98 protein-coding genes, 4 pseudogenes, 1 riboswitch and 2 other annotated features (1 of these 105 cut by a window edge) are annotated in these 101,861 nt (G+C 43.9%); of the genes and pseudogenes, 84 read left to right on the top strand and 18 right to left on the bottom strand.

Annotation, left to right across the window (positions count from 1 at the left end; genetic code table 11):
- Positions 1 to 258 (bottom strand): annotated as a pseudogene (locus FZD51_RS11300) (ATP-binding protein); the annotation flags it as partial.
- Positions 236 to 1,660, bottom strand: coding sequence for an IS21 family transposase (gene istA / locus FZD51_RS11295; RefSeq protein ID WP_262380877.1), 1,425 nt, complete (start codon positions 1,658 to 1,660; stop codon positions 236 to 238). The gene istA and the pseudogene FZD51_RS11300, both read right to left, overlap by 23 nt.
- 440 nt (positions 1,661 to 2,100) lie before the next feature.
- Here istA and FZD51_RS11290 point away from each other — a divergent pair, with 440 nt between their 5' ends.
- The gene (locus tag FZD51_RS11290; RefSeq protein ID WP_148974856.1) at positions 2,101 to 2,619 is read left to right on the top strand and encodes a YfiT family bacillithiol transferase; all 519 of its coding nucleotides are present in this window, start codon (positions 2,101 to 2,103) and stop codon (positions 2,617 to 2,619) included.
- Between the two features lie 144 nt (positions 2,620 to 2,763).
- Positions 2,764 to 4,242 carry an amidase family protein gene (locus FZD51_RS11285; protein ID WP_148974855.1) on the top strand — a complete coding sequence of 493 codons (1,479 nt, stop codon included), beginning with the start codon at positions 2,764 to 2,766 and terminating at the stop codon, positions 4,240 to 4,242.
- 607 nt (positions 4,243 to 4,849) lie between these two features.
- Here the strand turns inward: FZD51_RS11285 and FZD51_RS11280 are convergent.
- Positions 4,850 to 5,698: an MBL fold metallo-hydrolase gene (locus FZD51_RS11280; RefSeq protein WP_148974854.1), complete on the bottom strand. Its 849-nt coding sequence runs from the start codon at positions 5,696 to 5,698 to the stop codon at positions 4,850 to 4,852.
- 323 nt (positions 5,699 to 6,021) lie between these two features.
- On the opposite strand from FZD51_RS11280, the pseudogene FZD51_RS11275 reads away from it, so the two are divergent.
- The 5 genes and pseudogenes from FZD51_RS11275 to FZD51_RS11255 all read left to right on the top strand — a co-directional run bounded on the left by FZD51_RS11275 (position 6,022) and on the right by FZD51_RS11255 (position 8,410).
- A pseudogene (locus tag FZD51_RS11275) lies at positions 6,022 to 6,398 on the top strand (VOC family protein).
- A gap of 89 nt (positions 6,399 to 6,487) precedes the next feature.
- The gene (locus tag FZD51_RS11270) at positions 6,488 to 6,829 is read left to right on the top strand and encodes a YunG family protein (protein WP_148974853.1); all 342 of its coding nucleotides are present in this window, start codon (positions 6,488 to 6,490) and stop codon (positions 6,827 to 6,829) included.
- A gap of 118 nt (positions 6,830 to 6,947) precedes the next feature.
- A complete protein-coding gene (locus tag FZD51_RS11265) occupies positions 6,948 to 7,421 on the top strand; it encodes a DinB family protein (RefSeq protein ID WP_148974852.1) in 474 nt (157 codons plus the stop codon).
- Between the two features lie 44 nt (positions 7,422 to 7,465).
- Positions 7,466 to 7,894 carry a GNAT family N-acetyltransferase gene (locus FZD51_RS11260; protein ID WP_148974851.1) on the top strand — a complete coding sequence of 143 codons (429 nt, stop codon included), beginning with the start codon at positions 7,466 to 7,468 and terminating at the stop codon, positions 7,892 to 7,894.
- A gap of 135 nt (positions 7,895 to 8,029) precedes the next feature.
- Positions 8,030 to 8,410, top strand: coding sequence for a hypothetical protein (locus FZD51_RS11255; RefSeq protein ID WP_148974850.1), 381 nt, complete (start codon positions 8,030 to 8,032; stop codon positions 8,408 to 8,410).
- Positions 8,411 to 9,078: 668 nt separating this feature from the next.
- Here FZD51_RS11255 and FZD51_RS11250 read toward each other — a convergent pair.
- Positions 9,079 to 9,987: an EamA family transporter gene (locus FZD51_RS11250; RefSeq protein ID WP_148974849.1), complete on the bottom strand. Its 909-nt coding sequence runs from the start codon at positions 9,985 to 9,987 to the stop codon at positions 9,079 to 9,081.
- A gap of 261 nt (positions 9,988 to 10,248) precedes the next feature.
- Positions 10,249 to 11,427 (bottom strand): MFS transporter, encoded by a 1,179-nt coding sequence (locus FZD51_RS11245; RefSeq protein WP_148974848.1) that lies wholly within the window; start codon positions 11,425 to 11,427, stop codon positions 10,249 to 10,251.
- 101 nt (positions 11,428 to 11,528) lie between these two features.
- Between FZD51_RS11245 and FZD51_RS11240 the strand changes: the two genes are divergently transcribed.
- The 3 genes from FZD51_RS11240 to FZD51_RS11230 all read left to right on the top strand — a co-directional run bounded on the left by FZD51_RS11240 (position 11,529) and on the right by FZD51_RS11230 (position 13,625).
- The gene (locus FZD51_RS11240) at positions 11,529 to 12,044 is read left to right on the top strand and encodes a CGNR zinc finger domain-containing protein (RefSeq protein ID WP_148974847.1); all 516 of its coding nucleotides are present in this window, start codon (positions 11,529 to 11,531) and stop codon (positions 12,042 to 12,044) included.
- Between the two features lie 343 nt (positions 12,045 to 12,387).
- Positions 12,388 to 12,798 carry a hypothetical protein gene (locus FZD51_RS11235; RefSeq protein ID WP_148974846.1) on the top strand — a complete coding sequence of 137 codons (411 nt, stop codon included), beginning with the start codon at positions 12,388 to 12,390 and terminating at the stop codon, positions 12,796 to 12,798.
- Between the two features lie 125 nt (positions 12,799 to 12,923).
- Complete coding sequence (locus FZD51_RS11230; RefSeq protein WP_148974845.1) at positions 12,924 to 13,625, top strand: DUF2711 family protein; 702 nt, start codon at positions 12,924 to 12,926, stop codon at positions 13,623 to 13,625.
- Positions 13,626 to 13,727: 102 nt separating this feature from the next.
- Here the strand turns inward: FZD51_RS11230 and FZD51_RS11225 are convergent, their stop codons facing one another.
- On the bottom strand, positions 13,728 to 14,192 hold the full coding sequence (locus tag FZD51_RS11225) for a glycine zipper domain-containing protein (RefSeq protein WP_148974844.1): 465 nt from the start codon (positions 14,190 to 14,192) through the stop codon (positions 13,728 to 13,730).
- Positions 14,193 to 14,409: 217 nt separating this feature from the next.
- Between FZD51_RS11225 and FZD51_RS11220 the strand changes: the two genes are divergently transcribed.
- The gene (locus tag FZD51_RS11220; RefSeq protein WP_148974843.1) at positions 14,410 to 15,663 is read left to right on the top strand and encodes an ATP-binding protein; all 1,254 of its coding nucleotides are present in this window, start codon (positions 14,410 to 14,412) and stop codon (positions 15,661 to 15,663) included.
- A gap of 153 nt (positions 15,664 to 15,816) precedes the next feature.
- Positions 15,817 to 16,302, top strand: coding sequence for a hypothetical protein (locus FZD51_RS11215; protein WP_148974842.1), 486 nt, complete (start codon positions 15,817 to 15,819; stop codon positions 16,300 to 16,302).
- Between the two features lie 73 nt (positions 16,303 to 16,375).
- Here the strand turns inward: FZD51_RS11215 and FZD51_RS11210 are convergent, their stop codons facing one another.
- The 3 genes from FZD51_RS11210 to FZD51_RS11200 form a co-directional block, all read right to left on the bottom strand.
- Positions 16,376 to 16,825 (bottom strand): hypothetical protein, encoded by a 450-nt coding sequence (locus FZD51_RS11210; RefSeq protein ID WP_148974841.1) that lies wholly within the window; start codon positions 16,823 to 16,825, stop codon positions 16,376 to 16,378.
- Between the two features lie 96 nt (positions 16,826 to 16,921).
- Positions 16,922 to 17,578: a Type 1 glutamine amidotransferase-like domain-containing protein gene (locus FZD51_RS11205; RefSeq protein ID WP_148974840.1), complete on the bottom strand. Its 657-nt coding sequence runs from the start codon at positions 17,576 to 17,578 to the stop codon at positions 16,922 to 16,924.
- Between the two features lie 116 nt (positions 17,579 to 17,694).
- Positions 17,695 to 19,392 (bottom strand): M3 family oligoendopeptidase, encoded by a 1,698-nt coding sequence (locus FZD51_RS11200; protein ID WP_148974839.1) that lies wholly within the window; start codon positions 19,390 to 19,392, stop codon positions 17,695 to 17,697.
- Positions 19,393 to 19,541: 149 nt separating this feature from the next.
- Between FZD51_RS11200 and FZD51_RS11195 the strand changes: the two genes are divergently transcribed.
- From FZD51_RS11195 to FZD51_RS11120, 16 genes are all read left to right on the top strand, one after another.
- On the top strand, positions 19,542 to 20,030 hold the full coding sequence (locus FZD51_RS11195; protein WP_148974838.1) for a pyridoxamine 5'-phosphate oxidase family protein: 489 nt from the start codon (positions 19,542 to 19,544) through the stop codon (positions 20,028 to 20,030).
- A 182-nt stretch (positions 20,031 to 20,212) separates the two neighbouring features.
- Positions 20,213 to 21,448 carry a DUF819 family protein gene (locus FZD51_RS11190; protein ID WP_148974837.1) on the top strand — a complete coding sequence of 412 codons (1,236 nt, stop codon included), beginning with the start codon at positions 20,213 to 20,215 and terminating at the stop codon, positions 21,446 to 21,448.
- Between the two features lie 332 nt (positions 21,449 to 21,780).
- On the top strand, positions 21,781 to 22,635 hold the full coding sequence (locus tag FZD51_RS11185) for a malate synthase (RefSeq protein WP_148974836.1): 855 nt from the start codon (positions 21,781 to 21,783) through the stop codon (positions 22,633 to 22,635).
- Between the two features lie 345 nt (positions 22,636 to 22,980).
- Positions 22,981 to 24,276: an aldehyde dehydrogenase gene (locus tag FZD51_RS11180; protein ID WP_187445719.1), complete on the top strand. Its 1,296-nt coding sequence runs from the start codon at positions 22,981 to 22,983 to the stop codon at positions 24,274 to 24,276.
- A 164-nt stretch (positions 24,277 to 24,440) separates the two neighbouring features.
- A complete protein-coding gene (locus FZD51_RS11175; protein WP_148974834.1) occupies positions 24,441 to 24,713 on the top strand; it encodes a hypothetical protein in 273 nt (90 codons plus the stop codon).
- A gap of 193 nt (positions 24,714 to 24,906) precedes the next feature.
- Positions 24,907 to 25,494, top strand: a complete 588-nt coding sequence (locus FZD51_RS11170; RefSeq protein WP_420886238.1) for a TetR/AcrR family transcriptional regulator — start codon at positions 24,907 to 24,909, stop codon at positions 25,492 to 25,494.
- A gap of 18 nt (positions 25,495 to 25,512) precedes the next feature.
- Entirely contained in the window at positions 25,513 to 26,994 is a 1,482-nt protein-coding gene (locus tag FZD51_RS11165) for an o-succinylbenzoate--CoA ligase (protein WP_148974832.1), read from the top strand.
- Positions 26,995 to 26,998: 4 nt separating this feature from the next.
- Complete coding sequence (locus FZD51_RS11160; protein ID WP_148974831.1) at positions 26,999 to 27,415, top strand: MaoC family dehydratase; 417 nt, start codon at positions 26,999 to 27,001, stop codon at positions 27,413 to 27,415.
- Positions 27,415 to 28,443: a 3-oxoacyl-ACP synthase gene (locus FZD51_RS11155; protein WP_148974830.1), complete on the top strand. Its 1,029-nt coding sequence runs from the start codon at positions 27,415 to 27,417 to the stop codon at positions 28,441 to 28,443. Before FZD51_RS11160 ends, FZD51_RS11155 begins: the two co-directional genes overlap by 1 nt.
- Before the next feature lie 42 nt (positions 28,444 to 28,485).
- Positions 28,486 to 29,694 carry a substrate-binding domain-containing protein gene (locus tag FZD51_RS11150; RefSeq protein ID WP_420886237.1) on the top strand — a complete coding sequence of 403 codons (1,209 nt, stop codon included), beginning with the start codon at positions 28,486 to 28,488 and terminating at the stop codon, positions 29,692 to 29,694.
- Positions 29,695 to 29,727: 33 nt separating this feature from the next.
- The gene (locus tag FZD51_RS11145) at positions 29,728 to 30,501 is read left to right on the top strand and encodes an ABC transporter ATP-binding protein (protein WP_148974828.1); all 774 of its coding nucleotides are present in this window, start codon (positions 29,728 to 29,730) and stop codon (positions 30,499 to 30,501) included.
- 1 nt (position 30,502) lies between these two features.
- Positions 30,503 to 31,183 (top strand): ABC transporter ATP-binding protein, encoded by a 681-nt coding sequence (locus tag FZD51_RS11140; RefSeq protein ID WP_420886236.1) that lies wholly within the window; start codon positions 30,503 to 30,505, stop codon positions 31,181 to 31,183.
- Between the two features lie 20 nt (positions 31,184 to 31,203).
- Complete coding sequence (locus FZD51_RS11135) at positions 31,204 to 32,073, top strand: branched-chain amino acid ABC transporter permease (protein WP_148974826.1); 870 nt, start codon at positions 31,204 to 31,206, stop codon at positions 32,071 to 32,073.
- Positions 32,074 to 32,114: 41 nt separating this feature from the next.
- Entirely contained in the window at positions 32,115 to 33,068 is a 954-nt protein-coding gene (locus FZD51_RS11130; protein WP_148974880.1) for a branched-chain amino acid ABC transporter permease, read from the top strand.
- 121 nt (positions 33,069 to 33,189) lie between these two features.
- Positions 33,190 to 34,152, top strand: a complete 963-nt coding sequence (locus FZD51_RS11125) for a helix-turn-helix transcriptional regulator (RefSeq protein WP_148974825.1) — start codon at positions 33,190 to 33,192, stop codon at positions 34,150 to 34,152.
- A 74-nt stretch (positions 34,153 to 34,226) separates the two neighbouring features.
- Positions 34,227 to 34,856 (top strand): type 1 glutamine amidotransferase family protein, encoded by a 630-nt coding sequence (locus FZD51_RS11120; RefSeq protein WP_148974879.1) that lies wholly within the window; start codon positions 34,227 to 34,229, stop codon positions 34,854 to 34,856.
- 149 nt (positions 34,857 to 35,005) lie between these two features.
- On the opposite strand, the gene FZD51_RS11115 is transcribed toward FZD51_RS11120, so the two are convergent.
- Positions 35,006 to 37,048, bottom strand: a complete 2,043-nt coding sequence (locus tag FZD51_RS11115) for a S9 family peptidase (RefSeq protein WP_148974824.1) — start codon at positions 37,046 to 37,048, stop codon at positions 35,006 to 35,008.
- A 293-nt stretch (positions 37,049 to 37,341) separates the two neighbouring features.
- Between FZD51_RS11115 and FZD51_RS11110 the strand changes: the two genes are divergently transcribed.
- The 9 genes from FZD51_RS11110 (at position 37,342) to FZD51_RS11070 (ending at position 45,274) form a co-directional block, all read left to right on the top strand.
- Positions 37,342 to 38,043, top strand: a complete 702-nt coding sequence (locus FZD51_RS11110; protein ID WP_148974823.1) for a hypothetical protein — start codon at positions 37,342 to 37,344, stop codon at positions 38,041 to 38,043.
- 193 nt (positions 38,044 to 38,236) lie between these two features.
- Positions 38,237 to 38,968 carry a plasmid pRiA4b ORF-3 family protein gene (locus tag FZD51_RS11105; protein WP_187445711.1) on the top strand — a complete coding sequence of 244 codons (732 nt, stop codon included), beginning with the start codon at positions 38,237 to 38,239 and terminating at the stop codon, positions 38,966 to 38,968.
- A gap of 167 nt (positions 38,969 to 39,135) precedes the next feature.
- Positions 39,136 to 39,897 carry a transposase gene (locus FZD51_RS11100; protein ID WP_187445710.1) on the top strand — a complete coding sequence of 254 codons (762 nt, stop codon included), beginning with the start codon at positions 39,136 to 39,138 and terminating at the stop codon, positions 39,895 to 39,897.
- A 274-nt stretch (positions 39,898 to 40,171) separates the two neighbouring features.
- Positions 40,172 to 41,128 carry an ABC transporter permease gene (locus FZD51_RS11095; RefSeq protein WP_148974821.1) on the top strand — a complete coding sequence of 319 codons (957 nt, stop codon included), beginning with the start codon at positions 40,172 to 40,174 and terminating at the stop codon, positions 41,126 to 41,128.
- The gene (locus FZD51_RS11090) at positions 41,115 to 42,071 is read left to right on the top strand and encodes an iron chelate uptake ABC transporter family permease subunit (protein WP_148974820.1); all 957 of its coding nucleotides are present in this window, start codon (positions 41,115 to 41,117) and stop codon (positions 42,069 to 42,071) included. Before FZD51_RS11095 ends, FZD51_RS11090 begins: the two co-directional genes overlap by 14 nt.
- The gene (locus tag FZD51_RS11085; RefSeq protein ID WP_101551400.1) at positions 42,068 to 42,835 is read left to right on the top strand and encodes an iron ABC transporter ATP-binding protein; all 768 of its coding nucleotides are present in this window, start codon (positions 42,068 to 42,070) and stop codon (positions 42,833 to 42,835) included. Before FZD51_RS11090 ends, FZD51_RS11085 begins: the two co-directional genes overlap by 4 nt.
- A 196-nt stretch (positions 42,836 to 43,031) precedes the next feature.
- The gene (locus tag FZD51_RS11080; protein ID WP_148974819.1) at positions 43,032 to 44,060 is read left to right on the top strand and encodes a siderophore ABC transporter substrate-binding protein; all 1,029 of its coding nucleotides are present in this window, start codon (positions 43,032 to 43,034) and stop codon (positions 44,058 to 44,060) included.
- 163 nt (positions 44,061 to 44,223) lie between these two features.
- Positions 44,224 to 44,859, top strand: coding sequence for an O-methyltransferase (locus FZD51_RS11075; RefSeq protein ID WP_148974818.1), 636 nt, complete (start codon positions 44,224 to 44,226; stop codon positions 44,857 to 44,859).
- A gap of 82 nt (positions 44,860 to 44,941) precedes the next feature.
- Positions 44,942 to 45,274 (top strand): antibiotic biosynthesis monooxygenase family protein, encoded by a 333-nt coding sequence (locus FZD51_RS11070; RefSeq protein WP_148974817.1) that lies wholly within the window; start codon positions 44,942 to 44,944, stop codon positions 45,272 to 45,274.
- An 85-nt stretch (positions 45,275 to 45,359) separates the two neighbouring features.
- On the opposite strand, the gene FZD51_RS26395 is transcribed toward FZD51_RS11070, so the two are convergent.
- Complete coding sequence (locus tag FZD51_RS26395; protein WP_262380875.1) at positions 45,360 to 46,079, bottom strand: excalibur calcium-binding domain-containing protein; 720 nt, start codon at positions 46,077 to 46,079, stop codon at positions 45,360 to 45,362.
- A gap of 108 nt (positions 46,080 to 46,187) precedes the next feature.
- Between FZD51_RS26395 and FZD51_RS11060 the strand changes: the two genes are divergently transcribed.
- Positions 46,188 to 47,291, top strand: coding sequence for a DUF4236 domain-containing protein (locus FZD51_RS11060; RefSeq protein ID WP_148974815.1), 1,104 nt, complete (start codon positions 46,188 to 46,190; stop codon positions 47,289 to 47,291).
- A 74-nt stretch (positions 47,292 to 47,365) separates the two neighbouring features.
- On the opposite strand, the gene FZD51_RS11055 is transcribed toward FZD51_RS11060, so the two are convergent.
- The gene (locus tag FZD51_RS11055) at positions 47,366 to 48,010 is read right to left on the bottom strand and encodes a GGDEF domain-containing protein (RefSeq protein WP_148974814.1); all 645 of its coding nucleotides are present in this window, start codon (positions 48,008 to 48,010) and stop codon (positions 47,366 to 47,368) included.
- Positions 48,011 to 48,293: 283 nt separating this feature from the next.
- On the opposite strand from FZD51_RS11055, the gene FZD51_RS11050 reads away from it, so the two are divergent.
- Complete coding sequence (locus FZD51_RS11050) at positions 48,294 to 48,854, top strand: hypothetical protein (protein ID WP_262380874.1); 561 nt, start codon at positions 48,294 to 48,296, stop codon at positions 48,852 to 48,854.
- Between the two features lie 61 nt (positions 48,855 to 48,915).
- Here the strand turns inward: FZD51_RS11050 and FZD51_RS11045 are convergent, their stop codons facing one another.
- Positions 48,916 to 49,776 carry an RNA polymerase sigma-70 factor gene (locus FZD51_RS11045; RefSeq protein WP_148974813.1) on the bottom strand — a complete coding sequence of 287 codons (861 nt, stop codon included), beginning with the start codon at positions 49,774 to 49,776 and terminating at the stop codon, positions 48,916 to 48,918.
- Complete coding sequence (locus FZD51_RS11040; protein ID WP_148974812.1) at positions 49,766 to 51,052, bottom strand: phytoene desaturase family protein; 1,287 nt, start codon at positions 51,050 to 51,052, stop codon at positions 49,766 to 49,768. The genes FZD51_RS11045 and FZD51_RS11040 overlap by 11 nt, the downstream gene beginning before the upstream one ends.
- Positions 51,053 to 51,303: 251 nt before the next feature.
- Here FZD51_RS11040 and FZD51_RS11035 point away from each other — a divergent pair, with 251 nt between their 5' ends.
- The 10 genes and pseudogenes from FZD51_RS11035 (at position 51,304) to FZD51_RS10990 (ending at position 62,796) form a co-directional block, all read left to right on the top strand.
- Positions 51,304 to 51,807, top strand: coding sequence for a sigma-70 family RNA polymerase sigma factor (locus tag FZD51_RS11035; RefSeq protein WP_148974811.1), 504 nt, complete (start codon positions 51,304 to 51,306; stop codon positions 51,805 to 51,807).
- On the top strand, positions 51,800 to 52,936 hold the full coding sequence (locus FZD51_RS11030) for an anti-sigma factor C-terminal domain-containing protein (RefSeq protein ID WP_148974810.1): 1,137 nt from the start codon (positions 51,800 to 51,802) through the stop codon (positions 52,934 to 52,936). Before FZD51_RS11035 ends, FZD51_RS11030 begins: the two co-directional genes overlap by 8 nt.
- A 107-nt stretch (positions 52,937 to 53,043) precedes the next feature.
- Complete coding sequence (locus FZD51_RS11025) at positions 53,044 to 54,711, top strand: SWIM zinc finger family protein (protein ID WP_148974809.1); 1,668 nt, start codon at positions 53,044 to 53,046, stop codon at positions 54,709 to 54,711.
- An 86-nt stretch (positions 54,712 to 54,797) separates the two neighbouring features.
- Positions 54,798 to 55,676: a DUF1835 domain-containing protein gene (locus tag FZD51_RS11020; RefSeq protein ID WP_262380873.1), complete on the top strand. Its 879-nt coding sequence runs from the start codon at positions 54,798 to 54,800 to the stop codon at positions 55,674 to 55,676.
- 24 nt (positions 55,677 to 55,700) lie between these two features.
- Positions 55,701 to 56,486, top strand: coding sequence for an RQC-minor-1 family DNA-binding protein (locus FZD51_RS11015; protein WP_148974808.1), 786 nt, complete (start codon positions 55,701 to 55,703; stop codon positions 56,484 to 56,486).
- A 346-nt stretch (positions 56,487 to 56,832) separates the two neighbouring features.
- A complete protein-coding gene (locus FZD51_RS26145; RefSeq protein WP_187445709.1) occupies positions 56,833 to 57,024 on the top strand; it encodes a hypothetical protein in 192 nt (63 codons plus the stop codon).
- An 83-nt stretch (positions 57,025 to 57,107) separates the two neighbouring features.
- Complete coding sequence (locus tag FZD51_RS11005) at positions 57,108 to 57,959, top strand: DegV family protein (RefSeq protein WP_148974806.1); 852 nt, start codon at positions 57,108 to 57,110, stop codon at positions 57,957 to 57,959.
- A 148-nt stretch (positions 57,960 to 58,107) separates the two neighbouring features.
- Positions 58,108 to 60,150, top strand: a complete 2,043-nt coding sequence (locus FZD51_RS11000) for a DUF4179 domain-containing protein (RefSeq protein ID WP_148974805.1) — start codon at positions 58,108 to 58,110, stop codon at positions 60,148 to 60,150.
- Positions 60,151 to 60,252: 102 nt separating this feature from the next.
- Entirely contained in the window at positions 60,253 to 62,271 is a 2,019-nt protein-coding gene (locus tag FZD51_RS10995) for a DUF4179 domain-containing protein (protein WP_148974804.1), read from the top strand.
- Positions 62,272 to 62,353: 82 nt separating this feature from the next.
- A pseudogene (locus FZD51_RS10990) lies at positions 62,354 to 62,796 on the top strand (NUDIX hydrolase).
- Positions 62,797 to 62,889: 93 nt separating this feature from the next.
- Here the strand turns inward: FZD51_RS10990 and FZD51_RS10985 are convergent.
- A complete protein-coding gene (locus tag FZD51_RS10985; RefSeq protein WP_262380872.1) occupies positions 62,890 to 63,459 on the bottom strand; it encodes a TetR/AcrR family transcriptional regulator in 570 nt (189 codons plus the stop codon).
- Positions 63,460 to 63,723: 264 nt separating this feature from the next.
- Between FZD51_RS10985 and FZD51_RS10980 the strand changes: the two genes are divergently transcribed.
- The 7 genes and pseudogenes from FZD51_RS10980 (at position 63,724) to FZD51_RS10960 (ending at position 70,286) form a co-directional block, all read left to right on the top strand.
- Positions 63,724 to 65,667: an efflux RND transporter permease subunit gene (locus FZD51_RS10980; protein WP_148974803.1), complete on the top strand. Its 1,944-nt coding sequence runs from the start codon at positions 63,724 to 63,726 to the stop codon at positions 65,665 to 65,667.
- Between the two features lie 11 nt (positions 65,668 to 65,678).
- Positions 65,679 to 67,496 (top strand): YhgE/Pip domain-containing protein, encoded by a 1,818-nt coding sequence (locus FZD51_RS10975; RefSeq protein WP_262380871.1) that lies wholly within the window; start codon positions 65,679 to 65,681, stop codon positions 67,494 to 67,496.
- Positions 67,497 to 67,652: 156 nt separating this feature from the next.
- Entirely contained in the window at positions 67,653 to 67,922 is a 270-nt protein-coding gene (locus tag FZD51_RS10970) for an excalibur calcium-binding domain-containing protein (RefSeq protein ID WP_148974801.1), read from the top strand.
- Between the two features lie 115 nt (positions 67,923 to 68,037).
- A riboswitch (cyclic di-GMP riboswitch) is annotated at positions 68,038 to 68,122 on the top strand.
- Between the two features lie 84 nt (positions 68,123 to 68,206).
- Entirely contained in the window at positions 68,207 to 68,536 is a 330-nt protein-coding gene (locus FZD51_RS26595) for a hypothetical protein (RefSeq protein WP_262380870.1), read from the top strand.
- Between the two features lie 14 nt (positions 68,537 to 68,550).
- Positions 68,551 to 68,634, top strand: a pseudogene (locus FZD51_RS26590) (hypothetical protein); the annotation flags it as partial.
- Positions 68,635 to 68,691: 57 nt separating this feature from the next.
- The gene (locus FZD51_RS26585; RefSeq protein WP_262380883.1) at positions 68,692 to 69,165 is read left to right on the top strand and encodes a GGDEF domain-containing protein; all 474 of its coding nucleotides are present in this window, start codon (positions 68,692 to 68,694) and stop codon (positions 69,163 to 69,165) included.
- A gap of 59 nt (positions 69,166 to 69,224) precedes the next feature.
- Positions 69,225 to 70,286, top strand: coding sequence for a DmpA family aminopeptidase (locus FZD51_RS10960; protein WP_148974800.1), 1,062 nt, complete (start codon positions 69,225 to 69,227; stop codon positions 70,284 to 70,286).
- A 36-nt stretch (positions 70,287 to 70,322) separates the two neighbouring features.
- Here FZD51_RS10960 and FZD51_RS10955 read toward each other — a convergent pair whose 3' ends face one another.
- Complete coding sequence (locus FZD51_RS10955) at positions 70,323 to 71,525, bottom strand: DUF4085 domain-containing protein (RefSeq protein ID WP_148974799.1); 1,203 nt, start codon at positions 71,523 to 71,525, stop codon at positions 70,323 to 70,325.
- Positions 71,526 to 71,579: 54 nt separating this feature from the next.
- The gene (locus FZD51_RS10950; protein WP_148974798.1) at positions 71,580 to 72,011 is read right to left on the bottom strand and encodes a hypothetical protein; all 432 of its coding nucleotides are present in this window, start codon (positions 72,009 to 72,011) and stop codon (positions 71,580 to 71,582) included.
- A gap of 159 nt (positions 72,012 to 72,170) precedes the next feature.
- Between FZD51_RS10950 and FZD51_RS10945 the strand changes: the two genes are divergently transcribed.
- From FZD51_RS10945 to FZD51_RS10880, 14 genes are all read left to right on the top strand, one after another.
- Positions 72,171 to 72,482: a hypothetical protein gene (locus FZD51_RS10945; RefSeq protein WP_148974797.1), complete on the top strand. Its 312-nt coding sequence runs from the start codon at positions 72,171 to 72,173 to the stop codon at positions 72,480 to 72,482.
- Between the two features lie 171 nt (positions 72,483 to 72,653).
- Positions 72,654 to 74,180: a TIGR02677 family protein gene (locus FZD51_RS10940; RefSeq protein ID WP_148974796.1), complete on the top strand. Its 1,527-nt coding sequence runs from the start codon at positions 72,654 to 72,656 to the stop codon at positions 74,178 to 74,180.
- Between the two features lie 19 nt (positions 74,181 to 74,199).
- Complete coding sequence (locus tag FZD51_RS10935) at positions 74,200 to 75,312, top strand: TIGR02678 family protein (RefSeq protein WP_262380882.1); 1,113 nt, start codon at positions 74,200 to 74,202, stop codon at positions 75,310 to 75,312.
- A complete protein-coding gene (locus tag FZD51_RS10930; protein ID WP_338120377.1) occupies positions 75,309 to 79,424 on the top strand; it encodes a TIGR02680 family protein in 4,116 nt (1,371 codons plus the stop codon). The genes FZD51_RS10935 and FZD51_RS10930 overlap by 4 nt, the downstream gene beginning before the upstream one ends.
- Positions 79,414 to 80,697, top strand: a complete 1,284-nt coding sequence (locus FZD51_RS10925; protein WP_148974794.1) for a TIGR02679 family protein — start codon at positions 79,414 to 79,416, stop codon at positions 80,695 to 80,697. Before FZD51_RS10930 ends, FZD51_RS10925 begins: the two co-directional genes overlap by 11 nt.
- Before the next feature lie 223 nt (positions 80,698 to 80,920).
- Positions 80,921 to 81,150, top strand: a binding site (T-box leader).
- A 53-nt stretch (positions 81,151 to 81,203) separates the two neighbouring features.
- The gene (gene asnS, locus FZD51_RS10920; RefSeq protein WP_148974793.1) at positions 81,204 to 82,595 is read left to right on the top strand and encodes an asparagine--tRNA ligase; all 1,392 of its coding nucleotides are present in this window, start codon (positions 81,204 to 81,206) and stop codon (positions 82,593 to 82,595) included.
- A 281-nt stretch (positions 82,596 to 82,876) separates the two neighbouring features.
- Entirely contained in the window at positions 82,877 to 83,857 is a 981-nt protein-coding gene (locus tag FZD51_RS10915) for a Gfo/Idh/MocA family protein (protein WP_148974792.1), read from the top strand.
- Positions 83,858 to 84,053: 196 nt separating this feature from the next.
- A complete protein-coding gene (locus FZD51_RS10910; protein WP_262380881.1) occupies positions 84,054 to 84,782 on the top strand; it encodes an EAL domain-containing protein in 729 nt (242 codons plus the stop codon).
- A gap of 26 nt (positions 84,783 to 84,808) precedes the next feature.
- Positions 84,809 to 85,783, top strand: a complete 975-nt coding sequence (locus FZD51_RS10905) for a GGDEF domain-containing protein (RefSeq protein WP_148974790.1) — start codon at positions 84,809 to 84,811, stop codon at positions 85,781 to 85,783.
- 366 nt (positions 85,784 to 86,149) lie between these two features.
- The gene (locus tag FZD51_RS10900; protein WP_148974789.1) at positions 86,150 to 87,022 is read left to right on the top strand and encodes a YitT family protein; all 873 of its coding nucleotides are present in this window, start codon (positions 86,150 to 86,152) and stop codon (positions 87,020 to 87,022) included.
- A 114-nt stretch (positions 87,023 to 87,136) separates the two neighbouring features.
- Entirely contained in the window at positions 87,137 to 87,532 is a 396-nt protein-coding gene (locus FZD51_RS10895) for a VOC family protein (RefSeq protein WP_148974788.1), read from the top strand.
- Between the two features lie 327 nt (positions 87,533 to 87,859).
- Positions 87,860 to 88,060 carry a hypothetical protein gene (locus FZD51_RS10890; protein ID WP_101551440.1) on the top strand — a complete coding sequence of 67 codons (201 nt, stop codon included), beginning with the start codon at positions 87,860 to 87,862 and terminating at the stop codon, positions 88,058 to 88,060.
- A gap of 27 nt (positions 88,061 to 88,087) precedes the next feature.
- Complete coding sequence (locus FZD51_RS10885; protein WP_148974787.1) at positions 88,088 to 88,465, top strand: hypothetical protein; 378 nt, start codon at positions 88,088 to 88,090, stop codon at positions 88,463 to 88,465.
- Positions 88,449 to 89,366: a gluzincin family metallopeptidase gene (locus FZD51_RS10880; protein WP_148974786.1), complete on the top strand. Its 918-nt coding sequence runs from the start codon at positions 88,449 to 88,451 to the stop codon at positions 89,364 to 89,366. Before FZD51_RS10885 ends, FZD51_RS10880 begins: the two co-directional genes overlap by 17 nt.
- Positions 89,367 to 89,612: 246 nt before the next feature.
- Here the strand turns inward: FZD51_RS10880 and FZD51_RS10875 are convergent, their stop codons facing one another.
- Positions 89,613 to 90,389, bottom strand: coding sequence for a metal-binding protein ZinT (locus FZD51_RS10875; protein WP_148974785.1), 777 nt, complete (start codon positions 90,387 to 90,389; stop codon positions 89,613 to 89,615).
- A gap of 301 nt (positions 90,390 to 90,690) precedes the next feature.
- On the opposite strand from FZD51_RS10875, the gene FZD51_RS10870 reads away from it, so the two are divergent.
- The 14 genes from FZD51_RS10870 to FZD51_RS10810 all read left to right on the top strand — a co-directional run.
- Positions 90,691 to 91,461 carry a TerC family protein gene (locus FZD51_RS10870; protein WP_148974784.1) on the top strand — a complete coding sequence of 257 codons (771 nt, stop codon included), beginning with the start codon at positions 90,691 to 90,693 and terminating at the stop codon, positions 91,459 to 91,461.
- A gap of 178 nt (positions 91,462 to 91,639) precedes the next feature.
- Entirely contained in the window at positions 91,640 to 92,098 is a 459-nt protein-coding gene (locus tag FZD51_RS10865; protein WP_148974783.1) for a DinB family protein, read from the top strand.
- Between the two features lie 204 nt (positions 92,099 to 92,302).
- Entirely contained in the window at positions 92,303 to 93,373 is a 1,071-nt protein-coding gene (locus tag FZD51_RS10860; protein WP_148974782.1) for a FecCD family ABC transporter permease, read from the top strand.
- A 3-nt stretch (positions 93,374 to 93,376) separates the two neighbouring features.
- Complete coding sequence (locus FZD51_RS10855) at positions 93,377 to 94,138, top strand: ABC transporter ATP-binding protein (RefSeq protein ID WP_148974781.1); 762 nt, start codon at positions 93,377 to 93,379, stop codon at positions 94,136 to 94,138.
- A gap of 14 nt (positions 94,139 to 94,152) precedes the next feature.
- Entirely contained in the window at positions 94,153 to 95,175 is a 1,023-nt protein-coding gene (locus FZD51_RS10850) for an ABC transporter substrate-binding protein (protein ID WP_148974780.1), read from the top strand.
- A gap of 53 nt (positions 95,176 to 95,228) precedes the next feature.
- Positions 95,229 to 96,278 carry an NAD(P)/FAD-dependent oxidoreductase gene (locus FZD51_RS10845; protein WP_148974779.1) on the top strand — a complete coding sequence of 350 codons (1,050 nt, stop codon included), beginning with the start codon at positions 95,229 to 95,231 and terminating at the stop codon, positions 96,276 to 96,278.
- Between the two features lie 115 nt (positions 96,279 to 96,393).
- Positions 96,394 to 96,638, top strand: a binding site (T-box leader).
- 53 nt (positions 96,639 to 96,691) lie between these two features.
- The gene (locus FZD51_RS10840; RefSeq protein ID WP_148974778.1) at positions 96,692 to 97,690 is read left to right on the top strand and encodes a tryptophan--tRNA ligase; all 999 of its coding nucleotides are present in this window, start codon (positions 96,692 to 96,694) and stop codon (positions 97,688 to 97,690) included.
- 376 nt (positions 97,691 to 98,066) lie between these two features.
- Positions 98,067 to 98,540 carry an 8-oxo-dGTP diphosphatase gene (locus FZD51_RS10835; RefSeq protein ID WP_262380869.1) on the top strand — a complete coding sequence of 158 codons (474 nt, stop codon included), beginning with the start codon at positions 98,067 to 98,069 and terminating at the stop codon, positions 98,538 to 98,540.
- Between the two features lie 102 nt (positions 98,541 to 98,642).
- Positions 98,643 to 99,332, top strand: a complete 690-nt coding sequence (locus tag FZD51_RS10830; RefSeq protein ID WP_262380868.1) for a hypothetical protein — start codon at positions 98,643 to 98,645, stop codon at positions 99,330 to 99,332.
- 232 nt (positions 99,333 to 99,564) lie between these two features.
- A complete protein-coding gene (locus tag FZD51_RS10825) occupies positions 99,565 to 100,098 on the top strand; it encodes a dihydrofolate reductase family protein (RefSeq protein ID WP_187445716.1) in 534 nt (177 codons plus the stop codon).
- A gap of 80 nt (positions 100,099 to 100,178) precedes the next feature.
- On the top strand, positions 100,179 to 100,355 hold the full coding sequence (locus tag FZD51_RS26140; RefSeq protein ID WP_187445707.1) for a hypothetical protein: 177 nt from the start codon (positions 100,179 to 100,181) through the stop codon (positions 100,353 to 100,355).
- 82 nt (positions 100,356 to 100,437) lie between these two features.
- Entirely contained in the window at positions 100,438 to 101,142 is a 705-nt protein-coding gene (locus FZD51_RS10820; protein ID WP_148974776.1) for a potassium channel family protein, read from the top strand.
- 177 nt (positions 101,143 to 101,319) lie between these two features.
- Complete coding sequence (locus tag FZD51_RS10815) at positions 101,320 to 101,664, top strand: DUF3139 domain-containing protein (protein ID WP_148974775.1); 345 nt, start codon at positions 101,320 to 101,322, stop codon at positions 101,662 to 101,664.
- A gap of 104 nt (positions 101,665 to 101,768) precedes the next feature.
- A protein-coding gene (locus tag FZD51_RS10810) for a hypothetical protein (RefSeq protein ID WP_148974774.1) crosses the window boundary here: on the top strand, positions 101,769 to 101,861 show its 5' end (the start). The gene runs 519 nt beyond the window's last position; only the first 93 of its 612 coding nucleotides appear in the window; its start codon is at positions 101,769 to 101,771; its stop codon lies beyond the right edge, outside the window.

Genomic DNA, 101,861 nt, shown 5'->3' with positions numbered 1-101,861 from the left:
GTCCACCAATTCTCCTTTGGTAAGATGTGAAGGAAAGTGTATTTTGTCGTTCCATTCATAGGTCTCGAGATTTTTCTTATCTAAGAATTTTGCTTTCTTCATTAGCCGCTGAGCCTTTGCTGCTTCTCTTAATCTAAATTCCTCATCAAAAATATCGTTTAGAAATTGCTCCCTACTTTCGAAGGGGATATTCTCGTAGACATCTGGAACATAAGCTAGCCTCAACGACTTGCATTTACTTCGTAACTGAGTGCTCATAAGGTACCTCCGCTAGGGCATCATATTTCACCATATTAATCCCGTAGGGATCATCTTCGGCCCCTAATTTCTGCTGGGCAATGAGATCATAAAATTCTTCGTTTATTTGCTTCATATCATGTGTAATCAATAAGCTTGCTATTGCATTTAAACGGTCTTTTCGTATGATTAAATTCTCTACCAGCACAAAGTCATGAACCCTGCCGGGCAGGTACTTTTTATATCTTGAATAAGCAACTGCTCTGGGTTTAGATATCCAGGTTTTAAAAATAGATAACCAAGGTAAGCTCTTTCTCTTTTTCATATATGGCCGATAATCGTCCAACAAAATTTCCCCGTCTGGGGAAATCACTTTTACTGTATCCCAGGTTAAATGGATATGAAGCTGGCTGTAGTTGGAAGCTTTCGGCACATGAATCAGTTTCTGATCAATCTTCATTTCATTGAGTTTATTTACAGTGCCAAGTTCCTCCTTGAATACAGGATAATCGGTTTCTGGCAGCTGGAGGAGATGCTTCCTCTCCTGGTCCCACAATTCGTGGATGAATACGTCTTTCTCATAATGCAACCGATTTCTGTCCTCTATCAATTGTTTCTCCAATTGTTGTGTTAGGTCCTCAAGATTATTCATTACCGGTGCCTTATTAAAGAAATTATACCGAATGTAACCTACTTTATTTTCCACGTTCCCTTTTTCATGACCGCTTCTTGGATTACATGCTTGAACCTCAAACCCATAGTGATTCTGGAAAGAGACAAACTCGTCTGTCAGCTGTGCTTCTTCCATTTTTGAGCGCACTTTCTTAACTGCTGGAGATAAATTATCAATTCTTATTCTCATAGGGACTCCACCGGATTGTTTGAAAAGCTCCTTTAACCCAAATAGAAAACATTCCTGATTTTCAGCTGGTAGAGGAACTGCAAAGCCAGCATTACTATAAGGATAAGACATGATTAATGCCCGGATATCTACTAGTTCACCTTCCTGAACTGCCTCCATTACTCCAAAGTCCACTTGTGCCTCGCCAGGAGGGTGATCCAATCGTTCGAAACCTTTATCTTTTCCTTCACTATGTGTATTCTTCCACTCTTGTATAAAGTAACAGACGGTCCGATAGGACCCCGTAAAACCCAAGTCTATGAGCTCGTTAAATAACTGCTTGTTAGTCCTTCTGTCCTTCCGCTTCATCTTGGAATCCTCAAATAGCCAGTCAGACACGATTTCTCCCCATTTTCCTTCATACATTAAGCCCTTTTTCTTAGGTGTCATTTCTTTCGGGAGCTGTTCTCCATCAGCGTACTTCTTCGCCGTCCTCCAATTAATCTTCAGTAATTCTTGTATTTTGGTAATTGATAAGCCTTTGTTGTTTCGTAGAAGTTTGATACAATTGATATCAGACATTGCTAGCATCCTTTCTTTCCTCCACTCTAAATTGATTCGACACCAATTACAGTAGAGGGACTTGGGGTGACTGGCAAGTCTTTTTTTTATGCCCTATAAAAATAGTGCATCACTCTGCATTTTTACTTTGCAAAGTTCTGCACTTTTATTTTGCAATAAACAGCGTTTGTACATACTATAGAAAATAGCAAAAAACCAATTGATTTTCATTGTTTAATTGTAGATACTAACCGGCCTTTAGTCAGCTATATTGATGAGGTTATTAATTACATAAACGAATGAGCCATAAATTCTCCTTATTTAAGTAAGGGTGGTTAAGTTCTAAGTTAGGCAGCTTTTCTTATACAAAAGGGGAAGGGTAGGAAAAATATTTATGAAACCTATTTTATCAATTGGGCCAAGGGGTCTGTCCCCATGGCTCTATTAGGAGGGAATAGCAGATGGATTTGAAATATCCAATTGGCAATTTTCAATTTGATGGTGAGATTACTAACAGTGTTACAAGGGACTGGATCGATGAGATTGAAAATTTACCAAGATTGCTGCGAGATGCTGTGAAGGACTTAGATGATAAACAGCTTGATACACCTTATCGTCCAGGTGGGTGGACTGTTCGGCAAGTAATACATCACCTTGCGGATAGTCATATGAATGCCTACGTTCGCTTTAAATTGGCTCTTACAGAAACAAAACCTGTCATTAAACCATATGATGAAACGAAGTGGGCGGAACTGTCTGATTATAAACTGCCAATTGATATTTCACTAACTTTGCTCGAAGCACTGCACAAACGTTGGACAGACCTTTTGCGGAGCCTAAGTCCAGCTGATTTGGAAAAGACGTTTATCCACCCAGACTCTGGTGAAGTTACAGTAGGTAAAAATATAGGAATCTATGCTTGGCACGGGCGCCACCATCTTGCACATATTACTTCTTTGTGTGATCGTAAGGGCTGGTAATGGACTATGAGCCCTTTTAGAGTATGGCTGCGTTGATTTTTTTAACAGACGAGGCAGATTAGGGATAGAATGGTATAAAGAAAAATCGTTAAGAAATAAAAACGGTAAAATAATGTAAAGTAGCAATATGATAGGGGCATTATAATGACGATTAGATTTAATAGGTTTTACAAAGATGAATTAACGATTTATGAGATTCAAAGTGCCATGGAAAATGGGGTAATAACTTCAAAAGAGTTAGTGATGTATTATATATATCGGATAGCGAAATATGATCAGGATGGACCGGGAATGAATTCTGTCCTTGAAATTAACCCGGAAGCTATCTTTATAGCTGAAGCCCTTGACAATGAAAGAAACACAAAGGGCGTTAGGGGCCCCTTGCATGGCATTCCTGTCTTTTTAAAAGATAATATTGAAACTTCGGATTCAATGCATACAAGTGCAGGTACAATTGCATTGGAGAATTATATTGCAGAGAAAGATGCATTTCTTGTTGAAAAGCTGCGTAAAGCAGGGGCGGTTATTATAGGCAAGACGAATATGACTGAATTAGCAAATGCCATGTCAACCACAATGTGGGCCGGTTATAGTTCGAGAGGAGGACAAGTGTTAAATCCTTATGGAGACTCTGATCTTTTTGTGGGCGGTTCTAGTTCTGGATCCGCTGTGGCAGTTGCTGCTAATTTTACGGTTTTATCTGTAGGGACAGAAACAGATGCTTCCATTCTTAGTCCTGCTATACAAAACTCAGTAGTGGGCATCAAACCAACTGTAGGTTTAATTAGCAGAAGCGGTATTATCCCTTTTACATATTCTCAGGATACTGCCGGGCCAATGGCAAGGAATGTTACAGATGCAGCCATTTTGCTCGGGGTTCTAGCGGGTCTCGATAAGGAAGATGCTGCGACCTTTAAAAGTGAAGGAAGAATAGAACAGGATTATTCTATACACCTCGAAACTCATGGCCTTAAAGGAGCTCGCATCGGCATATTAAAAAATTCAGGTCAAGATTTTCTTAATTCAGATGAGTACGATGAAGCATTATTTCAAAAGGCTATACAAGTTATTAAAGAGCAGGGAGCAATTATCAAGGAAATAGAAATGCCTTCAATTCATAGAGATTGGAAATGGGGAGTCAATCTCTATGAATTGAAACACAGTTTAGATAATTTTCTTTCAAAACTTCCCGCAAACTTACCTATTCATTCAATCAAAGATTTAATTGAATATAATCAGTTCAACAAAGAAAAAGCCTTAAAATATGGACAGGATAAATTAGTGCAAAGGGATAGCTTTCCCAATACATTAAGAAACCCCGATTATCTACTAAGTAAACTGGAAGACCTGTATTTTTCTCAGGATCAAGGCATTGACCTGGCCTTGGAAAAATACAGCCTGGACTCAATTCTTTTTCCCTCTTATATAGGTTCAACCATTAGTGCGAAGGCAGGGTATCCATCTATTGCCATACCTGCTGGTTATAAACAAGACGGCCGGCCCTTTGGAATTACCTTTGCAGGAACAGCGTACAGTGAAGGAAAATTAATTAAATATGCTTATGCCTTTGAACAGGCTACTAACCATAGAAAAAGCCCAATCATTGAGAAGGATAGTGAATAGCGTAGGTCCATCTATTCATATTACATAAGAGGGGCAGGTTACTTAATCTCTCTTTTAGTAAAACAAAGGAAACAGTTGGACAAAGATGGGTATTAGTGGATTAGTCGTATTGCGATGGGGAAACTAATAAAAAATGATAGCAGTGGCCATCGTGAAGAAAATGATCGCTCTCTTTACGATCCTATTTTATTCATTACAAATGAGGACTATGTTAATGCTCCAGAGCCAAAGGAGATCAAACCTTATGCAAGAGATTGGTATGTCACTGGAAGAGATGCAACTGGCAACTATTCTCATGATCAGGTTAAATTTAGGGTATTTCTCTTGTGATAGTCCTAAATTGGCCGTAGTCATGGATTTAAAGTAGAAGTGTTAGATTACAAGCATCTAGCAGGTAAGAATTAAATTCTAGTGCCAGTTCAGGCAGCTTTTCTTATACCATTAAAGGAGCAGGTTGTTGACCAAGTGAAGGTGAGTTTTTATCTCTCGTTAAAACAAACTATTCAGTATTTGTAGGAGAAAAGCTTAAACATATACAACTAACTAAAAAACCACCTCATTACCAACATTAATGAGGTGGCCAGTTTTTAAAGATGTGACTTACGAATTATTGTGACTGAATAATATGGTCATTAACAAATGCTTTTATGAAAAATAGTTCATTATCATTAGGTTCCCTTTTATTTTCTGCTTTGAAAGTCTCTAGAGCGTCCTCTAGTGATGTGGTCTTTACAACTTGACTAGCTGCTGTTAACTCTTCCCAATATAGATTCATTTCATTTAAATCACAGATAGATTCATGACCAAGAAGGAACATTTCCGCATCGTATTTTTGAATATCTTTAATCATAGGCAATAATAAAGATTGCTTGTAGTGAAATAAAGAGTTTGTGGTCGTTCCATAAGTGCAATCACCTAGAAAAACAACTTTCTCATCAGGAATATAGATGATTGTAGAGTCATCTGTATGCGTACTGTGGATATTTTCCAGAATACAAATCTTATTACCTAAATCAATAGTAAGCTTATTTTCAAAGATTACATCTGGAGATCTCAATTTAAAACTGTCTCTGTCCGGCATATCAATTTGTATAACATTCATACACATGGTACTCATTTGATTAGTACCCACATACTTTTGCAGTGAACGATCGTCATAGGATAAACTTTGCCATTTATTTATTATTTCACTTGAGATACTGCTAACGATAACGGTAGCATCAAATTCATTCATCCCTAGGAAATGATCCCAATGTGCGTGGGTAATAACAACATATTTGACTGGGGGGACGTTCAGGTTCCCGATTTCAAGTAAAAAGTCCTTAGCATGCTGAGGAGAATTACCAGAATCTATTATGAGACTATATCGTTCACCGCATACGAGTCCTAATGTTGGTCGTTCTTTATCATCTTGATTAGATAAATAATAAATAGTATCACTATATTTAGTTAACATGTTATTTTTTTCCTCTTTTCTTTCATTTCATTTTATAAAAGAGAAAATCCACATGCTTATTTTAAAGTCATTAAAATAGTCTAAGATTTTCTCTGAATTATTCTTTTACCATTGGACTTGTACCTCCTTGTTTTATTAAGGAAAATTATAACATAATACCTATCTGTGCATTGGTTAAATTCAGAATATTTTATCTGTTGTCCGTTTGGACCACATCTATTGAAAGAGAAGAGCTTGTATTACTAAAGGGGTTAGTTAAAGAGGGGTTACATACAAATTTGTCGAAATGAAATCAATACAAATATTAACAAGGGGATGTAATTATGGCAACTGCACTTTTTAAAGGTATGGAAGGAGTGTTTATTCCTGTTACTGATCCTGAGTTGTCTGCAAAGTGGTATGAGGAAATACTTGGTTTTCAACTAATTTATATTGAAGAAGAGGCAGCTGTGATGCGGATTGGAGATCAATCCCAAACAGTAGTTTGTTTGGTTAAAATCCAAAATCATCAGCCAATGAAGTTTCCGGAAAATAATTTTGGGGTCGGGAAATATTATAATTTTATTCCTAACGACATAGAAGAAACCCGCAAACTTCTATTGGAAAGGAAGTGAAAGTTGATCCGATAGGTGGAGATGGATCAACTAAATTTTTTACTTTCTATGATCCGGACAATAATCCTTTAGGCGTTTGCCAATAGGAGTCTTATAGGATCGTTTTCGGAGTGCCTACAGCATTTTTGTTTGTTAAATAGAAAAGCAATCAAAAATTTTCCAGAGGAGATTCTACGTGAGGGAATCAACAATTGTGACGCTGCAAAAAGCGTTATTAGTATCCTGGTCAATTCATTCAAGTTCCAAATGGACCAAAGAAAATCCGGCTAAAGGCCAATGCGGTGTAACAGCGTTGGTAGTAAATGATATTCTTGGCGGAACTATAAGAAAGACACTGTTATTAGAGGGATGGCATTTTTACAACGAAATTAATGGTATACGTTACGATTTTACTGTCTCACAGTTCAATGAAGAAATCAGATATTTGGACATCTTTTCAAATCGAGAAGAAGCATTCTTGGATACAAATCATAAACAATATGACTATCTGAAGCAAAGTGTAGAGTTACTTTTATAAAGGCGTTTAAAAGAGAAATCAAACAGACAGGGTGATTCTTTTATTGAGGGAGGTTAATTGAAGAAGGAATTTAGCTTAGTCCGTAGGCCAAAAACAAAGTTAAGAAGGGGAAAATAGAATGAACGTGTATTGTAAAGGAATTATAAATCAGATGGATATGGCGATTGATTCGGTAGTCAAGCTGATAAATACTTTAAACGAGAAAGATCTGGACATCAAACCTACAGACGAAAAATGGTCAATTGGTGAGCTGCTCGTGCACATGTCGGTTATATGCAAAGCAGATTTCCTGATTGGTTTAGGGGCATCTGAGGAGGAACTGGACCTTTATTACGAAGAGGCAGAACCAAAAGCGAATCTGAAGGCTATAACTTCAACACTGATAGACAATTATGCTTTTTTCAGAGATGCTGTAGCCGGACTTGATGATACAGAGTTATTGCGGGAGACTACTTCCTTTTTCGGGGCTGTCCATTCGCGGTACGAGTGGCTGCTTGATACGCAGGCGCATTTTTACCATCATCGAGGTCAGCTGCATGCCATGATCGTTCACATTCTTAAGCGGGAACCAAACGTACAACTATTTGAATGACATCAAGTGATTATCTGAAATGATAGTCATAGAGGGGGAGTAGGGTGAAGACAATCGTTAGAGCCAGTATTGAAAACCTGGAGAAGTTAGTACAAATAGACAGAGAAGTGATAGGAAACTCCAGCAGAAGAGATTATATTGAGAAGTCAATAAAGCTTGGAAAATGTATAGTTGCGAAAGAAAGCGAAGTTATCGCCGGTTTTTTGATATATGATATTAATTTCTTTGAATGCACCTTTATTTCCCTTATTATTGTAAACCCTTCCAGCAGAAGAAAGGGATTCGCAAGTTTGTTGTTGGACTATATGGTTAGCTCATCTCCAACAGCCAAAGTGTTTTCTTCTACAAATCACTCTAATATTAATATGCAGAGAGTATTTGAAAAAAATGGTTTCATTCAGAGTGGGGTGGTTGAAAACTTAGATGATGGAGACCCTGAAATCATTTATTTTAAATCGAAATTGAGTTGTTGAAATACATATGTTTATGTTCCAGAGCGCCAAACCAGGCAGCTTTTCTTCTGCCATAAAAGAGGCGGAACTTATTTTATAGAAAAAACGTCTATTCTATAAGGTTATAACAAAATAGCATGATAAATGGAGGTACGAATGAGGGGCTTATTTATTATCTTTGCAATCATCTTGTTAGTTTCTTGTGATAACCAATCCTTAGCCACAGTTGTTGATGATTATGATGTTAGTAAATTAAGCATTGATTTTGGTAATGAAAAGGCATATGAAATAGGAGCTAATGCTGAAGGAATGCCGATATTTAAAGATTCTAAAAAAGCATTAGAACAGGCAAAGCTGGACTACAAGGAAGCCTTTGCAGCAGCAGCTAAGGAGTTTGACTTAGAACCCGTTAGTGATAGTAACTATAAAGAATACAAACAATATGGGTGGCAATTATCTGGGATGGATAAAAATATTCAAGAACAAGGCGTGGAATTATCGAAGTTTTTTGATATATACGAAAATAGTTTTGAATAGAGTTCATATTAGGCTAAAGGCAGATTAGTCCAAAAAGGGATATTGTGCACAAAAAGAGAAATGACACGGAGTGTTAGCACTGAACTTTTAAGTATGCATGTTGAAAATTTACGCTTACTCCTAATTCTTCTATTCAGGTAACAAGTTTCACTAGAGGGAGTGTTGAATCGTGATAAAAAAAATAATGCTTTTTAGCATTCTAATCTTTAGTGTACTTGAATATATATGGATCTTACTTATGATTGATAAATTTGGAGATATTATGTGGATTAGTAACATATCAGTTTACTTAATTTATATCATAATCTTTAATATAGTCCTTTTCTTAAGGTCTAAAACAAGGTTTAAGAACTTGTTTCAAGCAATATCTTTAATAATCCTGCTGCTCATACCAATATCGATATTTATATGTAAACCCCATTTTACAGTAGAGGAAGCTCTAAGCTCTCTAGAGGATAAGCAGCAAGAATCATTAGTATATATACATTTCCAGAAGTACAATAATGAGAAAGTCTATGTTTTTCATTCTAAAAGAACAGAAGAAAGGTATTTTTTTAATCCTTATAATGGTGAATTCGGGAAACTTAAGAGCCAGGGGGTCAGGTCCCATGGCTCTTTTTAATTTGGGCCAAGGGGTCTGTCCCCATGGCTCGGTACTCATGTCTAAATCACGAAACGGATTTGGTTTGTATAGACACAGCTTCTATTTGATCTTTAGGTTTTAAATTGCCTGCGACAATCCCAATTAATATGATGACCACTCCCAGCCATTGTGAAAAGCTTACAAATTCAGCTAGTATAAGTGCTGATAATGTTACAGCTACTGGAAGTTCCGAAGCAGTCAAAATCGTGCCCAGTCCTGGTCCTATATGGGGCATGCCGATTGAAAATAAAAGTGGTGGTAAGGCAACACCAAACAAGCCAAGTAATAAACCATACGGGGCTACCCCCATTAAGACAGGTAAATCAACCAGAAACATTGGTGGATATACTATAAGTACGACAATTAAACCACCAGTAGATAGGAAAGCACTTTTCAGGACAGGCGGAGTATCTTTTCCGACTGAACTGCTGAGAAATATAAAAGTAGTAAACGTTAAAGCCGAAAGAAGCCCCCAAGCAGACCCATGCAAGGATAGAGCAACTTCACTTTTGGCAAGTAAGCCTGCAGCTAGAATTGAGCCTATAATAAGAATACCAATTGAGATGATTTTCCCTTTTGTTGGTTTTTTCTTATGAAAGACCCACTCGAAAAGCGTACCAATCCATACAAATTGAAATAAAAAAATGATGGCTAGTGAAGCATTTAGTGTCTGCAGCGCCTGATAATAAAACACACCTGTCAAACCAAACGGAATTCCAGATAACAGTAATTTGAAAGCTTGATTTAAAGAAATTTTTTGCTTCCTTTTAAACATAACCAGCACCCAGGTAAGTAAGACCCCAAATAAATATTGGGCACCCGTTACCTCTGTTACCGAAAAATTTGCTGCATAAGCAAGCTTCACAAAAGTAGACAACACCCCATAGCAGCATCCACCTAAAAAAACGATTAGTGCATAATGCCAAGTTTTCATTTACTCTGCCCCTTTCTTTACATAAAAAAGCCACACAACCGTCAACTGACAATTGTGTGGCGAAAATAGAGCTAGCTCTAGAAAAATCCACGTCCTAAATCGGTTTTATTATTCAATTCTTTTAAAAGTATAAGAATAAAAGTGCCTATTGTCAACGGCGAGCCAGGGGGTCAGGTCCCTTGGCTCTTTTTAGAGGGCCAAGGGTCTTGACCCCTGGTTTGGGCCAAGGGGTCTGTCCCCATGGCTTTAAAGTAGGCCTCATTAATTTGGGGATACAATTTTATCGTCCCTTTGCAGAAGGATCTGCCTGCTTAAAAGAAAGCACCCTAAAAACCCAACACCTGAAAAGATAATCCAAGGAACAAAAGAACCGGATGGATAGATTTCCAATAATAAAGTACCTGTGAAGTTACCTAATGTTGCCCCTGCAGCAAATGAAAGATCGGAAAATCCGTAATAAGCTGCGTTGTACTGATCGTCAAGAAATTCCGATATGGCAATATCACAGGAGGGAAGAACCAGGGTTTCGCCTACTGTGAAACCAAGGATGCATATAATTAGCCACAGGGGATTTGGGGAAAAGCTAATAAAAAGTAAAGATACAGCCATTGTCATGGTTCCTGCTGCTAATAAAAAGATGGCACTTGATTTAATATACATGTTTTTGAAAACCAGCATGAAAATCAGTCCTGTCAGGGCATTGACTGTGATCACGAGGCTAACGAGACTTTCATTATTAGAAATCTTAAACATATGTAATGGCAAAGCTACAGTTAATTGAGCAAACATAAACCAAAAGAATATCATGGAAAAACAGAACAAGAGAAATCTTTTGTTTTTAAGTATATGGGGGACTCCAGCTAATATGGACCTTGAATCATTTCTTTTGATATTTTCCTTTTCGGGTAAAATAATCAATTGAACTAAATACAAAGCTATAAAAATGGCTGCACTAATTAAGAAAGGCAAACGGGGGTTAGTGAGCAGTAAAATCCCTCCGAGCAGCGGGCCTATAACAGCCCCTCCATTTAAAGCCAAATTTAAATATAAAAAGGATTTCTTTCTTAATTCAGGATTTTTTTCTAGAGAAAAAAATGCTAAAGCGGAAGGTTCGTAGCATGCTGCCCCGATTCCTATTAATAAAACTGCTAATGAAACATAACCAAATGAATGTGAAAATGCCAAGGAAACAAAACCTATCCCTCTTAGCAAAAGACCAATCCCCATTAGCTTTTTGTATCCATACTTATCTCCCATACTGCCGGTAAAAAGAGGCACTATTCGAGAAGACAATGTAAGCAAAGCTAATACTGTACCCGTTTCCCAGCCTGATAATCCCAGTGTATTAGATAAGTAAACTGCCAGAAATGAAAACACTGCAAATCCGGCAAAATTTAAAAAGAATCCGGATGTTAAGGTAACCTTAGTTGATAAATTCATAACCCTCCCCCTTTTGTAACCATCAAAAATTTATAATGGTTACAACCATTCTATGATATAATAATCCCAAGTGCAACTCTCAAAAGTGATTGGTGGTTACAATGGATAAATCTATAGAAAAAGATGAAATCATCATGTTCCTTAATACCTGGGAATTACCTAATGACAGCAGAATTCCTAGAGAGAACCTGATTAATCAGGATGATTTAAAGACTTATTTTTCACAGAAAAATACCGATAATTTAACAGATGTCATTTTATTTAGGGATGAACTGAGAAAAGTTGTGTCTGCCAGCTCATTAGAAAGTATGAATCAGTGGATATTGAAAAGAAATATTAATACTCAGCTGAAGGTAGAAAATGGAAGATGCGGGTTGGATTTTTACACAAATCAATCGAGCATTATTGACCATATTCTCATTTTAGTTTTGCAGAAAGTAGAAGAAGGAAATTTTCATCGATACAAGATTTGCCCGGACTGTAAATGGGCATTTTACGATACATCTAAAAGCAGCACCAAAAAGTGGTGCAGTATGAAAAAGGATAGTCCATCAGGAAGGGCTTGCGGCACTATAGCAAAAGTAAAGACTTATAGGGAGAAAAACAAAAAGTCTTAAGAGCCAGGGGGTCAGGTCCCATGGCTTTATTTGAAATTGGGCCAAGGGGTCTGTCCCCGTGGCTCTTTTATTTGTTTCAATTCAAAGTTTCATAGCTTAAATTCTTGATTAGCTGCCAGAACCAGGCGGCTTTTCTTATGTAATAAACGGGGAGTAGAAGTGGGTTTTGGGTTTTTATGGTAATATGATTATATAGGAAAGTCTATAGATGAAGTTGATTTTTTTATGCATTAATATTAAAAACAAAATATGGCGAGTTCAAGGGATACAGCTGAAACACCACAAAGGGAAGTGGTTTTCGGAAAAGTAAATTCACCGTAGAAAGGAGATCCTAAAAGGAAAAATGAAAAAAACTATTGTCACTATAATAGTCGTGATAATCGGAGCTTTAGGGTTTGTAACTTTTAAGGCAGGACAAGAAGGATTTAATATTAGAGTGGAAAATGAAACGAATAAAGCAGTATCCGGCTTATACCTAACCTATGACAATATAAAAACGGATATTGAAATCCCATCCATCGCATCAGGTGAGAAATATACACTTAATGTTAATCCAAACGAGAATTCCAATGATGATTTTAGTGAAGCAGCATTAAAATTAGAATACAAGGATAACAAAGGGATTTCACATACAGAATATATAATTGGATATTTTGAAAAAGGTTATTCAGGGGAGGCAGTCATAAATATAGAATCTATGGACGAAGACGGGAACCTGGAAGTGGAAATTAAAGATAATACCACTTTGTATTAAAGACGGTTGTATTAGGAAGACGGATGCTTATGTTCCCGACCGCTGCACAGCCAGGTAGCATCTTTTCCATAAAAGAGGGAAGTTAGTTGAAGAGCAAGAACAATTCCTAGGAAGAGTGAGGATTAATGATTAAAATGAGGAAGGCACCTGAACCACACAAGTTTGCTGTTTGTTCACCTGCGGATATGCCAATTAAAAAATTCTATGAAGGAGTCTTTGAAGAAGTTTTTATCTTTTTCCATCCATTCTTTAAACCAGAGACAATTGATTACGACTTATTCAATCCGGATACATATCCAGCTAAAAGTGAAATTAGGGATGATTGTGAAATGGTTTCTTGGAAGCAGTTCATGGAGATTTCCAATATCACAAGCTATGAACATGTGGATATTGGACTGAGAACTATGATCTTAGGTCTAAATAAAACATATGCAAACGAAGAGATAGCGAAGGTTATTCATGATACATGTGATCAGCACAAAATCATTTACCCGACTGAAGGTTATTTCCCGGAGCTTATTATGGATAAGTTACTTCAGGGTATAAAAAATATTGGGTATGATTGGATATGGCGTGGAGATGAATTTTGTTCAAAAAGAAAATTAGAATATATTGATGACTTAATTGAAGATGCTAACCTCCTTGAAATAGAGGATAAGAACCTGTTCACTCACGATAACAATATCCTGCTGACTACTCACTGGGATAGCCACTTTTCGTTACTGTGTTCAAACAAAAAGACCGTAAATATACTAGTGGATTTTTGTGATCTAGAAGGCTTTTATTGCAGGGAAACTACGGAAATTTACTGGAGTGTGCGGAATTAATGAGCCAGGGGGACAGACCCCTTGGCTCTTTTTGATGCTGGGCCGAGGGGTCTCTGTGGCATTTTGGGCCTAGGGGTCTGACCCTGTGGCTTTTTGGCTCTCCTAAAGAGTCAGCCCCTTTTTCTTAGCATCTTCGTCCAGCCCTGTGCCAATTGCTATACCCATACACATTCCCAGCGGCAGGCCCAGTGCAAGATTTTCAAATACAACAAGTCCTAATGCTGAGCCTATACTTATGCCAATGCACATATATAATGCCAGATAATACCCCCGCGCTACCAGTTTGTGCTGCTTCTGCAGATGGGAGCTGATGGTGTCAACTAGTTGTCTATGATGTTTAATCTCACCTTCTGCAAGATGTTCTGCTTTGCCTTTAAGCTGGATCAGATGATTTTCTAACTCTATAAAAAGCTGATAACATTTTTCACAATCTGATGAAAAGGAACTTAGCCTTTGAATGATCCTTTTGCATTTATCCAATTCCAGCTTCGCAGCCGTTTTTTCATCAGCTTTTTGTCTGATTTCTTCGAGAAAATTGTTAAGTTCATCAACCCGCTGATTATCCATATTCACCCTCCGGAGAATGTTATTTACTTTATTTACGTTTTAGAGAAGGGGAAGTTTCAATTTTCGGAGGAGCCAAGGGGACAGACCCCTTGGCTCTTTTTGAGACTGAGCCAGGGGGACAGACCCCTTGGCTCGAAAAAAAAGACAAGAACACCCAAAATCTGTGAATTTTTGCTAAAATATAAGGTACATAGAACAGAAGGCGAATGGTGCCCAGATGAGTATAGTGAAAGATTTCTTGCTGCAGTTGACACTTATGGTGATCCCTATCTTCAGTTATTTTACGTTTATTCTGGAGAAGGTAAAAGAGGACCGGTTTATCAAGATGTTCATGACTCTTTTATGGGGATTGTCCATTCTTTTGTGCATGTCCTTTCCCGTGGAATATGCCGAAGGAGCGAGGCTTGATCTCCGGTTTATCCCTCTCTTATTTGGAACGTTATACCTCGGAGTCTGGTCCGGCGTGTTTCTGACAGCCCTGATCATTCTATACCGCCTGTCTTTAGGAATCAGCATGGGATTTTTGACGACTGTCATTGTGCTAATCATTACGCTCCCGGTCATTTTGTCGTTTCAGCGATTATTTCTACGTATGAATAAGAATAGAAGGATTATCATTGCGACGGGATTATCGTTTCTGTACTGTCTCTGCGGCATGCTGGTGTCCGGAGGCATGAATGGCTTCTCCATCAACGTGTTGAAAGTTCAGGGGATTCATCTGCTTTTTACGGTTGCCGTTACGTGGTTCTGTACCGTATTAGTTGAGAAAATCCGTGAGAACCACCAGCTCAGGCTGAAGGTCCAGGACTCGGAGAAATTCAGGGTGATCAGCGAACTCACCGGTGTGTTTGCCCATGAGATCCGCAATCCTATGCAGGTGACCAGGGGATTCCTGCAGCTCCTTGATGACCCCGATCTCTCTTATCCCAAAAGAGAATACATCAAGCTTTCCATTGAAGAATTAGACCGGGCCAATGAAATCATCAACGACTTTCTCACTTTCGGCAAACCTTCCATGAGTACATATAAAGCCGTCAATGTCAGTGAACACTTAAAACGTACAGCAGCGCTGATTCAAACTTTCAGCGTGAATCAGCAGGTTGAATTTCAGATCGACATTCAGGATGACTGCTGGATAAAAGCAGATCCCCAGAAGCTGAACCAATCCCTGCTCAATATATTGAAAAATGCAGTAGAGTCCATGCCGAATGGCGGGACCGTATCGCTTTCATGCCATCAAACCGCCGATAAACACATCAGGATCGCCGTCCAGGACCAGGGAATCGGTATGAACCCGAAACAGGTCCAGCGTCTGGGATCGCCTTATTATTCTCTCAAGGAAAAAGGGACAGGACTGGGGATGATGGTCAGCTACCAGATTATCCATTCCTTTAAGGGAAAAATCAGAGTAGAAAGCGAAGAAGGAGTGGGGACGGAATTTATTATTGATTTTCCGGGTGTTGAACCGTGAGAGCCAGGGGGACAGACCCCTTGGCTCTTTTTTATAAAAATTGTTGTTATATTTAGATCTAGTTCAAATTTACATTTTATGGTATTGTTCGAAGGGAGGCTTATTCAGCTAACAGTCAGCTTAGTAGAAGATTATGAAAAGGGAGGATATGGTTTGCCCAAGTATATAGTTCTAATCTTTACTTGTATTATACTTGTCACAGGTTGTCGTGAAAAAGAAATACAACTAAGCGAAAATGCCAAAATCGCAAAAGACCACCTAGAGCAGAATGAGTATGAAGTTATTTCATATCAGGGTGAGAGTGATCTAGAATTTACTACAACAGAATTACGCACTATGCCTATCCAACAACTTTGGTCTGTTCAACGTATAGAACCTGATGAATATCTGAATAAGAAAATAGATGCAATTCTTTTTACAATTAAAAATCATCCATTAGATGATGTATTTAATAGGGGAGAAACTTCTGTAACAGTTTGGTTATTAGATGGAGAAGTTATTGGAGGCTTGTCATCTCCGATTTCTAAAACCAATGATATAGTTGGAGCTCCATATTCTTTGAATGGTAAAACCAGTGAGGATATAAAAGGAGATTATTCAACGTGGTTAAAAGAGTGGATAGACAAGTACGGAGATTAAAACCTTATGAGAGCCAGGGGGACAGACCCCTTGGCTCTTTTTGTGGCTGGGCCAAGGGGTCTGACCCCGTGGCTCACTCTACGACAATACTTCCAACATACTGGGCATCGCCTTTATCTGTGTCAAGGTCAAACACTATCACATATTCACCGGTTTCTTCCGGTAAGTAGAAAGATTGTCCTTTTTCTAATTTCAGTTTTGTCTCACTGTCGTTATTCCAAACGGAAACACTGACTCCATCGGAATCAAAATGACCAGCTTCAAGGCGGTATTGAACTTTCTGGCCTGAATTGAAGTACATCACTTCTTGTTTCTTAGCTAACGCATGAACATCCTCCGTTTGCTTGTTGTATTGTTCGTCGAAGTCCCACTCAACATTCGCTTCTTCAAGTTCTGTTTCTTGGGTAATATCATCAGGATTAAATAAGGAAACTGTTGGCGGAGAAAAATTATACTCTTCTCCAAAACATCCGGCTAAAACAAGAGTAAATGATAAACATGAGATTAATCCTAAAAACCTCAATTTAAATCACTCCAATATTTTTTTGAGCCATGGGGGCAGACCCCATGGCTCTTTTTGAGACTGGGCCAAGGGGTCTGTCCCCATGGCTCACCGTAGCTAAAGCGTCTCATCCAATCTCTCAATCTTTGACCGAGAAATTAAGTAGACAGTGCCTATGATGTCGAGTTTGTCTCCCTTAACACGCATAGCACAGTCCTTGTTCGAAGCATAGATATTCACTTCTTCCGATAAGGATGACAGTTCATTTTGAACGAGCGCGAGGTTATGCTCAAGATCAAAATGAGAAAGGACCGCAAAATCGCCAAGACCGATTCCGTCGAACAGAGTTCTGGCTTCAACGTTATAGCCAAGGTTTTTCGAGCATAACCATTTTGCAGACATATTGATCGCTCCAGCGCTGGCTCCCATTACAATGGCTTGGCTTTTTTGAATTGGAGTCGACAGCTCATATTCTGCGAGGAACCTATTTTGTTCAACGGTATTTCCGCCTAATAAGAAAATGACTGAAGCATTACTAATTAAAGTATGGGCTTCTTCCTTCAGGATACGGTAATTAATCAGGTGGTATTCATCAAACACAATACCGGCCTGGTCCAGCCACGAGCGTTCAGCAGCGCCTATTTCTTCATCAATAGATGGATTTGAGCTGATCATAACAAGCGATTTTCTATCAATTATATCCTCCTGAAGCAGCTGGCTCAGCTTCTCTGGAAAATGATTGTTAAACCAGCCTAAATAGTAGTGAGTTTTCATGTTTACCTCCGTAGCAGAAAAGAGCCAGGGGGACAGACCCCGTGGCTCTTTTTGTGAATGGGCCGAGGGGTCTGTCCCCCTGGCTCAAACTGGGCCTAGGGACCTGACCCCGTGGCTCAGTGAATATCCTGAATGACCTTCTCCAAAAACTCACCCATCCTTTTAACGGCGGATTCGGAAAAGTCGAAGCTGACGCCGGTTTCTTTATAGATATCGGCGATGGATTGATTGTAGTCGGCGCTTGCGCCTTTTTTAAATAATTCCACGGCTTGCTCCGGGTTGTTCTGGTAGTTTTCAAGTATTTGCAGAGAACCAAGCATGGAGATGGAGTATTCGATATTATAGAAAGGCACTTGGAAGTAGTGCAGGGTGTCTGCCCACAGGATGCCCATTACGTCTTCGAGACCGGATGTGTCGACAGGGCTTAGGCCATATCGTTTTGCGATTTCGAAGTATTTTTCATCGCGCTCTTTGGCGGTGTGATTTGGGTTGGTGTACATCCAATGCTGGAAGAGGTCGCCTGATAATGGGCCGTATAGCATGGTGAATGCCCGTCTCAGTTCTTCACGCTGGGCGCTCTTGAAGTCTTCTTCTTCTGGATAGAAGCGGTCGAGCTTGTCGAGTAAGAGCAGTTCCATCCCATGGGAATAGAGTTCAGCGACTTCCATGCGGTGCTGGTGTTCTTCCAGCGGACCGTGCTCAGCAAACTCGAGGTATCCATTCACTGCATGGCCCATTTCGTGGATAAGGGCGATCAGCGAGAAGAAGGATGGACTAAAGTTTGCAAATACAAAGGTATCTCCTGAAACAGACAAGGTGGTGCAGAAACCGCCTGGGCTTTTGCCTTTCCGGTCTCCTAGATCCAGCAGCCCATTTGCTCTCATATAATCGAAACGGTCTGCAAAATACGGATCCGTCTTGCCCAGCATTTCAGAAACACCATCCATTAGATCTGACACCTCGGTATATGGCGGATTTTTCATTAATTTAGCGGTGTTATCCCAAGGGCGATAGGCATCAACGCCAAGCTTGGATTTGAAAACCTCTGCGAGGCGGTTCCAGGCAGGGATGATATGCTTTTCTACATTTTCATGGAAGTCATAGCAATCCTGGATTGTGTACTCGCGGTTTTTCACCACAAACATATAATCGCGGTAATTTTCAAAGCCTGCGTTTAAAGCGATCTGGTGGCGAAGCTGAACGAGTTCGTCCATGATGCTGTCCATATCGGGCTTGATTTGGCGGTGGGCTGAGAGCATGGCATAATAAGCTTTTTCCCGCACGCTTCTGTCCAGATTATCGAGCTGTGACTGGATAAACGGATAAGGCTTTTCCTCGCCATCCCATTCCACGGTCAGCCCTGCTATGATTTCGCTGTACTTCGTAGAAAGCTCCTGCTCTTTTACCATCAATGGAATGTTTTCTTCCCTGAAAAGTTTAACCTTGGACTCACGGACACGGCGCATCAAGCCGTAGCGCTTGTCATCCAGTTGAGCGGCGTACGGAGAATCACAGAATTTCTCATTCAGCTTTGCTTCATATTTCATCAACAGCGGCTGGATGACCTGCTGATCGTGAAGATAAGTCGACTTGATGTCCGTATCCTCGGTGTTTCGGTAAAAATCAACCTGGTGGCCTGTCATGGCTTCATCAATTTTAATTCCTAGTTCCTTTTCATTCTTCAGCCAATTTTCAAGGTCAGAAACGGAGTCGATCGGAACCTCAAGTAAAGCTTGAAGCTGAGCTTCAACTCCTTCTGCATCCTGGAGATCGATTAATTCTTTATAATAATTGCGTTTTACATCTTGTGTCATGAAATAGCTCCCCTTACCCCTGAATTATTTTAATTGTCTCAATAATCATATTATAGAATTCCGGCTATAATTTCTAGCTTTTCAGACCGATGCTTTAAAAGATTGTGTGGAGGGTAATATATATTTATAAACTTTGAGAAGATGGAGGACTGTTAAATATGCTAAAACAAGAAGAAATGGAAACGCTGAGAGAGTTAATCAAAGACGTGGACACGGCCATGCTGACAACGGTCTCTGAAGAAGGGCTCGTTTCACGCCCGATGAAAACGCAGGAAGTCGAGTTTGATGGGGACCTATGGTTTTTTACCAAAAAAGAAACGGATAAATATGAAGAGATTTTACATGACAAAGATGTCAACGTTGCATATGCAGGCAAATCCTATGTTTCTGTCCGCGGCAGAGCGGAAATCGTTGAAGATATAGGGAAGAAGAAGGAATTGTGGAGCAAAATGTATGAGAAGATTATGCAAACTTCTTATGATGATCCGAGTGTCGTGCTGATCAAGGTAAAGGCGGAAGCAGCCGAATATTGGGAAAGCGGCAGCTTCACGAAGAAAGTAGTCTTCATGCTGAAGCGGATTACCGGGCAGGATGCAGAAGAGGCCGGGGTTAATGAGACGGTGGAGATGGATAAGTGAGCCAGGGGGTCAGGTCCCTTGGCTTTTTTTTGAGTTTGGGCCGGAGTGGGCCATGGGGTCTGTCCCCTTGGCTCTCCCCCTGGCTCGGCCGGGGGACCCAACCCTGCAGCTTAAATATTTTGAATTTTCAGCTCGTCATAGTAATATATTTTTAGTCCAAAATGTGAAAAGGGGGCAAGGTTTTGGAGGATACTTTGATTAAAGCTGATGATTATGTGACGCTGTGGGGGATTATTGTGGTGTGGGCTTCGGCGAGTATTATTCTGGAGCAGCGCTACAGCTGGGCGGCGAAGATTTCTGGTGCAATCATTGCGCTGGTTGGTGCTATTATTCTATCAAATACCGGGATTATCCCTACAGCGTCGCCAGTGTATGATGCGATCTGGACATTTATTATTCCTCTAGCCATTCCGCTGCTGCTGTTTCATGTGAATTTTAAGAGAATATGGAAGGAAAGCGGGCGGCTGCTGATTATTTTTCTGATCAGTTCAATCGGGACGGTTGCCGGGGTAATCATTAGTTTCTTTTTACTGAAGGATCATATACCGGTCCTAGATAAACTCGGCGCCATGCTTAGTGCCTCCTATATTGGCGGCGGGGTGAACTTTGCCGCTATGGCAGCTAAATTTGAGGCGCCTGGAGAAATGGTTTCTTCAGCAGTGGTGGCAGACAATCTGATGATGGCGATTTATTTCATTGTTTTGATGATGATTCCGGCCATAGGCTTTTTTAGAAGACGCTTTAGGGCTCCGCATGTGGAAAAAGTAGAAAAAGTGGAAAGCGGCGGAGTCAGAGAAGAAGGGAAGACACTGGCGGAAAGCTTTTGGGAACGTAAGGATATTTCATTGAAGGATATGGCGCTATCTGTAGGGACTGCTTTCCTTCTTGTGGTGGTTTCTTTTAAGATTGCAGCATTCCTGGATGGATTGATTCCTTCCGGGGAGGATACTTCTTTCTTTTTAAATCTGCTGAATGGATTGTTCGGTGACAATTACTTGATGCTGACGACCTTAACATTTCTGGCACTTGCCTTGTTTCCGAGATATTTTGAGTCGATTAACGGGAGCCAGGAAATTGGTACATTCCTCATTTACTTATTCTTTGTAGTGATTGGAATTCCGGCATCCATTCCGCTGATTATTCAAAACGCTCCGCTGCTGCTGGTGTTTGTATTCATTATTGTAGTAGTGAACTTGGCCGTGTCACTGACTGCTGGAAAACTTTTGAAATATGACCTTGAAGAAATCCTGCTCGCCAGCAATGCGAATGTGGGCGGCCCGACAACTGCAGCAGCCATGGCTATTGCAAAAGGATGGAAGGATCTGATTGGGCCGATTCTTGTTGTTGGAACATTAGGGTATATAATAGGTAATTATGTTGGGACAACATTGGGGTTGTGGTTTTCTGGATTTATGTGATGAGCCAGGGGGTCAGGTCCCTTGGCTTTTTTTGAGTTTGGGCCGGAGTGGGCCATGGGGTCTGACCCCTTGGCTTGCTTAAAACTTTTTGGGCCAGGGGGTCTGTCCCCCTGGCTTGTTTTTAATTTATCCAATAAATGTTATAATAGGTTTACAATGTTTTAATCGTATTCGGGATTTCGCTGTATTGTTTTGCAGATTGAATTTCGGATACTTTTTTTATTTCCTTTTCAACCTGAAGGAAACTTAAACAATTGTGCAGCCTTTTAGGAAAGATAGTCGGATGAAAAACAGCATCTGGGTTTTTCTACAATATAAGGAGGATTAGAATAATGAATCTAATCAATAAGAAGGTTACGCACAAGCTGTTTGGTATGGGGAGTATAGTCGAACATAATGATACAAGTATAGAGATACATTTCGCATCGGAAAAGAAGAAGTTTGTTTTCCCTGATGTATTTGGAGAGCATTTGATACTGCATGATGAAATGATTGCTAAATCACTCGATGTGATTATACAAAACAAGAAAAATGAGCGTAGGGAAGAAGACAGGAAGAAGGAAGAAGAAAAGAATCGTTATCGGAAAAGCCAGGAACTCCGCTTGGGATATGAAAAACTGATGAAAAATCATAAGCTTCATCCAGAATCACAAATGGTTTTTTGGTGTGATGCGGAAGAACAGGATTGTTCTTTTACAGAGTGGAAGGTTTTTTCTGGTGTTATTAAAAGCGGCAATAACAAGGGGAAGCCAAACAAACCCAGCCGCCTGCACCAAAATAGTGCTGTTCTGCTGACAGCAGTAGATCCCAGTAAGCCAGAAAAAGACAGACGCATCTTAGGTGTCTACATGGTGAAAGAGAAGTTTATTGGCAAGCTTTGTGAAGATGGAAATATTCCGGCTCATTCAACATACAGGCTCCAGCTTACAGAAGAGGAATCGGAACAGATGCCCTTCTGGGATTATTATGTGAATGAAAAATCTCCTCAAAAAATGACATGGAATACAGGGAAATACCGCTATTTTGAAAATTCATGGATGGCTCAAACTTTGCGTGATATAGTTGCGCTGAAAAGTGACCCAAAAGAACGGGAGCATGCACAGCAATTTTTTGAGCATTTTTGTAAGATGAATCAAATAATCGAGCAGGATTTGCCCAAGCCTAATGGTGCGTTAATGCGTAGCTAGAGGTGAGGAAGCCAAGGGGACAGGTCCCTTGGCTTTTTTGTTTTTTGAGCCAGGGGGTCTGTCCCGGTGGCCTGGGAGAGCCAAGGGGTCAGAGAGCCAAGGGGACAGACCCCTTGGCTCTTTTTGAGTTTGGGCCAGGGGACCTGACCCCCTGGCCCAGAAGGACCCCCTGGCCCGGGCACGTTCCTTGCTTATAAAAAATATCTGTACTATAGTATGTCGAGTCAACAATAAATGCATCAATTAGTTGGGCAAGGCCTTATGTGAAAGGGAGAAATCATTCTCATAGGCTTTGGGTCCAAGCTATAAAATCACTAGAGTATTCAATACAAAGGAGTGTTCATGATGGAAAACTATCAAGAGCTTTTGAGTAAACAACGCGCCTATTTCCGTTCAGGAGAAACGAAAAGCGTTTCATTCCGACTCCGCACTTTAAATACATTAAAATCCCTTGTGCAAAAGCATGAACAGGATATTCTTGATGCTGTGAAGCAGGATTTGAATAAATCTGAGCTCGAAGCGAAGCGAGCCGAGGTTGGACTGGTCATCGGTGAGATTGACTATATGGTGGAAAACCTTGAAGAATGGGCAGCAGTGAAAGAAGTGCCGACATCAGCGTCTCACAACGGTGCCCAAAGCTTTATTAAGCCTGAGCCATTTGGTTCCGCACTGGTGATTGCACCTTGGAACTACCCGTTCCAGCTTGCCATGACACCACTTGTAGGCGCTATTGCCGCCGGGAACACAGGCGTGCTGAAGCCATCGGAACTAACACCGAAAACATCTGCCCTGCTGTCTGCTATGATTAATGACAACTTCCCTGAAGAATATCTTCATGTCGTGGAAGGTGAAGTGGAAACAAGCACAGCCCTTCTAAAAGAAGACTTTGACTATATTTTCTTCACAGGCAGCACCGGCGTTGGAAAGATCGTGGCCGAAGCTGCGGCCAAACATCTTACCCCAACGACACTTGAGCTCGGCGGAAAAAGTCCGACGATCGTGCATAAAGATGCCAACCTTGACGAAGCCGCACTGCGCATTGTGCGCGGTAAATTCGCCAATGCCGGCCAAACATGCGTAGCACCGGATTATCTTCTCGTGCACAGCAGCGTGAAGGATGAACTCATGAACAAGTTCAAAGAAGTCATCACAGCGGCTTTCGGCGAGAACATCGTTGAGAACCCGAACTTTGGGCACGTTGTCAGCGAGCGGCACTTTGATCGCCTCGTCGGCTTCCTCGATAACGGAAACATTGTTACTGGAGGTCAGCATAACCGCGACGAGCTCCTCATTGAACCGACGATTCTTGATAACATCTCATGGGAAGACGCCGTCATGCAAGATGAAATCTTCGGACCGATCCTGCCTGTTATGACCTATGATAACCTGGACGAAATCATTGAGCCGATCATGAACCGCCCTAAACCGCTTGCTCTCTATCTATTCTCAGAAGACGAAGCGGTACAGGACGAAATTCTTAACAAAATTTCCTTCGGCGGAGGATCCATCAACGATACAATCAGCCACATGACGTCCCACTACCTTCCATTCGGAGGCGTAGGCGCGAGCGGCATGGGAGCCTATCACGGGAAAGCAAGCTTTGATACGTTTACTCACTTTAAGAGTGTGTTGAAACGATGAGCCAAGGGGACAGACCCCTTGGCTTTTTTTGTTTGGGCCAGGGGAACCGACCCGGTGGCCTGTTGAGAAAATATTCCATAACTGCAAAGGAAATGAGGATAGGTTGAGCCATTTTGATAGCTTTGGCGTGTTATAATATAAAAAAGTAACTGGGGTGATTGTTAATGGAAGAAACTTTAAAATTAATTCTTAATGAATTAAAAGAACTTAAAGAAGGACAGTTAGAATTAAAGAAAGACGTTTCGGGCATTAAAGATAACTTAATTAATGGTCTGGGACCATACTTTGAACATATTGAGAAGCATATTGATGAAAAGACAGCCGAGCTTAAAGATACATTGGAGGACCAACAAAGGGTCATTGATACTTTAGCTGTGCGTTCTGTCAAGCAAGAAAGTGATATAAAAGATTTTAAACGTATATTGAAGAATCAGTAAGGAGCGACTTTGTTCCTTACTTTTTTATTTCTTTTGAGTAAAGAGCCGAGGGGACAGACCCCTTGGCTCTTTTTTTGTTTGGGCTAAGGGACCTACCACCATGGATAAACTAAACATTTTAAAATACTTATTGAAATTTTAAGAATATTACCTATAATTAAGTTGAGAGGTGATTCAGGTGTCAGTTAAAAACATGACTGAGGAAAAATCGTTGACTCCAAGAGGGTTGGAAACACGTGAAAAGCTTTTAAGGGCAGCTGAGGAGGTTTTTGGGCAGAAGGGTTATTTCGAGACTTCTATTGTGAATATTTCTCAAGAAGCTAAAGTGGCTCAGGGAACCTTTTACAACTATTTCCCTTCAAAGAAAGATGTTTATGATGAGCTGATCCGCAGCTATAGCCGGGATTTGCGCACTGCTATTAAGGAAGGAATGGCTGGAAGCTCATCCTTTGAGGAAGCGCAGCGAAATGGATTTTTTGCCTTCTTTAGCTGGGTAAAAAATCATCCTAATCTGTATAGTATTGTCCAGCAGGCTGTGGTGGTGGATCAGGAGATTTTCCGCTGGTATTATGCCAAGCTTGCCAACGGTTTTTTAAAGAGTCTGTCTCAGGGCGTAGAGGCGGGTGAATTTAAGGACCTAGATCAAGAGACGGTTGCCTACTGTCTGATGTCGATTGGTCAGTTCCTCGGAATGAGATGGGTGTATTGGGAAAAGCAGGAGGTTCCGGAAGAAGCATTTGATGCCGCGATGACTCTTATATTCCAGGGGTTAAAAAAGTAAAAGGGAAGGGGGAGTTCGATGAAAGGGATTGCCTATTGGATCCAGAAATGGGCAAACACGCATCCAGATCGGACAGCGGTCATAACTGATAACAAAAAGTTTTCTTATCTACAGCTAAATCAAATGGTGGATTTGGCTGCTGGGAAGATTCATGAAAAAATGCAAGGCAGAAAAGGGGAACGGGTAGCTATTCTGTCACACAATCGGATAGAATACATAATCCTTTTATTTGCCATCGCGAAGGTAGAATGTGTGGCAGTTCCTTTAAATATTCGCTTAAGTGCGAAGGAGATTATTTTCCAGCTCAATGACAGCGGCTCAAAAATCCTTTTTGCCGAAAAAAATAATGCAGAGTTTGCATCGTCTCTAGTTGGCCAAAGTGATTTAGATTCTATGGAGATTATGGAGGACCTATGCAAAGGAACTCAAACAAGTTTTGCTTGTGAGAATACGATTAATGAGGGTGCACCATACATTATTTGCTACACATCCGGAACGACCGGCAAACCGAAAGGAGCGGTGCTCACTCAGAGCAATATGTTCTGGAATGCGGTCAATAATAAGCTTGCCATTGATTTGACATCAGAAGACCGCTGTATCGTTCTGCTGCCGCTATTTCATATTGGGGGAATCGGGCTGTTTGCGTTTCCATCACTATTTTCTGGAGGAACAATTATCATTCCCGGCAAGTTTGAACCTGAAAAAGCACTCACAATGATTGAAGAACATGGGGCGACGATCGTAATGGGGGTCCCGACGATTCATCAGGCATTGCTCACTAGCCCATCATTTAATAAAACTGATTTAAGCTCAGTCCGCTGGTTCTACAATGGAGGGGCACCGTGTCCAAGCGAATTGATAGATGCCTATTATGATAGAGGATTTTTATTTGGGCAGGGGTTTGGAATGACTGAAACTTCGCCAACTCTATTTATGCTCACAAAAGAAGATGCACCGAGAAAGAGAGGATCCATCGGCAAGCCGGTGTTATTTTCCGAATATAAGCTGATAGATTTTGAGGGGAAAGAAGTTGAAAGAAGAGAAGTTGGTGAGCTTGCGGTTAGAGGTCCAAATATTATGAAGGAATATTGGAACCGCCCTGATGCTACTAGCGAGGCGCTGAAAGATGGATGGCTTATGACCGGTGACTTAGCCCAAGCGGATGATGAAGGGTTTCTTTTCATTGTGGGCAGGAAGAAGGAAATGATTATTTCCGGAGGGGAAAATATCTATCCGCTCGAGGTGGAGCAAGTGATCAGCAGTATAAAAGGTGTGGCTGAAGCAGCCGTAGTTGGGAATGCCGACCCAATATGGGGTGAGGTGCCCGAAGCTTTTATAGTAAAAGAAAATGGAAGCGCTTTAACGGAGGGCGACGTTGTTCAATACTGTCAGGGAAGTCTTGCAAAATATAAGATTCCCAAGAAGGTTACATTTTTAACAGAGCTGCCGAGGAATGCCACAGGAAAAATTCAAAAGACACAACTTATAGCGAGAGGGTGAAAAGGTGATTTCTTATAGCATTGGCCAGGAGGCCTCCTGCAGCAAAACCATAACAGAGACAGACGTTGTATTGTTTGCGGGATTAAGCGGCGACTTCAACCCTGTCCATATAGACGGGGAGTATGCAAAAAAAACGAGGTTCAAACAGCGTATAGCACATGGACTCTTAACCTCCAGTTTATTATCCCAGCTATTGGGGGTGCACCTGCCAGGGAAAGGATCGATTTATGTAGAACAGAACATTCGGTTTATGGCTCCTGTTTTTATAGGTGATACCATTACCGCAAAAGGGACGGTCCAGGGAGTTGACCAGGAAAAGCGAATACTGACCCTGCTGACAGAATGCTTTAATCAGGATGGAACAAAAGTTTTGACAGGCACGGCTAAGATGATGGTGCCTGAGGGCGGAGGGGTAATCTAATGGGAATCGGCGTAAAAGCGACAGGAGTCTTTTTTCCTCCTGATATTGAGACTGCAGCTGATCTGGCTGTGAAAACAGGCATACCTGAACAGGTGATTATCGAAAAGTTTGGTTTAGTTCAAAAGCATGTTGCAGACGAGAATATGCAAGCCTCCGATCTTGCCATTGCTGCGGGCAGGAAGGCAATCGAAGGAATTGATCCTCTGTCCATAGATGTTGTGATCTATTTTGGAAGCCCACATAAAGACTATTATGTCTGGTCAAGTGCTCCAAAGATACAGCATGAATTAGGTGCTAAAAACGCTTATGCGTTTGAAATTATGAATGTCAGTTCTTGCTTCCCGATTGCTTTGAAGGTGGCAAAAGACATGATTACTGCTGATCAATCAGTGCAAAACATCCTGCTTGTTGGTGGATGCAAAGAGTCCCAAATCATTGATTATGCCAATCCGCGTTCACGCTTCATGTTCAACTTTGCGGACGGAGGCACTGCTGCACTGGTCACCAGGGAGTCCTCCCAAAGCGAAATACTCGAAAGCGCCATTTTGACAGACGGTTCCTTTCATGATGATGTTAGAACACCTGCCGGGGGGTCCAAATATTTTACCTGCCATGAAACAGTCGAAAAAAACATGCACTATATAGATGTGAAAGATCCTCAATCCATGAAAGAAAGACTGGATCCTGTATCGATTGCAAATTTTGATCATGTCATACGCAAAGCACTTCAAAGAAGCGGTTATGCCCCTCAAGATATTAAACTCCTTTTGCCACTGCACACAAAACGTTCAATGTTTAAAGAACTCTTACAATCACTTGAAATTCCAGAAGAAAAAGCAGTTTACCTCAATCACCATGGCCATATGTCTGCGCTTGACCCATGCGTAGGACTCCATTTTGCCCATGAACGGGGACTATTGAATGCCGGAGATATTGCTGTAGCGGTCAGTGCTGGGACTGGTTATACGTGGGCGGCGACTGTTGTGAGATGGATAGGAGATTCAAAGTATCTACGCAGCGAGAATTGACATGGCCTTAAGAAAACAAATATAGGGGGAATGGCTATGAAAATGAAATTAAACTGCTTTAAATTATTTATACTGATCGGAATTGTACTCTCTATTATCATAACTTCCGGTTGCTCAGGCGAAACGGCCAACTCAAATGAAGATACCATCAAAATTGGTGTGCTCGCTTCTTTAACAGGTCCGCTTGAGACTTATGGAAAGCAAACGGTGGCGGGTTTTGAATTGGGTCTGGATTATGCAACAGAAGGGTCGAACGAAGTAGCAGGCAAGAAGGTTGAGTTTATTGTGGAAGATACGGAAACAAAGCCAGATGTAGCGGTAAGAAAAGCAACCAAGCTGCTGGAAGAGGATGAAGTGGATTTCCTGGTGGGTTCATCAAGCTCTGGGGACACACTGGCCGTTTTGCCGCTGGCTGAAGAATACGAAAAAATCATGGTGGTGGAGCCTGCTGTTGCAGACAGCATCACCGGGCAGAACTGGAACAAGTATATCTTCAGGACAGGAAGAAACTCTTCGCAAGATGCAGTCGCCGGTGCGGCGGCGATTGCTGAAAAGGATGTGAAGATTGCTACTTTTGCACAGGACAATGCCTATGGAAGAGAAGGAATCTCGGCATTTAAAGAAGGAGCAGAGAAGCTGGGCGCCACCATTGTAAATGAACAATATGCAGATCCAAATTCCACTGATTTCACAGCGAACATTCAAAGCATTATTAATGAAAAGCCGGATTACCTCTATATTGTCTGGGCGGGATCCAATGCGCCATGGAAACAGTTAAAAGATATGAAGCTTGAGGAGCAGGGAATTAAAATCTCTACTGCCGCACAGGACATTGCTTCTTTAAAAACGATGGATTCCTTAGTTGGCATGAGCGGTTTTTCCATTTACTATCACACCCTTCCGGACAATGACGTAAATGACTGGCTGGTTGAAGAGCATAAGAAAAAATTTGATGGCGAAATTCCTGACCTGTTTACTGCTGGCGGAATGACAGCTGCCATTTCCATTGTGGAGGCTCTAAAGAAAACTGAAGGCGACAATGATGTAGAGGGCTTGATCAGCACAATGGAAAACATGGAATTTGAGACACCGAAAGGAAAGATGAAATTCAGGGAAGAGGATCATCAGGCATTGCAATCTCTGTATGCAGTAACCCTTGAGGAACAGGAAGGCGTGGATCATCCAGTGCCCGTTTTGATCAGGGAAATGAATTTGGAAGAGACTGAACCGCCAATCCGAAATGGTGAATGAAATCTGGATAAATGATTAGGAGGGATCGCCAAGTTGGAGAATATCTTGGTAACGAAAGCACTATCTGTTTCCTTTGGCGAGCATGATGTAATAAGAGAAGTGAACCTGGAGATAGAGCGAGGGAAGCTGACTTCGATTATCGGCCCAAATGGGGCGGGAAAGACCACTCTCTTTAACCTGCTGAGCGGTCAGATTGCACCGACAAAAGGAGAAATCTATTTTAGAAAAGATAATGTAACCAAGCTTTCTGTACCATTACGGGCTAGAAGGGGCATTGGCCGCTCCTTCCAGCTCACTAATATTTTTCTGGAGCTGACGGTTCTGGAGAATATCAGGCTGGCCATTCAATCTTCAAGTAAAGATTATTACTCGCTCTTTCCAAGGCTTTCTTTCATGAGCCGCCAGAAGAATGAAGCAAAATCTTATATGGAGAAGTGCATGCTAAGCGGTAAGGCGGATGTACTGGCACAGGATTTGGCCCATGGAGAAAAAAGAAAACTGGAGCTGGCTATGCTGCTGGCTCTCAAGACAGAACTGCTTCTTCTTGATGAACCGACAGCAGGCATATCGATTGAAGAAACTCCTGCCATTCTGGAAGTGATCGAGAACATTAAGAAGGAAGGCATGTACACGATTGTTTTAATCGAACATAAAATGGAAATGGTCATGCATCTGTCTGATACCCTGGTGGTTCTATTCAATGGGGAGCTTCTGGCCAGCGGCAACCCAAAGGAAATCATAAAGGATGAAAGAGTTCAAACGGCATACTTGGGAGGCTTGCATCGTGAGTCTATTAAAACTGGATAATATGGAAACCTATCTGGGTCAATACCACATTTTACAGGGAGTTTCCATGTCTGTTGAAGAGAAAAGCATTACCGTGCTCTTCGGTAGAAATGGTGCAGGTAAAACAACAACACTGCGCTCTATCATGGGCTTCAATCCATCTACCACTGGTTCTGTGCACTATAACAATCAGAAAATCAGCGGGATGCCTACTCACTTGATATCTCGAAAAGGGATTGGATATGTACCAGAAAATCAGGGAATCTTTAGTGCACTTACCGTAGAAGAGACCCTCAACCTGGCCAAGGCGAAAAGTACTGGTGAAACAGAAGCAAAAATTGAATGGATGCTCGAACTATTTCCTGATTTAAAGAAGTTTTGGCGAAAAAAAAGCGGAGTCCTGTCTGGCGGGCAAAAGCAGATGCTGGCAATAGCGAGGGCATATATTAATGGAGATGGGCTGATGCTGATTGATGAGCCAAGCAAGGGCCTGTCACCGATTATGATTGAAAAACTGATGGAATCTATCCTGAAAATGAAGGAGAAAACAACTATTCTCCTTGTTGAACAAAATTTCGTGATGGCAAGCGAAATCGGAGATTACTTCTATATTATGGACGACGGAAGAATCGTACATGATGGCTGGATGGAAGATCTGATAGAAGATAAGGAAACTTGCCAGAAGTACCTGGGCATTGCGTAGGGAACGAAGGGAGGCTGAAAATGGAAGTCTTTATCAACTTATTTGTAAACGGGGTCTCAACAGGATTGCTGATATTCCTCCTGGCTTCTGGACTTACTTTAATCTTTGGACTGATGAGTGTATTGAATTTTGCCCATGGGGGATTATTCGTCTGGGGAGCATTTTCAGGGGCATGGATTTTTAAAGAAACGAACAGTTTTCTATTAGCAATAGCTGTTGCCATTACAATTGGGATAGCGCTGGGCTGGGTTATGGAAAGATACCTGATCCGCCCTGTATACGGAAATCATGTCAGGCAACTGCTTATTACATTAGGCGGGATGCTGGTATTAACAGAGAGCATCAAAATCTTCTGGGGACCGAACCCCATTCGGGTTAACCTTCCACAATGGCTGGATGGAAGCTATCAGTTTGATGGGATCATCATCATCAAGTACCGCATTTTTGTGATTGTGATTGGACTACTTCTGTATCTGGCATTATGGCTTCTGCTCAGCAAAACCCAAATTGGTCTAATGATCAGAGCCGGGGTGCTGGATAAGGAAATGGTTCAGGCACTTGGTATTAATGTCAAAGGACTATTCACTTTCGTGTTTCTGCTTGGAGCGGCATTAGCTGCATTAGGAGGGGCGCTATTGGCACCATACTCAGGTGTTGTTTTTGCAGAAATGGGTATGCAATATGCCATACTGGCTTTTATTGTGGTCATCATTGGCGGGATGGGCAGTTTGCAAGGCTCGGCTCTTGCTTCACTTATAGTAGGAGTGGCAGGAGCATTCATGGCTTATTATATGCCTGATTTATCCCTGGCATTTAATATGCTCCTTTTAGCTCTCGTTTTATTAGTAAAACCAACCGGGCTGATGGGAGAAAAGGGGAGTGCAATATGAGAGGGATATTTCATAAAGTGCCGCTGTATTGGGGACTTGGAATTATGCTGTTTATGCTGTTGTTCCCCTTTGTCAACGATTCCCGCAGCACGCTGATTCTGCTTACGCAAATCTTTATTTTTGCGATTTTCGCAATGAGCTTTGATATCCTTTTAGGTTATACGGGGATTGTCTCTTTTGGCCATTGTATGTTCTTTGGGATCGGCGCTTATAGTACAGCACTCATCTTTAATAACATGGAAGCCAACTTACTCACCTTTGTGATTGGATTAGTGATAGGCATCCTGCTGTCGGCTTTGGTAAGCTATATCATCGGCTTATTATCTTTAAGACTCAAAAGCCATTTTTATGCCATGCTTACATTAGCTGTTTCACAGCTGTTCCTAGTCCTGGCAGAGAAGTGGAGAGGACTTACACATGGCGGTGATGGATTTACCTTTAGTGTACCGGATGTATTCAAAGATCGAACTTCCTTCTATTATATTACACTCATAAGTGTGGCGGCTGTTTTCATCCTGTTGAAGCTATTTACCGAATCATCCACCGGTAAAGTGCTGAAAGCCATCTCCCAGAATGAATACAGAGCAGAGGCACTAGGGTTTAAATCACTGCATTATAAGCTGATTGCAAGCGTAACAGCCGGAGTAACTGCTTCCTTCAGTGGTGCTCTATATGCTGTTTCATTGAGGTTCATCAACACTAATGTCTTTTCAATTGAAGTTACCCTTGATGCCCTGTTAATGACCATGATCGGCGGAATAGCAACCCTGGCTGGTGCCATCGCAGGGGCGGGAATCATTGAATACTTAAGACACTTCCTCTCAGAGTTGGCCATGACTTATCCTATCTTAGAGAGATGGACCATTATCCTTGGATTTTTATATATAGTGGTCCTATTAGGATTCCCTTCTGGCTTGGCAGGCTTTATTAGGAAAATCGCATTGGAAAAGGGAAGGAAGGAGAAGAAGAAAGGGGAGATGGAGAAGGCGGCATAGCGAGCCAAGGGGACAGACCCCTTGGCTTTTTTTGTCTGGGCCAGGGGACCTGACCCCCTGGCCCATGTTATGCTATTGGCAATGATAGGAATGGTGATTATAAATTACGAGGGTGGATCAGATGGCTAAAATGGATCAGATGATGCAGATTCTCTGGATGCTGAGTTCGGGGAGGAAGGCTACTGCGAAGCAGATGGCTGAAAAGCTGGAGGTTAATATCAGAACGGTTTACCGGTATATTGATGCTCTTTGTGCCAGTGGTGTCCCGATTATCGCGGAGGCGGGCCATCATGGCGGATATACGCTTTTACACCAGTTCGTTGAAAGTCCTCTCCTGTTTAGTGCGGAGGAACAAACAGCCTTGCTTCAGGCAGCTGCTTTGGCGAAAGAGGCGGGGTATTTTTCAGGGGAGCTGTTGGACAGCGCAGCATCAAAGCTGTCCATGTACTCAACGCCTGAGCAGGAAAGCATGGTCAGGCGGCGTGTGGAGGGGCTTGATGTGATCGGTGCTGCTGCCGGTCTGCCTGAGGATTCGATATTGAAGGAGCTCGAGCAGGGGGTCATCAACCAGGTTTCTATGGAAATTGACTATTATACGGTTCGTGAAGACCAGCCTAAGCGGAGGAAGATTGACCCTTATGGAATCATCTATTGGAACGGCCGCTGGTATGTGGCGGCATTCTGCCATCTGAGGAACGAAATCCGCAGTTTCAGGGTCGATAGGATTGCCGGTATGGCTGAAACCGGATCCAGCTTTAACCGTCCAGCAGGTTTTTCAGCCAGCGCATTTTTTATGAAGAACCTGCTTCCGGAGAAAGAACAAACGCAGGAATTTGTGCCTTTTGTTGTCAGCGGCAGAACCGGCGCACTGGATGATTTATGCCGGCATTGGTTTTTAGGTCATCATCTGGCAGAGCGCACTTCAGAAAGGGCTGTGTTTTTTTTGGAAAAAGAAGCCTTGCATACCTATGTGGTGCATCTGCTCCTGCCTTATGGGAAGTCGCTTCAAATTCTGGAACCGGCCAGCATGAAGAAGAAAATGCTGGAGGCTTTATATGAATTGGCTGATCACTATCAGAAATGAAACTTTACTGGCGCGGACTGTCAGTGAAGTTTTTTTATAATGGGCCTCTAATGACTGGTAGAGGAGATCTGATGATGCACACAAAAAAAGCTTATCTTTATGTTTTTGATACGATGTCTGACTGGGAAGCGGGGTATTTGATTGCCGAACTGAATTCGGGCAGGTATTTCAGGAAAGGGGTGGCGCCTATAGAGGTGATTACCGTAGGTGCGGACAGAAACCCTGTCAAAACAATGGGAGGGGTGGCCATGCAGCCTGATTTATCTATGGAGGAGTGCAGTTTGGATAGCCAAGATATCCTGATTCTTCCGGGCGGGGATACCTGGCTTGAGCCCATTCACGAGCCCATATTGGAAATAGCCTCTAACGGGCTGCAGAGTGGGACCCTTGTAGCCGCCATCTGCGGTGCAACCATGGGCCTGGCTAATAAGGGGCTGCTGGACACCAGGAGGCATACAAGCAATGACCCAGGCTATTTGAAAGCCGTCTGCCCGCTTTATGCTGGGGAATCGCTGTATCAATTCGAGCCCGCAGTGGCAGATGGGAATCTGGTTACCGCTTCAGGCATAGCTCCCTTGGAATTTGCGGCAGAGGTCTTGAAGGAGCTCGATGTTTGCAGGCCGGAAACATTGCAGGCGTGGTTCAAGCTTAATAAGACTTATGAGGAGGGGTACTTCTATGAGCTGATGAATACTTTAAAATGAAGGAATGGGGGGCAGGCCGGCTGGGGCTGGAAACCCTTTGCAGGTGTGGGCCGAGGGGTCTGTCCCCTTGGCGCAATTTAGAGCCAGGGGGACAGACCCCCTGGCTCTTTCTCAATTTGAGCCACGGTACCTGACCCTATGGCCTAACCCTATGGCCTAATCTTATCCAAAATAAACGCATAACAAGCTGCAGTTTCTTTCAAATGGTTGAAACGTCCTGAAGCGCCGAAGTGGCCGGCACCCATGTTGGTTTTGAGGACAAGGGTGTTGTTGTCCGTTTTTAAGTCTCTTAGGCGTGCAGCCCATTTGGCTGGCTCCCAGTAGGCAACCCGCGGATCGTTCAGGCCGGTTGTGATATACATGTGCGGGTAGTTCTTGGCTTCAACATTGTCATAAGGGCTGTAAGATTTCATATGAAAATAGTCTTCTTGATTTTCTGGATTGCCCCATTCATCCCATTCCAGGGTGGTGAGGGGAATGGTTGCATCGAGCATGGTTGTGACAACGTCGACGAATGGAACTGCCGGGACGGCCACCTGGAACAGTTCCCCGGCCATATTGGCCACTGCACCGACTAGCAAGCCGCCCGCACTGCCGCCATAGGCTGCCATCTGACTTGAGGATGTGTAGCCCTGTTCAACAAGATACTTCCCCGCAGCAATGAAATCGGTGAAGGTGTTTCGCTTGTTCTGCATCTTTCCGTCTTCATACCAATTCCGTCCCATTTCGGAGCCGCCGCGCACTTGTGCCGTGACATAGATGACCCCTTTTTCCAGCAGCGGCAGACGATACGGGTCAAAACGCGGATCGCTGTTTGCTCCATAAGATCCATATGCATACAGAATCAAGGGTGCAGGTCCATTATCCAGCGCACCTTCCTGGTAGACGACGCTTAGAGGGACTTGGACTCCATCCTCGGCAGCCGCCCACAGCTGTTCTTGCTGAAAGAGGGACGGATCATATTCCCCGCTGACAGGCGCTACTTGCAAACAATTTCTCTCGCCCGTAAGAAGATTCAGCCCGTAAGTTGTTTTTGGCGTAACCAGGGACTCAAATTGGAGGAGTGCCTCTGCTGTTTCGTAGCTTTGACCGGGTAAAACGGATACGGTAAAGAGGGGCTCGTCCCATTCTATTCGAGCCATCTCACCATCGTGCAGTACCCAAATTTGCGTCAGCCCGTTCTCCCGGCCAAAAAGAAGCAGTGTATCCCGATATGGGTACATAGCTTGAAGATAACGATCCTCGCTATACTCAACAACCTTCACCCGTGCAGAAAGGTCGCCGACCGGGCAGCTGAGCAGCTGGAAGTTCAATGCACCCTCATTTGTCAGTATGAGCAGGTCATCCTCCCAATGCTCTACATCGTATTCAATCCCTTCCCGGCGCTCATCTACCAGCTCTAAAGAAGTCAATGGGGAAGCAGCATCCAACAGGCGGATCTCGCTCGTCGTTTTTGACCTTGAATGTGCAAAAATATATTTCCCGCTCTGCGATTTAGACACATACAAAGAAAATGTTATGTCTTTTTCTTCATATAACAGCTCATCACTGCTGTTCTCACTTCCAAGGCGATGCCGCCAAAGCTGGTATGGACGCTGGCTTTCATCGACCGTTATGTAGAAAATATATTCTCCGCACTCGCTCAGCTCCATGCTGCCATGGATAAAGACATTCGGAACCTTGTCCGGCAGAAGCTCACCTGTTTCCAAATCCTTTACATAAATGGTATAGCGATCAGTGCCATCACGATTCTCCAAATAAGCAAGGCGGTTATGATCTGTGCTTATACGCTGCAGCGTTACACTTAAATAATCTCCCTCAGCGGCTAACTTGTTCAAGTCCAGTATGACTTCCTCTGCCGCTTCCGGCAGCTGCTCGCGGTTTGCCGCCTTCTTTCGCGCATAAATTGGATACTGCTTGTCTTTGTCCAAAAAAGAATAGTAGAAGTACGGTCCATGCTGCACCGGCACCTTCACTTCTGAATCAGGCACACGGTCAACCATGCTCTGATAAAGCTGCTCGGTCTGCTCCTCCATTGGACGCATAATCTCGTCGTAATATCGATTTTCTTCCTCCAGATAAGTAATGACCTCCAGATTGTTGCGGTCCCTCAGCCAATAATAGTCGTCTTCACGCACATCCCCATGCAAGGTGTGGGGGTGTGGAATGCGTTTTGCGATAGGTGGTTTCATTGGAATTCTCCTTTCGGTGTTGGTAATAGTTTCGAGGTGGTAGGGGGGAAATCCTCTTTTTGGGCCGAGGGGTCAGGTCCCTTGGCTCTTTTTGAGGGGCTGGGCCATGGGGTCTGACCCTGTGGTTTTTTTATATGGTATAATTTGGGTGTGTATTAAAAGGGGGAAGAATGTATGAGAAAAGATTTATTATGTTGTTTTTTTATTCTAGGTGCAGATAATAGTAGCAGGATCATCCCTGATTATAAGTATTTTTTGGCAGCAAATAAAAAAAGCTTATTCAGGTGGGAGCTATGACTGAAGCAGTTAAAGGAAGCCAACACCAATTTCAAACTTACGTAAATAAATATAGCGAGGCATTAAATCAAGACATTTTCTCGCACTCTCCTTCGCTATTAGCTTATATACATGGAGAAAGAAAAATAAACTGGAAGTCTCCTCTTGCTCATGAAAATTACAAGGAATATCAAGATGACTTTTTACAGCTATATTATGATGATGAAGACGAGTGTAAAAAATCAAAACGGTTTATACGTGATCACTGGGCTAAAAACGGGCCAGTTTGGGATGGGATAGGCCTGGTTGAAGGTATCACCAGAAAAGGGTTAATTATGGTGGAAGCAAAATCACATCTCCGTGAAACGCACTCCAAAATCAAAGCTACTTCCTTACAAAGTATCTCTCAAATTACAGAAACCATCGCGTCTACCCAAGAACTATTTGGTTCTACTACACCTATAACTCCTTGGCTGAAAGAATACTATCAATTAGCGAATCGGTTTGCATATCTATATCTCCTTAATCAAGAACTGCATATTCCAACATGGTTAATACTTGTACAATTTATAGATGATGACACTCACATTAAGACATCTAAAGACCAGTGGCTTACCCATTATCAAGAAGTTTTCCACACTTTAGGAATAAAACACTATCCGCCATTGCTTTCCCAAGTTGTTGTGTTGTATCTTCCGGCAATACCTAGATATGATTGAACGAGCAGAGGGGAGCCGGGGGGACAGACCCCTTGGCTCTTTTTAAGACTGAACCACTTGACCTGTCCCTATGGCTCCGCTTTATTGGGTATAATAAAGAAAACACTGTTTGTTTCGGCTACTCATAATTTCAGAATGAGCCACGGGACCTGTCCCCCTGGCTCACCACCCAATAGATGGAGGCGAATTTAACTTGAAATCATATATTATAAGAATAGAATTAGAAGGGTCAAATCCATTAATATGGAGAAAAGTCATCATGCCAGCGGGAGCGACGTATAAGAGGCTTCATGATGTCATCCAGAATGTGACCAATTTTCGTAGTGGTTATCCTTATGACGGTTATCATCTTTTTGAGTTTGACCTGATTGAGGACCAGAGGATTGTTACAGATAATGAAGAAGCTTATCTTGAGCATCAGCATTTTAAGAAAAACAAGGGCATGTATGAAGAGCGGCTGAGATCAATGCCGGCGGAAATGTTGGATTTTGAGAAGAATCGTCAGGAAAGATTGAAGGTTGAAGTGCGCAAGCCTAGCGGTTTAAAAATCGATGATTATCTGGAAAAATATAAGGAAATTAAATATTCCTATGATTTTGGTGACGGCTGGCGTTTTAACGTGAAGCTTGATCAGACTGTCGATGACTACTACTTTGGTTTTCCAACCCTGCTTGATGGAGCAGAAACAGCACCACCTGAAGATGTGGGCGGGCTGCATGGATTCTATGAATTTCTAGAAGCTTATCGGGATGAGAAGCATCCAGAGCATGAGGACATGAAAGTTTGGGCCGAATCGATGTATTTTCGGGAATATGATCCTGCCTCGATCAATGACAGTTTAAAAGGGCTAAATTACAAGAAAACTGAGTGGGATAAGATTAACCACGAAAGATATATGGTAATTGAGGATAAGTATCGGAAGTGAGCCAGGGGGACAGACCCCTTGGCTCTTTTTTAAATGGGCCAAGGGACCTGACCCCCTGGCTCACCCCCGTGCAGGAGTTTTCATCTCTTGGTCGAATAGATATTATGAAAGCCAGGGACTGCATGGCTGGATGGCCAGTCCCTGCAGCTAGAGAATGGAGGTGCCAAATGCCTAGACAATCTAGGAAGAAGAGTGTGACCGGCATATATCATGTCATGTTAAGGGGGATCAATAAGCAGACGATTTTTGAAGATGATGAAGACAGGCGGCGATTTATTTATACGATATGGAAGTATAAGAAGAAATATGATTTCGATCTTTTCGCTTACTGCCTTATGGATAACCACGTTCACCTGCTGCTGAAAGAAAAAGAAACAGCTTTATCGGATATAGTCAAAAACCTCAGCTCAAGCTATGTTTATTGGTATAACACAAAATACGATCGCTGCGGGCACTTGTTTCAAGGCCGGTTCCGAAGTGAAAATGTTGAAACCACACCTTATTTCCTCAAAGTAATCCGCTATATTCACCAAAACCCTCTGAAAGCTGGTCTGGCCAGGACTGCATTCTCCAGTAAATGGACCAGTATCCATGAATATACTTCCCCATCAAGCCCATTAAACACCGCGGCTGCCCTTAAATTATTCTCCCAAAACAAAGACGAATCCATAACCTTATTTAAAGAATATATGACTGCACTAAACCAGGATGAATGCCTGGAGGATAACCCGCGCTCACGTAAAACAGATGAACAACTGATCAGCTATATACGTGAAATCGGAATTCATCATACCAGTATGCTGCAGCAAATGAATAAACCGCAGCGAAATACGATTTTAAAAGAGTTAAGAAGACTAGAGGGAGTCTCTGACAGACAATTATCGAGAGTTACGGGGGTATCGAGAAGTGTGATTCAGCGATTGGGTTGAAGCCGTGGGGACAGGTACCATGGCTCATTTTGGGAAAATTGGGCCGGGGGACCTGACCCTTTGGCTCACCCCTTGGCTCACCCCTTGGCTCACCGTGACTCAATGGGAGAAATTGGGCCAGAGGGCCAGACCCCCTGGCCCACACACCCTACCCGCCCAAATTCCCCTTTGATTTTTCCCAATCCTTGTCATATAATAAAAACTAAATAAGGATGATAATCATTATCAACTGTTACACTGATAATAGAAACAGAGAATGATAAGAGGATTAGCTATGAAATTATGGGTTTTGGGAATTGCAGCTTTGGTTTTGTCTGGTGTGTCGCTTTTTATTGGGGCGATTGATATCAGGGTCAGTGATTTGCTTGATTGGGAGTCGGATGAGGCGCAGATTTTCCTGATCAGCCGGGTGCCGCGTTTGATGGCGATCATTTTGGCTGGGGCGGGGATGAGTATTGCCGGTCTGATTATGCAGTCTTTGAGCCGGAATAAGTTTGTGTCGCCGACGACGGCCGGTACGCTGGATGCAGCGAAGCTGGGGATTTTGATTTCGATGCTGTTTTTTACGAATGTGACGTATACGCAGCAGGTGCTTTTCAGCTTTGCGTTTGCTTTGGCGGGGACATTTGTTTTCATGCAGATTCTCGACCGGGTGAAGTTCAAGGATGTTATTTTTGTGCCGCTGGTCGGGATTATGTATGGGAATATTTTATCCTCGATCACGACGTTTTTTGCTTATGAGGCAGACCTGCTCCAGAATATTTCTTCCTGGCTGATGGGGAGCTTCACGTTAGTGATTTCCGGCCGGTATGAGCTTTTATACATAAGTGTTCCAGCGGTGATCCTGGCGTATATTTACGCGAATAAGTTCACGGTGGCAGGTATGGGCGAGGATTTTGCGAAGAATCTGGGCTTGAGCTATAAGGTTGTGCTGAACCTAGGGCTTATCCTGGTTGCCGTTATTTCTACAACTGTCGTGCTGACAGTCGGTGTCATTCCGTTCCTGGGGCTGATTGTGCCGAATATCGTTTCGCTTTATCTGGGCGATAATTTGCGCAAATCCATCCCGCATACCGCTTTATTGGGGATTGTTTTCCTGCTCATTTGCGACATCATCGGGCGGATTGTGATCCATCCATACGAGATTCCGGTCAATGTAACAGTGGCAGTAATCGGCAGTGCGATCTTCTTAATTATGCTGTTTAGGGGGAGAGCATATGCGAAAAAATAGTACGAAGCTGATATTCCTTGCCGTGCTGGCCATTGTTAGTATATTATTCTATGCTTTTTACGATATTAAAGGCGGCTTTGATTACGCCTTCCCAAGGCGGATGATGAAAATAGCCGCGATGGTGATAACCGGAACGGCGATAGCGTATTCGACCGTCGTGTTCCAGACGATCACCCATAACCGCATCCTGACGCCTTCGATGATGGGGCTTGGCTCCATGTATGAAGTGGTGCAGACCCTGATCTACTTTTTCGGCGGATCAATGTCTGTCTGGGTGCTGAATAAATATTTGAATTTCGGCACAGCGATTTTTGCGATGGTCCTGTTTGCGCTCCTGCTCTATCGCTTCTTATTCAGGGCTGATAAGTATCCTATATATCTGCTTCTGTTGATTGGGATGATCATCGGGACGCTGCTCGGCAGCCTTGTGACTTTCCTGCAGGTTATCATCGATCCAGTTGAATATTTAAGCCTTCAAAGCCGCTTGTTTGCGACTTTTACCAATGTGAAATCTGATTTATTAATGATAGCGGCCGGCATCCTGCTCGTGGCGTTCATCTACGGATTCCGAATCATGGGGCAGCTGGATGTGATGTCGCTTGGACGCGACAATGCGATGAATCTTGGCATCAACTATGACCGCATGGTGATGAATATTCTGATCCTGTCGTCCGTGCTGATTGCCACTTCGACCGCATTAGTGGGGCCGATTACGTTCTTTGGCCTGATTGTAGCCAATCTGTCTTATCAATTTTTGGCGACCTATAAGCATTCTGTGCTGATATTGGGTGCCAGCCTGATCAGTATCATTGCCCTGGTCGGCGGGCAATTCCTTGTGGAACATATTTTTGAACTTCGTACCACTTTAAGTGTGATTATCAATTTTGTCGGCGGCGTTTACTTTATTTACTTATTATTAAAAGAAAGCAGGTCAGCAGGATGATAGAAATCAAGGGTCTCACAAAGCATTTTGGCAAAAAGCCTGTTGTGGAGGATGTGTCGGTCACAATCGAGCCGGGGACGATTACGTCATTCATCGGGCCGAATGGTGCTGGTAAATCGACGCTTCTTTCGATGGTAAGCCGTCTATTGGATTCAGATACAGGTGAAGTTCTGTTGGATAAAAACAATATAAAAAAATGGAAGTCCAATGGGTTCGCCAAACGCGTATCCATTTTGAAGCAGTCCAATTATATCAATGTCCGTTTGACCGTGCGCGAGCTGGTTTCGTTTGGCCGCTATCCGTATTCAAAAGGCCGCCTGACAGCCGAGGATGAAAAACTCGTTGAGCAGGCGCTGGAATATATGAATCTGCTGGAAATGCAGGATCAGTTTCTGGATGAACTGTCAGGCGGGCAGAAGCAGCGTGCGTTCATTGCCATGGTCATTGCCCAGGATACGGATTATATTTTGCTTGATGAGCCGCTCAATAACCTTGATATGAAGCACTCTGTCCAGATTATGAAAATTTTGCGCAGGCTCGTTGATGAGCTTGGAAAAACGGTTGTCATTGTGCTGCATGATATTAACTTTGCGTCTGTGTATTCGGACCGCATTGTGGCTTTGAAAAATGGGAAGCTCGTGAAGAACGGGAAGACCCATGAGATTATTAATTCTGATGCGTTGCGCGAGATTTACGATATGGACATTCCTATTCAGGAGCAGAATGGATGCCGCATCTGTGTTTATTTTAATTCGCATGCTTGAAAAATTTATGGGCAGTCTCTGCAAAATAGTCTACTAGAAGGCTGTTTTGCGGAGATTGTCTTTTTTTTACAAAAAATCAAAATTATTTATAAATCTAGTTGACTTTGAGATTTACCGGCTCTATAATGAGAATTGTTATCAGTGATAATGATTATCATCATCAAATACCAAATACATAGCAAGGGGAGAACGACAGATGAAAAAATGGAAAATCGCGAGTGCACTACTAGCAGCTTCACTCATGCTTGCAGCATGTGGATCCGATGAGGAAGCTTCAGGAGAAAAAGAAGTTAAGCCTGCAGCCGAGCAGACTTCTGCGGCAGCAGAAGAGCAGAATGGTGCTTATCCGATGACGGTATCTCCGACAGTGGCTTCAATTGAAGGAGATAAAGGCGCAGATCCTTATAACTTTGATGAAGTGGAATTTGAAACAATGCCAGACAATATCGTCGTATTTGACTTCGGTTTCCTGGATACGCTGGATGCACTTGGTGTTGAAGGAATCACAGGCGTTGCGAAAGACAATACTTTGCCAGCCCACCTTGAGAAATATTCTTCTGATGATTATTCAAGCGTAGGGGGCTTGAAAGAGCCTCTCCTTGAAGACATCGCAGAACTGGATCCGGATGTGATCTTCATTTCCGGCCGTCAATCAGCATTCTACGAAGAGCTGAAAGAAATTGCTCCTGTTGTGTTTGTCGGAACTTCGCAGGAAGACTACTGGGGCACATTCGAATCATCTGTCGATCTAGCAGCAAAAATGTTCGGCAAAGAAGCTGAAGCTGAAGAGTATCTTGCAAAAATCGATACTGCTCTAGAGGAAGTCAACAAACTTTCTGGAAACTATGAAACTTCATTAGTGACTATGTACAACGAAGGGCAACTGTCCGGATTTGCTACAAACTCACGCTACGGCTACATTTATGATAATTATGGCTTCAAGCCGGTAACAGAAGATATCGAATCTTCATCACATGGTTCAAACTTCGGTTTTGAAGCAATCCTTGAGTTTGACCCGCAGGTATTATTCGTCATCGACCGGACAGCGGCAATTGGCGGCGAATCGAATATCGACAAGGATATGGAAAACGAAATCGTCAAGAAAACAGAAGCTTACAAAAACAAAAAAATCGTTTACCTTGACGGCCCTCTTTGGTACCTGGGCGGCGGCGGACTCCAGTCCGAACTCGCGAAGATCGAAGAAGTATTGGCTGAGTTGAAATAAAAGTGAGCCAAGGGGTCGGTTCCCTTGGCTCTTTTTTGAGACTGAGCCAGAGGGTCGGGTCCGTTGGCTCTTTTTGAAGCAGGGCCAGGGGGTCGGGTTCGTTGGCTCTTTTTGAAACATGGCCAGGGGACCTGTCCCCTCGGCACATAAGGGAGTGATTTCATTGAAGCAGATAAATCATTATATTGATTCGGTGTTTTATAAGGAGGATGCACTGCTGGAGGAAGTTCTTTCATCCATCGTTGATAATGGGATGCGGTCTATCTCTGTCTCACCATCTACGGGAAAGGTGCTGACAATGCTGGTATCCATCTCAGGTGCTAAAAATGTACTTGAAATAGGGGCGCTTGGAGGGTACAGCGGAATTTGCCTTGCAAGAGGATTCGGCAGCGAAGGAAGATTGACTTCACTTGAACTGGTGGAAAGTTATGCACAGCTGGCCTATAGTAACCTGGAAAAAGCGGGGGTTGGCGGACGGGTGTCGTATCTGACTGGACCTGCTTTGGAAAGCCTGGACCGGTTTGTGGATGACAATAAGAAGTTCGACTTCTTCTTCATAGATGCCGATAAAGAGAATTACGAAAACTACCTGGAGCATTGCATTCATTTGGCGGAAGAGGGAGCATTGATCGTTTGTGACAATGTACTCGCAAAAGGTACGGTGGCGGATGAGGATAGAGAACCAACACGGCATACAGAATTTATGAAAAAGTTCAATCAAGCTGTTGCAGACCACCCGAGATTGGAATCTGTATTGGTGCCAATTGGGGATGGGCTGACAGTATCTAGAGTGAAGTGAGCCGAGGGGACAGGTACCGTGGCTCATTTTGAAACTGGGCCAAGGGGTCTGTCCCTGTGGCTTACTAATTGGAGGGATATAAATGTTTGTACAGATACGCAAATGGACATTGACAGAAGGAAATGCTGATAAGATTCTTGATCGTTTTCAAAAGAAGCCTGGTGAAGGGCCATCACTGATTGAGCAGCGAGAAGGATTCATTGGCCGTGAGCTGATGGTGAAGAATGCCCGCCGCGGAGAAGAAGAGGTAGTGATGATTATCCGCTGGGAGTCAGAAGAAGCATGGAAGGCATGGGAGAAGAGTCCGGAGCATATTGCGGGGCATAGGAATAAGATTAAAGAGAGTGGCGGGAAGCCGCCGAAGCCGGAGTATGTTATAGATATGGAGATTGGGAATTATACGGTGGTTGAGTGAGCCAGGGGGACAGGCCCCTTGGCTTTTTTTATTGAGATGGGGCCAGGTGACCTGACCCCTTGGCTCCTACAAAAAAAGAAGCAGATTATCTGCTTCTTTCGCATGCCCAATTATCCTTATCACGGTCCATCTTTGAAGTATAAGCCGGATGGTTGGAGTCTACTCCATCTGGATATACTTCTCTTAATTCTGTGCAATTCGCGAATGATTCTGTTTGTACAGCTGTCTGTTCGGCCTCAGCTTCAGCAGCTTCTTGTTCTTTGCGTTTACGTTCTGCTTCCAATGCGGCTTCCTGCTCCTTGCGTTTACGTTCCACTTCTAATGCAGCTTCTTGGTCTTTTCTTTTACGCTCTGCCTCAAGTGCAGCTTCCTGTTCTTTTTTCTTTTTCTCTTCTTCAAGACGTTTTTGCTCAGCGGCTTTTTCAGCTTCATCCTGCTTCTTCTGTTCAGCTAATTTAGCGGCCTCCTCTTCCTTTTTCGCATTCTCAGCAGCCTCTTTTTCAGCAACACTATCGTCTACAGTAGCTGTTGCTGCTACCTTACTTACGTTAAGATCCGCAGCACTATCCTTTTCAGGCAATGTAGCAGATGGGAAAGCGGCTACCAGGATGAATGCTGAAATTAAACCGAGTGCCATTAGATATTTGGATTTGGAAAATTGAATCCTGCCTTTTTGATAGAGTTTATTCAAAAAATACCCTGCAAGGAAAATGATGATGCCTATCCATGCTTGTGGGGACATGGCTATACAGATCAATAACAGTAGAATAATGATTATCAGGAAAATATACTTTACAAACTTCAAGATGTAGCCTCCCTAATGGTAATAAAGTCATGATACCATATAATAGCTTTGGAAGAAAATGTATTTTTTCTGCGGAGTTCTATTAAAATGAAGTAGAGGTGATTAATTATGGGACTTGGTTTTAGAAAGAGTTTTAAAGTTGCACCAGGTGTACGATTAAATGTTAGTTCAAAAGGCCTTGGGGTTAGTGCTGGTGTGAAGGGATTGCGATATAGCGTTAATTCAAGATCAGGAAGCAGGGTTACAGCCGGCATTCCAGGTACAGGAGTGTATTACACTTCTAGCGGGGGACGTAAAAGAAAGACTTCTTCTTATCGCCGATACGATGAACTTGCGGTTAGGCAAAAGGAAATACAAAAACTGAACGAATTAGAAGCTGCCAAACTAGCGGTGGAAAGCTATGAAAATACAATTGAAAGAATCCATTCCATTCATAAAGAAGCTGATGATGAGATTAATTGGCATGCAATCAAGAATTCGATTCCTCCTTTTCAGAAGAGAATGGGGGAAATGGGAGAAAGAGAGAAAATCGCCGTCCAGAATGTAAACAACTATAAACCCGGTTTTATGTCTAAACTGCTCGGAAGCCAAGGCAAGGATTTGGCAAAACTGTTGCAAGAAGTCCAAGAAGCCAAAAGAGCGGATGAGGAAGATTACAATTCGTGGGAAAGAGATAGCTCGGTTGCTGCACGAGTATTAGCAGGGGATACAGATACATATTTTCAGGTGATAGAAGAATTTGCGCCGTTGGATGATCTGGCGGAGTTTGGAAGCGGGTTTGAGTTCTTTTCAGATAGTCCCAATGTAATGGAAGTTGAATTCGATGTACACAGTGAAAAAGTGGTGCCAAATGATCAGCTTTCTTTGACACCAACAGGGAAACTCTCCAGAAGAAAAATGGCGAAAGGAAAATACTACGATATCCAGCAAGATTATGTATGCAGCTGTGTTCTTAGAATAGCCCGGGATATGTTCGCGCTTTTACCGTTAAATACAGTCTATATCCATGCCATGGATGATCAGCTCAATCCAGCTACCGGGCATATAGAAAAATCGGTAATTCTATCAGTTAGGATAGATAAAAACACTTTGAACAGGCTTAACCTCGATCAAATAGATTGCTCAGACTCGTTGCAAAATTTTGTCCATAACATGAAATTCAAGAAAACAGCCGGATTCGTAGCAGTGGAGAGGTTACCGGTGCAAAATTAGAGCCAAGAAGAGCCAAGGGGACAGGCCCCTTGGCTCTTTTTGAGAATGGGCCAGTGGACCTGACCCCTTGGCTCCTACAAGGCTTTCTTTGAATTCTTACTGCTATACATATGGTGGTCAGCAATCTTGATTAACTCAAATAAGTTTTTGCTGTCATCTGGATAGAGGGCAGATCCAATAGAAAGTGTAATAGGCATTTTTACTTCCTTAGATAGATCTTTTATTTTCTCTTCGAGTTTTTGCAGAACGGTTTGCATTTCTGTTTCGTCATTGGATTGTCCGATCAGCAGAAATTCGTCACCACCCCAGCGGGCGACGATATCACTTTGTCTTGCTGTTTCAGCAAATGCTTTGCTGATTTTAGTCAAAATCATATCGCCTGTAAAATGCCCAAAGGTGTCATTAATCACTTTAAAATTATCACAATCAACTATTACTACGAAAAGTTTATTGTTCATTCTTTCTGTTAGGTTAGATAATTTTTTAAAGTTGCTTAAGATATATCTTCGATTGTATGTCCCTGTCAGTTCATCTTTCTCCGAATAAAATCTAACTTTGTCATACTGTTTGCCAGCCCAATAGCCAAACCAGATTAATAAGGGATATGTATACAAATCCAGAGGCTCTACTTCTCTATCACGGAGATAGTAATAGAGGATATATACGGAGTGAAATAATAACAAACTCAAACTTCCGATGATTTTACCAGTATGCTTCATTATCGCTCACCTTTGTAGTTGAAAAGTTTGTATATATCATATCATGTGCTCGTAGATATTTGTTATTTAGATATAAAGTTTTTACAATTAAAGAAAGTTTTTCCTTTTATAAAATTCTTTATGGTAAAGTGATATTTATAGAATGAGCCAAGGGGACAGGTCCGTTGGCTCTTTTTGAGACTGAGCCAGGGGGTCTGTCCCGGTGGTTCAAAACGAGGGCTCCGTCCCATATTGAGGTGCCAAATGAATAAGTTAACTAGTAAAATACCGATATATACTAAGCTTGGTCTTTGGAATAGCACTGGGGGCAATAGCCAAGTATTTAGATACAGTCTCTGTTGATGGGCATTGGGGGAGTTATTTTCTAAGCTATTCAGGGGATATTTTTACAAGGCTCGGCATTTGGGTGTTGATCGGGACCATTTTGGCTGCGTATAGTAAAACATTGTTACGAGCGGCTCTGAATACGTTCCTGTTCTTCATCGGCATGCTGATAAGTTATTATGTGTACTCCGCCTATTTATTCGGATTTTTTCCAACGAGTTATTTTCTTCTGTGGGGCAGTGCAGCGATTGCCTCGCCTTTCTTGGCAATTGTTGTTTGGAAAGCTAAGAATGGCCCGCGTCTAGCGTTTGTCCTGCCAGCTCTCCCGATGGGACTTTTATTAAGCCTTTCCCTGGGAATAGGTCTATTTTATGTGTATGTATCTTATGTAGAAGAGTTAATGATGTATATGGTTCTATGCATCATCTTTTATAAAACTGGCAAGCAAATGGCTATTGCTGTTATCCTTTCATTCGTTGTGGCTATTATTTTTGGCCTTTATAGTCCAGTTCAATTTTGAGCCACGGTGTCTGTCCCCATGGCTCTTTTTGAATTGGGCCAGGGGGTCTGTCCCCCTGGCTCTATCCCCCAAGCTTCTCCGGATTCATAGTAATATAAATCTCTGCAATACAATTATCAAAGATTGAAAAGCTTATTGTGCTGTGGATGCGGCCGTTCATGTAGTTGACCATGGCAGGCTGGGCATTGACAGTGGTGAGAGTGAACTGCACTTCATCGGGTAAATTACGTGTAATTCCCTGTAAGAAGGCCAATACCCGCTGGCGAGTGAGAATCGGGCGTACTGCGGCTTTGACTTTTCCGCCGCCGTCGGAGTAGAGTGTGACATTTTCTGAGATGAGTTCGAGCAGGTCTTCTGTACGCTCTGTTTGGAAGGCGAGGATGAAGCGCTGGATCAGTGAGAGGTTCCTTTGATAATCCAGGCTTTCTCCTTCTGCTGCCGCCATTTTCTGCTTGGAGCGGCTGAACAGTTTGCGGCAGTTTTCTTCTGTTTTTTCAATCATTCTGCTAATCTCCGAATATGAAAAACCGAATGCTTCCCGCAGCAGCAGAACAGCCCGCTCATGCGGGGTGAGATGCTCCATCATCCGTAAATAGGCGATGCTTAAATACTCCTTTTCCATAAGGATTTCCGATGGATCGGTGCGCTGGTCTCCGGGCTGCAGGAGGGGTTCCGGGTTCCAGGGACCGATGTACTGCTCTCTTTTTACCTTGGCAGATCTTAAAAAATCAATGCAGCGGTTTGTCATCATCCTGCATAAATAAGCCTTCTTGTTCTCAACCTCCAGTTCAGGCAGCTGATAGGCCCGGAGGAAGGTTTCCTGGATCAGATCTTCTGTTTCTGAGACGGAGCCGGTCATGCGGTAGCCGAGAGAAAATAATAACGGCTTATACAGCACATAATCCTCATTGCTAATTTGCATGCTTGATCCTCATTTCTTTATCGATCACTTCCAAAGCGGCCTGTTTTCCGCTTTCTGCTGCAGCTTCAGACAGGATGAAAGATGCTGAAGCCCAATCTCCCGCAGTATAGAGTCCCGGCAGGATGGCCTGGCCGCGGAAAAATAGTAATTCGTCTCCGGTCTTTGGCAATCGGCCATTCACCGTTATTTGCGGAAGGCATCTCTTCGTAATGATATATTTCTGCCAGCCAGGCTGTAATACCTCTAAAAAATTCTCCAGCTTCCTTTTTTCTTCAGTAGCATCAATGGACTCATTGGGATGGTGGTATTTCAGCACATGGAGAATGGTGCTTTCTCCTTTCTGTGACAACCGGGCATAGTTAGAGTGAACAGAATAATAGTAGGGTGCATCAATTCCCATTGCAAATAGGTTTTCCGGATTGGGAAGCTTGGTTAATGCAACATCCAATGCAGCCGCTTTGATCGGTTCAAATTGATTGAAAGGGAGCTGGCTGGATTCGCTGAGCAGACCACTCAGTGCTTGAGGGGGGCCGGTATAAATGATGTTTTGGCAAAGGATGGGTTCATGATTGTGTACGGCCACCTGCCACTCGCCGTTGTCCAATGCAGTAAGCTTATTCACATTTGCACTGGTCTGAATTTGAACATTGTTTGTGACGGCTTGGTTGTACAGCTGATCAATAATGGATTGCCACCCATCATCCACATAGATTACCCCGCCCATGCCGATTTGCATGTGGGCCAGCATGACGCGTGCGCTGATTTGCTCAGGAGCATGGGAGTAGCTCACAAGACGGCCAAGTGTAAAAAGAAGCTTCTGGATATTAGGTGTCTGTGTTGTTTCGTCCACGAACTGCTGGAAGGTGAGGTTGCTGAATTGGCCTGGCTTCAGCTTCTGAACCCTGCGCAGAATCCCTATCCATTCTATTTTTTCTCTCCAGTTTAAAAGCTTTGATTGCAGGAATCCGGTTGGTGAAAAAGGCGCCGTAAAACATTCGTGGCCATCCATTAACAAACCGCCTATCTTAGGGGCACTGCCATTAATCTCTACACCCAATTCTTTGAGGATGGGCACAGCCTTGCCATTTTTATAAATGGCATGCGGTCCAATATTAAAATACTGACCGCTGACGATATCCGTTTTTGCGCGTCCCCCGGCAGATTTCGCTTTTTCAAGCAGCAGAGTCTTCATCCCGGCTTTTCCTAAAACAGCTGCTGAAACAAGGCCGGCTAAACCGCCGCCTATGATGACTGCATCCCAATGATTCTGAGTCATAAATATCCCTCCTGATTTGAATTCATTTTTAAGACGGTTGAACGGGGAGATTTGTGACCTGCGAGCCGCGGATCTTTTGAGCCAAGGGGACAGGTCCCCTGGCTCTTTTTGAAATTGGGCCAGGGGACCTGACCCCCTGGCCCTGCCCTAATCCGGGCCAGGAACCCAGCCCCCCGGCCCAAACAAAAAATGTTATTTCTCATGAAACAATTTCCTTTTTCATCCGTGTATACTGCAGAGGGGGGTGGCGAATGGCGAAGTTGACTTTGGATGGTTTGTATGAGGAGTATGCGAGGGATGTGCTGCGCTATTTGCTGTCTCTGTCTGCGGATCGGGCTACTGCGGAGGATATGATGCAGGAGACGTTTTACCGCGCGTATTTGCATATTGAAGATTTGCATGATGAGAAGGTCAGGCCGTGGCTTTTCCGGGTTGCTCAGAATGCGTATATAGACCATATCCGGAAGCGGAAGAAAGAAAGCATTACATCTGATGAGTTTTTCACTGGGCTGAAGGACAATGGAGCATCTGTGGAGCATCTCGTTTTTCAGCAGGAAAAGCTAGGCGAGGTGATAGTACGGATGCAGAGGCTGCCGGAGCCGCATAAGCAGGCATTGCTTCTTGTGACCGTGCATGATTTTACATACAGGGAAGCGTCAGAAATCTTAGGTGTATCAGAATCCAATACAAGATTGCTGGTGTTCCGGGCGAGGAAGAAGCTGCGCGATTTTGAGAGGGGTGAAGAAGATGAGTGAGGATTTTAAGAAAAAGCTTGAGGATTATAGTAATGGGCTGCTTTCTAAGGAAGAAACTGAAGAAGTGGAAAAAGAATTGGATAAAATGGAATTATATCAATCCTATTTAGATTCATTGATGGGTTCGGAAGAGGAACCGGAAAAGGGACCTTCACTTGAGAAGAAGCTGGTAAAGAAAGGAAAGTGGAAGGCCCGCCTGCAGAATGCGTGGACGGCTTTATCGCTGCTTCTGCTGTTTCTGATTGTCGGCTGGGTTACCTCGGCTATTTTTTATTCTTGGGGAAGTCCCAGCCGTCAGGACGTTTATTCGGATGTCATCAAGGCGGCTGTTGAAACGACCCAGCCGAATATAACAATCGGAAGCACCTCGATGAACGGCGGTGTTTTTACCATGGACTATGAGGGCGAGCTTCGGAAGATGATAGGAAGGGAAAGCGAAACGGTGGTGCAGTTCCAGACGAAATTCCTGTTTGGCTTTTTCACTGTCGATCTGCCGGATAGCCTTTCAGAAAGACCATTTTTCTTTTATCCGGAGAACGTTGTGAATTATAGAATCCAGGATGGTTTCGATCAGCTGGAAAAATTACCCGAAGGAACGGTCTCGGAATTGTATATCACCTTCACAGATTATATGAGCACAGACGAATTTTTGAAAAAGATGGAAGATAAAGAGATGATGCCCGTCTGGATGGCTGCGGATACAGGGCGGGAAAACGAGCGTGAGAGCAATCCGATAGGACCCTCTGAGCCCTTTGGATTCCCGTATATGGGTTATGGTTTCAGGTCTGACTTTAAGACAGTATCAAAAGAAGAGAAAAAAGGATTATTAGGAGGATATTCGGCAGAGACCAGCGAAACAGAAAGCATGAAGTCATATGGAGACGGTGAAAAAAGGGAAGCGGAATTTTTGAAGGCCCTTCACTTGATTGAGGAATACCGGGGCAGGACCGAGCATCTCCACTGGCAATCAAAAGAAGAGCTGATAGCCAAGATCGATTACGTTGAAAAAAATGGCGTCCGGCTCTACGGTGCAGTTGTAACCGGCCCATCGAAGGAACTCTTGAAGCTGAAAGAGGAAGATTGGGTGGGGAGCGCGAAGATAGGGGAGAAGAGGCTGTGGAATTGGTAGGGGAGCGGTGGCAGGGATGCCTCGAGAGCCAGGGGGACAGGTCCCTCGGCCCGTTTTGAGAATGGGCCAGGGGGTCTGTCCCCCCGGCCCATAAGGGAGGATGGGACATGAAATTAAGCAATTTTAAAAATGCAATTGATGCCACGATTCTCGACAGAGGGCATGATTATTATATAGACGGGCGCCTGGAGCATATAGAAACCAATGCTGAAAATAAGTATTTTTTCCAAGCGGAGGGGACGGATATGTATGAGGTTTGGGTAGAGATTGAGGAAGATGGGGAGATTGCCGATTCGGAATGTGATTGTCCCTATGACTATGGCCCGATCTGCAAGCACCAGGCTGCAGCTTTTTATCAGCTGGCGGGAATGTTGGATGGAGTTAGGACGGAACAAAGGGCAGTGAAAAAAACTGAGAAAGTTCCGGTTCTGAAAGATATCCTGACTGATTTATCAAAGGAAGAATTAATTCACATCATCATGGAAGCGACCTTTCATGATAAAGGGCTTGAAAGAAAACTCTTAATGAAATATGTAGAGGGGGACAGTGAACAAGAGCTGAAGGCATGCAAAAAGCTGATCAAGGATATTGTGAGGGAGTATAAAGGCAGGGGCGGGTTTATTACTTCCAGAAACGCTGGCCGGTTTACGGTTGAGCTGGAAACAGTCCTCGAAAAAGCGGGTGATGTCAGTGATCCGGAGCTGGCTGCAGATATTTCTTTGTTACTTCTGGAGGAAGCTATAGCTTCCTTTCAATATACAGATGATTCAGATGGGGACGTTGGTTTTCTAATCAAGGGGACTCTCGAGAAGATTGAGGAAATCGCCATGGATGCTGCTGGAAGTGACCAGGGGGAAGTGGTGTTCAACAAGCTATTGAAGGCTGCAAATAGTAACATGTTTGATGGCTGGGACGAATTCCAGATTGACCTTCTCCAAATTTGTCTGATATTTGCCTCGACTGATTATTATAGAGAACAATTAAGAAATATTATTGAGTCCCAGCTACTAAGAGAAGCGCCGGATGATAGGTATTCGAAATACAGGAAGGAAAACCTGCTTCAGCTGTTATACCAGCTGCTTGATCAGTATGGGCCGGCAGAGGAAGCGATGAAGTTTATGCAGGAGCATCTGCACTTTTCCTCCTTTAGAAAGCAGCTGCTGGAGAAATATCTGGAGGAAAGCCATTATGAAAAAGTCATCGAAGTTTCTTTGGCTGGAGAGGACCAGGATAGAGAGTATCCTGGACTGGTAACCAATTGGAAGGAATACCGGTACAAAGCGTATAAAGACCTTGGAAGGAAAGAAGAGCAGCAATCATTGGCGAGAGAGATGTTTTTAGATGGCGACTTTGGCTTGTACGGGGAGCTGAAAGAGCTTGGAAAAGAGAATGAACGGTTTTATGAGGAGCTTAAGGAAGAGCTGAAGGGGAATAATAGATGGCTTAGTGAACGCCTGCTGCTTCAATTGATAGAAAAGGAAAACGATACGGAAGAGCTTATGATCTTTGTCCGGAAAAATCCCAGCTATATTGAAAGATATGCCGGAAAGCTCGCAAAACATTATAAGGAAGAAGTTACCGGGATATACAGAGCATATATCTATAATGAATCAAAATCTGCATCCAACCGAAGCCAATATCGGGAAGTTTGCCGGAAGTTAAATAGTTTCAAGAAAATTGTCGGAAAGCCGGAACAGGCTGAAATTATTGAAACGCTGATGGAAGATAATAAAAGAAAGCCGGCGTTTTTGGATGAGCTGGAGAAGATACGGTGATGTGAGCCAGGGGGACAGACCCCTTGGCTCGTTTTCAGACTGGGCCAGGGGGTCTGTCCCCCTGGCTCAAGGGAAGGAGGTCAAGCATGGGACAAGAGAGAGGTTTGAATCGCATACATATTTTGTTTGGGGAGTCCCCTGCTGGATCTTTGAAAAATGCCTTTAGGGATATGGGTATTTTTGAGCAGGAGAGGGTTTTGTTTTTTAGGGACATTTTTTCAGTTGGTCCTGTCTGGATGCTGCATGAAGAGAGCGGGAGAGAAAACAGGATGGAATGGATGAAGGATTTAATCAGAGATGATTATGAGGAATATCCTGAATATCAGGAAAAGTTTGAGAAGACGATCATACAGATACAGGATATACCTGAAGGCTCGCATGTCATTATCTGGCATGCTGATAATGCCCACGAGCAGACGGGATTGCAGTTTGTTGTGTATCTTTTGATGGAAAAGGATATAGATATTACAACGATTAACACAACAGAAGCATATGAAGAACTGTTTCCTGATAAAAAAGAGAAATTTACCCCATTGCATACAGGTGAAATATCCCCAGAGATGCTTAAGCTGATTTGGGAAGGTCCACATGGAAAAAGGTTAACAGACCATGATAGAGAACATCTGGAAAAAGAGTGGCTGACACTTTCAGAAGATAGAGCAAATCTAAGGGTATGGAGAAACCAGGTGATCCACAGCTTTCCGGAAGACTACTATGATACATTTATAAAAAGCAGAGCCAAAAAGATGCATGCCAAGCAAAAGGAAAAGGACTTCATGAAATCAGCAAGGCTGATTGGCGACGTGCTTGGGCGTTTGGATCAGTATGTAGGGGATGGATTTCTTGAATACCGATTGAAGAAAATGATAGCAGCAGGCGTATTCGAGGCGGAAGGCAGCCTGCTGGCGATGAGGTTTTATAGTGTGAGGCTGCGCCAGGGGGACAGGTCCCTTGGCTCGTTTTGAAAGTGGGCCAGGGGGTCTGTCCCCATGGCTCAAAAAGGAGTTGTCATTCATATGCCAGATTTATCTCATGGCGAAATAAAAGCTATTTTGAGGGGCGCAGATGAAATCATTCTTCAGGGAGGCAGGACACTTCTTGCCAAGATTTTGAAGGGTTCAAAAGAGAAAAAGGTGCTGAAGCTTGGAGTGGACAAGTCCCCTGTTTACGGTTATTACCGGGCAGAAAAGCTGGAAGAAGTGATGGGGAAAATTGACTGGATGCTGGACCATGACTTTCTGGATATAGAGTATCAGGGGAAACTCCCGATGATTGTGTTTACGGAGAGGGGCTGGCTGATTGAAGCTGACCAGATGGCCGATGAACTGATCTATGAATGGAAGGACTGGATCCACCAGGGAGTACTGGAACCGGATATGCTGTATTTAAAGGATCGGAACCGCGGGATGATCCTTTTGATGTTGGAAAAAATCAAGGAATCCGGAAACAAAGAATTTATCCCTTACTTGCGGTTATGGGAAAAAAATGAATATAAAAAAGTCCGCGCCGCAATTAGGGAAACCATTAATCTGCTCGAAGATAATAAGCAGGAGGATGGCAAGGCAGCCAAGGAACGAAAAAGGATACTGGATGAAGCTTTATTAGGTTCAGCTCCTCAAGATCTTCTATTAAAATGCTATGAGTGCGGAGATAGATTCACTTTTTCTATCGGTGAACAGCAATTTTTTAAACAGAAGGGTTTTGCATTTCCGAAGAGGTGCAGCGGATGCCGGGAATCACGCGAGTTGGAAAAGTTTTTCGATAGGGAGCATTAGGATTGTAGATAAGGAGCAATAGCAATTGGGAAAGAAGAAAAAGCACGGGCATTTTTGCATAGGATGCGGCATGGATAAGCCTAATGAAAAGTTTAGCGGGAAGGGCCACAGGCAGCATATTTGCAAGGCTTGCAAGAGAGCGGGGAAAACAGGAATGGTTTTCTCTACTTCTGAATACGACCGAGAAATGAATAGGTTAACCAGGGCAATCAGAAAGTGCATGATTTTGTATACAGAGAGAATGAACTTTTTCTTATTCGAATATAAGAAAGAACTATATATCACAAGAGAAGAGTTTGATTCTGAGATTTTTGTGTATCAGGCAAATAGGCAGCAGGATTTTATTGTGTCAGAATCCTTATATCAATATGAATCTCTGCTGGAAGTCTTATATAGCAAATACTATACTGCGATGGAAAACGGGCAGAGTGTAGAATATGCCCATTTAATAGAAGAAGATGATGATCCAGAAATAACCTTGACCCAAAAACAAAGGCATTATAAGACTATGATTCTTTCAATCAATAATCTGGAATGAGCCATGGGGACAGGTCCCTTGGCCCGTTTTGAGACTGGGCCAGGGGGTCTGTCCCCATGGCTTCTAACTAGGAGGCGAAATAAGTGAAAAAGATCATTCTCACGACTGAAAGCGGCGCTGATTTGCCGGCTGATTTAACTGAAAGGTATAACGTTCAGGTGGTTCCGATGCACATCGTAATGGATGGGAAGGATTATTTGGATGGCCATCTGCCGGTTGAAGATATTTATGATTATTATGCACGGACGAAAAAGATCCCTTCCACGACGTCAACGAACTCTTATGAATACGAGGAGTTTTTTGCGAAGATAAGAGAGGATTATCCGGATTGCATCATTATCCATATTGGATATACAAGCAAAGCTTCTTCTTCTTTTCAGAATGCCGTAATCGCAGCGGAAGAGTTTGAAGATCTATTCCTGATCGATGCACTGAATGTGACAGGCGGATTGGCTGCCGTTGTCATTTACGCAGCAGAACAGCTGGAACAGGAACCTGGCATTGATCCTGCAGCCCTGGTTGGTAAAATTGAAAGCATCGTGCCAAAGTCCAGGCTGGCTTTCATCCCGGGCAGCCTGGATTTCTTAAGAGCGGGCGGGCGCGTAAGCAATATGGCGTACCTTGGCGGGACACTTTTAAAAATAAAACCTTGCATAGAATTGGTAGACGGAAAGCTCGTCTCAACGAAAAAATACCGCGGAAAGATGAGCACTGTGGCTGAAAAAATGATGCAGGATTATTTAAATGATTACAAGATCGACAGAGAGCAGCTTTACTTCATTTACTCAATCGGCCTTGATGAAAACATCAAGAAGCGGATGGACGAAATCGCCGAAGAAGCTGGATTCAAAAACGTTAAGTGGATTCAAGCAGGCGGCATGATCTCCACCCACTCTGGCGCCGGTGGTTTTGGGGTGGCGGGATTAGAAGAGTGAGCCAAGGGGACAGGTCCCTTGGCTCTTTTTTTAGATTGGGCAAGGGGGTCTGTCCCGGCGGCTCTCTCCCCCTGGTCTTTGAGATTGGGCAAGGGGGTCTGTCCCCTCGGTTCACTAACAGGTATAATTAGGAAATAGAGGGGGGAACATGTTGATCATCCCAAATAAAGTGAATGCTGATTTACCTGAGGATATTAGTAGAAACGATTTTCTGTCAATTGTTGATTGGTTCGAGAAGCATCAGCGGTCTCTTTACATATTAGGCTGGTCTTATCTTAGGAATCAGCAGCATTTGGAAGAGCTTTTCTACCAGACTATATTAAAAGCACAGAAGGATTTTCCAAAAATAAAAAGCAAAACAACATTTGATACATGGGTAACAAAGGTTTTTATACATAAGTGCCGGGAGCTTGCTGCAACCGTGAGTTTAGAAGCTTCAGAGGAAAGTGATGTGCATCGGGAATTATTCAACGCGCTTAATCAGTTAAATGGGCAAGAGAGAGAAGCACTTGTTTTTACCTATTTAAGGGGACTGTCTGCTGAGGAAACAGCCAGCCTTCTTCAGCTTTCCGTTATAGAGGTAAAGGAGCTGCTGGTTTCTGGAATCCAGTCGCTCAGAAATGGACTTAGGCATGGGGAGCATTTTAATGGCTGTGTGGAGTACCAAAAGTTTTACTTAGATTATCTTGGGCGGAACATGGACAGACCGCTAAAGATTGATTTCGAAAAGCATATTTATCATTGCCTGGACTGTCAGGGTGATCTGGCTTCTTTTCAGGAAGTGACATTACAGCTTGCGGAAACCCTTGAGGAATTCCAAGTGCCGGCCGGATTTATAGAGGGCATCAGCGAGCGTATTGCTGAAACAGAAAAACACAGGCAGCAAAAGGCTGGCAGATGGAATAGAATTGCTTTTACTGCTGCGAGCATCTTTGTTTTAGTTGTGTGTACCGGATTTTTTACAGGGGCATATGCGAAGGTTTATTATTCCTGGACAGAAGAAGATCCGGAACTGCGTGCTTTTTTGCAGGAAGGCCTTGGTCAAAGGCTGAACTTGGAAGCAGAGAATAACGGGGTAAGGATAAAAATTAAGAGTGTGATTGCTGATGAGTTTCAGACGCTTGTTTTTTATGAAATTGAAGATATGAAGGAAAGCAATCAATATTGGATAGACTATGAAGATGGGGTTACTGTTGTAGATGAAAGGAAAATCATGAGTGAGCAATTCTATCCTGAGTACGAGCCTCCTGACTTGGAGTCGGATTTAAACAGGAAGGAACAGAGCGTTTATCATGGAAAAATGAGTCTGAGGCCACTCAAAGAGGATAGCGGGACAATCAAATTAAATATTGATCAGTTACTGAGGTTACCGGATGTTTCCTCTGTTCAGAACGCGTTTAATTCTTATGGGAACGCAGGTTATGAAAAAGGAAAGTGGAACTTTGAAATTCCTGTCAGCAAACTTCCTTCCACCGAGTATGAGATGGATGAAGAAATTGTTGTTGAGGGGGTTACCGTTTGGCTGAATAAGCTGACCCTTGCACCAACATCAACCATTCTAAATTATGGAATCAGAAATAACTTGCCCGAAAAACGGTTAAATAGCATTAATTTTGATCAGCTGGAAGTTAATAATAAGAAATTGAAATCTGACCTATATGGCGGCATGACCAGCTCAGATTATGCTTACCAAGCACAATTTGAACCTCTATTTGAAAAGAAAACAGACCAGTTTAAGATTTATTTGGATATGGCGTATTTATCTTTTCAAGATGATAAAGTTGTTAAACTGGACGCTGAAAAAGAATATCCTCAAACTTTCGAATATGCGGGCAGCACCATCTCGATCGACAAGTTTCAAATTGGGCATCCAACCACTATCGTCATAAGCAATCATGATGTCAAAGATCGAGCATATGACTCGCTTAATATTAATATTGTACCTGAGAAAGAAGAAGATATTTCAATCGAGATTGGAACTGAGGGTGTCCTCGTTGATAAAAATGGAAAAGAACATGATATGACTAAAATAACACCTTCTGATTTTGAAAAACTTAAGACACCTCGTTATCTGACTACAGTAGAAAGCATCAAGATACATGAAAAAAATGTGATACCCAAAGCACTTGAGATCTATGGGTATAGAGCAACGAAATATCTGGATGACGTTTTTGAGATTTTGCTGAATTGAGCCAAGGGGACAGGTCCCTTGGCTCTTTTTTGAGATTGGGCCAGGGGGTCTGTCCCCATGGCTCACTAGCAGGTATAATTAGGAAATAAAGGGGGGAACAAGTTGATCATCCCAAATAAAGTGAATGCTGGTTTACCAAATATTATTCAAAATGATTTAGAGTCGATTGTTCATTGGTTCGAGAAGCATCAGCGGTCTCTTTATGTGCTTGGCTGGTCTTATCTTAGGAATGAGCAGCAGCTGGAAGAGCTCTTTTACCAGTCCATTCTGGAAGTACAAAAGGATTTTCCTAAAGTAAAAAGCAAATTGTCATTCGAGGCAAGGGTGACAGCAACTTTTATACATAAATGCAGGGAGCTTGCGGCCGCAAAAATCACCGAGATCTCACAAGAAGGCGGCCAGCATGATGAGCTATTCCAGACTCTTGGCCAGTTGAACGGGCAGGAGAGAGAAGCTCTAATTTTTACCTATATTAAAGGACTATCGATAGATGAAACAGCCGGTCTGCTTCAGATTTCGCAAGAACAAATGAAGGATCTGCTGGCTGCCGGAATCCATTCTTTAAGAGAAAAGCAGATTCGAGGGGAACAATTCAATGGCTGCCCGGAGTATCAGAGGTTTTACTTGGATTACCTCGAAAGAAACCTCGAAAGGCCAGAGAAGATTGAGTTTGAAAAGCATGTGTACCACTGCCAGAAGTGCCAGGCGGATTTGGCTTCTTTTCAGGAAGTGATATTGCAGTTTACGGAAACTCTTGAGGAATTTCAGATGCCGCCCGGGTTTATGGAGGGCGTCAAGGAACGTATTGGTGAGACGGAAAAAGGCAGGCAGCAAAAGATTGGTAAGCGCAATAGAAGAACTTTTATTGCTGCGGGCGTCTTTGCTTTAGTTATGTGTACCGGATTTTTTACAGGAGCTTTTGCTGACGTTTATTATAAGTGGACAGAGGAAGACCCGGAGCTGCGGGCTTTTCTCAAGGCAGACCTGGGTGAAAGGCTGAACCTTGAAGCGGAGAGTAATGGGGTTAAAATCAAGATTAAGAGCGTGATTGCTGATGAGTTTCAGACGCTGCTTTTTTATGAGATAGAAGATACAAAGGAAAACAAACAATATGTTATTAATTATGGTGATGGTGTTTCTGTGAAGGATGAACGGAAGGTCTTAAGTACGGATATCTATCCCCAATACCTGCCCCCTGACCCGGATTCAGAATTAAATAAGAAAAAGCAGAATGTCTTCCATGGAAAAGTCAGCCTGCCGCCGCTTAAAGGGGATAGCGGGATGCTCAATCTTGAAGTATCAAAATTAGCTAGAATCATGGGTGATTCCTCTGCCCCTGCTGTTAAAAGGGGAGACTGGAATATAAAAGTGCCTGTAACCAAACTGCCTTCAACAGAGTATCCAATGAAAGACATAGTAAATATTGAAGGAATCCCTGTTCAGCTGGAAAAACTGATCATTGCGCCAACATCAACCGTTCTGCAATATATTATCAAAAACGAACAGGAAGAGAAAAGGATAGACATGATTGATTTTGTCCATCTGAAAATGAACGGCAAAAAGCTGAAGGTGAATCCATATGGCGGCGGCTATGCAGCAGGTTCATGGGATAGCTACCAGTCATACTTTGACCCTATATTCGAAACTGAAACAGATGAAGTGGAAATTCACTTTAATAGGGCCTATCTATCCATAAATGATTATAAAACCATTGCCCTCGATGCTTCAAAAACATACCCGCAAACCTTTGATTATGCCGGCAGCACAATCACAATTGAAGAGATGGACATCGGACGGCCTACTACAATAGCCATCAGCAATTATGAAATCAAGAATCGGGCGTATGAGTCGCTATACTTCAACATCATGACAGAAGAAGGCGACAATCAATCCATGAATATGAGTTCTGAAGGAATCTTTGTTGATGAGAATGGCGAAGAATACGACATGAACGAATTAACGAATGCCGTCTATATGGAACTCGAAAATCCCCGTCATTATATTACTGTCGAAAAAATAGAAATACCAGGGGACAACATAATCCCTAAAAACCTGGAAATCTTCGGATACAGCACAACCAGAAAATTGGATAATGTTATACATGTAAAGCTGGATAAATGAGCCAGGGGGACAGACCCCTTGGCTCTTTTTTGAAACTGGGCCAGGGGGTCTGTCCCTGTGGCTCAAATAAGGAGAATGCCGAATGATTAGAAATGCTGTTGGGGCCATCGTATTCCAGGGAGAGGAATACCTTTTGGTTCATAAGGTTAAAAGAAGTGCTTTAAAACCTTCGGAAGGACATATGAAAGGGGAGTGGGATTTCCCTAAGGGCGGGGTCGAGGATAGCGATGAAGATCTTAAGGCCGCAATCTTAAGAGAGCTGGCAGAGGAAACAGGATCTGCTGAATATCGGATTATAAGGCAGCTGGAGGAAAAGATCTGTTTTAATTTTGATAAGGAGTTTGCTGAGAAAACAGGCTGGAGCCGGCAGGAAACGGTGATGTTTGTTGTTGAGTATGTGGGGGATAGTCTGATTTGAAGGCAGAGGACAGCGAGATTAATGAAGTTGAATTTGTTAGGAGGGATGAGGTCCTGGAGCGGCTGGCGCATGGGGAGAGTAAGGCGTTTTTTGCTGAGGTGTTTTGAGCCAAGGGGACAGACCCCCTGGCTCAAACCGAGCCAAGGGACCTGACCCCCTGGCCCAACCCCCTGGCCCCCAAAAAAACCGCCCCTCCCACCTCACCGCACCCCCAACAACCCCCGATTAATCACCCCGTTAATAATCTCCGCCATCTCCCTCGGAGTATGGTCCATTCCATTATTGAGCCATTTCTTTATCGCATGGATGCTGCCGCTGATGATGAAGGTGCTGAGGTATTCAGAAAGGTTTTCATCGTACGCGGTGTCGGCGAGCCAGCTGGTCATGAAGACCTGGTGGGCGAACTTTATGACTTTTGTTTCGAAGGTTGTGTTTGTTTTTTCGTTGAGGAGGGTGGTGCATACTTCGTGTTTGCTGGCGAAGTATTCGAGCAGTTTTTCGATCATTTGGAGGGCCTGGTCTTCTTTTTCGAAGTTGTACTGGCTCATATAGCCCTGCATGTCCTGGATGATTTCGTCTTCGATGGTGTCCAGGAGGTCATATTGGTCGGTGTAGTGGGAATAAAATGTGGAGCGGTTGATGTCGGCGAGACTGCAGATTTCTTTGACGGTGATATAGGAGATCTGCTTGTCCTTCAATAGCTTCATGAGGCTGTCTTTCAATACCATTATTGTATATTTTTTGCGCCGGTCCATTTTGGGAGAGGTCATAACCAGATTCCTTTCTTTTTGCGTTTTCCAACACTTTTAAGCATTGTGTCGGGAATACCACGGAAGTTAAAGAACTGTTCGTTGAATAGGCAACACCGTGTTTATATAATGATAAAGTGTATAGAAAAAAAGGGCAAGAGAGGGTGAACACGCATCAATATTGCTGCACGAATACTTAAACATAAAAAAGCCGTTGCCATAACGTTTGCGGTCTTGACTGTGCTTTGCGCCCTGGCGCAGTTCACTGTGTCGGTGAACTATGATATGAAGGAATATCTGCCGGAGGACGCGCAGTCGACGAAAGCCATGGATGTAATGGAGCGGGAATTTGAAGGAAATGTCCCGACGAACCGGGTGATGATGCGGGACATGACCATACAGGAAGCTCTGGCTTTCAAAGAAAAGCTGGCCGCGATTGACGGGGTATCTGATGTCATGTGGCTGGATGATGTGATCGATATCAAGGCTCCGCTAGAGATGGCTGACCAGGGGACGGTAGACGACTATTATAAAGATGGTTATGCCTTGTTTTCTTTCAGCATCCGTGAGGGAGAAGAAGTCCAGATTACTGACCGCATCTATGATCTTATCGGCGAAGATAATGCAATGGCCGGGGAATCGCTGAATACGGCCACACAGCAGAAAATGGCCGGGACGGAATCGATGTATGCGGCCGCCTTTTTGGTGCCGATCATTATTATCATTTTAGTCGTTTCCACGACTTCTTGGGTGGAGCCGCTATTATTCCTGACCGCCATCGGTGTGTCGGTTCTGATTAACATGGGGACGAATATTTTTCTCGGCGAGGTTTCCTTTGTCACCCAGTCGGTCGCGCCGATCCTGCAGCTTGCAGTGTCGCTGGATTACGCGATTTTCCTCCTGCACAGCTTCAACGATTACCGGAAAAAGGTAGGGGATCCGCGGGAAGCGATGGAGCTGGCGATGAAGAAATCATTTTCGGCAATCGCAGCCAGCGCGTCCACAACTTTCTTTGGATTCATCGCTCTAGCCTTTATGGAGTTTGAAATCGGGTCGGATCTTGGCATCAATCTGGTCAAAGGAATTTTACTGAGTTTCATCAGTGTCATGGTGTTCCTGCCTGCACTGACGCTGCTCTGTTATAAATGGATCGATAAGACGCAGCATAAGCCATTGCTGCCATACATCCGCGGCAAGGGGAATTTTGTGCTGAAGTTCCGGGTGCCGGTTCTTTTGTTTGTCGCCATCCTGATTGTCCCGGCCTTTCTTGCACAAAGCAAGACCAACTTCACTTATGGAGTTGGCGAATTGCCGGAGTCGACAAGGGCAGGGAGCGATTTTGCGAAAATTAAAGAAGAGTTCGGGGAAAGCACACCGATGGTCCTGCTTGTGCCGAAGGGGGATACGGCCAAGGAAGAAGAGCTGGTCGGCGATCTGGAAAAGCTTAACCATGTGACGAGTGTCATGGCGTATGTCAACACTGTCAGTGCGGCTGTCCCTCCAGAGTATCTCGACCCCAGCATCACCGAACAGTTCTACTCGGAAAATTACAGCCGGATCATCCTTCAGACAGACACAAAAACTGAGGGAGACGAGGCATTCAAGCTGATCGAGCGGGTCCAGGATACTGCTGAAAAACTGTACGGGGATAAGGTGTATTCCGTTGGGGAAAGCGTGACATTGTATGATATTAAAAACACGGTCAAAAAAGACAACACACTGGTCAATCTATTGACCCTCCTGACGGTTGCGTTCGTCCTGTTTGTAACCTTCAGGTCGATTTCAATTCCGCTGATCCTGCTGCTGACCATTCAGACAGCCGTCTGGATCAATCTATCGGTCCCTTATTTTACAGATTCTTCATTAGTATATGTCGGCTATCTGCTCGTCAGCATTATCCAGCTGGCAGCGACTGTCGATTACGCGATCCTGCTGACAGATGCTTATAAAGAGGACCGGCAGGAAATGTCTGCGCTTGAAGCAGTCAAGAAGACGATGGATGAAAAAATATTCTCCATCGGCATTTCGGCCTCAATTTTATCAAGTGTAGGCTTTATCTTATGGATAACTTCATCAAATCCGATCGTAGCCTCAATCGGGCTGCTGCTTGGAAGGGGAGCGCTCCTGGCCTTGATCATGGTTGTGTTCTTCCTGCCGGCGTGCCTGCTGATCTTCGATAAATTGATCATGAAAACAACATGGAAAGCAAACTTTTATAAGGAGAAGTGATGATGAGGAGAATGAGAAAATTCTTGGCTGTCTTTGCCAGCATCCTGCTCATGATGCCTGCCCTGCTGGTTTCGGCTGATACAGCGGGCAGCAAGTCAGGGGACGAGATTTCCCAGGAAACGGGGGAACTCTCCTCAAAGGACGAAGTGGTGTATGCAAAGCTCAGCCCTGCTGGTGAAAATGAGGAAGTGTATGTGGTTAACATTTTAAATATTGAAGAACCGGGGGAAGTGACTGATTTTGGCCCCTATACAAACCTGAAAAACCTGACGGACATGTCGCCGATTGAGAAATCAGAATCAGCGGTGAATGTGACGGCAGAGGAAGAAGGCAAGTTTTATTATCAGGGTGATTTGAACGCAGCAGCCCTGCCATGGAATGTTTCCATTACCTATACATTGGATGGGCAGGAAACCGCACCGGAAGAATTGGCAGGAAAAAGCGGCCATGTGGAGATTGGGATACAAACCTCCAGAAATGAAAGTGCAGAAGCTTCCTTTTTCGAGAACTATCTGCTGCAGATTTCCTTCCCGCTGAATGGGGAGAAATTCAGCAATATCGAGGCTCCTGACGGGATGCTTGCCAATGCCGGAAAAAATAAGCAGGCCACATTTACTGTGATGCCTGAAAAAGAGGGGAATCTGACACTTGAAGCAGATGTGGCGGATTTTGAGCTCGAAGGCGTTGATATCACAGCCATTCCGTCTTCTCTCCCGATTGATGCACCTGACATCGATGATATGACAGGTGAGATGGATACACTGACAAAAGCGATCAAAGAGGTCAATGACGGAGTGGGGCAGCTGCAGAACGGCGCTTCGGAATTGCATAATGGCGCCGCTAAGCTCAGCGATGGCTCCAGGGAGTACCGTGATGGCATAGCGGCGCTCGATGGTTCCTCTTCCAAGCTGGTCAGCGGTTCCAAGAGCATTGAGCAGGCTTTGCAAAAGCTGAATAGCAGTCTGAGCGCTGGCTCTGGAGACATGGGCCTTGGCGATTTGAAAAAGATGCAGGATGGACTGTCCCAATCCGCAGCCGGCCTGCGGGAAGTGTCCAGGAATCTGGCAGAATTGCAGCAGGCCTTTAGCGCCTCTTACAATAGCTTGAATAAAGCAATGGAAGGCATTCCGAACGCTGAGATTTCCCAGGCACAAATCGAGCAGCTGAAGGTGAGCGGCGCCGATCCGGATGTGGTCGCGCAATTGCTTGAGACCTATACAGCTGCTCAAAATGCCAAAGGAATCTTTGCTGCTGGGCAAGGCAGCTTTGCCGCTGTCAGCGGGACTTTGCAACAGGTCAGTGGTTCTCTGACAGGAATGGCCAAGAATCTGGATTCAATGGCCGCGGGACTCTCGCAGGCTCTGAACAGCTCAGATGCTGCCGATGCAATGGCCCAGCTGCAGGCAGGCGTTAATGCCCTTGCCGCCAATTACGAATCCTTCCATTCAGGGTTGGTGGACTATACTGGCGGAGTGAGCAGGCTGGCCGGTTCTTATCAAGGACTGCATAACGGCATTGCAGGCATTGCTGACGGAACAGGGGAAATCGCAAGCGGGGCATCAGCACTTCATGGCGGGACTGCTGAACTGTATGAAGCAACCAGGGACCTGCCGGAACAAATGAAGGAAGAAGTTGAAGGCATGCTCGAAGAATATGACAAGAGTGACTTCATACCGGTATCCTTCGTCTCAGCGCAAAACGAAAAGGTCAACTCTGTTCAGTTTGTGCTAAAGACAGAAAGCATTAAACAGGAAGAAACAAAAGAGGTTGAAAAGCCTAAAGAAGAGCCGAAAGGGTTTTGGGCTCGTTTGAAGGCGTTGTTTTCATAGGAGTGAGCCAAGGGGACAGGTCCCTTGGCTCTTTTTGATATTGGGCCACGGGACCTGTCCCCATGGCTTCTATTTCTATACCGAAACATCTTGTAAGATATAGGCATATTAGCTTATTATAATGGTAAGTTAAAATATGGAAGGAGAAAAAATAAAATGAAAAAATCTTGTATTCTAGTCATTACATCTTTATTGTTCTTTAGTGTTTCTTTCTCTATAAACGCAGAAGCAAAAACAACGAGTGCTCCCAAAACCTATAAAAACTGCACAGAATTAAACAAAGATTATAAAGGTGGAGTAGCCCGTTCTTCTTCTGCGAAAAACAAGGGCGGAAAGACAAAATATAAACCATATGTATCCCAGGCTTTGTATAATGCAAATAAAACCAAGGACCGGGATGGCGACAATATAGCTTGTGAAAAATAAAAGCCAAGGGGACAGACCCCTTGGCTCTTTTTAATACTGGGCCACGGGACCTGTCCCCCTGGCTCCGCGGTTTAAATTGGAAGTCTGACCATTTATCCTTTAAAATTAAATAGATAAATGATACAGGCAAATTCATCGAAAGGTGAAGACGCAAAACTATAGGGGCTAAAGCCAAAAGGCTATGTCTGCCAGTTACCGATTCATCTTTATGGACGATAGGCTAATCGGTTTTGGTTGGTCTATTTTTTATGCTGAAGGATTGAGGAAAATGAAGAGGGACAGCAATGATGAACATACAATTTGCACTAGGTTTTGGATTAGGGGCACTAACTGTTTTATTGGTTGTGAATTATTTTTTCAGAAGATGGAAAAAGAAAGAAACTGAATCTTTTAAAAATCATGAAAGCTATATGCATGTGATCGAAAACACCAAGGATTTTCTTTATTATTGCCAAGTCTATCCGGAGCTGCAATTCAAATATCTTGGTCCTTCAGCTGAATGCTTTTTCGGCGAAGGTTCCAATGCGGATGCCTATCGGGACGCTGGTGTTGCCTTCAGGGATATTCATCCGGAGGATATGGATATTCTCCAAAAAAGGTCCATGGACAGGTAGATTTCAATAAAGCAATCGTCCAGCGCTGGAAAGATAAAGACGGCAACTATCGATGGTTTGAAGAGTATGCGACTCCCATATATGAAAATGGGGTGCTGGTTGCTCTTCAAGGGGTGGTGCGGAATATCGATGAGAGAAAAAAGCTGGAGGAGACATTGAAATATCGCATCGCCCATGATGCTTTGACAGACATATATAACCGTGAATTCTTCGAGCAAATGATGGAGAAATACAATGAACGTGAGGATATAGCTGCAGCCATCATTTTGTGTGATTTGGATGGTCTGAAATGTTTAAATGACAACCATGGACACAAAACAGGGGATTTTCTAATTAAAGAAACAGCACATCTGTTGGAACACTTTTTTACAGAAGGTGCTTATGTTTCCAGGATTGGCGGAGATGAATTTGCAGTCATCCTTTTAAAAAAGGAAAAAGAACAGGTGGAGCTCCTGGCCGAGAAGCTAGCTGAAGAGATTAGCAGATATAATGAAAGCAGCCGGGAAGTCAAAATTAACCTATCGATAGGCTTTGCATTCAGCGAGCATTCATTAGGTGTGATGGAAAGCTTATTTGTTGAAGCAGACAACCATATGTATCAGCATAAAAGAACGAAAAAAGGTGCCTGAATCTATCGCTGACAGATGGGAGAGAGAGGTGCCTTTCTTCGCAAAAATGGAGGATAACTATGCCTGCCCAAAAAAGAATCAGAGACTATGGAGTAAAAATAGGAACCCTTCAGACAGGTCCGCGCAATAGCATTACAGATGTGGAAGGCGTAACTGTGGGGCATACCACGCTGAGCGAAGCTGACAAACAAACCGGGGTTACGGCAATTGTGCCGCATCCCGGAAATCTTTTTAAAGAAAAGCTGATCGCCGCAACCCATGTGATCAACGGGTTTGGGAAGAGTATGGGGACGATTCAGATCAATGAGCTGGGTACGCTTGAAACTCCGATCATCCTGACCAATACGCTCGGCATCGGTACAGCGGCAGACGCTTTGATTCAGTATATGCTGGAGTCTAATCCGGAAATCGGCCGGACGACTGGAACGGTAAATCCGGTTGTGTGTGAATGCAATGATATGTTTTTGAATGATATCAGGGCTGGGTTTATAAAACGGGAGCACGTTTTCCGGGCGCTGCAGAATGCCTCGGCGGACGTGGAAGAAGGCACTGCTGGAGCAGGGACCGGCATGCTTTGTTATTCGCTTAAAGGCGGGATCGGGACCAGCTCGAGGCAGATGGAAATGGACCATGGGACTTATACAATGGGCGTTCTTGTGCTGACGAATTTCGGCGGTTTAAAGGATCTGCGGGTGAATGGAAAAGCCGTCGGGGAAGAGCTGAGTGAGGCTATCCGGGCTCAGGAGGAGAAGGATAAAGGGTCGGTCATCATCATTGTCGCAACTGACCTGCCTGTGTCGGAGAGGCAGCTGAACCGAATCATTAAAAGGACGGTAACAGGACTGTCGCGGACGGGGTCCATCATTGGGACAGGAAGCGGCGAGGTGGTCATCGGCTTTTCGACTGCTGTGAAAATTCCTCATGAAAAACCGGCAGATTGTTTAAGGATCTCTATGATACATGAAGAGGATATTGATCTGGCTTTCAGAGCGGCAGGCGAGGCAACGGAAGAGGCTGTCCTGAATTCGCTGGCAGCGGCAACACGGGTGGCGGGCCGGAATGGAAATGTGCGGCCGGCTTTGAGTGATCTGCTGCGGGAGCATGGTATTCGGCTGGTGTAAAAAAAGTCATGCCCCAAGTGCAGAGGGGCATGACTCCTATTCATGATCAATCAATTCTCCGTACTTTTTCATATTATCTTCACTCAAAACCCCAGCTTTATAAAAATAGTTTGCATAAACAAACAGCATCATTTCATTTTCTTCGGTGAACTCCAGTTTCTCCATGATGAGATTGATCGTCTCCGCATGCTCTTCGGGACTGGTATAAATCGTATTCCAGGCGCGGACCTGCTGTTCAGGAATGCCGCTGAAAATGGCAGCTTCCAGCTCTTCAGGCGGGACCGGCTCCTTTAAGTGTGCGTATGGGTCTTCATCAATGTCAGTGTAGATGAAGCCGATTGGATTATATGCCTCCAAAGGGTAGGTGTATTGCCCGCTTGAGGTTGTAACCACTGTGTTTTTCGGGTCAATTTCCAGCTTCCCACCGCTTAAAAGAAGGGGTTCTCCCAAACTGCTTATCTCGCTAAGAACATCCGGCGCAGCCAGCCAATAGCGGTGACCCTGCGCCAGCTGAGCGATATATTCCCCAAGCGGCATATCTTCTAATTTTCCTTCATCTTTTAATCTTGTATAAAGCACCGGCCTATAAAAAAACTGCACAGTCAAATCCTTCATATAAATGGTCCACTGGGCATCCGGACATTCAAACAGAACGCGAAAGGCAAAGCCCGCAGCCGTTTTCTGCAGCTCATAGTATATCAGCCATTGGCCGGTCTGCAGCTGTTCGGCTGCTTCTTCCTCGGTAATATTATGGAAAGTAAAGTGAATATAAGGCTTGGTGGAAAAACCGCTCTCTGTATTGATATAGAGATGAAGATTGCCATTCTCCCGCTCAATCCGCTCGATGATGGCATCATGGAGGCTTTCTGCAAACATCTCCTGGACAGCAGGTGATAAATGGGCAGCAGCCTGAGTTGTCTGCTCATGTGCTGCATCCAGAACTTGTTCAAACTCCCTGTCACTATTGCGCATCCATTGAAGATAATCCTCCCGGACCGATTTGGGCAGGGATGGCTGATTGAGCGTTCCATTCTCAACATAAGGAACAAAGCGGCTAGGGAGCACAGTAAGCAGTTCTGCTTTAATATCTTTCAATTCCTCTTCCCGGCGGGAATGGAGATCTTCTCCTTCCTCCTCGGCTTCTCTCAAGGCGCTTTCCCAGTCAGAGTCCGTCTCAGGAATGGGAAGGAGGTTATGCTTTAAGAATGCTTCTTTTGCTTGAGTTGTTAGATTCCACATTGTGACACCTCTTATCATTTGGTAAAAGTAGTATATTGTACATCTCCATTGAATCTAGTAAACAACCCCAAATTGCCGCGATGCGCAGCCATGGCAGGTATCCCTGTCAAACCGATGCTCCTTGGCAGCCTTTTCACCGCAAAACTGGCACTTTCGATAATGCCTTTTTCTGGTGTTAATAGTCTTAAGCAGCAGTTCAAGCAGCACGGCCTGCTGCTCTTCTTTGTTCAAAGTTCGAATGGCTTTCCAAGATAACGGATGTTTTGTATAAATGCCAGGCACCGGAGCCGGAATAGGTCCATTCCATTGTACAGCTTCATATCCAAAGTCCAGACCAGCATCGGTAAAACGGATATAGACTTCTGGTTCATCGGCAAATTCTTCAATCTTAAAATAAGCGGCATGATCACCAGTAAAACTGTTAAATGAGTATTGGTCATTAAGGCATTCAATCCAGGTGATGGCCTTCATTTTTAAAGATTTCATTGTGAGCATCCTTTTGGCTTTTTCTATTATTATAGCATTCTGGAAATTTATGTGATGCTGTGCACTCTTATCATCTCAGCACTGTAGGATATGTTAGAATGTGTAGATAACCCATTAGATTTAGTTGGCATAGCCCAATATTTAAGCGAGGGACGACTTATGAAAAACAAACAAAAAGCCGAAGCCTGGGCTGAGGCAAAAAAGCGCTGCCGGCTGAACGCAGCAGATATCCGCATGGCCAAGGAACTCGGGATGACGCCTAAAGGCCTGATCAAAAATATTCCTTCAAAAAGTCAGCAATGGAAGATGCCCGTCAAAGACTGGATCAGAGACCTCTACAGCGAGAAATTCGGCAGAGTGCTTGCTTCAGAAACTCCGCCTCAAAAAGCAGGAGGCAGCCAGAAAAAGAAAAAGCCTATTGAACTAGATGCAGATGAAGGTCCGCTATATTATGAGGATCTGCCATTTTAAAACAAGGAAGCCTGAACCCCTGATTGGGGTCAGGCTTCTTAAATGAAAACGGACCAAGGGGTCTGACCCCCTGGCCCATACTTAGCCAAGGGACCTGTCCCTCTGGCTCTGGCTCCCTGTGCCCCATGTGATATACAATAGAGGCAAAGGTCACGATTAAGGATGATACGAATGGAAGTTACGATGAAGAAGGTTATTGAGGCGAGTTATTTGACGGCTGATTCTGCGGCGCATTATCGGTCGATATTGCGGTATTTTTATCAGCAGCATGAACGGATGAGGGATTTTATTACGCCGGAGGAGGTTCTTGAGCATATGAGGACGATCCCGGCTTTTTCTGATTATCAGGAAGAGCAGCTCCATCAGCAGCTGGGACAGCTGGTGAAGTGGAATAATCTTGTGGCCCGGCAGGATATGACGAGCGCCAGGACGGTGGAGGAGTTCAAGAAGAAGCGGTTCAGGTACCAGTCGACGCCTTATACGATTGAGATTGAAAGGATGCTGATCGTATTAGAAAAGAATATCGGAGACATCTTCCAAGGGTCCCTTGAGCGTTCCCAGTTCGACAGGCTTTTGCAGGCATTGGCCGCGCTGCAGAAAGAGGTTGAAGTAAAGCTGCCTGATACGCCGGAAAATTATCTGAGATTGTGGGAAGATGTGATCCGGTATTTTCAGACGATCCGGACGAGCACGGCGGACTATATTGCTTATATCAACAGTGAACAGACAGATCAAAGGATGCAGACTGAGGCCTTCCTGGTGTATAAGAATCAGTTCACCGCTTATCTCAGGGACTTTATTGTTTCACTGCAAAAAACCTCTCTGCAGATCAGTGAGCGATTGGAAGAATTGCAGGCCGGGAGCCTGGAGCCATTTTTCAAAAAGCTTATTGAGCACCGCAGGTCGATCCCGCGCCTGGAAGAGATTGCAGTTTCTGATGAAGAATGGCTTTTGGAATATCAGGAGCATTGGAGCTCTGTCAGGCAGTGGTTCCTTGGGTCGCCTGTCCAGCAGAGCGAGTTTGAAATGCTGCAATGGCAGACGAATGAAATGATCCGCCGCATGACACGGTACGTCCAGCGCATCGGCGAGAGGCAGCAGAACTTCCGCAGCCGGAAAAATGATTATTTGCATCTGGCAAAATGGTTCTCTGACTGTGAAACGATGGATGAAGCCCATAAGCTGTCATCGGTTGTGTTCGGATCAATGACCATCAAGCATCTCCAGCTGGAAGAAACTACAACAGATAACATGCATGCCGATATCTGGGAGGAAGAGCCAGATGTCAGAACAATCAAGCCGAGGACGAACAAATACCGCGAAAAAACAAAGCCGGGCACAATCGAGTCCAATCAGGAAAAGAAAAGGCTGCAGAAAGAAAAGTATCTGGCAGAGAGAGAGCAAGAGCGGCAATTGATCGGTCAGTATATAGAAGAAGGCATGATCGAGCTGTCCCGTTTATCCAAGGTGGAGCCTTTCATACGCAAGGTGTTATTAGGGTGGATCGGCAAATCAATGGCAGCAAAAGAGGGAATCGTCAAGACGGACTACGGGCTGATTGTCAAAGTGAAAATCGATGCGGAGAATTCTATCATGCTTGAAGCAGAGGACGGCGTGATCAGGATGCCGAATGCCATTTTTGAATTTCTGGAAGAGGGGGGAAGGAAGCGTGAAGGCAGACCAGGCATTGGAGTTTGATGAAAAAGCTGTCCAGGGGATGGATCTTTTATTTAATACATACTGGATATTAAGATCTAAAAATCCGGAATGGTATCAGCTGATCAGAGAAAGGGAGAAGGTGCTTCGCCGGTATATCAGCGAAAAGTTCGGCCTCCGGCTCATTGTTCACCAGCATTTCATCAAACTGGAGAAGATTCCGGCTGAGCCTGAAAGATGGATGGGGATCACCCATTTTCAGGAGCCCATGGAATATGCGATTTTCTGCTGTGCTTTGTCCTTTCTGGAAGGCAAGTCGGTGGATGAGCAATTCCTGCTGTCCGAACTGTGCCAGGATATCAAAGAATCCTATCCCGGTGAGCTTGAGCTGGACTGGACACTTTTCACCCACCGGAAATCGCTTATCCGGGCAGTCCAGGCGTTGATGGAATTTGATCTGATCCGGACCATAGATGGCGACATCGGCCGCTTTGACCATAACGAAGATCAGGAAGTGTTATATGAAGCTACTGTATACAGCCGCTATTTTATGCGCACCTATCCTGAGGACTTTTTCGGCTATCATCACTGGACGGAGCTGCTGAAGGAAGACTGGAAGCTGAATCAGGAAGATGAACGGAGGAAAAGGGTGTACCGCAAGCTGTTTTTTTCACCAGGGCTTCACAGAGTGGATCAGCAGGATCCGGATTTTCTGTATATCCGGAATTTCAGGAACAGGCTCTCGGAGGATATTGAGAATCATAGCGAGTATAAGCTGCATGTTTTCAAAAATTCGGCCTTCCTGTCCATCGCAGAGCCGCGGCAGTATCACCAGCTCTACCCGGATTCAAAGGCGTCCAGTGATGTATTGCTGCAGTTTTCCCAATACCTGCATAACAATCTTGACTATTATGTGCCGAAGGAGAATGGGGAGATTGTGCTGACTGAAGGAGAGTTTGATGGAATCATCGATTCAATGAGAGCGCAATTTGAAAGCGGCTGGGCGAAATATTTCAGAGATAAAACAACCAGCAGCATCCGCTTAGATCTGGTACAAGCGATGAAAGAGTGGATGATGGCTGAGACGGATGACAGCTCTTTAATCCGGATTAAACCGCTGCTGGGTGTGGTGGCAGGCGCATTTCCGGAGGATTATGAAGGAGGGAAACCATGATGGGGCAGGCAAAATGGGAAATGAACCGGGCCGGGCTGCTGAATTTCTGGTATTACGATGAAGAAACCTTCCATTTCCGCGATGGAAAGCTTCTGCTCAGGGGAACGAACGGGTCAGGAAAATCGGTAACGATGCAAAGCTTTCTGCCGGTGCTCCTGGACGGGAAGAAATCGCCTGACCGCCTCGATCCATTTGGGTCCAAGGCAAGGAAGATGGAAGATTATTTATTAGGGGAAAAAGAGGTTTCAGGCCGTGACGAACGGACTGGCTATCTTTATATTGAATACAAAATGCAAGGTTCTGAGCAGTATGTGACAACAGGCATCGGCATGCAGGCCAAGCGCGGCAAAACCCTGAAGAGCTGGTATTTTATCATTAACGATAACAGGCGGATCGGGCATGATTTCCAGCTTGCCCATTCACATGGGGATGGGAAGGTGCCTTTTTCTGCAAAAGAATTGGAAAACCGCATCGGGCAGGGCGGCTATGTGGTCGGTTCACAGCGGGAGTATATGGAGCTTGTGAACAAGCATGTGTTTGGATTCCAGTCGGCAGAAGCTTATGAAGATCTGATCAAGCTCCTGATCCAGCTGAGGAGCCCGAAGCTTTCAAAGGACTTCAAGCCGACGGTCATCTATGAAATCCTCGAGGCGGCATTGCCGCCATTGACAGATGATGAGCTTCGCCATTTGTCTGATACGATTGAAAATATGGATCAGGCCAGCCAGCAGCTGGAGCAGCTGGAAAGAGAAGCCCAGTCGATCCAAAGGCTGGAGAATGTCTATCAGCTTTATAATAAGTACATTCTTGCCGAACGGGCCAGGCAATGGGAAACGGCAGATCAGCGCTATGAAAACGCGTCAGCTGAAGTTAAAAAGCTTGAAAGATATCTGGAAGAATCCCGCGTGCAGATACAAGAGATGGAAAGCTCGAAAATTTCCTTTGAAAACCAGAAAAATCTGATGGAGCAGGAAAGGAAGCTGCTGCAAAATCACGAGGTATGGAAGCTCGAAGAAACAAAATCGGAAAAGAAACAGGCCGCTGGAAACCTGCGGGAAGAAATCAGCCGGCTGGCAGAAAAGTATAAAAAGCTGAACGGGAAATATCATGAAGCCTGGCGTACTAAAGAAAAGCTTGAGCTCGAGCTTGCGGAGCAGCAGGGCCAGGAGCGTGAGCTGCTGGCCGAGCTGTCACTCGACGCAGAGGAAGCCGCCTTCCATCAGCATGAAGTCAATGTGAAGGATTACCAGAGATTCGAGTCAGCCGACTATGATTTTGCAGTCTGGAAAAAAGAAGCCAAAGAACATCGCACCCTGCTGGAGGGACTTGAAAAGCTGGCGATTGAAAAGGAAAGGCTTAAGCAGGAGCAAATGAAGCTGCAAAGGGATTCTTCTGATAAAAAAGCCCTGCTGGACGGCCACCAGAAGGATCTGGACCATCTGAATGCCTGGTTTGATTCACAGCAAAGGGAGCTCGAGCAGGATATTTTCCGATGGATGGAAGAACACCAGGAACTGCAGTATTCTTCTGAATCACGGCAGGAAATAGCGCGGGCCATTCATGGGCTGTACAGCGAAAACCGCTATGATCTGGTGCGCGATAAGCTTCTGGCCAGCATACAGGACTATGAGGCTGATGCAAAGGCGAACATAGAAAAAGTTAAAGGGCAAATAGAAGAAAAGAACGCAGTGATAGAAGAAACAAAAGACTTCCTTCATCAACTGAAGAACCAGAAGATGATCGACCCGGCAAGGGCGGAAGGCACGAAAGCCCACCGCGTGTCATTGCAGGAAAAAGGGGCGGCTTTTATTCCGTTTTATGCAGCTGTTGAGTTCAAGGAGCATGTGACTGACGAGCAGCGGGACCGGATCGAGTCGGCGCTGAAGGTGACTGGTCTGCTGGACAGCTTAATCACCAATGACTCTTTTACTCCGGAAGAGGATGCAGTTCTTCATGCAGAACCAAGGCTGCTCGGATACACGCTTGCAGACTATCTGATGCCTGATCTGGAAGACGGCAGCCCGATATCAAACACGCTTGTAGATGAGGTGCTCAGGAGCATCCCGCTGGAAAGAGAAGCAGGCGGCTATTCTCTGGATGTGGATGGCACCTACTCTGTCGGCTGCCTTGTGGGCCATGCTCCGAGAGAGGGTGCTTCAAAGTTTATCGGCAGAACTTCCAGGAAGCGCCACCAGAGGGAGCAGATCCAGGAATGGACAGAAAAACTCAATCAGCATATGGAAGAACTGAGTAGTTTGACAAATTTGCTTTACTTTTATCAGGAGAATCTTAAAAATGCTGTTACGTGGAAGCAGGAGCTGCCCCAGGACCATCTGCTCGCTGATCTGCATGACCAGGTTCTTCAGAAGAAGCAGGAAATCAATAAGGAGAAAGAGCTGCTTCAGCGGATTGATGATGAGTGGAAGAAAATCATCGAACAGCATGGCAGAGTCAAAGGAAATCTGCGGGAGCGGGGCATTCACCTGAACATCGACCTGCAGAAAGCTGTCATTGAGGAAGCGCTGAAATTTGCAAACAGCTATGAAGCCTATTTGAACAATCTTTCACAAACCGCACTGACACTGAGGCATATTATGGCCAACCTGGCATCCACAGCTGAAAAACTCACAGAATTAGAAGAAGATGTTGATAGTGTTAAAGGAGAGCAAAACGTCAAAGAGTCAAGGCAGAAGCAGCTGCAGCGCGAGATTGAGTCCATAGAAGAACAATTGAAGCTTGAAGGCATTGACCAGGTGCGGGAAAGAATCCAAACAGTGCAGCGGCTATTAAAGGAAGCAGAAGAACAGCTGAGGCAGCTGCTTGAACAGCTTCCGCAGAAAAGAGCGGATGAAGGCAGAGGCCTGGAGAAGCTGGAGGAAGCCAATCTGAGGCTTTCTTTCTGGCGGAATATGGCTGCTGCCTGCAAAACCCAGGCGGATGAAGAAATGAAAAGAGGCTTTGTCGGGGCAGAGCCGGATTATGCCTCCATCCTGAAGTTATATGGGGATCTGCTGGCCAAGCATGACCGTGCGAAACTCCTGGAACAGCTGACCAAGGCGTTTATCAACGAACAGATTCACTTGACGGAATACCGGATGTTTGATTATACAGAGAGCATGGATGAGCCTGACTGGTTCCGGGAAGGCCTGGACGATCATTTCCAGCCTTTCATCAATGAATGGCATCAGCTCAAAAGCAGGCGGCTCATCCAGCTTGATTATCATGGGCAGCGTGTCAGCCCGGATTATGTTGCCAAGGCACTGCAGGCCGAGCTGGCCGACCAAAGAAGCTGGCTTGACGAACAGGACCGCCAGCTGTACGAGGATATTATTGTCAATTCAGTAGGGCGGATCCTGCGCAACCGCATCCAAAGGGCGCAGCAGTGGGTGAAAGAAATGGATAAAATTATGTCCGAAAGGGATAATTCCTCGGGGTTGATTTTCTCGATTGCCTGGAAGCCGCTGACAGCAGAGTCCGAGAACGAAATCGATACAGGGGAATTGGTAAAGCTCCTGCAGCGGAACAGCAAATTTTTAAGCGAAGAAGATTTAAACAAAATCACAGGCCATTTCCAATCGCGGATCGAGAAGGCGAAGGAGCTGATCCAGCTGCGGAATGAAGGATCAACCTTGCATCAGGTGCTGAAGGAAGTGCTGGACTACCGCAAATGGTTTACATTTGTGTTATCTTTCAGGCGTGAAAATGAGCCGAAGCGCGAGCTGACGAATAATGCTTTCTTCAAATTCAGCGGCGGCGAAAAGGCCATGGCGATGTATATTCCGCTCTTCACAGCGGCATTCTCGCGCTACAAAGAAGCGGATGGTGCTGCACCTTATATCATTTCACTGGATGAAGCCTTTGCGGGGGTTGATGAAAACAACATCCGCGATATGTTCGAGGTCGTAGAGCAGCTGGGCTTCAACTATATTATGAACTCCCAGGCGCTGTGGGGAGATTATGATACCATTTCAAGCTTATCCATCGCCGAGCTGGTGCGGCCGAAGAATGCAGATTATGTGACCGTCATCCGGTATGAGTGGGACGGCAGGCAGAAATCATTGATGATTGATGATCCGATCATTTCTGAGGAGCTTGTGGGGCATGAAGGATAGATTGGAAGTATTTAAAGAAGAGCCCGGGTTCGTAAAATTGTTCAAGGGATTCAAAGAGAAATACCGTTCCCTGGGAAGGGTTGGGGGAACAGTCAGCCTGAAAGGTTTTTCCAGTGAAGAAATCCAGTCCATTGCCGGCTTTCTCGGACAGCCTTCAGAGGTGCTCCAAAAGAAAGGATCTGTCGGCCTGATTGCTTTTGAACGAGAGCTTAGAAATACGGGATTTACCGATATCACACTTAAAGAGCTGCTTGAAGCCGTGCTGGGTGAAATTATTCTTACAAAAGTGGAAGAAGCAGAGCAGGAGAGGCTTGAGGAACAGAGCTTTTTTAAAAGGCTGGTGGAAAAGAAGCCGGAAGCTTCCTGGTGGCTGGAGAAGCTCATGACAAGAGCCTCTGACACCAGGTGGATGTGGGCTCTCTATCAGAAGGATAAACAAGAGCTGCATCATATGATTCTAACTGTTTGCGAAGCTTTCAAAGCTGTTCCAGGTGAAGGGGAATATGAGCTTCTCCCCTTCTTTTCCCAAAGGACAACCGGCAATCCCCATTATTTTGATAATCAGGGGGCGGCAGGCAAGCTTCTCGTTCACTGCATGTATGCGGACCAAGTCAAAGAGAACCCGGATGCAAGAATGCCGAGAAATGGAGAAGAGCTGAATGAACTCTTAGGCAGCTATGGCATTCTCCGTGATGATTTATGGAATTTTGCCACTTGCCAGGGGCTGCTTGCTTTTCAAAACGGAGTGGTGCACCAGGTATGGCGTGCAGCCGCCGATACACAGACAGTGATGAATGTGCCCATGAAGGAACTTTCAAAGCTGGATGGGATGCGGCCTGCCATTGGCAATCAGGTATGGATAGTAGAAAATTCAGGCGTCTGCTCTGCCCTTATGGATGCCATGCCGCAAGCCCCGATTATCTGTACACACGGACAGTTCAGGGCAGCGGGCTGGAAACTGCTCGATTTCCTGGCCGAACAAGGGTGCACCCTCTACTATTCCGGCGACCTGGATCCGGAAGGCATCCTGATTGCCGACCGGATGAAAAAGAGATACAAAGACCAGGCGGTGCTGTGGAGAATGGATGCAGAGTCCTATGAAAAAAGCCTGTCAGAAGAAGATATAACGGACAGGATGGCCAAGCTGGATAAAGTGGATGCGGTAAACTGGTCCGGGCTTATAGAGCTGATGCGCAACAGGAAGAGAGCCGGGTACCAGGAAGCACTGGCAGAAGAATTGATAGGGGATATTAAGAAGAGGTTTCTATTATGAGCCGGGGGGACAGACCCTCTGGCCCAAAACGGAGCAAAAGCCGGGGGGACAGACCCCCTGGCCCACAAACCGAGCCAAGGGACCTGACCCCCCGGCCCACCTGTTTATCCTCTCAAACTCTCGGCAATAATGCATAATGAAGAGAATAATCTGCCCTGCAGCCAATATCCCAGTTGAAACTATCCCGCTCTTCGATTAATATATATGGTGTTGAACTAAACAAACGAAATCGATGATGAGGAAGAGTAGCCTGTGCTGTAATCTAAAGCGAGTCAGGGATGGTGTGAGCCTGATGAGGATGCATGAGTGAAGAACACCTCTGAGTTCTAACCGAAAAGGCTCACTGAGTAGGCTTAGACGTGTCCGGGACGTTATCTGCCGGAATGATTTAAGCTGGCCGCATTTTGCGGCAATGTGGGTGGTACCGCGGAAGCAAAGCCTTTCGTCCCTTTTAGGGGGACGTAGGCTTTTTTTTATGAACATTATTTTTACTAGGAGGATCAATCATGATTAAAGCAACTGTTAAAGAGCTGTACAGAGATCCTGAAGCCCATTTGAATGCTAAAGTGCGTATTACCGGCTGGGTCCGTACTTCCCGCGATTCAAAGACGTTCGGCTTCCTTGAAGTCAATGACGGCACTTTCCTTAAGAATGTCCAGGTAGTATATGGAGATGACCTTCCGAATTTCAAGGACATCACAAAAGCGGCCATCAGCTCTACTGTTTCTATAGAAGGTTCTATCGTTCTGACGCCTGACATGAAGCAGCCTTTCGAAATGAAGGCCGAGCAGATTACCATTGAGGGGAAATCAAACTCAGACTATCCGCTTCAAAAGAAGAAGCACTCTTTTGAATATCTGAGGACGATTGCCCATCTGCGTCCGCGTACGAATACGTATTCAGCTGTTTTCCGGATCAGGTCTCTGGCTTCTTATGCCATCCATAACTTCTTCCAGGAAAAAGGCTTCATTTATGCTCAAACTCCAGTCATTACAGGCAGTGACACAGAGGGTGCCGGCGAGATGTTCCGTGTGACAACGATGGACATGAATAACGTCCCTAAAACGGATGAAGGTGACGTCGATTTCAGCAAGGATTTCTTCAATGGAGAAGCCAATCTGACCGTCAGCGGGCAGCTATCAGCAGAAGCCCTTGCCCTTGCATTCCAGAAGGTGTATACGTTCGGGCCGACTTTCCGTGCAGAAAACTCCAACACAACCCGCCATGCGGCTGAGTTCTGGATGGTTGAGCCGGAAGTGGCATTCGCAGAGCTTCCTGATATCCTTGATCTGGCAGAAGCGATGATTAAGCATGTCATTCAGTATGTGCTGAACGAAGCTCCTGAGGAAATTACATTCTTCAACAGCTTTATCGATAAGACTCTTATCGAAAGGCTGAACACAGCGCTGAATACTGAATATGCACGCGTGACTTACACGGATGCAATCGAGCAGCTGAAAGAGTCAGGCGAGAAGTTCGAATATCAGCCAGAATGGGGTGCAGACCTGCAGACAGAGCATGAGCGCTATCTTAGTGAAGTCATCTATAAGCGTCCTGTCTTTGTCACAGACTATCCAAAAGATATCAAGGCTTTCTATATGAGAGCGAATGATGATGGCAAAACCGTTGCCGCTGCAGACCTTCTTGTTCCTGAAATCGGCGAGCTGATCGGCGGAAGCCAGCGTGAGGAGAGGGAAGAGCTCCTTAAAGAAAGAATCACTGAGATGGGCATGGACCTGAAGGATTACTGGTGGTACCTTGAGCTCCGCAAATATGGCGAAACCAAGCACTCCGGCTACGGAATCGGCTTTGAGCGCCTGATCATGTATCTAACAGGCATGAAGAACATCCGTGACGTGATTCCATTCCCTCGTACTCCGGGGAATGCTGAATTCTAAGAAATTGAACCTTACAGCTAATATAGTTCAGTCCCAAAAGCTTGTCTGTTATAGTTTTAGCAGACAAGCTTTTTTATCGGCAAAATAGCTGCCCCGCGGCTTATCATGTGTTACAGCTGTTATTATCTAAATATTCTGCAATAACTCATTATGTTGGTATGAAAGGAACAGTGTGGATTGCGCAGAATGAAAAAAGAAAAGATTCTTCAGCATTTTTGCCATAAAGGAAGAGCAGCCTTTGCATGCTCAACACAACAAAAGAGATTTAAAGGAGGACTGAAATGATCAATGTAGGCATTATCGGAACAGGCTGGTTCAGTGAAGTTCATGCAAAGATTTTGATGGAAATGGAAGAGGTAAACCTGGCGGCAGTTTGCGGGACCAGTCTTTCAAAAGCTATAGACTTTGGAGAGAAGTTCGGCGGGATTAAAGGGTATGGGAATGTTGAGGAAATGCTTGAAGGGGAGCGTCTGGATGCCGTTTATCTTTGCGTGCCTCCATTCGCACATGGCGCAATTGAGCTGCAGCTGATAAAAAGGGGAATTCCTTTCTTCGTTGAAAAACCTGTCGGGACAAGCATGGAAACTCCTGAGATCATCCTCTCCGCGCTGAAGGAAAAGCCGGTCATCACTTCTGTCGGCTATCATTTCCGCTACCGTGAAACAGCGGCAAGATTGAAGCATGAGCTGGAGGGGGCGGTCCTTGGGATGGTGACCGGCCAATGGATGGGTTCTATGCCGCCTGTCCCGTGGTGGCGCGACCTTGCCCGATCAGGAGGGCAGCTGGTTGAACAGACCACTCATATCATTGATATTCTCAGATATACGGCTGGAGAGGTTGAAGAAGTAACAGCTGTTTTTGGAAGCAGGGTATTAGAGCAAATCCATAAAGGTGTGACAGTTCCCGATGTTGGTACAGTGACCCTCAAAATGAAGAGTGGACCATTGGCAGTCATTTCAAACACATGCATTCTGCCTGAGGGAGATTCTAAGATAGGCATTGATTTTTATCATAGCAATGGGATTCTCCAGCTTGATCAGGAAGGACTGACAAAAAGGGAGAATGGGATAGTAACAGAGTGGAAGGATCAGGACAGTCCGTATGTATTAGAAGCACGCGCTTTTATTCATGCGATCAGGACGGGCGACGTTTCAGGGATTAAATCGGACTATTTTGATGCCTGCCGTACCCAGGAGGTTGCCGCAGCTGCTGTGGAATCAGCCCGGATTGGCAGCTCAGTAAGAATAACAGACGATTTTTAAATTATATGTAAAAAAACGGAATAAATGTATTTTGAACTTGATGCCGGTTCCGAGATTTACAGAAACTTAGGGGGCTTGTAACATCCTTCTGGGCGTTCCATCTCCTTAAAAAAGATTTTTACAAGAACATTACACCAACTTAACAGTAAAGTAGTACATTTGGAGTATCGACTTTATGTTTAGGAAGGTATTTTTGATGACAACTATGCTGTTTGAATCTACAGAAGATCAAAACTTCCATATTTTCAATTTCTCCCATGTGTTTCAGCCTATTTATTATTTGGCGGATCATTGTATTGCTGGATATGAAGGACTGATCAGGAGCTTTGAGATTCAGAATCCCGAAATGCTGTTTGCAATGGCCAAACAGAATGGAAAGCTGTATGATCTTGATATTTTTTCGATTGTCCGAACCATCAGCACTTTTGAATATAAGGCTACAGCTGCTGCATCTTCCCAATTATCTGTGAATATTTTCCCATCCACGCTGCTGGAGCCGGCTTTTTTATGGAAAATTGATGATATAATGAAGAATACATCATTAAAGCCGGAGCAGATTACGTTTGAACTGAATGAAGCTGAATCAGTTGTTTCTTTAAACAGGCTGAAAGAAGTTGTGCAACACTTGAAGTCACTAGGCTTCAGGATTGCACTTGATGATCTTGGAAAAGGGCAATCGTCCTTGCGGATCGCTTTGGAGCTCGAACCGGATATCATCAAGCTTGACCGGTATTTTTGTGAAAATCTGGCTGAGTCTTTGAAAAAGCAAAAGTTCCTTGATTGGATTGCTTCGTATTTTATCAGCGAAGGTGTGGCTGTCACACTCGAAGGAATTGAAACTGCGGAGCAATTATTGATTGCCAGGCAGGCCGGCATCCAATTGGGACAAGGATATTATCTTGGAAGGCCCAGCACTCATCTATAACTATGTACTGAAATGAAGGTGTCGTTATGCAGGTGACGATTGGAGACCTCGCCGAGAAAGTGATGTTTGTAGCTCCCTCGGCAAAATGCGAATATGTTTATTCCATTTTTAAGGAAACACCGGAGATTGAAGGGGTGGTTGTCTGCCTGGACAGCCGGCCGGTAGGGCTGGTCTCGAAGACGAAATTCTATCAGAAATTATCCACTCAGTACGGGTTTGATCTGTTCATGAAGCGGAAAGTCGAGCTGGTCATGATTGCGGATCCTCTTGTGATCGACCATTCGGTGCCCATTACGGAAGCCAGCGCCCTGGCCATGGACCGGACACAGGAGCAGCTGTATGATTATGTAATCGTAACAAAAGAAGACCTGCTGATCGGCACTGTCAGCATCCGGAATCTGCTGATGAAGCTGGCGGAAGAACAGATCAGCATTGCACGGTATTCAAATCCCCTCACAGGCCTGCCAGGCAATTTCGAAATCAAAAATGCACTCAAGAAGGCGCTTGCCTCTGAAAAATATACTGTGCTTTATATTGACATCAACTCATTCAAAACCTTCAATGATACATTTGGATTCAAGATCGGCGATGAAGTCATCCAGGAAACAGCAGCGATTCTGAAAGATGAGCTGGATGCAGGGCACATGAGCAGCCAATCCTTTATCGGACATATCGGAGGGGATGATTTTATAACGGTTTTCCCCCATCATGACTATCAAGACATCTGCGAGGCTATCCTCGGAAAATTTGATGATTATGCCCGTTCATTTTACTCGGAAGAAGAGCTTAAGGAAGGGTGCATCCAGGCAGTAAACCGGATGGGAATCCCCGAAAGCATTCCGCTGCTCGGCTTATCCATCGCAGTCGTGCAAAATACAATAATAAACTTCCATACAATTGAAGAACTAAGCATAGAAGCTGCACGCCTTAAAAAGCGGTGCAAGTCCTACCGCAGGAGTGTTTACCTTACCATGGAAGAAAAGGGCAGCTGCCAGGTCTGATGGGAAATAGATTGTGGAAAGTTACCATTCATTAAAAGTCTTGAATGTAAACGGATGCATCAATGTGCATATATCCCCCCGATGGCTCCCCCAAGACTCAGCGTCCAAATGACTGTCTGCAAAACTGGAGGACCAAAGCCTACTTTCATTTTATAAAAAATCCTATGAACATAAAAAAGGTGCCTGATCCCCAAACGGAGGGAGGGCTCCTTTTTCTATATTTGCATAATAATTTCCATAACAATCGCGTTTTTAATATTAATATCCAAGTGAGTTTATCTTTTGCAAAAAAGCAACAAATGCAAGAGACAGGCTGTAAATATGATACACTGTAAAAATGAAAATAGAGTAAAGGCAGGAAATATTATGACTGAAAAGAGAAAGCATAAGTCGAACAAACTGAAATTTGCTATGAGGGTGCTGCTCGTCATCCTCGGGGGCTTCATTGCTGCCTATGGCCTGGAAACCGTTCTAATCCCGAATGATGTATCAGACGGAGGCGTCACGGGCCTCAGCATCGTCGGGGCACAGTTAAGTCATTTTCCATTAGGGATTTTGATCGCGGTCCTGAATATCCCGTTTATCTGGCTGGGATATAAGCAGATCGGAAAAACCTTTGCCATCCTTTCCATCATCGGAATTGCTTCCCTGGCTATAGGGACAAGCATGATGCATCATACCCCGGCAATCATTGAAGGCGATACCTTGCTGGTCACAGTGGTCGGGGGGATCATTCTCGGGTTTGGCATGGGGCTTGCGCTGCGGAATGGCGGTGCTTTGGACGGAATCGATATGCTTGCCGTGCTGCTGTCCCGGAAATTGCCGTTTGGGACGAGCGATATCATCCTCTTCTTGAACATCTTTGTATTTATCTTCGTTTCAACCGTGTTTGGGCTGCAGGGGGCCATCCTGTCAGCGATTGCTTACTTTATCGCCTCTAAGGTCATTCATATTGTTGAAGTGGGACTGAGCGGTTCCAAAACTTTTCAGATTATCACCACCCAGCCTGCATTGATGGTAGAGACTATACGCGACCGCTTAGGCCGCAGTGCGACTTATAAAGAAGTCTACGGAGGATTCTCCCATGAAAAATTCAGGGAAATCACCTGTGTCATCAACCGCATGGAAGAAACCAAGCTGAAAGAAATCATCAATGAAATTGACCCCGATTGCTTTGTTACTGTTTATGATGTTTCGGAAGTAAAGGGCGGGAATTTCAGAAAAAAGGATATCCACTAATAGAAAAGATTCCTGCTCCAAAAAACTTTGGGGCAGGCTTTTTTTGTAGAAGGTATTCCTAAAGATAGCTCGAAGTTAGTATGAGAAATTATAATTGGAAATCGGGAGGTAATCATGGGAAGACTAATTCATTTCGAAATCCATGTGGATGACATGGAGCGTGCGAAAAAGTTTTATGGAGATGTGTTTGGCTGGTCGTTTCAGGACTGGAGCGAATATGCCGGGATGCCATACTTCGGCGCAGTGACGGGCGATGACAGTGAAATGGGCATCAATGGTGCATTGATCAAACGCCAAGGCCCGCCGCCTGAACCCGGTCAGCCAGTGAACGGCTATTCCTGTACTTTGGGTGTAAAAGATTACGACATCACGGAAGCGAAAATCCTGGAATATGGCGGAAAGGTCGCACTGCCGAAATATGCTCTGCCGGGGATGGCGTGGCAGGGATATTATGTGGATACAGAAGGCAATATCTTTGGGATCCATCAGCCTGATGAGGGTGCGAAATAGCGGCAAGTGCTGAAATTTCTGCGAAAATCCAGGAAGAATTTTTATATCCTATTGCTTATCATCCTGATAGCCTGGTTTAGCTTGTATGACTTTCTAACAGAAAAGGAAGTCCACCTCCTTTCTAATTGTATCCAGGCTGCAGTATATATTGCCGTATATGCTTTCCTGGATTGGGGCTTTTTCGGAAAAGAACGAAAAAAAGAATAAAGAAGCAATGGGCATTTCCTTTTGATGGGGAAATGCTTTTTTTGTACTAATAAAAAGGAACTTTTTTCCTTATAAACCGTATAAGTGATTAAGTAATTTGTCGGCAAAGGGGGGGCAAGGATGTTTTATAGTGATATACAAATGGTGCTGACCGCTTTATTTTTCTGGTGGCTTGTGCTGCTTCTGTTTCAGCGATTGGCCAATCGCTATCCTGAAAGGAATACGTGGAAAAAAGATATTTTGACTTCTTTTTATCAAAGCGTTTTGATTCTGATCCTGCTGCCGGTGCTGAAATTTATATTGAACCAGTTTGGTTACTAATCATGCGGCTAAGTAAGGAGTGAAGCGATGCGAGTCAAGAATATCCTTATTGCTGCATCTATTTTTCTGAACATAGGATTAGGGTTGGTTGTTTATAAAGAGTTGAGCAAACCAGATGCTGGTGAAGTTGGTCTGATGTTCAAGGAAGCGGTTAGGACAGAAAATGATCAGCAGGCCAGAACCCTCATGGCCGAGGGAAGAAAAGCTGAAATCTCTGATGAGCTGCTGCAGCAAATTAAGGTTCGGATGGGTGCAGGTACAAGCTTCAATACCTATGAGCTGTTAAAGTTTGAAAACGGCGAAATGGTGCTGCTTCATTTAACGCCTGATGATCGGTATGAAATACAGGATGTGATGATTGTGCCGGAGGAGATGAGAGGGGTGTTTGATGGAGATGGACATTAAAAATAGGAAGTGGAAGGCGGGCAGAAGGATAAAGACTGCCTCTGCTGCCATTTTGCTAATGGGGCTTCTTATCGGCTGTACCAAGACTGACAATGATGCCGAGGTCACCAAAAGAGCTGAGCCCGCAAAAGATGAATTGACAAATTTTAAAACAGAAGATGGGAAAATCGATATTGTTATGCAAAATAAAGGGAAGTTTTCTGAGGATACGCTAAAGCAGATCAAAGAAGAAATCCTCGGCTTTTATGGGGCACTGCAAAAAGAAAAGATTCCTCTTTCTCCACCCTCCAGGATTTATCTTCATCTGCATAATGAGCAAAAAGTCAGCTCCCATAACGGCGGCACCATCAATCTTTATTATATTTCAGAAGGAAATGATCCTCTCATTCATGAAATGACACATGCACTTTTTAATGATGGAAAAGGACAAGTTACACAAGAAGGCCTGGCAATTTATATGCAGGATATCTATTCGGAAAGAAGTGTGAATCCAAATTATCAGGAAGATACACATGAAATCATGAAGCATTTAATCTCTAAAAAGATCATGCTGCCTCTAGAAACCCTGCTGCAGGAAGACAAATTCTTCTCCTATACAAATTTGGATAAAGACTCATCTTCCCTCAGATGGCTGGCTTACATAGAATCTGCTTCGTTTACAAGGTATCTTATAAATGCATATGGACTGGAAAAATTCTTAGAAATTCATGGTGAACCAGACCTTGCAGCAACACTCCAGGCCGTCTATGGAAAATCACTGAAGCAGTTAGAAGGAGAATGGATGCAATTTTTGCTGAGTGGTTCTGAACCAAATGAAGAAGCGGTGAGAAGCTATGAGTCTGGCATTCAAGGAATTATGAAGCATCTGGAAGAGAATAAAGAGCATTTGTTGGGCGGGTAAGCAGTGGAACCGGCTTCGGATACGAGTTCTGGCTTCAGGCCAGTTGGCAGAAAAACAGCGGGAGTGATGAAAAAAGCTGTGGAATGAATAAAATAGTGAGCAGATTAAACGAAAAAAGCCGTGAAATGAGCAGATGTGTTTTTTCAGTTCGAAACAGTATGCCACAGCCGGCTGGATTATTGAAACAAGCTGAGAGACAAATATCACCTGCAAAAAGGCGATATTTATACTCTCAGCTCAAATTTATTAATGAGCAGTCATTTCATGCACTATTTCGTCTCCGCTTAAGTCAGAGAAATAATAGGTTGGCCAGTGCTCCAGTTCTTTCAGAAGTTCTGCATGTTCTTCATCCCCGAAATAAATGTGGTAATGATGGGCTTTTGTCGGGTAGATGCTGTGATCGCTGAATTGGACATGCTTTGGCAGCCCGTCTGCTTCTTCTCCTGCCAGATCAAATAGAAAACGGACGCCCCGGTTTCCAGCTTCATAGTTCAGGATTTCGTAGCCGTGATATTCATATTCTCCTGTTTTTGCTTCACCATTTCTGTAAAATGTCATCTCGTTATCCTTGATAACAATTCGTTCAACGTCTGTCTCATAACCGGTTTTATAATAAGCTTTGTACTCCTCAGCGGATTTATCCTTTTTTGTTTCAGCTTTGTGTTCAAAAACCTCATCCAGCGTTCCGTCCAGCAGATAAGGATAAACAGACTGCCAGTCTCCTTCCCAGTCAGATAAAGGACGGTCTTCGATTTGGTCATCTTCAAATATTCCTGAATAGATTTGCTGTTCTTCTTCTGAGCCGTGGCTGTGGTCATGCTCGTGCTCATGTTCTTCCCCATCTTCATGTTCATGATCATGATCATGGCTTTCTTCGGCACTTTCAGTGGATTCTTCGGTATTTTCAGCAGATTCCTCGGGTGCTGCCTCTTTAGCAGGTGCATCGCTCTTTTCCTGACAGCCTGCAAGGATGATGCCTAATATGAAAAGGAAAAAAATAGAACTGGTAAGCTTTTTGTTCATGAATCATATCGCTCCGATCATTATGTATTGTATAAATCGTAATTGTTACTATTTATACTTTACTGAATATACTATGCTCATAAAAAAGTGTCAATGTAAAACGGAATAATTTTGATTTATAATCCAAAAAACTATTAAAAAAAATAATACACAGACAACATCTTGTGTTATAAAATGGAATTATTGTACACATTGAGAGGATAATTTTAAAAAGAATTTATTAATCTTTGTTTAAATGGTTATAAACTGTCTTATCAGGGAAATCTACAGGAAATGTATTGTTGCTGAAAGGAGTGTTTTTATGGAGGGCATATGGCTTGAATATGCATGGGCATTACTGATATTGATTGGATTGGAGGGCCTGCTTTCTGCGGACAATGCGCTTGTGCTGGCTGTCATCGCGAAGCATCTGCCTGAGGAAGAGAAGAAAAGAGCTATCAACTACGGAATCATTATGGCATTTGCCTTTCGTTTTATCGCGCTTTTTGCCATTTCATTCATTGCCAACGTATGGCAGATACAGGCAATCGGGGCGGCTTACCTGCTTTACCTGGGATTGAAGCATGTGATTAAAGCGAAGTTTGGGAAAGACAACGAACATAACCGCGAGGATCTGAAAGAAGAGTCCCGCGGCAAGGGATTTTGGCCGACGGTAGGGAAAATTGCATTAGCCGATTTGGCATTTGCAATTGACTCGATCCTTGCAGCAGTCGCGCTTGCGCTGGGACTGCCTGATTCACCGCTCGATGATTTCGGCGGCATGGACGGCGGACAATTCATTGTCGTAGTTCTTGGAGGAATCGCTGGATTGGTCTTAATCAAGTTTGCCGCAACCTGGTTTGTGCAGCTGCTTGCGAAACGCCCGGCACTTGAAACAACCGCCTATGCCATTGTAGCGTGGGTCGGAGTCAAGCTTGCTGTCATCACACTTGCACATGAAGATATCGGCGTACTCGATCACCACTTTCCGCACAGCACAGGCTGGACACTGGTCTTCTACGGGATACTGATCGCAATAGCCCTCCTTGGATGGTTTGCACCGCAGAAGAAAACGAACACCGAAACATTATAAAGAGCCAAGGGGACAGGTCCCCTGGCTCTTTTTGTGTTTGGGCCATGGGGTCTGTCCCTGTGGCTCTTTTTGCAGGCTGGGCCACGGGGTCTGTCCCCCTGGCTCTTTTTTCAAGAAGGATTGGCGCCATGTTTTGTGGAACTTATGGTGGAAGTCATTATAAGAAGGAGTTCAAAAAATGAATGACCGCCACGAAAATCTTTTCACCCAGCTGCAAGCTTACAGGGAAGATATTCTGCTTGTGCTAGAAGGAATAACCGCCGGTCAGGCAGAGATTGTTCCCGATAAATTCCGCAATAACATCAGATGGAATATGGGGCATATTTATCTGGACCAATATTTATGGATCGAAGCGCTGACGAAGGAAAAATCACCAGTGCCGGAAGCATTCCGCACCTGGTTTGGCTATGGCTCAACACCTGCTGATTTTACTGATGAAACACCATCATTTGATGAACTTAAGGACCTGCTGAGACAGCAGCCAACAAGCCTGAGGAAAGCCTATGGCCACCGCCTTGAAGAAGAATATCCGCCAACAGAAATGGGAATGCGGACAATCGAACAAGTGCTGATCAGGACGATTTTCCATGAAGGCATGCATCTGCAGGCTATTATGGATATTCGGAAGTGGCTTTGAGCCAAGGGGACAGGTCCCTTGGCTCTTTTTTTTGTGGATGGCCACGGGACCTGACCCCCTGGCTCTTAAATTGTCATCTTTTTCTAAATAATTGTTGTATTTATTTTCCTGATAACTTAGAATAAACAAGAATGATAATCATTATCATTAATAATGATTATCATTCTTGTTTATTTGTAAGATGGAGGTGAAAACATAAGCAATATGAGTACAGACAGAATTTGGAGGCAGAATTTCTACATTCCCATTATCTTTCTATTGCTGTGCGCCATCATACTGTCAGCAGTATATTCTGTGTCAGTTGGCCAGGTTAGTATTCCTTTCAGCCAATCGATGGACATAGTATTGCATGCGCTGAGCAATGGGAAACTGGGATCACTGGCTAATATTGACAGCGAGTCTTATTTAAATATTATTTTGCAGGTCAGGATGCCACGGGTTATATTTGCGCTTCTTATCGGGATAGGGCTATCACTGTGCGGGGCAGTCATGCAGGCAGTTGTTCAAAATCCGCTGGCTGACCCTTACATCCTGGGCATTTCATCCGGGGCTTCTCTTGGCGCAACATTTGCCATACTGATTGGATTCGGGAGCGGTACATTTTTATCTCAATTTGGGGTGGCATTCAGCGCTTTTGCCGGGGCGATGGTCACGACTGTTGGCGTCTTGGTTTTATCCAGCATAGGCGGTAAGGCAACTGCAGTGAAACTCGTACTTTCAGGGGTGGTGATTGGGGCTTTATGCGGTTCATTTTCCAGTCTCATCATCTACTTTGCCAATGATGCTGAAGGAATCAAGGCCGTTACCTTTTGGTCCATGGGAAGTCTGGCTTCAGCAAGCTGGACGAAGATACCTATTATGGCAGCAGTCATTCTTGCCGGATGCAGTTTGTTCCTTTTTCAGCATCGGGTCTTGAATACTATGCTGCTGGGTGATGAAGCTGCCATTACCCTGGGCATTAACTTAAGCGGATACCGGAAGCTGTACATGATTGCCACCGCACTCATCACAGGAACATTGGTTGCATATGCAGGGATGATTGGGTTTGTGGGACTTATTATCCCCCATATCTGCCGCGGGATATTTGGCGCTGACCATAAGCGGCTAATGCTGGGGACATTCCTTGTGGGGGGACTATTCCTAATATGGGCTGATATCCTTTCTAGAATACTGATACATAACACAGAGCTGCCTATCGGGATCATTACATCCGTCATCGGTTCCCCCCTTTTCATTTATATGATTGTCAAAAAAGGCTACAACTTTGGAGGGTAGTATATGGAATTGGCTGTGAAGGAAATGTCTGCAAGAATCGGCAAGAAAGAAGTCGTCAAGAATATCTCTATTCAAGTCAAAAAGAAGCAGTTTGTAGGCCTTATCGGCCCAAATGGATGCGGCAAGTCAACGCTGCTGAAAAGCATTTATAAAAGCCTCATTCCTCACACAGGTTCCATCATGCTCGATGATTTGAATGTATTAAAAACACCCCAGAAAAAGATTTCCCAGCAGATGGGTGTGGTGAGCCAGTTCAATGAAATGAACTTTGACCTGACTGTGCTGCAAATGGTCATGCTGGGGAGAACCCCTCATAAAAAAATGCTGGAATCAGATAAGCAGCCGGATTATGAAATTGTTGAAGAGGCTCTAAGGCGTACGAATTTAACAGACTACAAATATCGCAGCTATTTATCTTTATCAGGCGGCGAAAAGCAGCGGGTCATACTTGCTAGAACAATTGCACAGCAGCCAAGATTCATGATTCTGGACGAACCTACGAATCATCTGGATATCCGGTACCAGATTGAAATTCTGAACTGTGTAAAGGAACTGAATATCGGGGTGCTGGCCGCACTGCATGATCTGGAGATGGCAGCCCATTATTGTGATTATCTGTATGCCATCAAAGATGGTGAAGTATATGCGCATGGCACCCCGGCAGAGGTGCTGACACCAGAAACGATTGAAGCGCTCTATCAAATAAAATGCCAAACCTATATCAATCCGATTACAAACGGACTGGGTTTTGCATACGGAATATGAGGAGGAAACTAAAGATGAAAAAGAGATTGCTGCTTGGATTGGGATTAGCGGCCATGGTAACGCTGACAGCCTGCGGGGGAACGGCTAAAACCAGCTCTGCAGAGGAACCGCAAAAAGAAAAGCACTATCCGCTCACTGTGCAAAATGTTACGAAGTCAGAGGGAGGGGCCGTCTGGGAAAAGAAGGATCAAGTATTTGATAAGGCGCCTGAACGGGTCATGGCAAATACGAGGCCTGCAGCTGAGCTTCTCCTGCATCTGGGCTTAAAGGACAAAATTGCTGCTGTCGGTGCGAGTTTTGGCGCGCCGGATAAAGAGGTAGAAGCAGAGTATGCTGAATTGAATATATTGAGCGACACGTATGTTGGCAAAGAGGTTACTTTAGGGACCGATCCTGACTTGGTCTATGGCCGGGGCGGTTTGTTTGATAATGCTGACTGGGGTGTCGGGACTGTTGATTCGCTTAACGAGATGGGCATCGAAACATATGTGCTTGAATCGTCAGTTACCGGGGCAACCTATGATTCAATTTATAAAGATATTGAAAACTTAGGCGACATCTTCAATGTCCAGGAGAAAGCTGAGAGTTTTATAGAAAAGCTGAAGGAGAAAGAAGATAAGATTGCATCCAGCCTGGCTGAAATTAAAGAAGAAAAAACCTTTGCCTATCTGCATACAACTGATCCTGATGAACTGAGCGTGTATGCAGCCAACAAGGAATCTTTCTTTAACGATGTTTTTAACATGATCAAACTGGACAATGTGTTTAAAGAGGAGTCAGGAGAAGTCAGCATTGAAATGCTGATAGAAGCTGATCCGGATGTATTGATCATTCCGACATGGGTAGATAAAGATCCTGCCAATGCCGAAAAGGTAAAAGAAGGCATTTATAATAATCCGAAGCTTACAAGCATGAAAGCCATCAAAAATAAGCAAATATATGCGGTGGATTACAATTATATGTTTGGCTACGGCTACAATTCCATTGATGGGATGGAGCTGCTGGCAAAAGAGATGTATCAGGATTTATTCAAGTGATAGAACCGAGGATAAAACATCTTATTCAGGAAAAATTGAAGGGAGCGCCATATATGGACTCTAATGAACTTTGCGATGTAACCGTTATCGGCGGAGGACCTGCGGGGCTATTTTCTACTTTTTACAGCGGCTTGCGGGAAATGAAGGTAAAGGTCATTGAATATCAGGAACAATTAGGCGGGAAAGTGCATGTCTATCCTGAAAAAATGATATGGGATATCGGAGGAATGCCGCCGGTTTCGGGAGAAAAGTTAATTGAGCAGATGATTGAGCAGGCTATGACATTCAATCCGGAGATCGTTTTAGGGGAAAAGGTTATTTCAATTTCAAAAATGGAAGATGCACATTTCGTCCTGGAGACTGGATCTGGTGAAAAGCACTTTTCCAAGACAGTCATTATTGCAATTGGCGGTGGGATATTAAACCCTCAAAAGCTGGAGCTGGATGGGGCAGAGAAATATGAAATTGCTAATTTAAATTATACAATTAAATCTTTAAAAAGATTTAAAGATAAAACAGTGCTCATTTCAGGCGGCGGACACACAGCAGTCGACTGGGCGAACGAGCTTGAACCAATCGCCAAGAAGGTATATGTTACGTATCGAAAAGATAGTTTTAATGCTCACGAAGCTCAAGTGTCACAGCTCTTAAATAGCTCTGTGGACTGCTTCTTTCATACAGAGATTACGAGGCTTGCCGCCGACTCTAATCGTGATGCCATTAGACAGGTAGAATTGAAGAACCTTTTAACAGGAGAGGTTTCAATTGTTGATGTGGATGAAGTGGTAGTAAATCATGGTTTCATCCGTGAAAAGAGGCTGCTGGAAGAAAGCGATCTGCCAATCGAGATGGCCAATGAATATTATATAGCAGGAAATTCTTACAGTGAAACTTCTGTTCCGGGTCTGTATGCCGCCGGTGATATTCTTGGATTTGACGGAAAGGTACATCTGATAGCCGGCGCTTTCCAGGATGCCGTCAATGCCGTCAACAAAGCAAAGCAATTTATCCAGCCGGACGCCGCCGGCTATGGCGTGGTCTCCTCGCATAATGATATTTTCAGAAACCGCAACCGCAATCTTGTAGCACAATTGATTAAGTAAGCCAAGGGGACAGGTCCGGTGGCTCTTTTTGTGGCTGGGCCAGTGTGTCTGTCCCCCCGGCTCGAAATAAGTCTTGACCTCCCAATATCCATATTTTACAATTGATTTTAATTATTGGAGAGCGATGATGAAGAATAGTAGGCATTAAGAGTGTGGCAGAGAGCTGATGTTTGGTGCGAATCAGTACAGGAAGAATGCTGAATGGGCTTCTGAGCTTCCGGGCTGAACTGCTAGTAGGTCCGGCGGAGCGCCTTACCGTTACAAGAGGCTAAGTATTGAAACAATTGGTTTCAGTATGGATAAGTGCGTTTACTTATTGTGAACGAATGAAGGTGGCACCACGGGTTACTCGTCCTTTTTGGAGGGGTAGCCCTTTTTGTATTTCATCCAACTTTAAACTAGGGGGAGGCATTATGGGGAAAACGATTTTAACGGGGATAAAGCCTACTGGGCAGATTCATTTAGGGAATTATATCGGGGCGATCAAGCCTGCATTAGAGCTTGCTGATTCAGGGGAGTACAGAGCCGCTTATTTTGTCGCCGACTATCATGGCCTGACCAAAATCCATGATGGGGCGGAGTTCAGCCAATTATCATATGGGATTGCTGCAACATGGCTGGCATTGGGACTGGATCCTGACAAGGTGATTTTTTACCGGCAATCAGACATTCCTGAAATCTTTGAGCTCAGCTGGATATTAAGCTGTTTTGCATCCAAAGGGCTTATGAACCGTGCCCACGCCTATAAAGCCGCTGTTGAAGCCAATAAGATTGCTGGGAAAGATGCTGACTTCGGTGTGAATATGGGTTTGTTCAACTATCCGGTCCTGATGGCTGCAGATATTTTGATGTTCAAGACAGAGGTTGTTCCTGTCGGGAAGGATCAGATCCAGCATATTGAGATTGCCAGGGATATTGCAGAAAGCTTTAATCATCATTATGGCGAAACATTTCTGCTGCCAGAGTATAAAATTCAAGATGATGCAGCAGTGCTGCCAGGCTTGGATGGCCGGAAAATGAGCAAAAGCTACAAAAATACAATTCCTCTTTTTGAGGAGCCGGGCAAGCTGCAGAAACTTATCAACAAAATCAAAACAAATTCACTGCCGCCAGAGGCGCCGAAGGATCTGCAGTCTTCCGTATTATTTATGCTGTATAAAGAATTCGCTTCTGAAGTTGAGGTTAAAAATATGAGAGCTGAATATCAAAAGGGCATCGGCTGGGGAGAAGTGAAAAAGGAGCTCTTCTATGCAATGAATCGGTTCATGGAGGAGCCTCGCGAGAAATATAGAGAACTAATGTCCTCACCGGAAACAGTTGATAAGATTTTGCAGGAGGGAGCAGAAAAAGCCAGGGCTGTCAGTGCACCGTTTTTAAAAGAAATTAAGAGGAAAATAGGGTTCACTGTATAACTGTTTAACCAGCTGGATTCTAACTTCCCTGCTGTACAATGCCGATAATTGATTTCTTTGGAGGTTGCCTTGGGAACTAAAATCATCGTATTTCTACTTACTCTTTTCACCTTTCTTACATGGCTGTTCATGGGCATCTATTTTTCCACAGAGAATGATTGGTGGTCAGTGCTTGAAAGCAGAGAGACCAGCTATGATACAGCTGCAGCTGGAGTGTCTTATGTAAAAGTTCTCTTGGGCACAGGTCTATTTTTAGCTGGGGGAACCTTAGTGTACATGTTAATCCGCAGAAAATGAACCAGGGGGTCAGGTCCCTTGGCTCACTTTTAGGCTGGGCCAGGGGACCTGACCCCCCGGCACGAAATGAGGAGATAGTTTGGAGATTCAAATAACCTATAAAATCTGGACAGTTGTGATGATTCAGGATGGAGATAAAGTGCTGCTGCTGGACAGGCAGCATGACCACTTTAAGGGCTTTCTTCCGCCGGGCGGGCGAGTGGAATTCCCGGAGAGCTTTACTGATGGAGCAATCCGGGAGGTCAGGGAAGAAACCGGCCTTGAAGTGAGCAATCTTGTATTTAAGGGGATTTCGGAGTTTGTGAATCCGGTGAAAAATGAGCGGTATATGATGATGAATTATTGGACGAAGGACTTTGAGGGCGAACTGCTGGAGAATCCGCCGGAAGGGGAGCTGCATTGGATCAGCATAAAAGATGCAAAAAATTTGCCGATGCAGGAAGATATCAAAATGAGATTTGATTTGTTTTTCGAGCCGGGGACATTTGAGATTCAGACGGTTTGGGATGAGGAGAGGAATGGGCCGGTGGCCATTATGATTAAGAGAACATGAAGAGCCAAGGGGACAGGTCCCTTGGCTTTTTTTTGAAGCTGGGCCACGGGGTCTGTCCCCTTGGCTAACAATTTGGGAATGCTAAAAACGAGGTGAGGGCTATTGAAGAGAGTAGTATTTTTCTTATTGTCTATACTCTTAGTGAGCTTATCAAATGAAGCTGGAGCAGCAGAACCAAAACATATTATAGTCGCCAAATCAGACAGCATCACTTTGCATGCCATAGAGAGGGATGGTCTTTTTTACGACTTTAAGTTGAATTTTCAGGGAAGTGAGTATTCCAGGCCTTTCTGGATAAATGTATCCAATCCCACTTACGCCCCTGAAATCCATTACGATGATATTAATGGTGATAAAAAGAAAGAACTGATTATTATCCTGACCAAAGGTTATGGTACAGGCGTCTTAGAGCAAGAAGTGGCTGTCTTTCATGTAAATGGTCAGCCGTTGAGAGAAGTACTGGTTGACAACCCAATGGCAATTGTAAATAAGAATATAAAATCAAGCTTAACAAAAAACAAAGCAGTGATAACGATTGGACAAAAGTCTTATCAAATTGATGTTAAAAAGTTGAAGCTTTTGCCCCATACCATATTTCCAGGGATAAACTTTGGCAGCATCATTAAGTACGAAATAAGAGATAATAAACTTTATGCTGTATTGTATCCCCAGCTGTCTCCAGGTGCTTTTGCAGGCAGCATTGTCATTGAATATGAATACCGGGATCGTATGTATCAGTATGGATCAATATATTTTGTGAGCCAAGGGGACAGGTCCCGTGGCTCTTTTTAAAACTGAGCCAGGGGGTCTGTCCCTGTGGCAAGTCACTTTGTGATGTCAAAACTGATAATAATAAAAAGAACAAAGAGCAGAACTATATTTTAATGTAACAGGCGGGTTAATCGGAGGAAGGATAACCGCCTTTTTTATTGAATCCTTATTCTATAAAAGGTGCAGTTTAAATCAAGTGTCTTGCTGTTAAAATAATATGGGACAAATCTCTCCATAGTTAGGAAGGTGTATGATGAAGAATCCGCGGAACATAGTACTCTTTATTGCTCAAAGCTTGGATGGTTACATTGCAACAAAAGAAGACTCATTAGATTGGTTATTCAAAGTTGAGGGTGAAGGTGATAATGGCTACTCGGAATTTTATGAAGAAATTGACACAATCATAATGGGCAAAAGAACATATGACTGGATAATGAAACACGAAAAAGGTCAATTCCCATATAAAAATAAAGACTGTTACGTCTTTTCCAGATCTCAATTAGAAGATACAGCTGATGTTAAGTTTGTGAACGAAGGTATTGTAGATTTCGCCAATAGCCTTAAAAAAGAAGAAGGAAAAAATATTTGGGTAGTTGGCGGCGGAGAATTGTTACACACGTTTTTGAAAGAAGAATTACTCGATGAACTGTTTATCACAATTGCTCCTGCCATCATCGGAGATGGAATTCCATTATTTAAATCCGGCGATTATGAGCTGGACTTAAAACTTAAAGGGACCCGAACTTTTAACCAATTTGTTGAAATACATTACACAGTAGAAAAGTGAGCCAAGGGGACAGGTCCCTTGGCTCATTTTGAGACTGGGCCACGGGACCTGACCCCCTGGCATATTTAAGGGGGAAAACAATGGAAGTGAAAATGGAGTATTATGTTCTCGGGTTACTCATAATATCATTTATGTTTTTCAATATTGCTGCCTATTATATGGGTGGTGTAAATGAGCCGTACAGAGACCTATTACTAACTATTGCAGTTGGTCATTTTGTGATGTCAAAACTGATCATAATTAAAAAGAAAGAATGAGCCATGGGACCTGTCCCCGTGGCATATGTTAGAATTGAACCTCTGAGTTAGTTGTTAATTTTTCCTCTTTGGGGGGATAAGCATGAATAAGAAGATTGTGTATTTCTCATATGAAATTATATTGGCAGGCTTAATTATCTTTTCTTTGGTTGTAAAATTACCAATTGACCAGGCTAGGATATTATCCTGGTTTATTTGGGGACTTTTTTTTATTGATTACATCGTCCGTTTACTAGTTAGTCAGGATAAATGGGATTATGTGAAGAAACACCCTTTAGAATTACTGGCAATCATTCCAATTGATCAGCTATTCAGGACGTTAAGATTGGTACGAGTGATTGGGTTATTGAGATTGGTAGTATTGTTAAAAAGAAAGGATTCATTTTTGGGAATCTTAACGGAAAAATATCAGGTGGATCGAATATTTGTAGTAGTAGTGTCTCTTCTGTTCTTAAGTGCTATACCAATGTATTGGATAGAACCTAGCTTTGAATCCTTTGAGGATGCGCTCTGGTGGTCAATTGTTACCACAACAACTGTAGGGTATGGGGACTTATATCCTCAAACAACGGTGGGGAGAATAATTGCTTCCTTTCTAATGTTTGTAGGCATTGGGCTGATCGGAGTTATCACTGGAATGGTCGCATCCTTTTTTTCCAGAGATAGGGAATTGCCGGAGGAATTAAGAAATGTAAGAGAAAACATCGATAATCACTCTTCCCTTACCAATAATGAGATTGATTTACTGATTCAAAAGTTAGAAAGCATGAAGAAGAAAGACGGATGAGCCAAGGGGACAGGTCCCTTGGCTCCTTTTTGGAGCTGGGCCACGGGACCTGTCCCCTTGGCATCCCAAATTCAGGCGGCTTTTTCTTTTCATAGAAGCAAGGGGACCTGTCCCTATGGCATCAGCATATGCTAGAATATATCTAACAAAGTAAAATAATTCCACTGAGGGGACAAATTGAAGAAAAACATTATTATTTCACTCTCATTGGTTTTAATAATACTTTTAGGAGTATTTTTAGCTGTGTTTCAATTACCGAAAAATCAAACTAGGGATCAAGTATCTAGCTATTTAAATGCTAGAGAAGATGCTCCATTAATTAGTTCAATAGAGTTGGCTTATGATTGGAAAATGGGCAGATATATGGCAGAAGTTATATATGAAGATGAGTTGGATGTACGATACAGCTATATTTATGATAAGGAAAATAAAAAAGTACGTGTCTATAATATTATTAAATCTAATCAAGGTATGGAGGGCGGAGTGCAGGAAGGTAAACATGACAGCTTGGATAATGATTGACAGATTCCTGATTAAACCAAGGGAGCAGCTTCCTTGTGTCATTTGAGACTGAGCCATGGAGCCTGTCCCTATGGCTTTTTTTTTGAAAAAAGGGGGAAGTAAAAATGAAAAGTATATCTACATTACTAGGAATAGTCCTTCTGGCAATCTCTCTAAATGCTTGTGATGATAACAATCCTCAATCAAATACTCTTTCC

Source organism: Bacillus infantis, from assembly GCF_008180445.1.
Lineage (GTDB): Bacteria > Bacillota > Bacilli > Bacillales > Cytobacillaceae > Bacillus_AB > Bacillus_AB infantis_B.
Note: the sequence above shows the minus strand (reverse complement) of the source record. Positions and strands in the feature narration are given on the sequence as shown.

Excerpts from the sequence above, each read along its gene's own strand:
- FZD51_RS11230 (WP_148974845.1), top strand. The coding sequence starts at position 12,924 with ATGATTAAAATGAGGAAGGCACCTGAACCACACAAGTTTGCTGTTTGT.
- FZD51_RS11175 (WP_148974834.1), top strand. The coding sequence starts at position 24,441 with ATGGAAGAAACTTTAAAATTAATTCTTAATGAATTAAAAGAACTTAAA.
- FZD51_RS10855 (WP_148974781.1), top strand. The coding sequence starts at position 93,377 with ATGGAATTGGCTGTGAAGGAAATGTCTGCAAGAATCGGCAAGAAAGAA.
- FZD51_RS11020 (WP_262380873.1), top strand. The coding sequence starts at position 54,798 with ATGGGACAAGAGAGAGGTTTGAATCGCATACATATTTTGTTTGGGGAG.
- FZD51_RS11155 (WP_148974830.1), top strand. The coding sequence starts at position 27,415 with ATGGGAATCGGCGTAAAAGCGACAGGAGTCTTTTTTCCTCCTGATATT.
- FZD51_RS11000 (WP_148974805.1), top strand. The coding sequence starts at position 58,108 with ATGTTGATCATCCCAAATAAAGTGAATGCTGATTTACCTGAGGATATT.
- FZD51_RS11235 (WP_148974846.1), top strand. The coding sequence starts at position 12,388 with ATGAAAAAAACTATTGTCACTATAATAGTCGTGATAATCGGAGCTTTA.
- FZD51_RS11070 (WP_148974817.1), top strand. The coding sequence starts at position 44,942 with ATGTTTGTACAGATACGCAAATGGACATTGACAGAAGGAAATGCTGAT.
- FZD51_RS10875 (WP_148974785.1), bottom strand. The coding sequence starts at position 90,389 with ATGAACAAAAAGCTTACCAGTTCTATTTTTTTCCTTTTCATATTAGGC.
- FZD51_RS10940 (WP_148974796.1), top strand. The coding sequence starts at position 72,654 with ATGGAAGTTACGATGAAGAAGGTTATTGAGGCGAGTTATTTGACGGCT.
- FZD51_RS11290 (WP_148974856.1), top strand. The coding sequence starts at position 2,101 with ATGGATTTGAAATATCCAATTGGCAATTTTCAATTTGATGGTGAGATT.
- FZD51_RS11180 (WP_187445719.1), top strand. The coding sequence starts at position 22,981 with ATGGAAAACTATCAAGAGCTTTTGAGTAAACAACGCGCCTATTTCCGT.
- FZD51_RS11245 (WP_148974848.1), bottom strand. The coding sequence starts at position 11,427 with ATGAATTTATCAACTAAGGTTACCTTAACATCCGGATTCTTTTTAAAT.
- FZD51_RS10925 (WP_148974794.1), top strand. The coding sequence starts at position 79,414 with ATGAAGGATAGATTGGAAGTATTTAAAGAAGAGCCCGGGTTCGTAAAA.
- FZD51_RS11035 (WP_148974811.1), top strand. The coding sequence starts at position 51,304 with ATGGCGAAGTTGACTTTGGATGGTTTGTATGAGGAGTATGCGAGGGAT.
- FZD51_RS10950 (WP_148974798.1), bottom strand. The coding sequence starts at position 72,011 with ATGAAATCTTTAAAAATGAAGGCCATCACCTGGATTGAATGCCTTAAT.
- FZD51_RS11085 (WP_101551400.1), top strand. The coding sequence starts at position 42,068 with ATGATAGAAATCAAGGGTCTCACAAAGCATTTTGGCAAAAAGCCTGTT.
- FZD51_RS10860 (WP_148974782.1), top strand. The coding sequence starts at position 92,303 with ATGAGTACAGACAGAATTTGGAGGCAGAATTTCTACATTCCCATTATC.
- FZD51_RS10980 (WP_148974803.1), top strand. The coding sequence starts at position 63,724 with ATGAAGGAATATCTGCCGGAGGACGCGCAGTCGACGAAAGCCATGGAT.
- FZD51_RS11040 (WP_148974812.1), bottom strand. The coding sequence starts at position 51,052 with ATGACTCAGAATCATTGGGATGCAGTCATCATAGGCGGCGGTTTAGCC.
- FZD51_RS10985 (WP_262380872.1), bottom strand. The coding sequence starts at position 63,459 with ATGACCTCTCCCAAAATGGACCGGCGCAAAAAATATACAATAATGGTA.
- FZD51_RS10955 (WP_148974799.1), bottom strand. The coding sequence starts at position 71,525 with ATGTGGAATCTAACAACTCAAGCAAAAGAAGCATTCTTAAAGCATAAC.
- FZD51_RS11220 (WP_148974843.1), top strand. The coding sequence starts at position 14,410 with ATGAGTATAGTGAAAGATTTCTTGCTGCAGTTGACACTTATGGTGATC.
- FZD51_RS11135 (WP_148974826.1), top strand. The coding sequence starts at position 31,204 with ATGGAAGTCTTTATCAACTTATTTGTAAACGGGGTCTCAACAGGATTG.
- FZD51_RS10890 (WP_101551440.1), top strand. The coding sequence starts at position 87,860 with ATGTTTTATAGTGATATACAAATGGTGCTGACCGCTTTATTTTTCTGG.
- FZD51_RS11025 (WP_148974809.1), top strand. The coding sequence starts at position 53,044 with ATGAAATTAAGCAATTTTAAAAATGCAATTGATGCCACGATTCTCGAC.
- FZD51_RS11285 (WP_148974855.1), top strand. The coding sequence starts at position 2,764 with ATGACGATTAGATTTAATAGGTTTTACAAAGATGAATTAACGATTTAT.
- FZD51_RS10820 (WP_148974776.1), top strand. The coding sequence starts at position 100,438 with ATGAATAAGAAGATTGTGTATTTCTCATATGAAATTATATTGGCAGGC.
- FZD51_RS11110 (WP_148974823.1), top strand. The coding sequence starts at position 37,342 with ATGACTGAAGCAGTTAAAGGAAGCCAACACCAATTTCAAACTTACGTA.
- FZD51_RS10910 (WP_262380881.1), top strand. The coding sequence starts at position 84,054 with ATGACAACTATGCTGTTTGAATCTACAGAAGATCAAAACTTCCATATT.
- FZD51_RS11090 (WP_148974820.1), top strand. The coding sequence starts at position 41,115 with ATGCGAAAAAATAGTACGAAGCTGATATTCCTTGCCGTGCTGGCCATT.
- asnS (WP_148974793.1), top strand. The coding sequence starts at position 81,204 with ATGATTAAAGCAACTGTTAAAGAGCTGTACAGAGATCCTGAAGCCCAT.
- FZD51_RS11170 (WP_420886238.1), top strand. The coding sequence starts at position 24,907 with ATGACTGAGGAAAAATCGTTGACTCCAAGAGGGTTGGAAACACGTGAA.
- FZD51_RS10885 (WP_148974787.1), top strand. The coding sequence starts at position 88,088 with ATGCGAGTCAAGAATATCCTTATTGCTGCATCTATTTTTCTGAACATA.
- FZD51_RS10975 (WP_262380871.1), top strand. The coding sequence starts at position 65,679 with ATGAGAAAATTCTTGGCTGTCTTTGCCAGCATCCTGCTCATGATGCCT.
- FZD51_RS10870 (WP_148974784.1), top strand. The coding sequence starts at position 90,691 with ATGGAGGGCATATGGCTTGAATATGCATGGGCATTACTGATATTGATT.
- FZD51_RS10945 (WP_148974797.1), top strand. The coding sequence starts at position 72,171 with ATGAAAAACAAACAAAAAGCCGAAGCCTGGGCTGAGGCAAAAAAGCGC.
- FZD51_RS26140 (WP_187445707.1), top strand. The coding sequence starts at position 100,179 with ATGGAAGTGAAAATGGAGTATTATGTTCTCGGGTTACTCATAATATCA.
- FZD51_RS10840 (WP_148974778.1), top strand. The coding sequence starts at position 96,692 with ATGGGGAAAACGATTTTAACGGGGATAAAGCCTACTGGGCAGATTCAT.
- FZD51_RS11140 (WP_420886236.1), top strand. The coding sequence starts at position 30,503 with ATGGAAACCTATCTGGGTCAATACCACATTTTACAGGGAGTTTCCATG.
- FZD51_RS11200 (WP_148974839.1), bottom strand. The coding sequence starts at position 19,392 with ATGACACAAGATGTAAAACGCAATTATTATAAAGAATTAATCGATCTC.
- FZD51_RS11120 (WP_148974879.1), top strand. The coding sequence starts at position 34,227 with ATGCACACAAAAAAAGCTTATCTTTATGTTTTTGATACGATGTCTGAC.
- FZD51_RS11165 (WP_148974832.1), top strand. The coding sequence starts at position 25,513 with ATGAAAGGGATTGCCTATTGGATCCAGAAATGGGCAAACACGCATCCA.
- FZD51_RS11280 (WP_148974854.1), bottom strand. The coding sequence starts at position 5,698 with ATGTTAACTAAATATAGTGATACTATTTATTATTTATCTAATCAAGAT.
- FZD51_RS11030 (WP_148974810.1), top strand. The coding sequence starts at position 51,800 with ATGAGTGAGGATTTTAAGAAAAAGCTTGAGGATTATAGTAATGGGCTG.
- FZD51_RS11225 (WP_148974844.1), bottom strand. The coding sequence starts at position 14,192 with ATGGATAATCAGCGGGTTGATGAACTTAACAATTTTCTCGAAGAAATC.
- FZD51_RS11255 (WP_148974850.1), top strand. The coding sequence starts at position 8,030 with ATGAGGGGCTTATTTATTATCTTTGCAATCATCTTGTTAGTTTCTTGT.
- FZD51_RS10865 (WP_148974783.1), top strand. The coding sequence starts at position 91,640 with ATGAATGACCGCCACGAAAATCTTTTCACCCAGCTGCAAGCTTACAGG.
- FZD51_RS11015 (WP_148974808.1), top strand. The coding sequence starts at position 55,701 with ATGGCTCAAAAAGGAGTTGTCATTCATATGCCAGATTTATCTCATGGC.
- istA (WP_262380877.1), bottom strand. The coding sequence starts at position 1,660 with ATGTCTGATATCAATTGTATCAAACTTCTACGAAACAACAAAGGCTTA.
- FZD51_RS10825 (WP_187445716.1), top strand. The coding sequence starts at position 99,565 with ATGAAGAATCCGCGGAACATAGTACTCTTTATTGCTCAAAGCTTGGAT.
- FZD51_RS11125 (WP_148974825.1), top strand. The coding sequence starts at position 33,190 with ATGGCTAAAATGGATCAGATGATGCAGATTCTCTGGATGCTGAGTTCG.
- FZD51_RS11095 (WP_148974821.1), top strand. The coding sequence starts at position 40,172 with ATGAAATTATGGGTTTTGGGAATTGCAGCTTTGGTTTTGTCTGGTGTG.
- FZD51_RS11205 (WP_148974840.1), bottom strand. The coding sequence starts at position 17,578 with ATGAAAACTCACTACTATTTAGGCTGGTTTAACAATCATTTTCCAGAG.
- FZD51_RS10850 (WP_148974780.1), top strand. The coding sequence starts at position 94,153 with ATGAAAAAGAGATTGCTGCTTGGATTGGGATTAGCGGCCATGGTAACG.
- FZD51_RS11055 (WP_148974814.1), bottom strand. The coding sequence starts at position 48,010 with ATGAAGCATACTGGTAAAATCATCGGAAGTTTGAGTTTGTTATTATTT.
- FZD51_RS11185 (WP_148974836.1), top strand. The coding sequence starts at position 21,781 with ATGAATCTAATCAATAAGAAGGTTACGCACAAGCTGTTTGGTATGGGG.
- FZD51_RS10970 (WP_148974801.1), top strand. The coding sequence starts at position 67,653 with ATGAAAAAATCTTGTATTCTAGTCATTACATCTTTATTGTTCTTTAGT.
- FZD51_RS11100 (WP_187445710.1), top strand. The coding sequence starts at position 39,136 with ATGCCTAGACAATCTAGGAAGAAGAGTGTGACCGGCATATATCATGTC.
- FZD51_RS10900 (WP_148974789.1), top strand. The coding sequence starts at position 86,150 with ATGACTGAAAAGAGAAAGCATAAGTCGAACAAACTGAAATTTGCTATG.
- FZD51_RS11265 (WP_148974852.1), top strand. The coding sequence starts at position 6,948 with ATGAACGTGTATTGTAAAGGAATTATAAATCAGATGGATATGGCGATT.
- FZD51_RS10935 (WP_262380882.1), top strand. The coding sequence starts at position 74,200 with ATGGATCTTTTATTTAATACATACTGGATATTAAGATCTAAAAATCCG.
- FZD51_RS26595 (WP_262380870.1), top strand. The coding sequence starts at position 68,207 with ATGATGAACATACAATTTGCACTAGGTTTTGGATTAGGGGCACTAACT.
- FZD51_RS11045 (WP_148974813.1), bottom strand. The coding sequence starts at position 49,776 with ATGCAAATTAGCAATGAGGATTATGTGCTGTATAAGCCGTTATTATTT.
- FZD51_RS10895 (WP_148974788.1), top strand. The coding sequence starts at position 87,137 with ATGGGAAGACTAATTCATTTCGAAATCCATGTGGATGACATGGAGCGT.
- FZD51_RS10960 (WP_148974800.1), top strand. The coding sequence starts at position 69,225 with ATGCCTGCCCAAAAAAGAATCAGAGACTATGGAGTAAAAATAGGAACC.
- FZD51_RS11240 (WP_148974847.1), top strand. The coding sequence starts at position 11,529 with ATGGATAAATCTATAGAAAAAGATGAAATCATCATGTTCCTTAATACC.
- FZD51_RS10930 (WP_338120377.1), top strand. The coding sequence starts at position 75,309 with ATGATGGGGCAGGCAAAATGGGAAATGAACCGGGCCGGGCTGCTGAAT.
- FZD51_RS10845 (WP_148974779.1), top strand. The coding sequence starts at position 95,229 with ATGGACTCTAATGAACTTTGCGATGTAACCGTTATCGGCGGAGGACCT.
- FZD51_RS10880 (WP_148974786.1), top strand. The coding sequence starts at position 88,449 with ATGGAGATGGACATTAAAAATAGGAAGTGGAAGGCGGGCAGAAGGATA.
- FZD51_RS11115 (WP_148974824.1), bottom strand. The coding sequence starts at position 37,048 with ATGAAACCACCTATCGCAAAACGCATTCCACACCCCCACACCTTGCAT.
- FZD51_RS11250 (WP_148974849.1), bottom strand. The coding sequence starts at position 9,987 with ATGAAAACTTGGCATTATGCACTAATCGTTTTTTTAGGTGGATGCTGC.
- FZD51_RS11150 (WP_420886237.1), top strand. The coding sequence starts at position 28,486 with ATGAAATTAAACTGCTTTAAATTATTTATACTGATCGGAATTGTACTC.
- FZD51_RS10905 (WP_148974790.1), top strand. The coding sequence starts at position 84,809 with ATGCAGGTGACGATTGGAGACCTCGCCGAGAAAGTGATGTTTGTAGCT.
- FZD51_RS11060 (WP_148974815.1), top strand. The coding sequence starts at position 46,188 with ATGGGACTTGGTTTTAGAAAGAGTTTTAAAGTTGCACCAGGTGTACGA.
- FZD51_RS10915 (WP_148974792.1), top strand. The coding sequence starts at position 82,877 with ATGATCAATGTAGGCATTATCGGAACAGGCTGGTTCAGTGAAGTTCAT.
- FZD51_RS11080 (WP_148974819.1), top strand. The coding sequence starts at position 43,032 with ATGAAAAAATGGAAAATCGCGAGTGCACTACTAGCAGCTTCACTCATG.